The 113334-nt window shown below is 49.9% G+C and carries 118 protein-coding genes and 4 tRNA genes (1 of these 122 cut by a window edge); 87 read left to right on the top strand and 35 right to left on the bottom strand.

Translation table 11 applies throughout. From position 1 onward, the window contains the following. The 7 genes from AOC32_RS09855 to AOC32_RS04150 form a co-directional block, all read left to right on the top strand. The coding region (locus AOC32_RS09855) for a phenylalanine--tRNA ligase subunit beta (RefSeq protein ID WP_234409805.1) at positions 1–1232 on the top strand (1232 nt) is incomplete at its 5' end. 65 nt (positions 1233–1297) lie between these two features. After that, positions 1298–1618, top strand: a complete 321-nt coding sequence (locus AOC32_RS04125) for an integration host factor subunit alpha (RefSeq protein WP_108508274.1) — start codon at positions 1298–1300, stop codon at positions 1616–1618. Next, on the top strand, positions 1593–1943 hold the full coding sequence (locus AOC32_RS04130) for a MerR family transcriptional regulator (RefSeq protein ID WP_108508275.1): 351 nt from the start codon (positions 1593–1595) through the stop codon (positions 1941–1943). Before AOC32_RS04125 ends, AOC32_RS04130 begins: the two co-directional genes overlap by 26 nt. Positions 1944–1962: 19 nt before the next feature. Continuing rightward, positions 1963–2039 (top strand) — tRNA-Pro (locus AOC32_RS04135). A 21-nt stretch (positions 2040–2060) separates the two neighbouring features. Further along, complete coding sequence (locus AOC32_RS04140; protein WP_108508276.1) at positions 2061–2474, top strand: VOC family protein; 414 nt, start codon at positions 2061–2063, stop codon at positions 2472–2474. Then, the gene (locus tag AOC32_RS04145) at positions 2474–2878 is read left to right on the top strand and encodes a PaaI family thioesterase (protein WP_108508277.1); all 405 of its coding nucleotides are present in this window, start codon (positions 2474–2476) and stop codon (positions 2876–2878) included. Before AOC32_RS04140 ends, AOC32_RS04145 begins: the two co-directional genes overlap by 1 nt. A 281-nt stretch (positions 2879–3159) precedes the next feature. After that, positions 3160–3498: an H-NS histone family protein gene (locus AOC32_RS04150; RefSeq protein WP_108508278.1), complete on the top strand. Its 339-nt coding sequence runs from the start codon at positions 3160–3162 to the stop codon at positions 3496–3498. A 49-nt stretch (positions 3499–3547) separates the two neighbouring features. On the opposite strand, the gene AOC32_RS04155 is transcribed toward AOC32_RS04150, so the two are convergent. Further along, positions 3548–4228 (bottom strand): helix-turn-helix domain-containing protein, encoded by a 681-nt coding sequence (locus AOC32_RS04155; RefSeq protein WP_108508279.1) that lies wholly within the window; start codon positions 4226–4228, stop codon positions 3548–3550. A gap of 303 nt (positions 4229–4531) precedes the next feature. Here AOC32_RS04155 and AOC32_RS04160 point away from each other — a divergent pair, with 303 nt between their 5' ends. From AOC32_RS04160 to bamC, 9 genes are read left to right on the top strand one after another with little or no spacing between them, the layout of a single operon-like run. Continuing rightward, positions 4532–7384 (top strand): 2-oxoglutarate dehydrogenase E1 component, encoded by a 2853-nt coding sequence (locus tag AOC32_RS04160; protein ID WP_108508280.1) that lies wholly within the window; start codon positions 4532–4534, stop codon positions 7382–7384. Positions 7385–7434: 50 nt separating this feature from the next. Beyond that, complete coding sequence (gene odhB, locus AOC32_RS04165) at positions 7435–8643, top strand: 2-oxoglutarate dehydrogenase complex dihydrolipoyllysine-residue succinyltransferase (protein WP_108508281.1); 1209 nt, start codon at positions 7435–7437, stop codon at positions 8641–8643. A gap of 10 nt (positions 8644–8653) precedes the next feature. Then, a complete protein-coding gene (gene lpdA / locus AOC32_RS04170; RefSeq protein ID WP_108508282.1) occupies positions 8654–10090 on the top strand; it encodes a dihydrolipoyl dehydrogenase in 1437 nt (478 codons plus the stop codon). A gap of 1 nt (position 10091) precedes the next feature. Further along, positions 10092–11195, top strand: coding sequence for a cell division protein ZapE (zapE, locus tag AOC32_RS04175; RefSeq protein ID WP_108508283.1), 1104 nt, complete (start codon positions 10092–10094; stop codon positions 11193–11195). 9 nt (positions 11196–11204) lie between these two features. Continuing rightward, positions 11205–12053 carry a 3',5'-nucleoside bisphosphate phosphatase gene (locus tag AOC32_RS04180; RefSeq protein WP_108508284.1) on the top strand — a complete coding sequence of 283 codons (849 nt, stop codon included), beginning with the start codon at positions 11205–11207 and terminating at the stop codon, positions 12051–12053. A 19-nt stretch (positions 12054–12072) separates the two neighbouring features. Beyond that, positions 12073–13275: a tryptophan--tRNA ligase gene (locus AOC32_RS04185; protein WP_108508285.1), complete on the top strand. Its 1203-nt coding sequence runs from the start codon at positions 12073–12075 to the stop codon at positions 13273–13275. After that, entirely contained in the window at positions 13262–13858 is a 597-nt protein-coding gene (locus AOC32_RS04190; protein WP_234409806.1) for a class I SAM-dependent methyltransferase, read from the top strand. The genes AOC32_RS04185 and AOC32_RS04190 overlap by 14 nt, the downstream gene beginning before the upstream one ends. A 25-nt stretch (positions 13859–13883) precedes the next feature. After that, a complete protein-coding gene (gene dapA / locus AOC32_RS04195) occupies positions 13884–14771 on the top strand; it encodes a 4-hydroxy-tetrahydrodipicolinate synthase (protein ID WP_108509330.1) in 888 nt (295 codons plus the stop codon). 15 nt (positions 14772–14786) lie between these two features. Further along, positions 14787–15920, top strand: a complete 1134-nt coding sequence (gene bamC / locus AOC32_RS04200; protein ID WP_108508287.1) for an outer membrane protein assembly factor BamC — start codon at positions 14787–14789, stop codon at positions 15918–15920. A gap of 63 nt (positions 15921–15983) precedes the next feature. On the opposite strand, the gene AOC32_RS04205 is transcribed toward bamC, so the two are convergent. Continuing rightward, positions 15984–16217: a hypothetical protein gene (locus AOC32_RS04205; RefSeq protein WP_108508288.1), complete on the bottom strand. Its 234-nt coding sequence runs from the start codon at positions 16215–16217 to the stop codon at positions 15984–15986. A gap of 157 nt (positions 16218–16374) precedes the next feature. Further along, on the bottom strand, positions 16375–17670 hold the full coding sequence (locus AOC32_RS04210; RefSeq protein ID WP_234409807.1) for a cupin domain-containing protein: 1296 nt from the start codon (positions 17668–17670) through the stop codon (positions 16375–16377). Positions 17671–17702: 32 nt separating this feature from the next. On the opposite strand from AOC32_RS04210, the gene AOC32_RS04215 reads away from it, so the two are divergent. Further along, on the top strand, positions 17703–18323 hold the full coding sequence (locus AOC32_RS04215) for an FKBP-type peptidyl-prolyl cis-trans isomerase (protein ID WP_108508290.1): 621 nt from the start codon (positions 17703–17705) through the stop codon (positions 18321–18323). Positions 18324–18347: 24 nt separating this feature from the next. Here the strand turns inward: AOC32_RS04215 and cysE are convergent, their stop codons facing one another. Together cysE and AOC32_RS04225 are read right to left on the bottom strand one after the other, a co-directional pair. Beyond that, positions 18348–19106, bottom strand: coding sequence for a serine O-acetyltransferase (gene cysE / locus AOC32_RS04220; RefSeq protein WP_108508291.1), 759 nt, complete (start codon positions 19104–19106; stop codon positions 18348–18350). Between the two features lie 23 nt (positions 19107–19129). Further along, entirely contained in the window at positions 19130–19885 is a 756-nt protein-coding gene (locus tag AOC32_RS04225) for an RNA methyltransferase (RefSeq protein WP_108508292.1), read from the bottom strand. An 80-nt stretch (positions 19886–19965) separates the two neighbouring features. Between AOC32_RS04225 and AOC32_RS04230 the strand changes: the two genes are divergently transcribed. Then, the gene (locus tag AOC32_RS04230) at positions 19966–20760 is read left to right on the top strand and encodes an inositol monophosphatase family protein (RefSeq protein WP_108508293.1); all 795 of its coding nucleotides are present in this window, start codon (positions 19966–19968) and stop codon (positions 20758–20760) included. Here the strand turns inward: AOC32_RS04230 and AOC32_RS04235 are convergent. From AOC32_RS04235 to AOC32_RS04245, 3 genes are read right to left on the bottom strand one after another with little or no spacing between them, the layout of a single operon-like run. Further along, the gene (locus tag AOC32_RS04235; RefSeq protein WP_108508294.1) at positions 20753–21541 is read right to left on the bottom strand and encodes a UDP-2,3-diacylglucosamine diphosphatase; all 789 of its coding nucleotides are present in this window, start codon (positions 21539–21541) and stop codon (positions 20753–20755) included. The two genes, AOC32_RS04230 and AOC32_RS04235, sit on opposite strands and share 8 nt — an antisense overlap. 15 nt (positions 21542–21556) lie before the next feature. After that, positions 21557–22060 (bottom strand): peptidylprolyl isomerase, encoded by a 504-nt coding sequence (locus AOC32_RS04240; protein ID WP_108508295.1) that lies wholly within the window; start codon positions 22058–22060, stop codon positions 21557–21559. Positions 22061–22071: 11 nt separating this feature from the next. Then, the gene (locus tag AOC32_RS04245) at positions 22072–22860 is read right to left on the bottom strand and encodes a tetratricopeptide repeat protein (RefSeq protein WP_108508296.1); all 789 of its coding nucleotides are present in this window, start codon (positions 22858–22860) and stop codon (positions 22072–22074) included. A gap of 80 nt (positions 22861–22940) precedes the next feature. Between AOC32_RS04245 and cysS the strand changes: the two genes are divergently transcribed. The 8 genes from cysS to AOC32_RS04285 all read left to right on the top strand — a co-directional run bounded on the left by cysS (position 22941) and on the right by AOC32_RS04285 (position 29630). Next, positions 22941–24350: a cysteine--tRNA ligase gene (gene cysS / locus AOC32_RS04250; RefSeq protein WP_108508297.1), complete on the top strand. Its 1410-nt coding sequence runs from the start codon at positions 22941–22943 to the stop codon at positions 24348–24350. Next, positions 24350–24988, top strand: coding sequence for a DNA-3-methyladenine glycosylase family protein (locus tag AOC32_RS04255; RefSeq protein WP_108508298.1), 639 nt, complete (start codon positions 24350–24352; stop codon positions 24986–24988). Before cysS ends, AOC32_RS04255 begins: the two co-directional genes overlap by 1 nt. 37 nt (positions 24989–25025) lie before the next feature. Further along, on the top strand, positions 25026–26003 hold the full coding sequence (locus AOC32_RS04260) for an acetyl-CoA carboxylase carboxyltransferase subunit alpha (protein WP_108508299.1): 978 nt from the start codon (positions 25026–25028) through the stop codon (positions 26001–26003). After that, positions 25963–27243, top strand: a complete 1281-nt coding sequence (tilS, locus tag AOC32_RS04265; protein WP_108508300.1) for a tRNA lysidine(34) synthetase TilS — start codon at positions 25963–25965, stop codon at positions 27241–27243. The genes AOC32_RS04260 and tilS overlap by 41 nt, the downstream gene beginning before the upstream one ends. A 51-nt stretch (positions 27244–27294) precedes the next feature. Further along, complete coding sequence (locus AOC32_RS04270; RefSeq protein WP_108508301.1) at positions 27295–28545, top strand: aspartate kinase; 1251 nt, start codon at positions 27295–27297, stop codon at positions 28543–28545. A gap of 22 nt (positions 28546–28567) precedes the next feature. Next, positions 28568–28662 (top strand) — tRNA-Ser (locus AOC32_RS04275). Between the two features lie 21 nt (positions 28663–28683). Then, positions 28684–29484 (top strand): alpha/beta hydrolase, encoded by an 801-nt coding sequence (locus AOC32_RS04280; protein WP_108508302.1) that lies wholly within the window; start codon positions 28684–28686, stop codon positions 29482–29484. Continuing rightward, positions 29481–29630 (top strand): DUF2256 domain-containing protein, encoded by a 150-nt coding sequence (locus AOC32_RS04285; RefSeq protein WP_108508303.1) that lies wholly within the window; start codon positions 29481–29483, stop codon positions 29628–29630. Before AOC32_RS04280 ends, AOC32_RS04285 begins: the two co-directional genes overlap by 4 nt. On the opposite strand, the gene AOC32_RS04290 is transcribed toward AOC32_RS04285, so the two are convergent. Next, the gene (locus AOC32_RS04290; protein WP_108508304.1) at positions 29631–30659 is read right to left on the bottom strand and encodes an isocitrate/isopropylmalate dehydrogenase family protein; all 1029 of its coding nucleotides are present in this window, start codon (positions 30657–30659) and stop codon (positions 29631–29633) included. It abuts the gene before it with no gap. Positions 30660–30723: 64 nt separating this feature from the next. Here AOC32_RS04290 and AOC32_RS04295 point away from each other — a divergent pair, with 64 nt between their 5' ends. Beyond that, positions 30724–31314 (top strand): malonic semialdehyde reductase, encoded by a 591-nt coding sequence (locus AOC32_RS04295; RefSeq protein WP_108508305.1) that lies wholly within the window; start codon positions 30724–30726, stop codon positions 31312–31314. Between the two features lie 31 nt (positions 31315–31345). Next, a complete protein-coding gene (locus AOC32_RS09740) occupies positions 31346–31522 on the top strand; it encodes a hypothetical protein (protein WP_159074893.1) in 177 nt (58 codons plus the stop codon). A gap of 2 nt (positions 31523–31524) precedes the next feature. Here the strand turns inward: AOC32_RS09740 and AOC32_RS04300 are convergent, their stop codons facing one another. Next, the gene (locus AOC32_RS04300; protein ID WP_108508306.1) at positions 31525–31935 is read right to left on the bottom strand and encodes a PaaI family thioesterase; all 411 of its coding nucleotides are present in this window, start codon (positions 31933–31935) and stop codon (positions 31525–31527) included. Positions 31936–32002: 67 nt separating this feature from the next. Between AOC32_RS04300 and AOC32_RS04305 the strand changes: the two genes are divergently transcribed. Together AOC32_RS04305 and AOC32_RS04310 are read left to right on the top strand one after the other, a co-directional pair. Continuing rightward, positions 32003–32308: a hypothetical protein gene (locus tag AOC32_RS04305; protein WP_159074894.1), complete on the top strand. Its 306-nt coding sequence runs from the start codon at positions 32003–32005 to the stop codon at positions 32306–32308. 12 nt (positions 32309–32320) lie between these two features. Beyond that, the gene (locus tag AOC32_RS04310) at positions 32321–32887 is read left to right on the top strand and encodes an SRPBCC family protein (RefSeq protein ID WP_108508308.1); all 567 of its coding nucleotides are present in this window, start codon (positions 32321–32323) and stop codon (positions 32885–32887) included. Positions 32888–33170: 283 nt separating this feature from the next. Here the strand turns inward: AOC32_RS04310 and AOC32_RS04315 are convergent, their stop codons facing one another. The 3 genes from AOC32_RS04315 to AOC32_RS04325 form a co-directional block, all read right to left on the bottom strand. Then, positions 33171–33836, bottom strand: a complete 666-nt coding sequence (locus AOC32_RS04315) for a hypothetical protein (protein ID WP_108508309.1) — start codon at positions 33834–33836, stop codon at positions 33171–33173. Positions 33837–33941: 105 nt separating this feature from the next. Next, positions 33942–34346: a putative toxin-antitoxin system toxin component, PIN family gene (locus AOC32_RS04320; RefSeq protein ID WP_108508310.1), complete on the bottom strand. Its 405-nt coding sequence runs from the start codon at positions 34344–34346 to the stop codon at positions 33942–33944. Beyond that, the gene (locus tag AOC32_RS04325; RefSeq protein ID WP_108508311.1) at positions 34337–34591 is read right to left on the bottom strand and encodes a TIGR02450 family Trp-rich protein; all 255 of its coding nucleotides are present in this window, start codon (positions 34589–34591) and stop codon (positions 34337–34339) included. Before AOC32_RS04325 ends, AOC32_RS04320 begins: the two co-directional genes overlap by 10 nt. Before the next feature lie 47 nt (positions 34592–34638). On the opposite strand from AOC32_RS04325, the gene AOC32_RS04330 reads away from it, so the two are divergent. From AOC32_RS04330 to AOC32_RS04340, 4 genes are all read left to right on the top strand, one after another. After that, positions 34639–35007 (top strand): phage holin family protein, encoded by a 369-nt coding sequence (locus tag AOC32_RS04330; protein WP_108508312.1) that lies wholly within the window; start codon positions 34639–34641, stop codon positions 35005–35007. Beyond that, the gene (locus tag AOC32_RS04335; protein ID WP_159074895.1) at positions 34991–35770 is read left to right on the top strand and encodes a heme-dependent oxidative N-demethylase subunit alpha family protein; all 780 of its coding nucleotides are present in this window, start codon (positions 34991–34993) and stop codon (positions 35768–35770) included. Before AOC32_RS04330 ends, AOC32_RS04335 begins: the two co-directional genes overlap by 17 nt. 17 nt (positions 35771–35787) lie before the next feature. Beyond that, the gene (locus tag AOC32_RS09745) at positions 35788–35928 is read left to right on the top strand and encodes a hypothetical protein (RefSeq protein ID WP_159074896.1); all 141 of its coding nucleotides are present in this window, start codon (positions 35788–35790) and stop codon (positions 35926–35928) included. A 75-nt stretch (positions 35929–36003) separates the two neighbouring features. After that, positions 36004–36384, top strand: a complete 381-nt coding sequence (locus AOC32_RS04340; protein WP_108508314.1) for a BLUF domain-containing protein — start codon at positions 36004–36006, stop codon at positions 36382–36384. Here the strand turns inward: AOC32_RS04340 and AOC32_RS04345 are convergent, their stop codons facing one another. From AOC32_RS04345 to AOC32_RS04355, 3 genes are read right to left on the bottom strand one after another with little or no spacing between them, the layout of a single operon-like run. Then, complete coding sequence (locus tag AOC32_RS04345; RefSeq protein ID WP_108508315.1) at positions 36385–36774, bottom strand: hypothetical protein; 390 nt, start codon at positions 36772–36774, stop codon at positions 36385–36387. Positions 36775–36789: 15 nt separating this feature from the next. Continuing rightward, positions 36790–37173, bottom strand: coding sequence for a glycine zipper family protein (locus tag AOC32_RS04350; protein ID WP_234409808.1), 384 nt, complete (start codon positions 37171–37173; stop codon positions 36790–36792). Positions 37174–37216: 43 nt separating this feature from the next. Next, a complete protein-coding gene (locus AOC32_RS04355) occupies positions 37217–37645 on the bottom strand; it encodes a gamma-glutamylcyclotransferase family protein (protein WP_108508316.1) in 429 nt (142 codons plus the stop codon). A gap of 83 nt (positions 37646–37728) precedes the next feature. Between AOC32_RS04355 and AOC32_RS04360 the strand changes: the two genes are divergently transcribed. Further along, entirely contained in the window at positions 37729–38157 is a 429-nt protein-coding gene (locus tag AOC32_RS04360) for a CBS domain-containing protein (protein WP_108508317.1), read from the top strand. Here AOC32_RS04360 and AOC32_RS04365 read toward each other — a convergent pair. Then, positions 38154–38531: a carboxymuconolactone decarboxylase family protein gene (locus AOC32_RS04365; RefSeq protein ID WP_108508318.1), complete on the bottom strand. Its 378-nt coding sequence runs from the start codon at positions 38529–38531 to the stop codon at positions 38154–38156. The genes AOC32_RS04360 and AOC32_RS04365 overlap by 4 nt on opposite strands. A 45-nt stretch (positions 38532–38576) precedes the next feature. Between AOC32_RS04365 and AOC32_RS04370 the strand changes: the two genes are divergently transcribed. The 7 genes from AOC32_RS04370 (at position 38577) to AOC32_RS04395 (ending at position 42622) form a co-directional block, all read left to right on the top strand. After that, the gene (locus AOC32_RS04370; RefSeq protein ID WP_108508319.1) at positions 38577–38843 is read left to right on the top strand and encodes a hypothetical protein; all 267 of its coding nucleotides are present in this window, start codon (positions 38577–38579) and stop codon (positions 38841–38843) included. Positions 38844–38865: 22 nt separating this feature from the next. Continuing rightward, positions 38866–39510 (top strand): LON peptidase substrate-binding domain-containing protein, encoded by a 645-nt coding sequence (locus AOC32_RS04375; protein WP_108508320.1) that lies wholly within the window; start codon positions 38866–38868, stop codon positions 39508–39510. A gap of 2 nt (positions 39511–39512) precedes the next feature. Beyond that, positions 39513–39965: a Smr/MutS family protein gene (locus AOC32_RS04380; protein WP_108508321.1), complete on the top strand. Its 453-nt coding sequence runs from the start codon at positions 39513–39515 to the stop codon at positions 39963–39965. 5 nt (positions 39966–39970) lie between these two features. Continuing rightward, entirely contained in the window at positions 39971–40987 is a 1017-nt protein-coding gene (locus AOC32_RS04385; protein ID WP_108508322.1) for a DUF6352 family protein, read from the top strand. A 79-nt stretch (positions 40988–41066) separates the two neighbouring features. Further along, positions 41067–41243, top strand: a complete 177-nt coding sequence (locus AOC32_RS09750; protein WP_159074897.1) for a hypothetical protein — start codon at positions 41067–41069, stop codon at positions 41241–41243. Then, positions 41244–41900 (top strand): DsbA family oxidoreductase, encoded by a 657-nt coding sequence (locus AOC32_RS04390; protein ID WP_108508323.1) that lies wholly within the window; start codon positions 41244–41246, stop codon positions 41898–41900. 53 nt (positions 41901–41953) lie between these two features. Beyond that, positions 41954–42622 carry an RraA family protein gene (locus AOC32_RS04395; protein WP_108508324.1) on the top strand — a complete coding sequence of 223 codons (669 nt, stop codon included), beginning with the start codon at positions 41954–41956 and terminating at the stop codon, positions 42620–42622. Here the strand turns inward: AOC32_RS04395 and AOC32_RS04400 are convergent, their stop codons facing one another. After that, entirely contained in the window at positions 42623–43141 is a 519-nt protein-coding gene (locus AOC32_RS04400) for an adenine phosphoribosyltransferase (RefSeq protein WP_108508325.1), read from the bottom strand. Positions 43142–43158: 17 nt separating this feature from the next. Here AOC32_RS04400 and AOC32_RS04405 point away from each other — a divergent pair, with 17 nt between their 5' ends. Genes AOC32_RS04405 through AOC32_RS04415 form a run of 3 tightly spaced genes read left to right on the top strand, consistent with a single transcriptional unit; the run spans position 43159 to position 44887 of the window. Continuing rightward, on the top strand, positions 43159–43725 hold the full coding sequence (locus AOC32_RS04405) for a 5'-methylthioadenosine/S-adenosylhomocysteine nucleosidase family protein (protein ID WP_108508326.1): 567 nt from the start codon (positions 43159–43161) through the stop codon (positions 43723–43725). Next, entirely contained in the window at positions 43722–44186 is a 465-nt protein-coding gene (locus AOC32_RS04410) for a cupin domain-containing protein (RefSeq protein WP_108508327.1), read from the top strand. Before AOC32_RS04405 ends, AOC32_RS04410 begins: the two co-directional genes overlap by 4 nt. 8 nt (positions 44187–44194) lie before the next feature. After that, positions 44195–44887, top strand: coding sequence for a fumarylacetoacetate hydrolase family protein (locus AOC32_RS04415; protein ID WP_108508328.1), 693 nt, complete (start codon positions 44195–44197; stop codon positions 44885–44887). A gap of 4 nt (positions 44888–44891) precedes the next feature. Here AOC32_RS04415 and AOC32_RS04420 read toward each other — a convergent pair whose 3' ends face one another. Genes AOC32_RS04420 through AOC32_RS04430 form a run of 3 tightly spaced genes read right to left on the bottom strand, consistent with a single transcriptional unit; the run spans position 44892 to position 47293 of the window. Beyond that, complete coding sequence (locus AOC32_RS04420) at positions 44892–45275, bottom strand: DUF2237 family protein (protein WP_108508329.1); 384 nt, start codon at positions 45273–45275, stop codon at positions 44892–44894. A gap of 9 nt (positions 45276–45284) precedes the next feature. Further along, positions 45285–46070 carry an enoyl-CoA hydratase/isomerase family protein gene (locus tag AOC32_RS04425; RefSeq protein WP_108508330.1) on the bottom strand — a complete coding sequence of 262 codons (786 nt, stop codon included), beginning with the start codon at positions 46068–46070 and terminating at the stop codon, positions 45285–45287. Continuing rightward, positions 46067–47293, bottom strand: a complete 1227-nt coding sequence (locus AOC32_RS04430) for a CaiB/BaiF CoA transferase family protein (RefSeq protein WP_108508331.1) — start codon at positions 47291–47293, stop codon at positions 46067–46069. Before AOC32_RS04430 ends, AOC32_RS04425 begins: the two co-directional genes overlap by 4 nt. A gap of 66 nt (positions 47294–47359) precedes the next feature. Between AOC32_RS04430 and AOC32_RS09805 the strand changes: the two genes are divergently transcribed. The 5 genes from AOC32_RS09805 (at position 47360) to AOC32_RS04455 (ending at position 50410) form a co-directional block, all read left to right on the top strand. Continuing rightward, the gene (locus AOC32_RS09805; RefSeq protein WP_199908525.1) at positions 47360–47512 is read left to right on the top strand and encodes a DUF5993 family protein; all 153 of its coding nucleotides are present in this window, start codon (positions 47360–47362) and stop codon (positions 47510–47512) included. Next, positions 47509–48072, top strand: a complete 564-nt coding sequence (locus tag AOC32_RS04435; protein ID WP_108508332.1) for a disulfide bond formation protein B — start codon at positions 47509–47511, stop codon at positions 48070–48072. The genes AOC32_RS09805 and AOC32_RS04435 overlap by 4 nt, the downstream gene beginning before the upstream one ends. Positions 48073–48078: 6 nt before the next feature. Continuing rightward, positions 48079–49044, top strand: coding sequence for a Bug family tripartite tricarboxylate transporter substrate binding protein (locus tag AOC32_RS04440; protein WP_108508333.1), 966 nt, complete (start codon positions 48079–48081; stop codon positions 49042–49044). Continuing rightward, positions 49044–49568 carry a glycine zipper family protein gene (locus AOC32_RS04445; protein ID WP_108508334.1) on the top strand — a complete coding sequence of 175 codons (525 nt, stop codon included), beginning with the start codon at positions 49044–49046 and terminating at the stop codon, positions 49566–49568. The genes AOC32_RS04440 and AOC32_RS04445 overlap by 1 nt, the downstream gene beginning before the upstream one ends. A 512-nt stretch (positions 49569–50080) precedes the next feature. Further along, positions 50081–50410 (top strand): winged helix DNA-binding protein, encoded by a 330-nt coding sequence (locus AOC32_RS04455; protein ID WP_108508336.1) that lies wholly within the window; start codon positions 50081–50083, stop codon positions 50408–50410. Between the two features lie 2 nt (positions 50411–50412). Here the strand turns inward: AOC32_RS04455 and AOC32_RS04460 are convergent, their stop codons facing one another. From AOC32_RS04460 to trxA, 5 genes are all read right to left on the bottom strand, one after another. Continuing rightward, positions 50413–51804 carry an MATE family efflux transporter gene (locus AOC32_RS04460; RefSeq protein WP_108508337.1) on the bottom strand — a complete coding sequence of 464 codons (1392 nt, stop codon included), beginning with the start codon at positions 51802–51804 and terminating at the stop codon, positions 50413–50415. A gap of 8 nt (positions 51805–51812) precedes the next feature. Next, the gene (locus tag AOC32_RS04465; RefSeq protein WP_108508338.1) at positions 51813–53531 is read right to left on the bottom strand and encodes an ArnT family glycosyltransferase; all 1719 of its coding nucleotides are present in this window, start codon (positions 53529–53531) and stop codon (positions 51813–51815) included. Between the two features lie 99 nt (positions 53532–53630). Then, positions 53631–53993 carry a type B 50S ribosomal protein L31 gene (locus tag AOC32_RS04470; protein ID WP_108508339.1) on the bottom strand — a complete coding sequence of 121 codons (363 nt, stop codon included), beginning with the start codon at positions 53991–53993 and terminating at the stop codon, positions 53631–53633. A 120-nt stretch (positions 53994–54113) separates the two neighbouring features. Continuing rightward, the gene (gene rho / locus AOC32_RS04475) at positions 54114–55376 is read right to left on the bottom strand and encodes a transcription termination factor Rho (RefSeq protein ID WP_108508340.1); all 1263 of its coding nucleotides are present in this window, start codon (positions 55374–55376) and stop codon (positions 54114–54116) included. A gap of 274 nt (positions 55377–55650) precedes the next feature. Beyond that, positions 55651–55977, bottom strand: a complete 327-nt coding sequence (trxA, locus tag AOC32_RS04480; RefSeq protein ID WP_108508341.1) for a thioredoxin TrxA — start codon at positions 55975–55977, stop codon at positions 55651–55653. A 122-nt stretch (positions 55978–56099) separates the two neighbouring features. Here trxA and AOC32_RS04485 point away from each other — a divergent pair, with 122 nt between their 5' ends. Further along, positions 56100–58952 carry a PD-(D/E)XK nuclease family protein gene (locus tag AOC32_RS04485; protein ID WP_108508342.1) on the top strand — a complete coding sequence of 951 codons (2853 nt, stop codon included), beginning with the start codon at positions 56100–56102 and terminating at the stop codon, positions 58950–58952. 5 nt (positions 58953–58957) lie between these two features. Then, positions 58958–62461: a UvrD-helicase domain-containing protein gene (locus tag AOC32_RS04490; protein ID WP_108508343.1), complete on the top strand. Its 3504-nt coding sequence runs from the start codon at positions 58958–58960 to the stop codon at positions 62459–62461. Here the strand turns inward: AOC32_RS04490 and AOC32_RS04495 are convergent. After that, positions 62458–62913 carry a RidA family protein gene (locus AOC32_RS04495; RefSeq protein ID WP_108508344.1) on the bottom strand — a complete coding sequence of 152 codons (456 nt, stop codon included), beginning with the start codon at positions 62911–62913 and terminating at the stop codon, positions 62458–62460. The two genes, AOC32_RS04490 and AOC32_RS04495, sit on opposite strands and share 4 nt — an antisense overlap. 145 nt (positions 62914–63058) lie before the next feature. Between AOC32_RS04495 and AOC32_RS04500 the strand changes: the two genes are divergently transcribed. Together AOC32_RS04500 and AOC32_RS04505 are read left to right on the top strand one after the other, a co-directional pair. After that, positions 63059–63421, top strand: a complete 363-nt coding sequence (locus tag AOC32_RS04500) for a c-type cytochrome (protein WP_108508345.1) — start codon at positions 63059–63061, stop codon at positions 63419–63421. A gap of 17 nt (positions 63422–63438) precedes the next feature. Then, a complete protein-coding gene (locus AOC32_RS04505) occupies positions 63439–63780 on the top strand; it encodes a c-type cytochrome (RefSeq protein WP_108509332.1) in 342 nt (113 codons plus the stop codon). Between the two features lie 44 nt (positions 63781–63824). Here AOC32_RS04505 and AOC32_RS04510 read toward each other — a convergent pair whose 3' ends face one another. Then, complete coding sequence (locus tag AOC32_RS04510; RefSeq protein ID WP_108508346.1) at positions 63825–64463, bottom strand: GntR family transcriptional regulator; 639 nt, start codon at positions 64461–64463, stop codon at positions 63825–63827. Positions 64464–64615: 152 nt separating this feature from the next. Between AOC32_RS04510 and scpA the strand changes: the two genes are divergently transcribed. The 9 genes from scpA (at position 64616) to AOC32_RS04555 (ending at position 75267) form a co-directional block, all read left to right on the top strand. Beyond that, positions 64616–66793 carry a methylmalonyl-CoA mutase gene (scpA, locus tag AOC32_RS04515; RefSeq protein ID WP_108509333.1) on the top strand — a complete coding sequence of 726 codons (2178 nt, stop codon included), beginning with the start codon at positions 64616–64618 and terminating at the stop codon, positions 66791–66793. Between the two features lie 9 nt (positions 66794–66802). Continuing rightward, positions 66803–67831 carry a methylmalonyl Co-A mutase-associated GTPase MeaB gene (gene meaB / locus AOC32_RS04520; RefSeq protein WP_108508347.1) on the top strand — a complete coding sequence of 343 codons (1029 nt, stop codon included), beginning with the start codon at positions 66803–66805 and terminating at the stop codon, positions 67829–67831. Between the two features lie 8 nt (positions 67832–67839). After that, on the top strand, positions 67840–69372 hold the full coding sequence (locus AOC32_RS04525) for an acyl-CoA carboxylase subunit beta (RefSeq protein ID WP_108508348.1): 1533 nt from the start codon (positions 67840–67842) through the stop codon (positions 69370–69372). Between the two features lie 22 nt (positions 69373–69394). Further along, entirely contained in the window at positions 69395–71407 is a 2013-nt protein-coding gene (gene accC, locus AOC32_RS04530) for an acetyl-CoA carboxylase biotin carboxylase subunit (RefSeq protein WP_108508349.1), read from the top strand. Positions 71408–71412: 5 nt separating this feature from the next. Beyond that, a complete protein-coding gene (locus AOC32_RS04535) occupies positions 71413–71874 on the top strand; it encodes a VOC family protein (protein WP_108509334.1) in 462 nt (153 codons plus the stop codon). Between the two features lie 84 nt (positions 71875–71958). Continuing rightward, positions 71959–73548 (top strand): malate synthase A, encoded by a 1590-nt coding sequence (aceB, locus tag AOC32_RS04540; protein WP_108508350.1) that lies wholly within the window; start codon positions 71959–71961, stop codon positions 73546–73548. Between the two features lie 16 nt (positions 73549–73564). Beyond that, positions 73565–74290, top strand: a complete 726-nt coding sequence (tsaB, locus tag AOC32_RS04545) for a tRNA (adenosine(37)-N6)-threonylcarbamoyltransferase complex dimerization subunit type 1 TsaB (protein ID WP_108508351.1) — start codon at positions 73565–73567, stop codon at positions 74288–74290. Then, entirely contained in the window at positions 74250–74777 is a 528-nt protein-coding gene (gene rimI / locus AOC32_RS04550) for a ribosomal protein S18-alanine N-acetyltransferase (protein WP_234409809.1), read from the top strand. Before tsaB ends, rimI begins: the two co-directional genes overlap by 41 nt. Next, entirely contained in the window at positions 74767–75267 is a 501-nt protein-coding gene (locus AOC32_RS04555) for a DNA polymerase III subunit psi (protein ID WP_108508352.1), read from the top strand. The genes rimI and AOC32_RS04555 overlap by 11 nt, the downstream gene beginning before the upstream one ends. Here the strand turns inward: AOC32_RS04555 and lplT are convergent, their stop codons facing one another. Further along, positions 75268–76587: a lysophospholipid transporter LplT gene (gene lplT / locus AOC32_RS04560; RefSeq protein ID WP_108508353.1), complete on the bottom strand. Its 1320-nt coding sequence runs from the start codon at positions 76585–76587 to the stop codon at positions 75268–75270. Positions 76588–76635: 48 nt separating this feature from the next. On the opposite strand from lplT, the gene alr reads away from it, so the two are divergent. After that, on the top strand, positions 76636–77721 hold the full coding sequence (alr, locus tag AOC32_RS04565) for an alanine racemase (protein WP_108508354.1): 1086 nt from the start codon (positions 76636–76638) through the stop codon (positions 77719–77721). On the opposite strand, the gene AOC32_RS04570 is transcribed toward alr, so the two are convergent. Further along, positions 77714–78580, bottom strand: a complete 867-nt coding sequence (locus AOC32_RS04570; protein ID WP_108508355.1) for an outer membrane protein assembly factor BamD — start codon at positions 78578–78580, stop codon at positions 77714–77716. The genes alr and AOC32_RS04570 overlap by 8 nt on opposite strands. Here AOC32_RS04570 and AOC32_RS04575 point away from each other — a divergent pair. The 7 genes from AOC32_RS04575 to AOC32_RS04605 all read left to right on the top strand — a co-directional run bounded on the left by AOC32_RS04575 (position 78574) and on the right by AOC32_RS04605 (position 86208). Further along, positions 78574–79608 carry an RluA family pseudouridine synthase gene (locus AOC32_RS04575; RefSeq protein WP_108508356.1) on the top strand — a complete coding sequence of 345 codons (1035 nt, stop codon included), beginning with the start codon at positions 78574–78576 and terminating at the stop codon, positions 79606–79608. The two genes, AOC32_RS04570 and AOC32_RS04575, sit on opposite strands and share 7 nt — an antisense overlap. Continuing rightward, the gene (gene pgeF, locus AOC32_RS04580; RefSeq protein ID WP_108508357.1) at positions 79605–80396 is read left to right on the top strand and encodes a peptidoglycan editing factor PgeF; all 792 of its coding nucleotides are present in this window, start codon (positions 79605–79607) and stop codon (positions 80394–80396) included. Before AOC32_RS04575 ends, pgeF begins: the two co-directional genes overlap by 4 nt. 142 nt (positions 80397–80538) lie before the next feature. Further along, positions 80539–82155 (top strand): class I poly(R)-hydroxyalkanoic acid synthase, encoded by a 1617-nt coding sequence (phaC, locus tag AOC32_RS04585; protein WP_108508358.1) that lies wholly within the window; start codon positions 80539–80541, stop codon positions 82153–82155. Positions 82156–82184: 29 nt separating this feature from the next. Next, positions 82185–82925 carry a 3-ketoacyl-ACP reductase gene (locus tag AOC32_RS04590; protein WP_108508359.1) on the top strand — a complete coding sequence of 247 codons (741 nt, stop codon included), beginning with the start codon at positions 82185–82187 and terminating at the stop codon, positions 82923–82925. 44 nt (positions 82926–82969) lie between these two features. Then, the gene (gene phaR / locus AOC32_RS04595; protein ID WP_108508360.1) at positions 82970–83530 is read left to right on the top strand and encodes a polyhydroxyalkanoate synthesis repressor PhaR; all 561 of its coding nucleotides are present in this window, start codon (positions 82970–82972) and stop codon (positions 83528–83530) included. A 51-nt stretch (positions 83531–83581) separates the two neighbouring features. Then, positions 83582–84940: a 30S ribosomal protein S12 methylthiotransferase RimO gene (gene rimO / locus AOC32_RS04600; RefSeq protein ID WP_108508361.1), complete on the top strand. Its 1359-nt coding sequence runs from the start codon at positions 83582–83584 to the stop codon at positions 84938–84940. 83 nt (positions 84941–85023) lie between these two features. Next, the gene (locus AOC32_RS04605) at positions 85024–86208 is read left to right on the top strand and encodes an acetyl-CoA C-acyltransferase family protein (RefSeq protein WP_108509336.1); all 1185 of its coding nucleotides are present in this window, start codon (positions 85024–85026) and stop codon (positions 86206–86208) included. Between the two features lie 3 nt (positions 86209–86211). Here the strand turns inward: AOC32_RS04605 and serB are convergent, their stop codons facing one another. Together serB and mfd are read right to left on the bottom strand one after the other, a co-directional pair. After that, the gene (gene serB / locus AOC32_RS04610; RefSeq protein WP_234409810.1) at positions 86212–87084 is read right to left on the bottom strand and encodes a phosphoserine phosphatase SerB; all 873 of its coding nucleotides are present in this window, start codon (positions 87082–87084) and stop codon (positions 86212–86214) included. A 13-nt stretch (positions 87085–87097) separates the two neighbouring features. Beyond that, on the bottom strand, positions 87098–90712 hold the full coding sequence (gene mfd, locus AOC32_RS04615) for a transcription-repair coupling factor (protein ID WP_108508362.1): 3615 nt from the start codon (positions 90710–90712) through the stop codon (positions 87098–87100). Positions 90713–90758: 46 nt separating this feature from the next. Between mfd and ispD the strand changes: the two genes are divergently transcribed. The 9 genes from ispD (at position 90759) to AOC32_RS04660 (ending at position 99715) form a co-directional block, all read left to right on the top strand. After that, positions 90759–91514, top strand: a complete 756-nt coding sequence (gene ispD / locus AOC32_RS04620; protein ID WP_108508363.1) for a 2-C-methyl-D-erythritol 4-phosphate cytidylyltransferase — start codon at positions 90759–90761, stop codon at positions 91512–91514. Positions 91515–91523: 9 nt separating this feature from the next. Continuing rightward, on the top strand, positions 91524–92018 hold the full coding sequence (gene ispF / locus AOC32_RS04625) for a 2-C-methyl-D-erythritol 2,4-cyclodiphosphate synthase (protein WP_108508364.1): 495 nt from the start codon (positions 91524–91526) through the stop codon (positions 92016–92018). Positions 92019–92070: 52 nt separating this feature from the next. Then, positions 92071–92157 (top strand) — tRNA-Leu (locus tag AOC32_RS04630). Between the two features lie 51 nt (positions 92158–92208). Next, positions 92209–93540 (top strand): trigger factor, encoded by a 1332-nt coding sequence (tig, locus tag AOC32_RS04635; RefSeq protein WP_199908526.1) that lies wholly within the window; start codon positions 92209–92211, stop codon positions 93538–93540. 37 nt (positions 93541–93577) lie between these two features. Beyond that, on the top strand, positions 93578–94189 hold the full coding sequence (gene clpP, locus AOC32_RS04640) for an ATP-dependent Clp endopeptidase proteolytic subunit ClpP (RefSeq protein ID WP_407675549.1): 612 nt from the start codon (positions 93578–93580) through the stop codon (positions 94187–94189). 15 nt (positions 94190–94204) lie between these two features. Further along, complete coding sequence (gene clpX, locus AOC32_RS04645; protein ID WP_108508367.1) at positions 94205–95569, top strand: ATP-dependent Clp protease ATP-binding subunit ClpX; 1365 nt, start codon at positions 94205–94207, stop codon at positions 95567–95569. Positions 95570–95727: 158 nt separating this feature from the next. Next, a complete protein-coding gene (lon, locus tag AOC32_RS04650; RefSeq protein ID WP_108508368.1) occupies positions 95728–98160 on the top strand; it encodes an endopeptidase La in 2433 nt (810 codons plus the stop codon). Positions 98161–98186: 26 nt separating this feature from the next. Continuing rightward, positions 98187–98262, top strand: a tRNA-Val gene (locus tag AOC32_RS04655). A gap of 13 nt (positions 98263–98275) precedes the next feature. Continuing rightward, positions 98276–99715: a peptidylprolyl isomerase gene (locus AOC32_RS04660; protein WP_108508369.1), complete on the top strand. Its 1440-nt coding sequence runs from the start codon at positions 98276–98278 to the stop codon at positions 99713–99715. Between the two features lie 3 nt (positions 99716–99718). On the opposite strand, the gene AOC32_RS04665 is transcribed toward AOC32_RS04660, so the two are convergent. Beyond that, on the bottom strand, positions 99719–100381 hold the full coding sequence (locus AOC32_RS04665) for an arylesterase (RefSeq protein WP_407675550.1): 663 nt from the start codon (positions 100379–100381) through the stop codon (positions 99719–99721). 1 nt (position 100382) lies between these two features. Here AOC32_RS04665 and AOC32_RS04670 point away from each other — a divergent pair, with 1 nt between their 5' ends. The 3 genes from AOC32_RS04670 to AOC32_RS04680 are packed head-to-tail and all read left to right on the top strand — an operon-like array spanning position 100383 to position 105874. Next, positions 100383–101072 (top strand): ABC transporter ATP-binding protein, encoded by a 690-nt coding sequence (locus tag AOC32_RS04670; RefSeq protein ID WP_234409811.1) that lies wholly within the window; start codon positions 100383–100385, stop codon positions 101070–101072. A 38-nt stretch (positions 101073–101110) separates the two neighbouring features. Next, on the top strand, positions 101111–105097 hold the full coding sequence (purL, locus tag AOC32_RS04675; RefSeq protein WP_108508372.1) for a phosphoribosylformylglycinamidine synthase: 3987 nt from the start codon (positions 101111–101113) through the stop codon (positions 105095–105097). Further along, positions 105098–105874 (top strand): spermine/spermidine synthase domain-containing protein, encoded by a 777-nt coding sequence (locus AOC32_RS04680; protein WP_234409812.1) that lies wholly within the window; start codon positions 105098–105100, stop codon positions 105872–105874. A 402-nt stretch (positions 105875–106276) separates the two neighbouring features. Here the strand turns inward: AOC32_RS04680 and acnB are convergent, their stop codons facing one another. Together acnB and AOC32_RS04690 are read right to left on the bottom strand one after the other, a co-directional pair. Beyond that, positions 106277–108862 (bottom strand): bifunctional aconitate hydratase 2/2-methylisocitrate dehydratase, encoded by a 2586-nt coding sequence (acnB, locus tag AOC32_RS04685; protein ID WP_108508373.1) that lies wholly within the window; start codon positions 108860–108862, stop codon positions 106277–106279. Between the two features lie 96 nt (positions 108863–108958). Then, entirely contained in the window at positions 108959–109147 is a 189-nt protein-coding gene (locus tag AOC32_RS04690; RefSeq protein ID WP_108508374.1) for a superinfection immunity protein, read from the bottom strand. Between the two features lie 92 nt (positions 109148–109239). Between AOC32_RS04690 and AOC32_RS04695 the strand changes: the two genes are divergently transcribed. The 4 genes in view from AOC32_RS04695 to ftsB are tightly spaced (at most 51 nt apart) and all read left to right on the top strand, a layout consistent with a single transcriptional unit that may run on beyond the window. After that, positions 109240–110901, top strand: coding sequence for a CTP synthase (locus AOC32_RS04695; RefSeq protein WP_108508375.1), 1662 nt, complete (start codon positions 109240–109242; stop codon positions 110899–110901). Between the two features lie 10 nt (positions 110902–110911). Then, a complete protein-coding gene (kdsA, locus tag AOC32_RS04700; protein WP_108508376.1) occupies positions 110912–111775 on the top strand; it encodes a 3-deoxy-8-phosphooctulonate synthase in 864 nt (287 codons plus the stop codon). Between the two features lie 51 nt (positions 111776–111826). Then, the gene (gene eno / locus AOC32_RS04705) at positions 111827–113119 is read left to right on the top strand and encodes a phosphopyruvate hydratase (protein ID WP_108508377.1); all 1293 of its coding nucleotides are present in this window, start codon (positions 111827–111829) and stop codon (positions 113117–113119) included. A gap of 13 nt (positions 113120–113132) precedes the next feature. After that, a protein-coding gene (gene ftsB, locus AOC32_RS04710) for a cell division protein FtsB (RefSeq protein WP_108508378.1) crosses the window boundary here: on the top strand, positions 113133–113334 show its 5' portion. It continues 125 nt past the right edge of the window; 202 of the gene's 327 nt are visible here — the first part of the coding sequence; the start codon lies at positions 113133–113135; the stop codon falls past the right edge of the window.

A 113334-nucleotide genomic window follows, 5' to 3' on the forward strand; every position in this document is an offset into this window, starting at 1 on the left:
AAATTACACAATTGCCAGAACGCAAATTAGTAGCGATGCGTCTAGAGCGAGCTCAGCGTGTGATTGGTATTCCATTAAGCATCGAGCAAGTGAGTGATGTATTCAAACGCTTGGGTCTCGAGTTCACCGTTTCAGGGCAGGGCGAGGCTAGTGTATTTACTGTAAAGGCTCCGAGTTATCGCTTTGATCTGGATATTGAAGAAGATCTCATTGAAGAAGTAGCCCGTTTATATGGATTCGAGAACATTCCCGATTCCCCACCAAAAGCCGAGCTGAAGATGAGTGCGCCGCAGGAGCGCCAACGACCTGTGCACGCGTTACGTCACCGCTTAGCACATGAGGGCTATCAAGAGGTCTTGAACTTTGGATTTACTGACCCCCAATCCGAACTGCAGATGGGGCAGAACAGTCCCATTACCGTACTCAATCCGATTGCGAGCCAGTATGGTGTGATGCGCAGCAATTTATGGGGCGGCCTCTTGCAGAACCTGCGCAGTAATCTGAATCGCGGTGCCGGACGGGTTCGTATTTTTGAGATCGGTCGAGTGTTTGCCAGAGACGCGAGTCGGCTCGAGGCCCCTGGCATCGTCGCAGGTTTTATCCAAACCAAACAAGTGGGTGGATTGGCCTACGGTTATGTAAACCCTGAGCAATGGGCATCACCCAATCGCCTGGTGGATTTCTTTGACGTGAAGGGTGATCTACAGCGCTTACTCAGTCCATTGCAGATCGAGACTAAAGCTGCTCTAGAAGCGCATCCTGCTTTGCATCCTGGTCGCAGCGCCCATGTTTACTTAGGCGATCACGTGATTGGTTGGATTGGTGAGTTGCATCCAGCTTTACAGCAAGCCTATGAGCTGAGCTCGGCCCCGGTATTGTTCTCCCTGAATTGGGACGCGATTTGTGATGTGGGCTTACCAGCGCCAAGCGAGATTAGTAAGTTTCCTGCAGTGCAACGTGATCTTGCTGTCGTGGTGGATCAATCGGTGCCGGCGCAGACCTTGCTGGATGTGATGCTGGCACAACGCCAATCATTCGTTCGTAAGATTGAGGTCTTTGATGAGTTTCGTCCTCAAAAAGAGAGCAGCTCGATGGCGCTTCATGAGAAAAGCCTTGCCTTTCGGGTCACCCTAGTGAATGATCAAGATACACTGCAAGACAAAGAAGTGGAAACCTGTATGACCGCCTTATTGGACGCCTTAAAGAATCACTGCAAAGCGCGATTGCGTTAGCCGCAATCCGGATTTGCTATATTAGTTACTAAACCAATTTATTAGAATCAGAAAAGAGTGTCGCTATGACTGCAAATAATCAAACCGTGACCAAAAACGAACTCTCGGAAGCCTTATTTGATCAAGTTGGTCTGAATAAGCGCGAAGCAAAAGACATGATTGACGCCTTTTTTAATCGAATTGGCGAGACTCTGGAATCTGGGGTTGAGGTCAAGATCTCAGGGTTTGGTAATTTTCAGTTGCGCAATAAAACTGCACGCCCAGGACGTAATCCAAAGACGGGTGAGATGATCCCGATTGCAGCGCGACGCGTTGTCACTTTTCATGCTAGTCAGAAGCTAAAGGACGCGGTCGAGTCCCATGCTCAGAACCAAAACAGAGCTTGATTCCAAAGCGAACACGGTTTCGCTGCTTCCCCCAATCCCGAGTAAGCGGTATTTCACGATTGGCGAAGTGGGGGAGTTGTGCGGGGTAAAGCCCCATGTATTGCGCTATTGGGAGCAAGAATTCGTTCAACTGCGACCGCAAAAGCGTCGTGGTAATCGCCGCTACTACCAGCATCATGAGGTGGTCTTAATCCGTCAAATTCGTACATTATTGTACGAAGAGGGATTTACGATCAGTGGCGCAAAAAACCGATTAGACGAGAGTAAATCCACCTTACGTTTGCGCGAGGAGCTCCAAGAGGTCCTTCAGGTCTTAAGCCGCTGAGATACAATATTCGTTTCGTCGGGGCGTAGCGCAGCCTGGTAGCGTACTTGCATGGGGTGCAAGTGGTCGGAGGTTCAAATCCTCTCGCCCCGACCATCTGCATTAGAGGAATAAACCATGCATCCATTTCACTTAGCCTTTCCAGTTGATAACTTACAAGACGCGCGCGCGTTTTATGGAGGTTTGCTCGGCTGTCCTGAAGGCCGTAGCTCGGATGAATGGATTGATTTCAATTTGTTTGGTCATCAAATTGTGGCGCACTTGGCCGATGGTGAGGCAAAAAATGATGCGCACTCTGATGTGGATGGTAAAAAAGTACCTGTTCGCCATTTTGGTATCGTGCTGTCCATGCCCGAATGGGAAGCGATGGCCGATAAATTAAAAAAGGCTGGTATTGAGTTTGTGATCGAGCCCTATATTCGGTTTAAGGGCGAAGTGGGTGAGCAGGCCACCATGTTTTTCTTAGACCCCTCAGGGAATGCGATTGAGTTTAAGGCCATGGCGCATCCTGATCGCTTGTTTGCTAAATAATGAGTCAGGATTACTTTGGTTTAACCATTCCATTCTTGGATGTCTTGGGCGTAGAGCCCGAGTTTGCCAAGGATGGTCACTCTCGAATTCGCTTAAATCTCCGTCCCGAGCTTCTCAATAGTTTTCATGTGGCCCATGGCGGGGTGGTGATGACCATTTTGGATTTTGCGATGGCCGCGGCTGCGCGTAGCTCGCACGAGCATATTCTCGGGGTGATCACGATTGATATGACCACCAGTTTCTTGAGACCCTCCAAAGGCTTGCTGATTGCGGAAGGCAAGGTCCTGAAGGTGGGTAGTACTGTCAATTACTGTGAGGGCAGTATTTTTAATGAGGCAGGGCAATTGACCGCTAAATCTACTGGCAGTTTCATGCTGCGCCGAGCTAAAACTCAAGCTAGTTAAATCAAATTAGTTAAATTAATTATTCAATTCATTATTATATATTTTAGTACTTAATAATCATAAGTAATTGATTTATAAGATAAATAAATCATTTAAACTATGAATTGATTATTCACTCTAGGGTGATTAATCCAACCCATATTAATCATTTATTCAGATATAATTATTCGGTAGTAATAATGAATAATTAAAAAAGATTAATCAATAAACGATTTATTCCTTCTAAATTTTTTATTTATTACCCCTCACCATTATTTTAAAATTCAAGGGAATTATTTAATATGTCATCGTACAAAGAGTTACTTGCGCAACGTGAGAAATTGGACAGTCAGATTCAGAGCCTGATGCAGCGTGAAAAGTCTGAAGGAATTGCAAAGGCCAAAAAGATCATTGATGAATTTGGCTTAACTGCGAGTGACTTATTTGGCCGCAAGGCTGCGGGTGCCGGTAAGCGTGGTCGCCCTGCCAAAAAAGCGGCTGCTAAAAAGCGGGTAGGCAAGAAGCGCGGTAAGGTTGCTCCCAAGTATAAAAATCCTGCAACTGGAGAGACTTGGACCGGACGTGGCAAGGCCCCGAAATGGATTGCAGGCAAGGATCGCAGTAAATTTGCGATTAAGTAAATCAACTCTCCTTTACTAAAAAGCCAGTTCACTGAACTGGCTTTTTTCTTTACTCAAACACGGTATTCACTGCTTCGATAAATAATTTCTCTAATTGCTTGAAGGGCTGCTTATCACCGCTCGCACTATAGGTCATGACATTCGTCTTTTCAGGTAAGGCATTGAGCTCTTGGGTAAGCGCTTCCGTATCGCTCGTTTGCGGTTTTAAATGAACCCCATTCTCTTTGGCCATTTCCAATACACCGGGATGAAGTTGCACAAAGGCTTCGTCCACCAATAGGGGAATGCGACGTGTCTGAATATTCTTACTCAGATAATGAATTAAATGCAATTGTTCGATTGGTGGGATTAATGAATCTAAATAAATCACATCGGGATAATGCGATACGGCTTGCATCAGGCCCTCAAGGCTATCGAGGGAGTGGATTAGTTCAAAGGGAATGACCCATCCTTGAATTGCTTTTTGCATTTCATCAAGGTTCTCTTGGCGTTTAAAGACCCCTAGGGCGATATGTTGATGATGTTTGGCACGTTGCTGCATCCCCACTTTACGGCGTCGCAGCTGCTGATTGAGCGAGCTGGTGAGGATACGGCGGTGCCCACCCCGAGTTTTCCAGGCGGTTAATTCACCGAGCTCCACCATCTTTTGAACGGTTCCTAGAGAGACCTGTAGAACCTTGGCACTCTGTCGAGTGCTCAAGTAGGGCTGATTTAGATTAATGGGTTTCATGCTTTCTCCTTTTGTAAATTGGGATAGAAAGAGCATAAAAATCAATTCGATAGAGATCTGTCAGGCAGGGATGAAATGTAGGTAGGAAATTTCCTATAACTGGGTAGGGATAGGTTAGTTACCGAGTGAGTAATCCCCTAGGACTTTCACTAATTCATTGATCTTGGGGTGTTTTTTTCCCTAACCCATGCTATCCTTATGGCACATAAGGCATTTGCTTTGCGTTCTGCTAATCGGTTAAGCCGTGTCGCGGATGGTTAAAACCACAGTTTTTTTCGGGTTACCCGATGAAAGGTGAGCATCATGATGCAGTCCTATAGAGGTTCCTCATACCTCTTTGGGGGTAATGCCCCCTACGTAGAAGAACTCTACGAGTCGTATTTATTAGATCCCACATCCGTAGCACAGCATTGGCGCGATTATTTTGATAACGTCGTTCAGGTTCCAGCCGTCGATGGCTCAAATGGTCGTGATATTGCACATGCTCCCATCGTGGCATCATTTGCCGAACGCGCCAAGCAGGGTCCTATCAAAACCATTCAGGATTCAGCCGATTCCGAGATGGGCCGTAAACGCGTAGCGGTTCAGCAGCTAATTGCTGCTTATCGTAACGTCGGTAATCGCTGGGCAAATTTAGATCCCCTAAAGCGCACCGAGCGCCCCGATATTCCAGAACTTAATCCATCGTTCTATGGATTTACCGATGGCGATATGGATATCGTCTTCAATACCAGCAATACCTTCTTTGGTAAAAACCAAATGACCTTGCGCGATTTGTTACAAGCCTTGCGCGAGACCTACTGCGGCACCTTAGGCGCTGAGTTTATGTACATTGCCGACCAAAAGATCAAGAAATGGTGGCAAGAGCAATTAGAGTCGATCCGCTCAACGCCAAAGTTCACCAATGAGCAGCGTCGTCAGATCTTGGATCGCTTAACCGCCGCTGAGGGACTGGAGCGCTACCTACAAGCAAAATATGTGGGTCAAAAGCGTTTCTCACTCGAGGGTGGTGACAGCTTTATTCCCTCCATGGATGAGTTGATTCAGGGGGCAGGTAAGCGGGGCGTGCAAGAGATTGTGATTGGTATGGCTCACCGTGGTCGCTTAAATGTGTTGGTCAACGTTTTGGGTAAATCCCCCAAAGATCTCTTCGCTGAATTCGATCACACTGCACCAGAGGATTTGCCGGCCGGTGACGTGAAGTATCACCAGGGATTCTCAAGCGATATCTCAACCCCTGGCGGCCCAGTACATTTATCACTTGCCTTTAATCCATCCCATTTGGAAATTGTGAACCCTGTGGTTGAGGGTTCGGCCCGCGCACGGATGGAGCGCCGCGACGATCTCTCCGGGAGTCAGGTTTTACCGGTCTTGGTGCATGGCGATGCTGCGATTGCAGGTCAGGGCGTGATGCAAGAGACCTTGGCCTTATCAGAAGTGCGTGGCTATTCCACGGGCGGCACGGTCCATATCGTAATTAATAACCAAATTGGTTTTACAACATCCGACCCGCGTGATTTGCGTTCGAGCCTGTATTGCACCGACATCATGAAAACGATTGATGCCCCTGTACTGCATGTCAATGGCGATGACCCTGAGGCCGTAGTCCTAGCGACGCAACTCGCTTTGGAATATAGAACTCAATTTGGTAAAGATGTGGCGGTTGACATCATTTGCTTTCGCAAATTAGGTCACAACGAGCAAGATACCCCGGCGATGACTCAGCCCTATATGTATAGCATTATTGCGAAGCATCCAGGTACTCGAAAGTTATATGCTGATCGTCTCGAGGCACAAGGTGTGTTACCTGTAGGTACTGGCGATGAGATGGTCAAAGCGTTTCGTGCTGCCATGGATGAAGGTAAGCAAACGCTCGATCCGGTATTGAGTAACTTCAAAGGTAAATTTGCAGTTGATTGGTCACCGTTTTTAAACAAGAAGTGGACCGATCAGGCCGATACTGCCATTCCACTCACTGAGTGGAAGCGATTGGCGGAACGACTCACAGCCATTCCTGAAAATTTCAAAATCCACCCATTGGTGCAAAAAGTCTATACCGATCGTGCCGCGATGGGCCGTGGAGAGATCAACGTTGATTGGGGCATGGGAGAGGCGATGGCCTTCGCTTCGTTGCTCGCGAGTGGCTATCCGATTCGTTTATCGGGTGAGGATAGTGGTCGCGGTACCTTTAGCCATCGCCACTCGGTAATTCATGATCAAGAGCGTGGCAATTCCGATTCCAGTTTCATTCCTTTGCAAAATATCAGTAAAGATCAAGCACCCTTTACGGTGATCGACTCGATTCTTTCAGAAGAGGCTGTTCTTGGATTTGAATATGGCTACGCTTCAGCAGAGCCCAATACCCTTACCATTTGGGAAGCCCAGTTTGGTGACTTCGTCAACGGTGCCCAAGTCGTTATCGATCAGTTCATTGCCTCTGGTGAGGTGAAGTGGGGTCGTGTCAATGGCTTGGTAATGATGTTGCCTCATGGTTATGAGGGTCAGGGTCCAGAGCATTCCTCAGCGCGTCTAGAGCGCTTTATGCAGTTATGCGCTGACACCAATATGCAAGTAGTCCAGCCCACGACCGCATCGCAAATCTTCCACCTCTTGCGTCGCCAGATGATTCGGCAATTTAGAAAGCCGCTCATCATCATGACACCTAAATCCTTACTGCGTCACAAAGATGCTGCATCACCGCTCATCGAGTTCACCAAAGGTGAATTTCAGACCGTGATTCCAGAGCAAGATGATTCGCTTGATCCCAAAAAGGTGGAGCGCTTGATTGTGTGTTCGGGCAAGGTTTATTACGACTTAGTTAAGCAGCGTACCGATAAGAAGATTGATACCGCAGCGATCGTCCGTATTGAGCAACTGTATCCATTCCCGCACAAGGCGATCGCAAGCATCATCAAGTCTTACCCCAATCTCACTGAGTTGGTGTGGTGTCAAGATGAGCCACAAAATCAGGGCGCCTGGTTCTTTGTGCAACACAATTTGCTCGAGAACATGGGTGAGGGTATGCGCCTTGGTTATGCCGGTCGACCTGCATCGGCCTCGCCAGCAGTCGGATATGCCCATTTGCATCAGAGTCAGCAAAAGGCATTACTCACCGCGGCGTTTGCCAAACTCAAAGGATTTGTGGCCACCAAATAGGTGGTACGAACAGAACAGCGATTTAATCTAACTTATTCATAGGACACATCATGGCTTTATTTGACGTAAAGGTTCCACAACTCTCCGAATCCGTTGCAGAAGCAACTCTCTTGCAGTGGAAGAAAAAACCGGGCGATGCTGTAGCCCAAGACGAGATCTTGATTGAGATCGAAACCGACAAGGTGGTGCTCGAAGTCCCTGCCCCATCCGCAGGCGTGATGGCTGAGATTTTGGTAGCCGATGGCGGAACGGTCGTGGCCGATCAAGTGATCGCCAAGATTGATAGTGAAGGCAAGGCAACTGCGTCAGCCGCAGCCGCAGCTCCCGCGCCTGCTAAGGCCGCTGCACCAGCCCCAGCCGCTTCTGCAGACAAAGGCTCGATTGCGGCACCCTCTGCAGCCAAACTCATGGCTGAAAATAATCTAACGACCAATCAAGTTAGCGGCACCGGTCGCGATGGTCGTGTAACAAAGGGTGATGTACAAAATGCGATTGCAGGCGGTGCGAAGCCAGCAACAAGCGCTGCACCATTGCCGATGTCGAGCGTCTCACTAGGCGAGCGGACTGAAGAGCGGGTGCCGATGACTCGTCTGCGTGCGCGCATTGCTGAGCGCCTCCTGGAATCCCAAGCCAATAATGCGATCTTGACCACCTTCAATGAGGTCAATATGGCTCCTGTGATTGCCATGCGCTCACGCTACAAAGACGTCTTTGAAAAGACCCACGGTGTGAAGTTAGGATTCATGTCCTTCTTCGTGAAAGCCGCTACCTATGCGTTGAAGAAGTATCCCATTCTGAATGCATCGGTTGATGGCAATGACATTGTCTACCACGGTTACTTTGATATTGGTATTGCGGTAAGCTCGCCACGAGGTCTGGTAGTGCCCATCTTGCGTAATGTCGATCAAATGACCTTAGCTGAGATTGAAAAGCAAATTGCGGAGTACGGCAATAAAGCGCGCGAGGGCAAATTAAGTATTGAAGAGTTAACTGGTGGAACGTTCTCCATCTCGAATGGCGGCGTGTTTGGATCAATGCTCTCAACCCCCATTATTAATCCACCCCAATCAGCCATTCTCGGAATTCATGCCACCAAGGAGCGTGCTGTCGTGGAGGATGGACAAATCGTGATTCGTCCGATTAATTATTTGGCTCTGTCGTATGACCATCGGATTATTGATGGTCGCGAGGCAGTTCTTGGTCTAGTGGCGATGAAGGAGCTATTAGAAGACCCAGCTCGTTTGCTGCTTGATCTGTAAGGAGTAAACCATGAGCCAAGTATTTGATGTGCTTGTGATTGGAGCTGGCCCCGGTGGTTACATCGCGGCAATTCGGGCTGCGCAGTTGGGGTTTAAGGTGGCCTGTGCAGAGTCGAACCCATACGCAGATCCCAAAGGGGAGCCTCGCTTAGGTGGCACCTGTTTGAACGTGGGCTGTATTCCCTCGAAAGCCTTGTTAGCATCCTCTGAAGAGTTTGAGAAGATTGGCCATCATGTAGCCGATCATGGCATCCAAGTAGGTAGTGTGAGCATTGATATTAAAAAAATGCTGGCCCGTAAGGATGAGATCGTCAACAAAATGACCGGTGGCATTAGTTTTCTGTTTCGTAAAAACAAAGTCACCAGTATCAAAGGGCATGCCTCCTTTGTTGGTAATACCGCAGATGGTTATCAAATCCAAATTACTGGTAAAGATGCTGGAACCATCACCGCTAAGAATGTGATTATTGCAACGGGCTCAAAGGCCAGACACCTGCCAAATATCCCTGTAGATAACGTACTGGTTTGCGATAACGAGGGCGCACTCAAATTCGACTCCCTACCCAAGCGTTTGGGCGTGATTGGCGCCGGTGTGATTGGCCTTGAGCTTGGCTCAGTCTGGCGCCGCGTTGGCTCCCAGGTCACGGTACTCGAAGCTTTGCCAAGCTTCTTGGGTGCCTGTGATGAAGGAATTGCCAAGGAAGCTAAAAAGATTTTCACCAAGCAGGGCCTTGATATTCATATGGGGGTCAAGATTGATGGCGTGAAAGCCGACAAGAAGGGCGTTGTGGTTTCCTATCAGGACAGCACAGGTAAACCCCAAAAGCTGGAATGCGATCGCCTTATTGTTTCGGTCGGTCGTGTACCCAATACCGAAGGACTTAATCTGGAGGCGATTTCGGTCAAAACCGATGAGCGCGGATTTATTCCCATCAATGACCATACCTGTGCTACTTCAGCCCCTGGGGTCTATGCAATTGGTGATGTGGTTCGCGGTCCAATGCTGGCGCATAAGGCGGAGGATGAAGGGGTGCTTGTCGCCGAGTTGCTGGCTGGTCAAAAACCCCATATTGATTACAACTGCATTCCATGGGTTATCTATACCGACCCGGAAATTGCATGGGTTGGTAAAACCGAGCAACAACTTAAAGCCGAAGGACGTGCCTATAAGGCAGGCCAATTCCCATTTATGGCCAATGGCCGTGCACTTGGGATGGATCGTGCTGATGGCTTTGTCAAAATTCTGGCGGATGCTAAAACCGATGAGGTTCTTGGGGTGCATATTATTGGCCCCAATGCTTCGGATCTGATTGCGGAAGCTGCACTCGCGATGGAGTTCAAAGCGGCTGCTGAAGATATTGCTCGAGTTTGCCATCCTCATCCCAGCTTATCGGAGGTTATGCGCGAAGCAGCTTTAGCAACGGATCAACGCGCACTCAATATGTAAGTTGAAAGTCGCTGACTTTTACTACCAAGAGTGTAAAGCGCGCGGTTATCAGCCAGATCCTGCGCAGGAGCGAGCCATCGTTCGGTTGCAGCAATGCGAAGATCAGTGGGTCGCTTACAAAGAGATTCGGAGTAACGCGCTCACCAAAAAACTCTTTCACCCCGAGTTACCTCGAGGTGTATACCTATGGGGTGGGGTGGGTCGCGGTAAATCCTTTTTGATGGATTGCTTCTACGAGGCATCTCCTGTTCAAAAGAAAATCCGGATTCATTTTCATGAGTTCATGCGCGAGGTTCACCGTGAGCTTCATGAGCTTTCAGGATTAGCCGATCCTCTGGATGAGTTAGCCAAACGCATCTCTGATCGATATCGCTTAATTTGCTTTGATGAGTTTCATATTAACGATATTGCTGATGCCATGATCATGTATCGCCTCTTAAAGGCTTTATTCATTGATCGAGTGCAGTTCATCATGACCTCCAACTATCGACCGGATCAGCTCTATCCCAATGGCCTTCACCGTGATCGACTATTACCAGCCATTAAGCTCTTAGAGCAAAAACTCGATGTCCTGAATGTCGATGCAGGCAGTGATTACCGACAAATTCAGATGACTCGGATTCAGGCTTACTTAACGCCTTTGAATGAAACAACCCATCGGCAGATGGAAGATTATTTTCATGAGCTCATTGGTAAACAAATCGAGGCGACCAACCGCATCCTCAAAATTGAGTCCCGCGAGATCCGTGCTTTGCATTTAGCTGAAGGCGTCGTTTGGTTTGATTTCCAAACTCTCTGCGTGGGCCCTCGCTCTCAAAATGATTATCTGGAGATTGCCAATACGTTTCACACGGTGATGGTTTCTGAGGTGCCGTATATGCCCCCCCGTTTAACCAATGAGGCCAGACGCTTTATTTGGCTGATTGATGTGCTGTATGACCATCGGGTGAAACTAATCATGTCTGCTGAGGTGCCTCCCGACCAGCTCTATACCGAGGGGCAGGTCGCCAGTGAATTCGCCCGAACCGTCTCGCGTTTAATGGAGATGCAATCGCGGGAGTACATTGAGGCACCGCGTCGCCTGATTAATGCCCAACTGACCTAAAATAGGGTCATGAGTATGCCAAGCCCTATTAATGCCGATTTGCATTGCCATTCGGTGGTCTCCGACGGCACCTTAACGCCTGAGGAGCTGGCTTTGCGTGCCCATCAAAATGGCGTGCACTTGTGGTCGCTTACGGATCATGATGTCCTAGGCGGTCAGGAGCGTGCTCGGCAAGCTGCCCTGAATCTGGGCATGGACTATTTATCGGGAGTCGAGATCTCCATCAGTTGGATGGGGCAAACCGTCCACATCGTTGGCTTAGGATTTGACGCCAGTAATTCAATCTTGCAAGAGGGCTTGCGCGCCACGCGCGATGGCCGCGAAGAGCGAGCCCGCCAAATGGCAGCCCAACTTGCGCAAATTGGGATTGAAAATAGTTATGAGGGCGCCCTTAAGTTTGCTGGTAATCCAGAGCTCATTGCTCGTACGCACTTTGCACGCTTTTTAGTCGAACAAAATGTCTGTCGTGACATGGATGAGGTGTTCAGAAAATACCTAGTCGCCGGTAAACCCGGTTATGTCTCGCATCGTTGGGCAAGTTTGGATCAGGCGGTCGAGTGGATTACAGGTGCCGGTGGCGAGGCAGTAATTGCCCACCCTGGTCGCTATCGTCTAAATAGTATGCAAATGGATGAGCTCTATGCCCGCTTTAAGGATCTTGGGGGTGCCGGTATTGAAGTGGTGACCGGTAGCCATAGCCCCGATCAATACAAAACCTATGCGAAGGTTGCTGAGCGTTATGGCTTTATGGCCTCACGTGGCTCGGATTTTCATGATCCGCAGGAGAGCGATATTGATTTAGGGCATCTTCCTCATCTTCCGGAGCACTTAAAGCCCATTTGGTCAGCCTTTCATTAAATAAGCGACAATCCTCTCTATGTTTGCAGAACGCGTTTTATCTGGCATGCGTCCCACGGGCGCCTTGCATTTAGGTCACTACCATGGCGTCCTAAAAAATTGGGTTCGTCTTCAGGCCGAGTATCCCTGTTTCTTCTTTGTCGCTGATTGGCATGCATTAACCACTCACTACGAGACCCCTGAGGTGATTCAGGAGTCGGTCTGGGAGATGGTGATCGACTGGTTAGCGGCGGGCGTAGATCCCAATCAAGCCACATTATTTATTCAGAGTCGGGTCCCAGAGCATTCGGAGCTATTTCTTCTGCTGGCGATGGGCACCCCTTTAGGTTGGTTGGAACGGGTACCCACCTATAAAGACCAGATCGAGAAACTCAAAGAAAAAGATTTGCAGACCTATGGCTTTCTTGGTTATCCCTTGCTGCAAGCGGCTGATATTTTGATCTATCGAGCGCTCTACGTTCCAGTGGGCGAGGATCAAGTCCCCCATGTGGAAATGACCCGTGAAGTGGCGCGGCGCTTTAACCACTTGTATGGCCGTGAGCCAGGCTTTGAAGAGAAGGCTCTTGAGGCAGTTAAGAAATTAGGTAGTAAGCGCGCTAAGCTCTACTTGGAGCTGCGCAATGCCTATCAGGAACGCGGTGAAGACGAGGCGCTTATGCAAGCACAAGCGCTCTTGCAAGAGGCGCAAAGTTTATCGATGGGCGATCGTGAACGTTTGTTCGGATACCTTGAGGGTGCACGCAAGATTATTTTGGTCGAGCCCCAGGCTTTGTTAACTGAAGCAGCGCGCATGCCAGGTCTCGATGGGCAAAAGATGTCAAAGTCCTATGCCAATACGATTGCGATTCGCGAGGCGCCTGAGGAGGTGATTCGCTTAGTGCGGACCATGCCAACCGATCCTGCTAGGGTACGACGCACCGATCCTGGTAATCCAGCCAATTGCCCCCTGTGGCAGTTTCATCAGGTGTATTCAGATCAAACGACGAAAGATTGGGCTCAAAAGGGCTGTCAATCCGCAAGTATTGGTTGCCTAGACTGTAAACAACCCGTGATTGATGCCATCTTGCGCGAGCAGCAACCCATGTTTGAGCGAGCACAGCAGTATCTCGACGATCCTAGCCTATTGCGCTCCATCATTGCCGATGGTTCAGACAAGGCACGTAAGGTTGCCCAAGAAACCATGCGGGATGTGCGCGAGGCCATGGGTCTTGACGTTGATTAATCACGATCACGTGCACGCCGCTCTAGAAACTGCTTCACCTTGGATTGCCCAATACACTGACCTGATTGTTCCGGGCGGTAAGGTCTTAGATCTTGCCTGTGGTGGTGGACGTCATGCTATCTACCTCGCTAATCGAGGTTTTATGGTGTTCGCAGTTGATCGTGATCAGGACTCTCTGGCGCGCATTCAGCATGATTTTGTAATGACCCAGCCAATGGATCTTGAAGGGGAGTCATGGCCACTCCCTGAATCCGAGTTTGGTAAATGGAATGCCATCGTGGTGAGCAACTATCTTTACCGTCCTTACTTGGATCAATTACCAAATCTCCTGGAAGAGGGCGGTATCTTGCTCTATGAGACCTTTGCCATCGGTAATGAAGAATTTGGTAAACCCTCAAACCCAAACTTTTTACTCCAGCATGGCGAGTTATTGGATCTCGCCAAGCGACATGATCTGCACGTGGTGGCTTATCAGGATGGCTATCGTGAGATCCCTAAGCCAGCCATGGTTCAAAGCCTATGCGCTAGTCGGGGACTGCCCAAAATACGCCATCCGTTACAATTCAATGCGACAGTCGCTTAACCCATAAAGCCCTATGAAATCAGCCATGATGACCGGAAGTATGGTTGCAATTGCAACCCCAATGCATGAAGACGGAAGTCTTGACTACCCCGCATTGCGCTCCTTACTCGATTGGCATGTGAGCGAAGGTACCGATGCGATTGTGATCGTTGGCACGAGCGGTGAGTCACCCACGGTATCGGTTGAAGAACATTGTGAGCTAATTCGTATCACCGTTGAACATATCAAGGGGCGTATCGCAGTCATTGCTGGAACCGGTGGTAACTCAACCCGAGAAGCCATTGAATTAACCGAATACGCTAAGAAGGTGGGCGCAGATGCTAGCCTACAAGTGGTGCCCTATTACAACAAGCCCACGCAAGAGGGAATGTACGCCCACTTTAAAACGATCGCTGAGCGCGTCGATCTGCCGGTCATTTTGTATAACGTCCCTGGGCGCACGGTCGCTGACCTTGCCAATGAAACTACCGTACGTTTGGCACAAGTGCCGGGCGTGATTGGGATTAAAGATGCAACGGGTAATCTAGAGCGCGGCTCACTGCTACTGGCCGAGCTTAAAAGTAAACAACTAGACCATTTTGCGGTCTATTCTGGGGATGACCTAACCGCGATATTCCTGATGCTGATGGGTGGGCATGGCAATATCTCGGTAACCGCCAATGTGGCACCTCGTTTAATGAGCGAACTTTGCAAAGCAGCGATCGCAGGCGATGCGAAGCGCGCAAGAGAGATTCAGTATCAATTATTGGCAGTTCACAAGATGATGTTTATTGAGGCTAATCCCATACCCGTGAAATGGGCCTTGTATCAGATGGGCAAGATTCCTACCGGAATTCGGTTACCATTGACGCCACTTAGCGAGCCATTGCGTGAGCCATTGCGTCAGGCACTGGACCAAGCCGGCTTGCTGTAATTTCTTTAGGATCGAATGCGTTCAGTTCTTCACACCATCTCGTTGACCTGTGCAATTGTTACGCTCACTGCATGTAGTAGCTTCAGCAGTATGACCGCTAGCGATAAGGTGGACTATAAAAAATCTGGCGAAGTGCGCGGTCCAAACCTAGCATTGCCCCCCGATTTAATTACAGCCCAAGCGGATCGCCGCTATGTTGTTCAGGATGGCACGGCGACCATGTCGGAATACAACCAGGCAGTCAAGAAGTCCTCCCAAACACGCTCGAATGTGTTGACCGGTATCCCTGGCATGAAGATTGAGCGTGACGGTGATCGACGTTGGTTAGTAGTCGATAAGTCGGCAACCGAGCTTTACCCTCAAGTAAAAGATTTTTGGCAAGAGAATGGTTTCTTACTGGTAATTGATTCACCATCGACTGGGATTATGGAAACCGACTGGGCTGAGAATCGTGCCAAGATTCCGCAGGACATTATTCGAAGAACCTTGGGACGTGTGTTGGACTCTGCCTATGATTCCGGGGAGCGCGATAAATTCCGGACTCGTCTTGAGGTGCAAAAACCCGATGTCACCGAGATCTACATTACTCACAAAGGGGCAATCGAGACCCCAGTAAAAGATAGCTCTGGCGCAATGATTACCACCCAATGGACTGTGCGGCCAACCGACCCTGAGCTGGAAGCCATTTTCTTGACCCGCTTGATGGAGCGTCTTGGTATGACCCAAGACCAAGCGAGGGCCCAAGTTGCGGCAACCACGACAGCACCCAAAACACCGAGGGCTAAATTGGTGGAAGAGGGTCCCGCTACTCGCATTGAAATGACCTCTAGCTTTGATCGGGCATGGCGCGACGTTGGCCTTGCCTTGGATCGTTCCAACTTTACGGTGGAAGACCGTGATCGCTCACGGGGTATTTACTTTGTGCGCTACGTCAATCCAAAAGATCTGGGTGATGGACGCAGTTGGTTTGGTCGTACCTTTGGTAGAAGTAATGATTCAGATAAGAAAGCAAAACTCTATCGCGTAGTTGTTCAAGCAAGGGGTGAGAATCAAGTCGTGATTTTGGTACAAGACTCTGAAGGCAAGCCCGAGAACACCGCCACTGGCAATCAGTTACTCACCACGCTGGATCGACAGCTCATTAAATAATCACGGCTCTCTACCAAAGAAAAAAGGCGCTCAATGAGCGCCTTTCTTCATACAGCTTCAGAATTACTTCTTGGCTGGAGCAGCAGGTGCAGCTGGAGCAGCAGGAGCAGCAGCAGGAGCGGCTGGAGCAGCGCCGGCAGGTGCAGCAGCTGGAGCAGCGCCGTCAGCTGGTTTTGCATCAGCAGCAGGAGCAGCAGCAGGAGCGGCTGGAGCAGCAGCTGGCTTAGCTTCTTCTTTCTTACCGCAAGCAGACAAAGCAACGGCCAACATTGCGGCCAAGAGGAGTGACTTCTTCATTGATTTATTTCCTTTAAATTTAAGACGATTTACATCAATTACCGGTAATTGTTGTAAGACCTTGAGCGCATATTACGGATGTAATACAACTCAGATCCGCTAATAATTATAGCAATTGCACCATCATTTGTTCAACGCCATTAGGCAAAATTGCTGCCTACTCAAGTAAGAGCCAACCGTCAGAATAGGCTTCGTACAGCGAATTATTTTTGGCTAGAGGCGGGAGATCCAACCCCCGATTAGTCTGCTCTGCATTCGCCCTTGATAAATCCTTATTTTTTCTGGATTTTCGTATTCGCCCTCGGGTGAGGAGGTGCTGCTGCGCTAGTGTTTGCCAGGCTTTGATGGTGGCCGGATCCTGCCCATCAGTCACCGCATCCCCATTGCAAAAAACGGTCTCACCGCGGATTAATAAGCGGGTTTGGGGATGGGGTGCCAAAACCATCTTCTGCAGACTGGCTCGCAGTGCGTGCGGACTCAAGACAGGGTCGGGTGACGTAAAGATCGCATGCGGTTTTGGCTCGCTCAGGTAAGCAGTAATGCCATTGATAAACGCTGGGGACTGATTTAGGGCAAGAGCCTCAATCCGTTGGCGGATTTCATCTTCGAGTTGTGCGGGTAGACGCGCAGGATCAGAGGAAGCTTTCTGCTTCGGATCTGCATAAATCGCCGCAAGGGAAGGATCGGACTCTAGGGATTCAGCAAGACGCCATAAACCTTCACTAATGAGCTCACGGTACGAAGGTGACCGAAAGCCCACCGACCAGGTTTGGCAGCCTGCATCGAGCGCTACTCCCTCGTGGGCAATATTAGGAGGTAGATAGAGTAAATCACCGGGTTCTAAGACCCATTCTTGCTCCGGCTTAAATCGCGCAAGGATCTTGAGTGGTAAATCAGGGCGCAGGCTTAGATCGGCCTGCCCAGAAATCTTCCACCGGCGTCGACCTTCCATCTGGATTAAAAATACATCGTAGGAGTCGACATGCGGACCTACGCCACCCCCAATACCCGCGATGCTGATCATTAGGTCATCGAGGCGCGCATCCGGGATAAACCGAAACCAGGATAAAACATGGGCAGCCGCCGGATGCCGTGCCTCCATCCCTTGGATTAATAGCGTCCAATCTCGAGCACTGCTTGCAGGGATCTCTTTTTTCCGAAAAGGACCGTGTTGCAGTCGCCAAGGTTTGGCTTCAACCAAACGCGCCTCGCTAAGGCCATCGCATGCGTATCCAAACAGGGTTTTATCCGAGATTGGGCTCAACAGAGGCAAGCCAGCATTTTTGCTCAGTGCAAAAGCGGGTATGGCTTGGCGGACCAGGAGTGGGCATTTATGCCAATACCGTTGCATAAATGTTTGGGGGCTCAGATTGCCTAAAAGCGGCCACGGCAGATCAAGCGGTAGTATGGCTGGGGCTTTCGGAGGTTGGTAGCGAGTGCGAGTCTTAGTCAAGTAAAATAGCCTTATTAAGGAAATACATCGCTATGAAGATTGAAAAAAATACCATCGTATCTCTTCGTTACAAACTTAGCGATGCTCAAAACAATATTATCGAAGAACCCGATACCCTGATGGTTTATCTACACGGGGGTTACGCAGGAACCTTCCCAAAGATTGAGAGTGTATTGGATGGCAAGGATATCGGCTTTGAGACCACGGTCCAACTCGAACCTCAAGATGCGTTTGGAGAATATGACCCCAATCTTCTCAAAATAGAACCGCGCGAGCGCTTCCCCGAACCATTGGAGATTGGTATGCAGTTTGAGGGCGTGCCTGAAGAAGAAAGTACTGAAGAGATCGAAGCTGCCGAAGCCGACGAGGTCGATGATGAGGACGATCAAGAATCAGATACCTTAATCTATACCGTGACCGACCTGGCTGATCAACAAGTTGTACTCGATGGCAATCATCCGCTTGCTGGAATGGCTCTGCGGTTCTGGTTGCAGGTTGAAGACGTTCGTCAGGCGACTGACGATGAGATTGCCAATCAACATCCGCAAAATGAAGACGGCTTTGGGATGGACCTAGCCGATGATGATGATCTAGATGATCTCGATTTATCGGGAACAGGGCAACGCGACCAAGGTCCACGAACCCTGCATTAATGGGTGCGCATTCAAAGAAGCGCTTTATTCTTTCAGAAGATTTTTGATGGCATCAAGCTCGCGCTGCGTTTCTTCATGCGCTTGCGTGTCGCTGGCTTTCCCACCCAACTTCGCTAATGCCTCTTCAAGGGCTTTGATCTTGTGTTCTTGTTCAATCGTGGCGTCGATCAAACTCTTCAATGCTAAGGAAACAGGGTCATCTGCATTCGGTGTAATGCCGTAGGCTGAGAAACTCGCTTTGCTGGCATCGCTCGCATGTTTGGGTAGATCGGGATGCAAGATCCGAGCCGGCACACCGACTGCTGTTGCACCCGCAGGTATCTCTTTGAGAACCACTGCGTTGGATCCAATCCGAGCACCATCCCCCACAGTAAATCCACCCAAGACCTTGGCGCCCGCACTCACAACCACGCCTTTGCCAAGTGTGGGATGACGTTTGACCCCTTTGTAGAGCGAGGTACCTCCCAAGGTTACCCCTTGATAGATCGTGGTGTCATCACCAATCTCTGCGGTCTCGCCAATCACAATGCCAAGGCCATGATCCAAAAATACCCGACGCCCGATGTGTGCGCCCGGATGAATCTCAATATTGGTCAGAAAACGGGCCAGCGATGCCAGAAAACGGGCGGGCCATTTAAGACCCATATTCCATAGGGCATGATTGAGACGATGTAACCAAATGGCATGCAAACCGGGATAGCAGGTAATCACCTCTAGCCGGTGCCGTGCGGCAGGATCGCGCGCAATAATAGCGTCTACATCTTCAAATAAAGAACTGAACATAGAGATAGTGTAATCCGTGCGACTTATTTTCTCAGGAGCATCTGTTTGGCAATGCCGCGCAAGAGATCAATTTCCTCCTTGCGTAAGCGAGTTCTAGCAAACAGCGCTTGCAGACGCGGCATCAGCTTCTTGGGATTTTTGGGATCCAAATATCCAATCGCTTCCAAGCCTGCCTGCCAATGGTCGAGCATGGCAGCAACAGCGGCAGGGTCCGCAAGTTCAGAAAGATCCTGATTCGCCAATGACGGGGAAGGATTCTCGAGAAGAGCTTGGCGCAAACCAAACGCGCAGACCATCATGGCTTGAGCAAGGTTTAATGAGGGATACGCGGGATTGGCAGGCAAGAAGACCCGATGGGTGCAATAGGCAAGATCTTCGTTCTCAAGCCCAGTTCGCTCAGGACCAAATACCAATGCAACGGAGCCCTTGGATTGCAATGCATCGGTGAGCAAATGAAGACCATCTGCCCAAGAGAGTGGGGGCGGACCAAACTCCCGATCGCGACTGGTTAGACCCAACACCACAGCGCATCCTTCAATACTGGAGGAGAGCATCTTGTGAGTATTAGACCGAGCCAACACATCACTGGCGCCACTGGCTAATGCGATCGCATCGGGGTGAGTCGGCATGGCGAGTTCACGAGGGCGAACCAGATGCAAGGCGTCAAAGCCCATGGTTTTGAGGGCACGTGCTGCTGAACCGATATTGCCCGCATGGCTGGTTTCGACCATGATCCAGCGGACCTGGTCGCTGTATTGAGTAAAGGGAGTCTGAGCCATGAATGAATTCGTTTAGAATACTGCTATTGCGCTAGAGACCTTGTCGACTAGTTTGTTCTTATTTAATTTGTCCACTCATTATGCACCCCATGTTAAACGTGGCTGTGAAAGCCGCTCGCCGTGCCGCAACGATTATCAATCGTGCATCACTCAATTTAGAGCGCTTGCAAATCGATCGCAAGCAACATAATGACTATGTAACCGAAGTGGACAAAGCTGCCGAAGAGGCGATTATCGAGACCCTCAGCGAAGCCTATCCAAGCCATGGTTTTTTGGCCGAGGAAACGGGCGAAGCCACGAATGGCTCTGATCACATTTGGATCATTGATCCCCTAGATGGCACCACTAACTTTATTCATGGATTTCCGCAATACGCCGTATCGATTGCTCTTTCGGTTAATGGTGTTGTGACCCAAGGCGTGGTCTATGACCCCAATCGGGATGAGTTATTTACCGCCACGAAGGGTAGTGGCGCCTACGTGGATCGCCGTCGCCTGCGGGTGGCCGAGCAAACCAAATTAGAGAACGCATTACTCGGTACAGGGTTTCCGTATCGTCACGATCAAGATGTTGATCTCTACCTCAAGATCTTTGCTGATATGACTCGCCAATGCGCGGGTCTGCGACGTCCTGGCGCAGCCTCCCTAGACCTGGTCTATGTAGCAGCGGGCCGCTACGACGGATTCTTTGAGAGTGAACTCAAGCCCTGGGATATGGCAGCAGGGGCCCTGATTGTCACCGAGGCAGGTGGCCTCGTTGGGAACTACCGAGGCGAAGAGGGCTTTATGGAAAGTGGCGAAATTATGGCTGCTAACCCGAGGATCTTTGCCCAAATGGCAAACATACTTAGCAAGTACTCAAGAACGGCTAAGTAGATTTCACCAAATCAATGTAGCGCACACCATTGAGGTCAATGCGCAAGGCACTTGCTTTTGGTAACACGGTCTCAGGATGATCCAAATCCCAGTCGGAGAGCACATAGCGTTGCCATTCCTTATTACCCATGCTTTCATGGTGCCGTGCCGGTAAATGGGTATGCCCATGAATCAAACGCTCGGAGCCGTAGGCTCCCATCAGGTTGGCACAAGCCACCAAGGTGACATCGCCCTTGTAGCGAGCGACATCCGGGGTATAACGCGCCGCGCGCTCATACTTTGCAGTGCTATTACTTCGTAGAGTACGGGCAATCCCACGTCGCCACTCGAGAGGGAGTCGCAAAAATAATTTTTGGAGCCAGGGCTTGCGTACCCATTTACGAAACACCTGATAGCCCAGATCATTAGTACACAGTGCATCACCATGACTAATAACCCATTCATCTCCAGCGATCATGACCTTGGACGGATCGGGCAGTAACTGCATCCCAGATTTCTTGAGAAAGTCTTGGCCGATCAAAAAGTCACGGTTGCCATGAATGTAATAGGTTTTGGTCTTGCTTGATAGAGCAAAAAGTGCACGCAGGACCTCTTGCTGAAATGGTGAACGCGCGCCAGCATCATCCCCCACCCAGTATTCAAAGAGATCACCAAGAATAAATACTGACTCGACATCATTCGTTTCTTTCTCAACAAAGTCAAAGAAACGCTGCGCCGTCAAGGGCATCGACGGCGTGAGATGAAGATCGGAGATTAGTAGGGCGCTGGCGTGCTCTTGCATGCTTAGATCAAGGGATTAGTCGGCAATGACCGATGCTTTCTCAATCACCACATCCTCAGTGGGAACATCTTGGTGATACCCGGCATTACCTGTCTTAACCTTCTTAATCTTATCAACCACATCCATGCCATTGCTCACTTTCCCAAACACGGCATAGCCCCAACCCTGCGGAGTAGGAGCGGTGTGATTCAGAAAATCATTGTCATTGACGTTAATAAAAAACTGGGCGGTCGCTGAATGGGGATCGCTAGTACGTGCCATCGCAATCGTGCCGCGATCATTCTTTAAGCCATTGTTTGCCTCGTTCTCAATTTGATCGAGGGTTGATTTCTGCTTCATACCCGCGGTCATACCGCCACCCTGAATCATGAAGTTATCAATCACCCGATGAAAAATCGTGCCATCGTAATGGCCACTCTTTACATAGGCCAAAAAGTTAGCAACGGATTTTGGTGCTTTGGCAGCATCGAGCTCGAGGGTGATATCACCGTGATTAGTTTTCAGAAGAACGCTTGGCATAAATAACTCTCTTATGGTTTAGAAATCGGAGGATTGGGTCGGTTACTGGGTTTGGGCGGCGGCGGGTTCAAGATCTCCTTGATGGCCCGGGCCCGCTGCCCATACTCGCGCTGACTGGGTTGCAGTTTACTCGCACTGGAGTAATAGCGATCGGCTAGGCGCAAGTACACCTCTGCCAGATTGCCCTGGGCCAGCACATAGTCAGGTCTTAGTTTGAGGGCGAGCTCTAAATAATCGCGGGCCTCAATCCATTGACCTTGATTGGCTGCTAATGCGGCGAGATTGTTATAGGGTTCTGGTAACTCCGGAAACTGCTGGGTAATCTCGATCCAGGTGGCACGAGCTGCATTGACATCACGTAATTCCACTTGCAGGCGCGCCTTGATAAATCGCAGTTGCACATTACGAGGCGTTTTCACTAAAGCCGCATCAATCGCTTTGATGGCCTCTGGGTATTTGCGTTCCTTGATGAGCTTCTCAATATGCGTGGGAATCGCATTTTTCATGACCGGATCGGGCTCAATAATCAAAAAGGACAAAAACGGCACCGCGATGGATTCCGAAAGTTGGTTATTGCCAGTTTCTGGATTGGGGTTGGTGCTCATGCGCGGTGGATCGGTTGGGCCATACCCACCAAGATAAGGCTGGGGGTTGCTACCTGCGGGGGAGGGTTGCGCAACACTCGCGCCCATCACCGTGAGACCCAATAGCAATAGCCAATACTGTGGGATCTTGCTTAATTTGCTGAAGATTTGGGTATTGGCTGTCATGGCAAGAAGATCACTAAGAAGGCGCGTCATTCGATATACTCATCAGTCTAACAAATTCGTGTGCCGTTCACTCAACACCTTTCAAGCTCCGTCATTCCTAACTACTGATCATGCTGTCGATTTACAACACCCTATCGAGAACCAAAGAGGTCTTTAAACCCATTGAGCCCGGTAAGGTAAAGATGTATGTATGCGGCATGACCGTGTATGACTATTGCCATTTGGGCCACGCACGGGTCATGATTGTGTTTGATATGGTGGTACGTTGGTTGCGAGCCAGTGGCTATGATGTGAACTACGTTCGCAACATCACCGATATTGATGACAAGATCATTACGCGAGCGCTTGAGAACCAAGAGCCTATTGCAGCACTGACCCAGCGTTTCATTGATGCAATGCATGCGGATGCTAAAACCCTCAATCTTCTATCGCCTGATCATGAGCCGCGGGCCACTCACTATATTGCTCAGATGCAAGGATTGATTGGTCGTCTCATCGAGCGTGAGATGGCCTATCAAGGCGATGATGGCGATGTGAACTATGCCGTGCGCCAGTTCCCTAGCTATGGCAAGTTATCTGGTAAATCGATTGATGAGCTTCAAGCCGGTGAGCGGGTTGCCATTAGCGGTGGTAAGCGCGACCCACTGGATTTTGTGCTCTGGAAATCTGCCAAGACCGAAGAACCTGCTGACACCCGTTGGGCTTCCCCATGGGGTGAGGGGCGCCCTGGTTGGCATATTGAGTGCTCGGCGATGTCCTGCGAGTTACTAGGTCAGCATTTTGATATTCATGGCGGTGGGGCAGATTTGCAGTTTCCTCACCATGAGAACGAGATTGCGCAAAGCGAAGGCGCAATGTTTGGATCGGGCAGCGTCGATCAACCCTTTGTGCGTTACTGGATGCATAACGGCCATATTCGTGTGAACCACGAGAAGATGTCAAAATCATTGGGCAATTTTTTCTTGATTAGGGATGTGTTAGCGCAGTTTGATCCTGAGGTGGTGCGCTTCTTTATGCTCAAAGCTCACTATCGCAGCCCGATTAATTACTCCGATCATCAGCTTAAAGATGCGCGCACTGGATTAACTCGTTTGTATACCGCACTGAGTGAACTGCCGACCATTCCAAGCAATAAGGTTGACCCTGCCTGGAAAGACCGCTTTGCGCAAGCCATGAACGATGACTTCAATACTCCTGAGGCCTTGGCGGTGTTATTCGAGTTGGTGACCGAGAGTCATAAGACGCAGGATATTGAGCGCAAGCACGAGCTGCTCAACACGCTTCATCACTTAGGTAGCACGATCGGACTTCTTTATCAGTCACCACAACAGTTCTTGCAAAGCGGTACGCCTAAAGTTGGCTTGAGCCCAGAGCAGATTGAAGAGCGGATTATGGCACGCCAAGCGGCCAAGCAGGTCAAGAACTTTGCCAGCGCAGACGCGATTCGTCAGCAATTACTGGACGAAGGTGTCATTTTGGAAGATAAGCCCGGCGGCCAAACCATCTGGCGACGAGCCTAATGCCAAAACCACGAACCAAAAAGCCAAGCTATTGGCAAGATGCCTGTGCGGAGCTCATGAAGCAAGATCGGATCTTGCGCAAACTGATTCCCAAGTACGGTGATGGAATGTTGGGAAGTCGTGGTGACGCATTCACAACGCTCGCGCGCTCGATCGTTGGACAACAAATTTCAGTGGCTGCTGCGCAATCGGTGTGGAACCGAACCTTGGAGACCCTAAGTCACGAAGTAACTCCTAAACGCGTACTCGATACCAAGCATGACGCCTTACGAGCTTCAGGTCTATCCATGCGCAAGGTGGAGTACATTCGTGATCTCGCCGATCACTTTCATCATGGGCGACTACAAACCGAGCGCTGGCCCAAAATGGATGATGAGGAGCTCATTAAGGAGTTGAGTGCGATTCGGGGGATTGGACGCTGGACCGCTGAGATGTTTCTGATCTTTAATTTGATGCGCCCAAATGTGCTGCCACTAGACGATATTGGGCTAATTCGGGCGATCTCGATCAATTATTTCAGTGGCGAGCCCGTCACCCGCCATGAAGCCCGCGAGGTGGCAGCCAATTGGGCGCCATGGCGGACCGTGGCCACTTGGTATATGTGGCGCAGCATTGACCCCATTCCCGTGGAGTACTAATTTTGGGGTAAACCCAAAAAGCACATAAAATTAGGCCATGAAGACCACCTTCCTAGACTTTGAGCAAGCGGTAGCCGAGCTTGAGACCAAAATCGAAGAGCTCCGCTATGTGCAAGACGAGTCTTCGGTGGATATCTCAAGCGAGATCAAGACACTTTCAGAAAAAAGCCATCAGCTCACCAAAGAGATCTACGAAAAATTAACGCCTTGGCAGGTCTCTCAAGTCGCCCGTCATCCACAGCGTCCTTACACTCTCGATTACATTCAAGCCTTATTCACCGACTTTCATGAGTTGCATGGCGATCGAGTCTTTGCCGATGATCAATCGATTATTGGCGGCCTTGCGCGCTTCAATGGCAAGCCTTGCATGGTGATCGGTCACCAAAAGGGTCGGGACACGAAAGAGCGTGCCATGCGTAATTTTGGAATGAGTCGCCCTGAAGGGTATCGCAAGGCGATGCGTCTAATGCGCTTAGCTGAGAAGTTTGGCTTGCCGGTTTTTACCTTCGTGGATACCCCTGGCGCATTCCCAGGGATTGATGCCGAGGAGCGTAACCAATCCGAAGCAATTGGTCACAATCTGTATACCCAAGCCGAACTCAAAGTGCCCATCATTACTACCATTATTGGTGAGGGTGGTTCGGGCGGCGCGCTCGCCATTGCCATGGGTGATGTGGTGATGATGTTGCAATACTCAACATATTCCGTCATCTCACCGGAAGGCTGTGCTTCGATCTTATGGAAGACCGCCGAGAAGGCTCCGGATGCAGCCGAGCAATTAGCGCTCACTGCACAACGTCTCAAAGATCTTCAATTGATTGATACGATCGTGCCAGAACCTGTGGGTGCTGCTCATCGAGATTACGAAGCCATGATGGCCAATATGAATAAAGCACTTGCCCGCGCTCTTTCTGAGGTCGAAGACCTGTCCGAGAAAGAACTCCTCGAGCGCCGGCATCAACGGTTTATGAGTTATGGCCAGTTCAAAGAAGTCAAAGCCAAAGACCCAAGCTAAACGAATTGGTGTGGCCTTCAGTGGGGGCCTCGATTCAGTAGTATTGCTCGATGCCGTCAGTAAGGCCTATCCCAACGATGTAGTCTACGCGCTTCATGTGCATCATGGACTGCAAGCCCAGGCGGATGAGTGGTTGCTATTTTGTGAGCGCCTAGCCAAACGCTACAAGATTGCCTTTGACTTCCGACTACTGCATTTGCCAATCACTGCGAACATTGAGGCCCATGCGCGTCAAGCACGCTATGAGGAATTGCTTGGTCTTTGTGATCAACATCAACTCGATCATTTATTGTTTGCGCATCATCAGCACGATCAAGCGGAGACCGTACTCTTGCAACTCTTGCGAGGCGCCGGACCCGCAGGCCTCGCTGGAATGCCTGCCCATAAAGAGCTGCAAAGCCCTAATGGCAGAACTGTGCACTTGTGGCGACCATTACTAGAGCAAGACCGCACCCAATTGCAGACCTATGCCAAGCAACATCAATTGTCTTGGGTGGAGGATCCCAGTAATCAAAACACGCGCTATCGCCGCAACGCCATCCGTAAAAAAATTCTGCCAGAGTTAGAGCAGATTCAGGGTGGGGCAATTGCCAACCTAGCGCGCAGTGCGCAATGGCTTGCTCAGTCACAAGTGCTCATGGATCAACTTGCGCAGCACGATGCGCGCACCTGGATCAATCGTAATCAACTTAACATTGTGCCGTTAGTCACACTCCACCGCCAAGACCTTGCGCGCGCCACCAATGTGATGCGCTATTGGCTCAAACGCAATCAGCTCTCGATGCCCTCAACAGAGCGTTTGCAATCCTGGTGGCGTGATCTCCAGTCCTTACGTGCTGGTGCCAAATTAGAGTGGTTGCATGATCGTCATGCCATCCGAGCATGGCGCAATACCTTGCGGATTGAATCTGCACAGAAATCCAAGCGCGGCCAATGGATCTTTGTGCCAATCCCCGAAAGCTCTAATCAAGCAGGTCTTTCATGGGAATACTGTCAACAAGCCAAATTGATTGAGAGTAGACCTCGTGCAGGAGGCGAGCGCTTGAAGATCAAGCTCAATACCCCCAGTAAAAGTTTAAAAAACCTATATCAAGAAGCCGGGGTGCCACCTTGGCAACGCCAAATCCCACTCTTATTTATCGATGGCACCCTCATTGCTGCTGAGGGTCTAGGGGTAAGCATTGCTCACCTAACGACCAAGGGCCCGCGTGTTTGGCCCGAGTGGTCCTATTTGGATTAAGAAAAACAAAACCCTGTAAAATCATAGGTTTTGCAATTCAGTTAAACGGATATGTCTTTAATTGTTCATAAGTACGGCGGCACTTCGATGGGATCCATCGAGCGCATCCAAAATGTGGCCAAACGGGTTGCAAAATGGATGCGAGCTGGTCATCAGGTAGTGGTGGTGCCATCGGCCATGTCGGGCGAGACCAATCGTCTTTTGGGGCTCGCAAAAGAGTTAAGTGCCTCCCCAAACCCCCGAGAGCTCGATCAAATTGCGGCAACCGGTGAGCAGGTCAGCTCCGGCTTGCTCGCCATCGCTCTCCAAGAGCAAGGAATTGATGCCATTAGTTACTCAGGTTGGCAGGTCACGGTGCATACCGATTCGGCCTACACCAAGGCACGCATCATGGGCATTGATGATGCCAAGATCAAAAAAGATTTGGATGCCGGCAGGGCAGTCGTGATCACCGGATTCCAAGGAGTTGATCCACAAGGTAATGTGACCACCCTAGGTCGTGGTGGTTCAGATACCTCAGCAGTTGCTGTTGCTGCGGCTCTAAAAGCCGATGAGTGCTTAATTTATACCGATGTCGATGGCGTTTACACCACCGATCCCCGCGTTTGTGAGGATGCGCGTCGCCTCGATCAAATCACCTTTGAAGAGATGCTGGAAATGGCAAGCCTTGGCTCTAAGGTCTTGCAAATACGCTCAGTGGAGTTTGCTGGCAAGTACAAAGTGAAGACCCGTGTGTTGTCATCGCTTACTGATCTACTGATTCCGCTTGATCAAGAAATGAAGTCGGGTACTTTAATTACCTTTGAAGAGGACACCACCATGGAAGCCGCTGTAATCTCAGGAATCGCATTTGCACGCGATGAGGCCAAGATCACTGTGATTGATGTGCCAGATCGTCCTGGCATCGCCTATCAAATCTTGGGCCCCATTGCTGAAGCCAATATTGATGTGGACATGATTATTCAGAACCAATCGGTTGAGGGTAAGACCGATTTCACATTCACAGTCCCGCGTGCTGATTATCAAAAAGCCCTCGATCTGCTGAAAAAGAGCGTGCAAGCGCATATTGATGCGAAAGATATTATTGGTGACCCCAAGGTATCGAAAGTATCCGTAGTGGGCGTTGGAATGCGCTCCCACGTTGGTGTAGCCAGTAAGATGTTCAGAACTTTATCGGAAGAGGGCATCAATATTTTGATGATCTCCACCAGTGAGATTAAGATCTCAGTCGTGATTGATGAGAAATACATGGAACTCGCAGTCAGGGCCCTCCATAAAGCCTTTGAATTGGATCAGAAGTAAACTAGCGGTATTGAAGTAATACGGAGACGTGGCCGAGCTGGTCGAAGGCACTCCCCTGCTAAGGGAGCATCTGTGCTAAAACACGGATCGGAGGTTCGAATCCTCTCGTCTCCGCCAATTAAAATAAGGAAGAATCTAATGCAACTTCCTTTTGTCTATCGGCTCGCTTTAGCCATAGTCCTTTTCTCTTTTGTACCTTTTTCACTAGCCACAACTAAAGATTGTGTATTTATTTTGATGCATGGTAAGTGGGGTGGACCCCAATCTCCTTATCTGAAGGAATTAGCAAAGCAGGTGAGTACAGTATGCGAGGTCGAGCTTCGCGAAATGCCATGGTCTCGAAACCGTAACTACGATGAGACCTATGAGAGTGCCCTCAATCAATTAGCACGAAGTGTTAAAGGGTATCGAACAAAAGGATATCGGCTAGTTTTTATCGGCGGACAGAGTTTTGGCGCTAATGCTGCTATGGCATATCAAGCTTATATTGGTGATGCCGATGCAATAATTGCTTTGGCCCCAGGACACTCCCCAAGCTTGATGTACGAGCGTGGCATGACCGGATCCGATTTAGAGCGTGCCCAAAAGGCCATTGCCGATGGTAAACCAGATACTCTAATTTCATTTACGGATCTGAACCAAGGTCGTCAGCGTGACTTTAAAATTCGGGCCGATGTATTTTGGAGTTACTTCAATCCCAATGGTCTGGGCAATATGACCTTAACCGCTCAGCAGTTCAAGAAAAGCACGCCCTTTATCTGGGTGATCGGGCGCTTAGATCCTCTGTATGCATCTGGGCCTGCCTATGCATTTGATCGCGTACCACCAAACCCCAATAATGCCTATGTGGTAGTCAGTGCTGATCACGCTACAACCCCAGAGGAGGCAGCTCCGCAAGTGTTGAATTGGATTAAAAAAGTAAGTGCTACGAAGCCGTGAAGCAATCTTTTAAAGGTAATAAAAGCTATTTACCCAGTAAGCCTTGTGCTGCATGCGGTCGTACCATGACGTGGCGGAAGTCTTGGGCCAAAAATTGGGAGAGTGTGTTGTACTGCTCTGAGGCTTGTCGCAAAAAAGGTAAGTAACTAGTTAACGAGACGCTTACAAACTGCGTCGGTAAATTCCTTAGTTGTCGCCTTACCCTTGAGATCCCCAGTACGAATTTGATCAACATTGAGGGTATCGATGATGGCAGTACGCAAACGCGTTGCTAAATCCTGTTTGCCTACATGATCGAGCATCATGGCCGATGCCAACAGAATGGAGATTGGATTAGCAATTCCTTTGCCAGCAATATCGGGAGCAGAGCCGTGCACGGCTTCAAAGATTGCCGTATTGCTTCCAATATTCCCTCCGGGCGCCATTCCCAGACCGCCAACCAAGCCTGCAATCTGATCCGACAAAATGTCGCCAAAGAGATTGGTACATAGCAACATGTCAAAACGCCAGGGATTCATGACCAGCTGCATGGCGCAGGCATCCACAATCATGTCTTCGATCTCAACCCGACCTTCATACTCTTTCGATACATCCCGTGCGGCATCCAAAAAGACGCCAGTGAGAAGCTTCAGAATATTGGCTTTATGCACGACAGTAATCTTCTTGCGACCATTCTTGAGGGCATACTCAAAGGCAAAGCGCGCAATCCGTTTACTACCTTCATAGGTATTCATGCCGGTTGAGACGGCTACCGCTTTGGGATTGTCGCCCACCGGAATTAAATATTCATGGGCTACATAGAAGCCGCCCAAGTTCTCCCGAATCAACACGATATCGATGTCTTCATAGCGACCAGGAATCATTGTCTTAGCAGGGCGTACGTTGGCATACAACTCAAACTCCTCGCGCAAGCGGACATTGGAGGAACGAAAGCCACCACCAACTGGCGTAGTCAAAGGACCCTTTAAGGCCAGATGATTCTTACGAATACTCTCCAGAGTTTGGGCTGGCAGGGGATCGCCCAGCGCCTCCACTCCTGCGACCCCGGCTTGCTGAACATCCCAGGTAAATGGGCTGCCTAAGGTTTCAAAGATCTGGATAGTCGACTCAACAATTTCAGGGCCGATTCCGTCTCCGGGGATGAGTGTGGTGGTCAAGGGTTTGGATGAGCTCATGGTATGTGCTTGGATTATGATCAGAATTCTCTATTTTAGATCCTTTGAGTGACACCAAATCAAAATGACTCAGCCCATACCGACTTCTATCCAAGAGCAGCTCTTTACTGAGGCAAGAACCGTACACGCCTTTGAATCACACCCCATCAGTGATGAACAAATTCGCCAGTTGTATGAGTTGATGAAATGGGGGCCGACTGCGTTTAATGCACAACCCGCACGCTATGTCTTTGTGCGCAGTGAAGCAGCAAAAGAACGCTTAATACCCGCCTTGAGCCCAGGAAACGTTGCGCAAGTGAAAAGCGCATCGGTCACCGTCATTGTTGCTTACGATACGCAATTTTATGAACACTTACCAAGCCTATATCCGGCGATGGACGCCAAACCCTTCTTTGAGGGAAAGCCAGCAGTGACCGAAGTGGCTGCCTTACGTAATAGCTCCTTGCAGGGCGCTTACTTGCTACTAGCTGCCCGCAGCTTGGGCTGGGATTGTGGGCCAATGTCAGGATTTGATCCAGCCAAAGTGAACCAAGCATTCTTTCCGGATGGGCGCTACCACGCTAATTTCTTAATGAACATCGGTATTGCAAATCCGAGTGGAATCTATCCACGTGGCCCACGTTTAGCCTTTGGGGACGTTGCCCAAATCCTCTAAACTGAGAACCCATTTAACAAAAGGAAGAACCATGGGCTATTTCCCAAGCGATACATTGCGCCGCGTGATGATGGCGATCTTTGTGATCCTCGCGATCATTGAGCTAAGCCGTGGATCATGGTTCTTTATTGTGGATGTCCTCTTTGCCTTGTCACTTTCACCAAAGATCTTGGCTACCGTGATCGGTATCTTTAAGCGCAAAGAATAAGTTCAGGATTGCGGGGGTATGGAGTAGGTCGCCGTGGCATGCGCGATTGGATCGGGGTCATCTCCTGAGTAAATGAAGACCTCCCCAACAACCAGGCTCTTGCCCAGTTTTAAGAGTCGAGCCTGAGCGCGGATTTCAGGGCTTGGCTTTGGCCGTCTTAAGAAATTAATATTCAAGCTAGTGGTGACGGTAAGTGGGACGATACCAATCTCACCCAGAATTGCCACATAGAGCGCAACATCCGCGAGAGCCATCATGGTTGGACCTGAAACCGTCCCACCCGGACGTAGCTCATCGTGACCCACCGGATGAGTAACTAGTGCCGCACGATTGCCCACTTCCAGAATCTGGCACTTGGTTTGTGGAAAATCCTTCTTAAAGAAGGCTGCGATTTCATCTCGGGTAGCTGGCATACAAAGACAATCCTAATTGATTGGATCAATCATTTTAGGCGAGCCCAAAGAGTGGTTTAATACAGGGATGCGCATCTCTATTTCTCTCTCCAGTCTTCTGATATCGGCCGCGACTGCTAATCTAGTACTTGCGCAAGTATCACCGCTACAGCCCAATGAGCTGAAGGCCATTAATGAGCAACCCTTAGTCCCCCCACAGGGAGTCATGGGTAAACCTAAGCCATTACCACCGGAAACTGCCCCGCAAGGCATCATTATTGGTCCTAATTATCAAAGCGACACCCGGGGTGAAGCAGAGGCGAAGTCCTTAGAGGACAATTCAGCGCAGCCCATGAACCCCCGCGAGGGATTAATCACGATCCCATTTAATTAATCTGCGTTGCAAATGTTGTTTCGTTCGCTTTGCAGTATTTTGCTTTGGGTATTCTATTCTTTGGCATGGGCCTCATCCAATCCCTATGATCTCAATCTTCAGGTCTACCCCAAGGGGGATCGGTTTCAGATCATTGCCAATTACAAAGTTGCCATAAGCCCATGTCAGGCCTTGCTATACCTCAAGGACTATGAGGGTGCAAAGTCGATACCCGGTATCAAAGAATCTAAGATAGTGAAGCGCAGTGGAAATCAAGTCATCGTGGAGCGAGTGGTGGAGGACCGCATTCTCTTAATCCCGATTGAGTTGCGCTCTACCGTGCAGTACAAGGAGCTTTCAGATCAAATCATCGACTTTGAACAAATTAGTGGCGATGCTAAGTTGTATCAGGGAACGTGGCGCATCGAGCCCGAAGGAAATGCCACCCGTTTTCAGTTTCGAGCGAATGTCGAGCTCGATTCCATCGTACCAAATTTCATCATTGAGTATTTTATTAAGAACCAGATGAGTAAGCGTTTTGAGATGATGGCTGAGAGCGCCAATCAGCGCGCCGCAATACTAAAACTAAGTTGCCCTTAGCAAAAAGCCCGACGGGTATGCCGCCGGGCCGTACCACTCTTCTGAGTGGTTATCGTCGCTACGGGAGTTTGCTGTCCCGTATTGAGAGGGGCACAGGAATGTACCCACTAAGACTGGTATTGCTACCAGGCGGGTCACACAATGACTGCGACACCACAATTTCATCTTAGGATTGATGCGATGTACTGTCAAGCAAAGTAATCATGAAATTTATTTATCAATAATTGATTTAAGCAAATCGATATAAGCCAATGTTTTTGCTCTCTTATTGCAATGAAGCAAATTATGATGAGCGCGGATTTTTCTGATCTAAATAGAATGATTCATCGTAGGTGGGCACCCAGGCGGGCCGATAAATTAAGAAGATCGCAAGTAACATGCCCGACATGGAGCCCTCGCTAAAGGATAAAATAATCAGGGCCATAATCCAGCCCACAGGATCGACGGTGCTAAGCGACTGTAATCCCAAAAATTGTTGAAGAGCGTAGATCAGCATTCCACACACAAAGGTGCCACTAAAGGCAGCCATATACCCATTACCCAAAATCAAGATAAAGAGATGTTTTGGCATAAAGCGGCGAATCATGTCTATCACGAGAGATGCCACAATCGCGGGCAAGATGCCCACGAAGAGGTAGTGCGTGGCTGCCTCGACTGCATTGCCGGTGAGCGCATAAATGCCAGCGAGAGAGACCAGAAACAAAATCACCAGCGCTGGCCACAATCCAAACATGGCAACCAGTAGGGATGAGCCAAAAAAATGAAAGGAGAGATCAATCCAACCCTCCGTAGCAGCACTAGGTAAATGAGCCCGAAGATTCCAGGCGAGGGCAATCAAAAGGACGGCCGGAGCAACGAGATAGCTGAGTGGACTTTGCAAAAAGAGCCGTATCGGACTTTTATAAAGTGCTACCAGTGCGACAGCTACCGCAACGACAATCCACCACATGATTCAATCCCCTATCTTAGGTAATCACCCCAGTGTATCGATTTCAATCAATATCACCGTTAGTGAATCTACTGAGTAAACGAGCTCTGTTTGATGTAGATCAAATTAATCGGGGTAACTTTGAACCCAAACACCATGTTCACCTAAAGCGCGTTGCATCTGCAAAACTTTTCGATCCTTACTGAGTAACTGACTGGGACGGTAGTGGTATGCCAAATCAATAAAGGCTTGGTCATCTGGATCATCGCAACGAAATGAGCAGCGGGGTGGCGTGGGTTTATGAATTGCCATCTGAGTCCAGGAACTCAGTAAAGTCGATTGATCATTTGAGTTTTGTGCAAATTGTGGACGGGCGATGACGTCGGCGAGCTCAAGGAGCATCTCGGAGCTATAAATAAGCTCGAATCTATCTTGAGCAATGCCATCACGAATCCAATCGGCACGAGGATCTTGAAACACCAGCAGATCAAGCACGATATTGGTGTCAAGAACCAGAGTTTTTATTGCCATCCCTGCAGCCAACGGGTTAAATCCTTTAAGTCGGTCCAGCTCAGAAGATAGCGTCGCTTGGTCAAAACTGCCTCGAGCTCGATGTAGTTTTTCGGAATCGTCTGGTCGCTCGGCAACTGCGGATCATGCACCCGGCTCACCAGAAAATGTTTCTCTCGATGTTGGGGCGTCACTGCGGTCCATTTCGTGAGTAATAATTTTTTATTCGAGAGAGGGCGCTTTTGCGACTTGTCGGGTGGGACCATGATTATTCCTTATACTCGATTCTAATCATTCCTAAGAAGAGAAAACCATGACCTTATTCATGCTGACCTGGGCAATTACGTCCTTATCCCTATGGGCGGCGACCTATGTATTTGATGGCTTGCAATTTAATGACTCTGGAGCCTTGATTATTTCTGCTCTGGTCCTGGGTCTTGCCAATGCCATCGTTCGCCCCTTATTGATCCTGTTTACCTTACCGCTTACCATCCTCAGTCTTGGATTCTTCTTGCTGGTGATTAATGCCTTGGTACTGATGCTAGTCGCTCAGGTGGTGAATGGCTTTGTGCTCTCCGGATTTTGGACCGCCTTCTTTGCCAGCATCTTTATTGCCATTCTGAACGCCATCATCGGTTCCTTATTTAGTATCAACCGCATCAAAATTGAGCGCATCCGTTAAGCATCCTGCCTTCGTCGTTGAGGTGCCCTATACCACCTCGCCAAAGATGAGTCGGTACGAGGGTCCTCTGATTGATGCCCATCCGGATCCTCGCTATGTAGAGGCAAAGCGCCATGAGCTCGATCTTCTAGGGGCTGAGTTATATGCCCAGCAGGACTCTAAGCAAACCCAGGAACTCATTTCTAAAGCGGCGTTGGCTCTCAATTTGCCAGAAGCCAGAACTATTCGGAAGATTGAGGACTTGGCCTTGCACCTCAATGAAGACCTTGCGCTTTTGGAGAACGATATCCTCACGGCCATCTGCTTTTGCTTTCCCAGTAGCTGGATACCTGCGAAACGGCTTGGTATGGCCCTCGCACAAATTCATCATCCAGTTGCGGATGGGGAACGACTAGTGCAGGCCAGCCCAAAAATCGCCCACGTCATGAGTGATCCCCAGCAAGGATCCTTTCGTCGCTATGTCTGGACGATTAGCAATAGTCCCGAGTTAAGTCAGCATCCATCACGTAAATCAAATGCGATCCCAACAGGGGTTGAGGATTTGTATTACCGCCTAGAGACCCAAACCACTTTGCCAATCACCACCTCTCAGGGACGAGCCAGTCTATTTCTTGTGAAAGTTGAGGTTTGCCCCTTAATGGTCTTTTGGCAAAACCCGGAGCAACGCGCTCAAATCTGTGCGAGTATTCAATCCATGAGCGAGGCTGTATTGGAGTACAAAAATTTGCACTCGATTAAAGCCTTACTGCTTCAGAATGGGTGATGGAATAGGGGTGTGACATGGATAATTTTGGACCAATTATTCTGATTGAGGTGATCCTCGTATTTGGAGGGGTGCTACTCTTTGCATGGTGGCAATTACGCGATCTTAAGAAAGAGCGTGAGAAGGATCAAAAAAAGCGGGAAGAGGAGAAATCCTAAGCATATTGCACTGCATCGATAGACACCGCCTCAAATACTTGCTAAAAATCAGAATTACACTAAGATGAACTTACTGTGCCAAAACCAGCCACTAAATACTTTCCTGAAGAAAATTACACCGAACTCGATTTGGTCAGTTTGTCCTATGTCAGCGATGCGACCGAAGAGTTTGGCATTCTGGCATTAATGCAGCTGGTTGATAAGGCATCGCGTCGCAATAAGAGCTTAAACATCACTGGCGTTTTATCCTTTGACAATGGTCGCTTTGGTCAAATATTGGAGGGCAAGCCTAAGGATGTGGAATTGCTCTGGGAGGCCATTCAGAAAGATCCTCGTCACTCGAATGTGGTATCGCTTGGCATGAAGCGTATTAATTCTCGGCGTTTTGCGAATTGGTCAATGCGTTTGTGTGGCCGAGAAGAAATTACTTCGGCCAACCCCGACATCAAGCTCTAGTTATTTTTGTAACTCGCACTGCATGATGGGGTAGCCATCTTGCAAGCTTGCCTGCACATACTGATCGGTCTTTGATACGTAAACCTTCACCCCTTTGCCGTCGCCAATATTGTTGACATTGGTAAATAGGGCGGTCTTGTTATCAATCCGCTTTAAGCTTGCAATGGTGGTCGGTTCGCCAATGCTAAATTTAGAGCCCGTCCAACGGTCGGGTCGAATGAAGTCACCCTTGACGAGCTTGCCGCGGTAGGTCTTCATGTAAATGCAATCTTTTTGATTGAGGATTAAGTCGACTGGATCGTCTCTACGGTCAAACCAGCTTGCCTGTAATAAGGAACTTGATAGAAGTAGCATCACGCACAATAAAGGGTTGATGAAGCGCTTCTTCATGATGCAAAAATCAGATCAATTGAGAACCTTGTAGCCGCGACCCGCAAGGCATTTCTTGACGATGGCCTCTTGGGATTCATTTCCCTTATAGGCCCCACCTGCGCCGCCGATCACCGCACCGGCTCCTGCAGCCTGAACAATACCCGTGGTATTGCCACCAGTCACCAGTCCTAACAAACCACCGACAACTGCGCCTGCTCCCGCACCTTTGGCAGCCGTACTACCCATGCTGCTAGCTTCCTTGGCATAGTTTTGACATTCGGCAAGATCTTTTTCATAGCGCGCTTCATTGACACCCTTCATATCCACAATCGGACGCACATCGGCGCCAGCACAGGCAGTTAGCAGCAATGCTGTTAGGGGTATGAAATAGACCTTGATGGATGGATGAAGATTCAAGTAATTGCCTCCAAAATCATTAAATCAAAGGCGATGGGGCTCGTCAAGGCTTATTGTGATCGACCCTAAACTGGCCATCCATAATGTGCTCGAGGTCCTGTGGATCGCGTTGATAAAGATAAACCCAAGCAATTTGCCATTCCAATGTCTTAATTAGCTGGATGGGGCGTAATACGCGTTGATATTCATGGGGGCTTGGATCTTTGGGCGAACATTCTTCGTACTGATCAATTGCTTCCAGTAATTGCATGTCATTAAGGCGCCATAGCTCTCCATGAACCCAACTATCTAAAAATTGGGTTGACTCGCTGGGTCGATCCGTAGCGCCGGGATACCAGGATATTCGATAGAGTAGACCAGGCATCTGCGCTGCACCTAAATACTCAGCCCCCGCATGAAATTGCATGGCATTGGGATGGCTAAAGGAGTTCATTAGGGTTCCATAAACAAAGAGAAGATCGGAGCGCATCATCGTTTTACATGGAAACCCTAATTGGAGGAAGTAGAAAGCCTATTCACAATCAAAATCTTAATCGATGGAGAAGGTGTATCAAGATGAAAACCGTTAGTCAGTTGCTCGCAGAAAAGCATCACCGAATCGAAACTATTGCTCCCAATGTGCATGTGTTTGATGCCTTAAAACTCATGCTCGAGAAAGACATTGGCTCACTTCTAGTCATTGAGTTTGGCAACCTCGTCGGAATTTTTACTGAGCGCGACTACGCCCGTAAATTAGTCCTGCAGGGCAAAAGCTCACAAAATACCTTGGTGCGAGATGTGATGAGCACCAAACTGATTACGGTCAAGCCTGAAGATACCTTGGATTACTGCATGCAGCTCGTGACCGAGAAGCGCATCCGCCATCTTCCGGTTTTAGATGGCGGCCGCTTAATTGGCATGTTATCGATTGGGGATTTGCTCAAAGCTGCGCTCGCAGAGCAGGCCGCTACGATTGCGCAACTTGAGGCGTATATTAATTCTTAAAGACCCATTTCTTTAAAGACGTCCTTGGCGGTACGAAAGCTATCAATGGCTGCGGGAACGCCGCAATAGATTGCTGATTGCAAAAAGATCTCTGCAATCTCATCCTTGGTCAAGCCATTATTGATGGCCCCCTTCACATGCAGTTTGAGTTCATGGGGTCGATTGAGCGCAGTGAGCATCGCTAAATTAACAATACTTCGGGTTTTACGGTCAAGACCAGGCCGATTCCAGATTTCATTCCAGCAGTATTCAGTCACTAACTCTTGGAGCGGTAAGTTGAATGAATCCGCATTGCGAATCGCTTGATCCACATACTCTGCGCCGAGCACCTCACGACGGGTTTTTAATCCCTTTTCAAAAGCATCACGATTCATGGTTGTCTCCTTATTGATTTACTAAACAGCAGTATAGTTATAGGCATGAATACGCGTTTGATTCTCGGAATACTGATCGTGGCAATAGGCCTATCAGCCTGCGGAACCCCAGAGAGTGGTTTTCGTGTGGTTCAACGTTCTGACGGTATGATTGGTGTGCAGGCAGTGAAGGGCGCCAAAGAGATCGAGGCGCAAGAGCTGGCGACTAAAGAGTGTAAAAAGAATGGAAAATCCGTCGCCCGCATTTCAGAGGTCCGCACCACGCACAATGACAAATTTCCAATGATTTATATTTATCAATGTCTGCGCTAGTCATACCTAGCGACCTAATCTAATGTCGATTCACACCCATACCCAAACCATTCCGCTATTCCCACTGGGAACCACCTTATTCCCTGATGGCGTCATGCTGCTCAAAATCTTTGAAGTGCGCTACCTCGATATGGTCAAACAGTGTGTGCGCGAGGGTTCTGGCTTTGGTGTGGTTACTCTAAACAGTGGGGACGAAGTGCGCATGCCAGGTCAAGAGGTTGGCTTCAATGCGGTGGGAACCTTTGCCCGGATTAAAGAATTTGATCCGGTACAACCCAGCCTATTCATGATTCAATGCCAAGGGGAACAACGCTTTCGTGTGAAAACCAGCGAAACCAAACGCAATGGCTTGATTATTGCTGAGGTTGATTTCATTGAAGACGATGCCTTCATGGAAGTTCCGGAGGATCTCAAAATTGCCTCTACCGTATTGGGTAAAGTGATCCAGTCCTTTAAAGAGCAGGGCGCAGCCCTTGGGAAAGAGCTGCCCTTCAGTAAGCCCTATCGCTTTAACGAATGCGGCTGGGTCGCCAATCGCTGGTGCGAGCTCTTGCAATTAAGCCCTGGCCAGAAGCAATTTTTCTTAGAGCAGGAGAGTCCTCGTCTTCGGTTAGATTTGATTCATGAACTGCTAGAAGAGATGGGCGTCTACAAAGCCGTTAAGTAAGCATGAGCTATTCCTACGAATGCTCGGTTTGTGGGAACGCCCGTCCCGTCACTGGCGAATGCCCATTTTGTAATACCGCGATTGCACCGCTTGCACACTCCGACACGGATGTCATTAACCTAGAGCTGGATAGCCCCACGAGCGATGAAGCCCTTGATCAACTAACGCATTACATTCGGGCTGCCAGTGAAGCGCAAATTCGGGCCTTGGTTGTAATTCATGGGTATGGCTCGAGTGGGAAGGGTGGCAATATTCGCAAAAAGGTTCGTGAAGCCTTAGAGCATAATTATTTTGCTGATCGTGTGAGCGAGTATTATCACGGTGAAGATCTTCGGCATCAATCGGACTTGTATCGGGACGTAATTAAACGCCGACCTGGTTTAAAGAAGCACTTCAAATTGTTTAAAGAGGGTAATGCCGGAATGACCTTATTAATGATGCACTCACAGTCCTAAGAGCGATGCCTAACTATTGGTCCACCAGCGGTTTTGATACATTGAAAGTGAATGCGGATCACCATCTGGTGGTGACCGATGACTTTCTTAGAACCTATCTTGCTCGCCCGGAGCTGAGTCTCATTCCACAGTCGTGCGCTCAAGAACGAGCGGTCCATGAGCGTCTATTGAATTCACCACGCGAAGAAATTAGCCAAGCTGAGATTCAGAAAATCGCCGATCACGACGTGCAGGCTAACTATGAAATTTGGTTTCGCTACCGAGCTAAATTATTAGCTGCAAGCTCTCTTGAGCACTTTTACATGAGTCTGTTCCAAGGGAAGGGCGTGGACGTACCGCCTTTATTTGTGAGTCAGCTCACTCAAATTTTCCTTCGGCATATATTGAGTGAGAACCCAGACCCTTACGAACTGAGGATGGCAGAGTTCTTCTTTCGCACCCAAAAGGTCAGCATTCTAGAAGGCGGTGTTTTGATGGCGGCTGATCACGAAACGATCGAGCGAAATGCACAGGCTTCTGACTTTGGAAATATTGTTGATCTTTTGAAGAATCAATCATTGGCTGCTCGCACGATCGACTTGGATGTATTGCACCCCGATAACGCCAAGTCTTATTGGGGTCGTGATGAGTTCTATGATTTTGCAGTCCAGCTCAATTTCGATCAACCAGCATTGCCTGCCTTAGCGCGTCTTCTAGAAAAATGGATCAAGCATTTTTTAGGGATCGATACAGCGATTACCCCGTTGAAGGAGATCGCCGACTCCAAATGGGTTTGGCATGTTGGCTTAGATGCTGCTGCGACCGAGATTCTGAACGGTTTGTACCAAGAGCAGAGTCTTGATGAAAGCGTTCTTAACCGCATAATTTGCCTCTTTAAGCTCGAATTCAAGGACCTGAGCCCAGTGCTTAGCCAGGTTCGAGGCAAGCCCGTGTATTTGGGTCTGGCAATGAACGATCAATCCCAGATCAAGCTCAAGCCCCAGAACCTCTTATTTAACCTTCCCTTAAGCCCTGTTTCTTAAGCACTTTTTTCTATTCCGTCTGTTGCAATGCAATAAGATTTAGGGTATACTATTAGGTATAAACCCTTAGGAGAAGAAAATGACTACAACGACTATCAAACCCACCTTGGCTGGTGGCTCAATTGGAATTACCACCGGATCAAACTCTGGTATCTTGGCAGCAATCCTTAAAACCTTGCGCATGCTTGGCAAGGCTTGGGAAGAGTCCAGAGTGGAATATAAAAAACGTGCCATTTTAGGTGGCGGTTGGGAATAATTGAAACCTGTCCGTATTGACTTTGTATCCGATATCGCCTGTCCCTGGTGTGCTGTAGGCTTGGCATCCCTAGAACAGGCGCTAAAGGAAGTCGGAAGCGAAGTCAGTGCGGAGATTCAGTTTCAACCCTTTGAATTAAACCCTCAAATGCCCCCAGGCGGGCAAGATGTCTTTGAACATCTCACCGAGAAGTACGGCACGACCATTACTCAGGTTAAGGCCAATCAAGAGAAAATCTATCAGCGTGCTGCTGAACTAGGATTTCCATTTCATCCCGAAGGTCGCAAGCGGGTCTACAACACTTTCAATGCCCATCGTCTATTACATTGGGCCATGGTGGAATTCGATCTCGATGCGCAACATCGTCTCAAAAAAGAGCTACTAAAGAGTTACTTCACCTTAGCAGTTGATATGGATCAGCATGATCGGTTACTAGAAGCGGTTGAGCGTGCGCAGTTGCCAATCGAGCGCGCTCGAGAAGTTCTCGTCTCTGAGGAATTCGCCAAGGATGTGAAAGACCAAGAGCAAAAATACCATCAGCTCGGCGTGCACTCGGTACCCTCGATTATTCTTAACAATCAATTCATTATTCAGGGTGCACAATCCCCAGAGCTCTTTGCGGAAGCCCTGCGTGATTGTGCCAATGGCGTGATCTAAATCCCAGCACTTCTAATGAATACAATGACAGTATTCATTTTGGAGGGTATCTCATGATTCACGGAATTCAAATTAACCCACGGCACGAGCCTGCCGAGTTGGGCATTCATGCGCTGCGCGGTATGCCATCCACCGTGATAAGCGATATGTTGGGACGCACCCTGGTTGCCAAGGATATTCTGCCGATTCATCGCGCACCAATGACTGTCTGCGGCAATGCCTTCACTATCAAAGTACACACTGCAGATAACCTCATGGTTCACAAAGCATTGCAAATGGTACGCCCAGGGGATGTGATGGTGATTGACGCTGAGGGTGATACGGGTTGTGCAGTTATTGGTGAGATCCTGATGCGGGTTGCCAAAAGTCGGGGTGTAGTGGGTATCGTGGTTGATGGTGCTGTGCGTGATGTGGATGGCTTTGAAGATCAGGCATTTCCATGCTGGGCACGCGGCATTAGTTTGCGTGGTCCCCTAAAGGATGGACCAGGGGCAATCAATGTGCCGGTCTCTATCGGTGGGATGATTGTGAACCCTGGAGACATTATCTTGGGTGATCGCGATGGCGTGATTGCCGTTCCTCCAGCTCTCGCTGCAGAAGCAGCCCGTCTTGGTCAAGAAAAGATTAAACAAGAACAAGAGATTCTCAAAACGATCGAAGCCGGCACTTATGCAGCCCCATGGGTGGATGAGCTGCTCATCAAAAAAGGGGTCAAGCTCTAATCACAGAGTGATCACGCACCGATTAGCAATCCCTGCTTGGTTTAAAACCTGAGAACCATTTAAACCAGCTATCTCAAGTACGCAAACCGCTGCAGCAACTTGTGCTCCGGTTTTCTGAACAAGTCGCGCAGCTGCAGCGATGGTGCCACCCGTTGCCAAGACGTCATCAACGATTAGCACTGTAGCGCCGGGCTGCAAAATATGTTTACTGATCTCAAGAGTATCTGAACCGTACTCCAGGCCATAAGACTCTTGATGGATATCGGGCGGTAATTTGTTGGGCTTGCGCACCATCACAAATCCCTTATGAAGATGAGTGGCAAGTGCGGAAGCAAAAATAAAGCCGCGGGACTCAATACCCAAAATATAGTCAAAGGAGTACTCGGCACTCAGCCGACCAAGCGATTGAATTGTGTGGGCAAAGGCATCTGCATCGGCTAGTAGGGGTGCAATGTCCCGAAATACGATCCCAGGCTTTGGAAAGTCCAAAATACCGGGCAAGTAATCTTCAAGCTTCATCCGTTTAGAATCCAATCATGACTATTGAACATCCCATCTTACTAGTAGTTGCGCTCAAAAATGAACTCGAGGCCATTACCATACCCAAAAACATTGCAGTGGCATACACCGGAATTGGCAAAATCAATGCGGCTACCATTACTCAAAGTGCGATTATTCATTATCAACCGAGCTTGATCATTAACTTTGGAACTGCTGGGGGGCTTAATCCCAAGCTCAGCGAGTTGGTGACGATCGGACGGGTGATTCAGCGTGATATGAATGCGCAGCCTCTGGCACCCCGTGGTATCACCCCGTTTTGCACTAAACCCGCCGAGTATGTATCTGAGTCGGGCAAGTACACCTGTGGCACCGGAGATAGCTTTGTCACCAGCACGGACCCTTGGTTGAATGAGCAGAAGGTCGATGTGGTGGATATGGAGTTATTTGCTATTGCAGCAATCGCCCATCAGCATCAAATACCCTGGCGCTCGTACAAATTTATTAGTGATGCTGCTGACGATCAGGCGGGTGAGCAGTGGCACGAGAAAATCAATCATGGGGAAGAGCTATTCCTGGAAGAGCTCAAGCAGCTACTTTCATGATGACGCTTATGCTCAATCGACTGACCATCCTACTAACAGCAGGTCTATTTCTTCATGGGAATGGATGGGCAAGCGAAGAAACCGCCAAGAATCCCAAAGCGATTCTCGTCAAGCCAATTCCGATGGAAAGCGCAAAGACCATCATTGGTCAAGACTTTCGTTACCCCAGTGGAACGCCCCAGATTCAGGCCTTTGAGATTGAGATTCCTCCAGGTCAGCGAACCACATTGCATCGCCATGCCATACCACTCTTTGCCTATATTGCTAGTGGTGACCTAGAGCTTGATTACGGTAGCAGGGGCAAAAAGATTGTGCGATCTGGCACCTCGTTTGTGGAAGCCATCAACTGGTGCCACTTCGGTAAGCCCATGGGTAATCAGTCCGTTAGAATCATTGCTGTTTATCTTGGACAAAAAAATCCAGACCTCGCGATTTCAGAAGACTGTACTAAACCCGATTAGGACGATTCATGAGCACATCATTTGTTATTCCAGCCCCAGTTATTCCATCTTTGCCCGTTGTGGGTGATAGCAAGCGCTTCCCCGTCAATCGTATCTACTGCGTTGGCCGTAATTACGCCGATCACGCCCGTGAGATGGGGCATGACCCCGACCGTGAGCCACCATTCTTTTTCATGAAACCCGCGACCGCGATTGTGACCGATGGTCAAGCCATGTCCTATCCTGCATTATCAAAGGACGTGCATCATGAGCTAGAGATGGTGGTTGCATTAGGTAAGGGCGGTGCTAATATTCCTGTGGATCAAGCTTTGGATCATGTGTGGGGTTATGGGTTGGGGCTTGATATGACCCGTCGGGATTTGCAAGGGGAGGCCAAAAAAATGGGACGTCCTTGGGATACCGGCAAAGCCTTTGATCAATCTGCACCATGCTCAGCCTTGGTACCAGTAAGCCAATGCGGCCACTTATCCAAGGGCCGTATTTATCTCACGGTGAACGGACAAGTAAAGCAAGACGGTGATCTTGCCATGATGATCTGGAATGTGCCGGAGACTATCGCTTATCTATCCACACTCTTTACCTTAATGCCGGGCGATTTGATCTTCTCAGGAACGCCTGCAGGAGTCGCCGCGGTCCAACGCGGTGATGTATTGGAAGGCCATGTAGATGGCTTACCGACTCTCCAAACCAAAATTGTGTAAGGCTTTAGAGCTCAGACTGGTTCTCGAGCGCAAATAATTTGAGGGTATCAAAATCTACATGGTCAAGTGCATTGATGTGGGTACTTTCTAATTTAAGGAGTGGTGCACAGCCATTCGCTAGAGCCTCTTGCCAGCGAGTAATGCACAAACACCATTGATCACCCGCTTTGAGCCCCGGAAAGTTCCACTCCGGTCTTGGGGTAATCAGATCATTGCCCCGCTGATGACTAAATTCCAGAAATTCATCGGTCATAATTGCGCATACCAAATGCAAACCAACATCCTCGTCATTGGTCTTGCAGCAACCATCCCGAAAAAAACCTGTAAGCGGATCAAATGAGCAGGGCACAAGCGGCTCACCAAAAACATTACGTACAATCTCAGGCATTTGTTCTCCTTACTTGCCTTGCCAATTTGGAGGACGACCACTTAAAAATGCCGTCACACCCTCTTTGAAGTCTGCACTACCGTACACCTCGGTAATTAAATCATCGCAATTCGGTAATGAATGTCCGATCACGCGCGCCATGATGAGTTTGGATGCCTTTTGAGTAATTGGTGCTAAGGCAGCCAATTGCTTCGCCAAATCCATACTCATCCGATCAAGATCCTCTGATTCACCAGTTTGGTAAAGAAACCCCTGTGCCAGAAGCTCTTGCGCCGAGATTAACTCAGCAAGTAAGAGCATGCGTTTTGTGATTGCGACCCCGAGATGAGCCGTTAACCAGGCGATATTGCTCGGCGAGAGGGTATTGCCAAGTGTGCGTGCAATTGGTACTCCAAATTTTGCAGTTGGAGTTGCTATCCGAAAATCACATAAGGCCGCGATCGCCAAACCACCTCCAACCGCGAGTCCGTCGACCACCGCAATCGTTGGCATTGGTAGTTGTTGGAGGGGCCCTAAGTAGTGATCGATCATGCGCTCGTAGTGAACCCCATCGGCACCGCCTTGAAAGGATTGAAACTGGGTAATATCACTACCCGAGACAAAAGACTTACCCCCAATCCCTCGCAAAATAGCGACTCGCACAGAAGGATTTTGTGCAAGCTCTAAACAAATCGTGCGCAATTGCTCATACATCGCCTGCGTCATCGCATTGCGCGCTTGGGGATGATCAAAAAAGAGATGCGCGATCGAGTCCTTGATCTCGCAATACACCCGAGCATTGATTGCATCACTCATGCAGCAAATGCACCCTGTGCGCGTAGTGATTCAATTTGAGCCGAGGTAAATCCAGCTTGCTCTAAAACCTCTTGGGTATGCTCGCCCAATAGGGGAGGATGACGACGAATTTGCTGCGGGGTGCCTTGCATCTTGACCGCAAAGCCGATGTTCGGAACTTTGCCCTCCAGCGGATGATCAATCTCAATCTTCATTTGGCGATGCTTACCATGCTCGCTCGCAAATGCCTGCGGATAATCTAAGATGGGCCCAGCCGGAATTCCTTCAGTCAACATCAGATCAATCCACTCACTTGCATCTTTATTAGCAAAGGATTTCTCAAGCTCAGTAATTAATGCTTCGCGATGACCGAGTCGACCAGCAATCGTTTGGTAATCAGGGTTCTCTAAAAGATCTGGGCGAGCTAGGATCTCGCAGAGTTTTTGCCAAAGCTTGTTATTGGTGGCGCCCATTACGAAGTAACCATCTTTTGCCTTCACGGCCTGATAAGGCGCGGTCATGCGGTTAGCCGTACCCAATGCGACGGGTGGTTGACCGGTGCCCCAGTATTCTGAGGTATCCCAAATCGAGAACGCCAGTGCTGAATCAAATAAAGATGCGTCAATGTATTGACCCTGACCCGTGTTCTTGGCGCCAATGTATGCTGACAGAGCTGCATAAACCGCAAAGAGGGCGCAGCCAATATCGGCAACCGGAACACCGGCTTTAACGGGTTTGCCATCGCCATGCCCGGTCACACTCATTACCCCTGACATCGCTTGAGCCATTAAATCAAAACCAGGACGCTCTGCCCAGGGACCGCTTTGACCAAAACCCGAGATGCTGACATACACAAGCGCAGGATTAATCTTGCGCATCACCTCGTAACCAACACCCAGTCGTTTCATGACCCCGGGGCGATAGTTCTCCACCAAGATGTCGGCATCTTTGGCCAACTCAAACAAAATTTCTTTCCCAGCATCGGACTTCAGATTAATCGCGATACTACGCTTATTGCGATTCATGTTCAAAAAGCCCATGCTATCTGGGCCTTTCATCTTAAAACCCATGGCGCCACGGGTTTGGTCACCCGAACCTGGTGGTTCGACTTTGATGACATCAGCGCCCATATCGGCGAGCAACATACAGCAGTAGGGGCCTGCCATGACTTGACTCACATCAAGAACCTTAACACCAGCGAGGGGTAAGGGGCGGTTGGTTTGGGATGTAGAAGAATTCATCATGGCATTCTAAACACAAAACCATTTTTTGTTTGTGCACATCACTCTATTAAAATAACTGGCATGTACATGTTTTTACCTTTCGCGATCGCATTACTAGCCGCCATTCTCATTTGGTTTGAAAAGCGCGTGCTTGGATTGCTGTTAGCATTTGCTAGCGCCGTGATCACGGTAGCATGGTTCTTGCATCATGCCTCCGATAAACTAAATATCAGCTTATGAGTAAGTTCACCTTACCATCACTCAGTGGCTTAGGGAACATTGTTCTCCTCATGGTCATCAATTTGGTGCTTACTCTGGCATTCTTGGATCAGTTCATCAATCATGATCTGCCATGCCCACTTTGCATCTTACAGCGCATGGGCTTTACCTTAATTGGACTGATGTTCTTACTCAATATCCGTTCAGGTGCGCAGCCGGCGCATTATGGATTCGCCATTTTGTTTGCGATCTTAGGTTTGTCAGTCTCTTTGCGCCAAGTCTTGTTACATGTTGCTCCAGGTGATCTGGGTTATGGTGATACCTTCTTTCATCTGCATTTTTACACCTGGGCCTTTGTTGGATTTGTCTCCTTGATGATCAGCATCGCAATCCTATTAATTATTCCGGATCGCGGCACCCGCAGCCGGCATTGGTTTGCTCAGTTTGTCTGTTTGTGGTTCATTCTTTTATTGTTAGGTAATGTGATCTCTACCTTATCAATTTGTGGTTTCGGTGCTTGTGCAGATAACCCCTTGCACTATGACGGTATCGAGCAACTGCGTCAGTGGATTGCTAAGTAATCTCCTTTGAAACGACTCATTCTCATTTGTGCACTTGCCTTTGGACTACTTGCGCCAGCGCAAGCCGAACGCGTCTGGCCACGCGAGACCGTCCGTATCGTGGTTAGCTTTCCTCCAGGCGGAGCGCCTGATACCCTTGCGCGAGTCCTTGCGGAGGATTGGCAAAAAGCTCTAAACGTTCCCATCCTCGTCGAGAATCGTCCTGGCCATGGCGGCAATATTGGAGCTGATCTGGTAGCTAAGAGTGTGCCTGATGGCTATACCTTGCTAATTGGTACCGTGGGGATTCATGCGATTAATGGCGCCCTTTATGAAAAACTCTCCTATGACCCTGTGGCTGATTTCACCCCAATTAGTTTCTTGGCCAGCACCCCAAATGTACTAATTGTGAGTAAGCAACTTGGCGTGCAGTCACTCAAGGACCTGATTGCCCTAGCCAAAGCAAAACCGAATGAACTGACTTTTGGATCATCGGGTACAGGAACCTCGATTCATATGTCTGGAGAGCTCTTTAAAGAGATGGCAGGCGTACAGATTCGGCATATTCCGTATAAGGGCAGAGCGCAATCCTTGCCCGATCTGGTAAGCGGCCGCATTTCCATGCTCTTTGATAATTTAGCATCCGCATTACCCTTAATCAAAGCCAATGAAGTGGTTGCGCTAGGAGTCACCACACTCAAGCGTTCTCCGTCCGCCCCGGAGATCCCAACACTCAATGAACAGGGGCTCAAAGGGTTTGAAGCAATATCCTGGTTCTCTCTGATGGGCCCAGCCAAATTATCTCGCGATATTCAGATGCGGCTTAACCAATTGACCCAGCAAACCCTAGCTAAGCCAGAGGTGAGAGCGCGATTGATGAACGGTGGACTCGAGCCAAACCCGGGCAGTCCCGAGGAGCTAGCTCGTTATATCCAACTGGAATCCAATAAATGGCGCAAAATTGTTCAGCAATCGGGAGCAAAGGCAGAATAATGTCTGCCAAACCTACTCCAGAAGCGTTAAATACACAGAAAGATCAACCGGAGCACTCCATGCGACTTCAGGCCTTTAAAACAATTGTTATTAGCAGCATTGGCATCGCTGCACTTACGGCTTGCGTATCCGCACCCACTGGCCCCACGATTACCATCATGCCGCGCGAGGGAAAATCGTTTGAGGAGTTTAAGAAAGATGATGAGGAGTGCCGTGCCTTTGCAGCCCAATCCGTTAAGGAGGGCAATACTGCAGCCTTAAAAGAGGGAGCCATCAGTGCTGCCACGGGCGCAGCCATTGGAGCTGCGGCAGGAGCCCTGTATCAGGGTGGAAGCAGTACCAATGTCGGAACTGGTGCAGCGATTGGCATGGTTGGGGGTGCCGCAGTTGGGGCTATGGGAGCCTCCAGCAAAGAAACGCAGGCCCAAACCCAATACAACACCGCGTATCAACAGTGCATGTACACCAAAGGTAATCAGGTACCTGGATTTAAACCCGTTAATGATTACAAATTGATTAAATAAATAAACAAGTACTTTACGAAGCTATTTTTTTAGATAGAGGAGTATCACTAGATATATCACTAAGCCAGTAATTAAATAACGTTCTATTTTGTTCATCTACCAAGCTAGGACAAGATGGGGATGGTTCGTGAACTACCATCTTCATAGTTAAATTGAATTTCGTATGGACCGACTATTTTTGCTTCCTTCAATTCCTTTTGCCCCCAGAGCAATTTAATCTCTAGCCCTAGCTCTTTATCCTCAACCAATACATATTTATTCGCATGATCGATATGTGTGATCGAAAAATGATTTGACCGAGGAAGTAATTGATCTAGCATATATATTTATAAACTTCATAAGTTTATAGAAAATATATACATAACGGGGAATACGGATTTTCACCTCTTGACAACTAATCTCGGGGGGGGGGGGATTGAAAGCTATCGAGTGATTAGCTCAAAAGCGATTAAACTATTAGAAGGAAATAAAGAAAGTCTTCCATTACAAATACTACTTGTGGGGACAAGAATATGGACGTCTTAGCCAATTACTTTGAGTTCGCAAGTAGTCGGGACAAAATACATGCCAAGTACAAGGTCACTCACCGCGAGTGCATTATCTTGCGCATGATTGCTAGCGCGTTTCATGAGGGACGCACGCTCACTGTGTCGGATGTGATTCAGATGAAGTCGATTGCCTCGCCAGCCACATCGCATGCCGCTCTTAAATCCCTGGTTGCAAAGAAGTTGATTGAGAACGTATCTTGCACCAAGGATGCGCGCGTCAAGAAATTAATTCCAACGGAGAAAGCCATCAAGCTCTACAAAGAGCTAGGCATGCTACTGGTCAAAACAAAATAGGCTTAGACCGTCACCGGTGGGTTGGTCTTTTTGTAGTGTGCTGCAGTCTTTCTAAAAATCCACAGAAGTAGTGCGGCGGCAATGGCCAGGCTCACACTATTAGCAATCCAAAACCCATTAACCCCTTGTAAGATCTGGGGTGTATTGCCCAGCACATTGAAGCCCAATAGGTAGCCGCCTCCAAGGCCCACACACCACAGTGATCCTGCATAGACCAACATGGGCAAAAACGAGATGCGATACGCGCGCAAGATAAATGCCGCAACCACTTGAACCGAGTCAACTAATTGATAGAAGCAAATAAATAAGAAGAGGGGTGCAGCTAATAATTTGACATCCGGTGTTGGGTCGTAGAGATCAAGCAACTGAAACCGAAACACCCACACAAATAGTCCAATCACAATGCATAGGCTACTGGTGAAGATCACTGACGACCAACCAATTTCTTCAGCGCGTTGCTGTCGACCGGCACCAATCGACTGGGAGACCAAGGTCATGGTCGCAATCGAGAGTGCCAGCGGCACCATATAAATCACCGTACCTAGATTAGCAACGATTTGATGGCCTGCAAGCGTAGTTGTGCCAAAGCGCGCAATGAACAAAGACATGAAGGTAAACGAGGTCACCTCGATAAAGTAACTTAGGCCAATCGGCGCACCTAGGCGTAAGAGAGTCCAGATCCGATGCCAGTTGGGCCAACTAAATTGTGCAAAGAGTTGAAACGGCTTATAAAAACGACCTGAGAGCACAATGATGAGGGTTGCAAAAAACCAAAGCCAGTTAATAATTACCGTAGCGACCGCGCAGCCCGGCCCCCCCATTGCGACGATGCCGAAGCCACCATAAATAAATAAAGCATTGAGTGGAAACTTGAGACCCAAGCCCACCAATTGCACAATCGTAATAATGCCCGGCCTCGAAACTGCATTATGAAAGGACATTAAAACCCGCATCCCCATGCTGGCTGGTAAACCCAGGGCCAAGATCTCTAGATAGAGACGTGCCTTGCTCTCGAGATCGTGTTCAACCTGTGAGATTCCGAGTAAGAGATCGGCATTCAAAAGGATTAGCGTGCCGACCACGGTTAAACCTACTGCAAGCCAACCCGCCTGACGAACCTCTTCACCAATCTCGCCATACCGTTTAGCACCAAATAACTGCCCCGCAATTGGGGTGAGCGCAGCAATCACCCCCGTGAGCCCAACATAAATGCTGATGTAGATCGCTGAGGCCATCGCCAGAGCTGCCAGATCCTCAGACGAGTAGCGCGCCGTCATGGCGGTATCCAACACACCAAAGGCAATCACCGCTAACTGGCCTACCAATAGTGGACCGGCTAATTTCAGGAGTTCAGGAACATCGTCTCGTAAGCGCGAGACCCGAAAAAATGTCATGCGTGGTCTTACTCGGGGATTACTTCATATAAGCGCAAACGCTCATCGCGATCGGCAGCGCGTCGATCTTCCCAAAGCAGTTTGAGCTTCTTGTCATGCAGTGCGGAGAATGCCGTTGCCGTGCTGGCATTGTGGGTCAGTACATAAGGACAGGCAGGATTATCGGCCAACGGTAAGCGTGTGAAATAACTAAACGATGCTAATTGCGCTGCCCCTAGATTGCTGGTATCGATACAAGTAGCATTGGCTGGCGCAGCTTGTACAAGTCGCTCAGCAACAAACCGATAGGTCTTGGCGTAGTTGATGGTGGGTAACCACAGGGTCATGAGTAGCACCCACATGAGTGTCGTACCAGATGCCGAGATAATCAAGCAGCGCCAAATGACCTTGGGAGCGCGTGAGGTACGCCACTGCACCACCCAGAGCCAAAGACCGGTAATACCAAGCGCGATGAGGAGGGTGACCCAACTAAACTGAACCTCAAAACCCGGAATGTAGCGCGCAACATTATCAGCAGTGCTGGCAGGAAAGCCTGTGGTCTTGGCAAACCAAATCAGCCAAATGGCAACCGCAATGATCGTAAAACTCAGCATTGCAAACCAGTCAATAAAACTAATGACACTGCGTCGCAAAATGGGAAGGCTAAAGGCAGCTAAGATGGCCATTGGTGGAATGAGGATGATCAAATCATGTTCATTGGCATCCACCCGAAATAACACATAGATAAGCCCAGCTAGCAGTAAGCCCAAGGGTATACATAAATGGGGCGCACGCCACGCACCGGCATCCTCATGACGCACCCAATGAACAAGGGCCACTAGTGCCAAGGGCCAGACTGGCCATGCGTACGCCCAAAAGTTGACTCCCATAAATTGCAAGGAGTTCCAAGCAATATAGCGATGCATGGGTGGTGTTTGTGCCCACGCTTGGAGTGCGGATTCTTGTACTGCTGGAGAAACGGCAAAGACTTGCCATAAGAGTGGCCAAATACCAATCCCCACAATGGCAATGACCAGCGAACTCAGTGTCCACCGAAATCGTAGTTTTACCTGACAGAAGAAAACAGCTAGTGCGGTTGCGATCGCAATCAATGCAGTCAAAGCCCAGTTACTGGAGAGACCCAAAATGACCAATCCGAGGCCAGTCCATGCGCCACCTTGCCAAGGTTTATCAAGGCCACGGATGGTGCCATACATCACAATCGAGAGACCCATGAGTTGTGCCATCATCGGCGTGGTCTCATGGGTACGCTGGGCCAGACCCACGCATGCTAAGAATATTAGTAGCGCTCCATCAGCTAAGGTCATCCCGTAATCACGGGTATTGGGTTGGCCACCGAGTGCAAAACTCATGGGTTGTACTTCTTTGCGACGCCCCAATAAATAACAGGCATACCAAATGGCAATTGCGGTCACGAAGAAGCACAGTGCTGAGTAAAGACGTGCTGCATTACTATCACCAATCCATGAACCAAACAAATCCATGAAGCTCGCACCCAACCAGTAGGGCAATGGCGCCCCCATGGATTGCTCACGTCCAGCGAGAGAGGGGATTAGCCAATCGTGCCAAGAGCTGGTATGCAGATGCCACATCACACCAAACCCAATTGAGTCTTCGTTTTTCCAGGGATCACGACCAAAAAGACCGGCCAAGCCGTAGACGATTGTGAGTGCAAAGATCACAATCCGGGGAATGGATGCTGTGGCAGCGGCAGTCAGTTTGACCATACTAGTTCATCGTATCCCTGAATACTACCTTGATCCACATTCCCAGAAATAACAAAGGCAGCGTTTGCTGCCTTCGGTAATACAAACCACCTGCGGTGATTACTTCGCTTTCTTGCTAGCCACTTTCTTTGCAGCAGGCTCTGCTTTCTTGGCTTCTGCGGCAGCGGCACGCTTCTCAGCAGTCTTGGCAGCACCATCACCAGTTGCCTTGGCAGCGGCTTTGCCACCAAACTTCTGACGGAACTTCTCAACACGACCAGCGGTGTCAATAATTTTCTGGGTACCTGTAAAGAAGGGATGCGACTCCGAGGAGGTCTCGATCTTTGCTAGGGGATACTCTTGACCGTCTTCCCACTTAATCGTCTCTTTGGTGATGATGGTGGAGCGGGTCTTGAAGCTGAAGTTGTTGGAAACGTCTACGAACACAACTTCGCGGTAATCGGGGTGAATGCCTTGTTTCATAATCAATATCCTTGGAACGGGTAGCCGTTGTGCGTCACGCGTGATCCCACAATACTTGCCCAGGGTTTAATCCAGCAAAAGTGAGATTATGCCACAAAATCAATGCTTAAGCTCCAATGGCTAGCCGCCTCGGCGCATCAGCTCAAAGAACTCAGCATTATTCTTGGTGGACTTGAGTTTGTCGACGATGAAGTTCATGGCCTCGATCTCATCCATATCGGCCAGAAGCTTACGTAAGACCCAGATTTTCTGAAGGTTTTCGGGCTTGACGAGGAGTTCCTCGCGACGGGTGCCTGACTTATTGAGGTTAATAGCGGGGTAGACACGGCGCTCGGCTAAGCGACGCTCTAAATGCACTTCCATATTGCCAGTCCCCTTAAACTCTTCATAGATCAAATCGTCCATGCGGCTACCGGTTTCAATCAGTGCGGTTGCCAAAATGGTGAGCGATCCACCTTCTTCGATATTGCGAGCGGCACCAAAGAAACGCTTAGGGCGTTGTAAGGCATTGGCGTCAACACCACCAGAGAGCACTTTGCCTGAGGAGGGTACCACTGTGTTGTACGCACGGGCTAGACGCGTAATCGAGTCCAACAAAATAATCACATCTTTTTTCATTTCCACCAGACGCTTAGCTTTCTCAATCACCATTTCAGCAACCTGAACGTGACGAACGGCTGGCTCATCAAAGGTGGAAGCAACGACCTCGCCACGGACCGAGCGCTGCATCTCAGTGACCTCTTCAGGACGCTCATCGACCAAGAGAACAATCAAGATCGCATCGGGATAATTTTGGGAGATCGCATGAGCCACGTGCTGCATCATCACGGTCTTACCTGACTTGGGGGATGCCACGATCAGGCCGCGCTGACCAAAACCAATCGGCGAGATCATATCGATAATGCGACCAGTAAGATTCTCTTCAGCCTTGATATCGCGCTCGAGGGCGATATTGCGATTGGGGTGAAGCGGTGTGAGGTTCTCAAACATGATGCGATTTTTAAGATCCTCAGGGGCCATGCCATTGATCTTGTCAACCTTCACCAAAGCAAAGTAACGCTCACCTTCCTTGGGGGTGCGCACTTCACCTTCAATGCTGTCACCGGTGTGTAAGTTAAAACGACGGATCTGCGCAGGGGAGATGTAAATATCATCGGGAGACGCCATATAGGATGACTCGGGGGAGCGCAAGAATCCAAAACCATCGGGCAATACCTCTAAGACGCCATCGCCAAAAACTTGCTCGCCGGCCTTGGCGCGCTTTTTCAGAATGGCAAACATCAGTTCTTGTTTACGCATCCGTTGGGTATTTTCAATCTCGAGGCTGGCTGCCATTTCGAGGAGTTGAGAGACGTGGAGTACTTTGAGTTCAGTTAATTGCATGATGTGTGCTTAGGATGAAACAAGAAAAGAAAAAATAAGATGAACGTGGAGGGTGCCGATCAGGCGAGAAAAACGATCAACGGAAAGAAACGTTACGGTGAATTAGTCGTTTGAAATTGGGATTAAATTTGGAAAGGGCCTAAGGAAGACCGTTATTGAGACTAGATACTACACTAAAAAATGGCAAAACACGTAATTTTTGCTACCCATCTTCGTTAGGCTGGGTCTAGCTCGAATTGTGAGCCTGACTCCAGCCATACTAAAACCACTTCAATTACAGATTGCTATCAATGAATGCCGTGAGTTGGGATTTGGCGAGAGCGCCGACTTTTTGAGCTGCGACCGTGCCATTTTTGAACAAAATTAGTGTCGGAATCCCCCGAATATTGAACTGGGCTGGAACGCCTTGGTTCTCGTCCACGTTCATCTTAGCAATTTGGATGCGATCGCCGTATTCGGTCGAGAGCTCTTCCAAAATGGGCCCAATTATCTTGCAAGGACCGCACCACTCGGCCCAAAAGTCGAGGAGAACGGGTTTGTCAGACTTGAGAACATCTTGTTCAAACGATGCATCACTAACTTGTTTAATGCCGGCACTCATGAAAATTCCTTATGGTTTAAATGGATGGAATAACTCATTAAACGGCCATTCCAAACCCTATATTATCAATAAGCCACGATTCATGCCAAAACCTTGCTCCCGCCCTCAGTGAACCCGTTGTTATGCAAACGTATTCGATCACTCCGAACCAAGATGCGTTAACGCAAATCGCTTTGCAAATCTGGGCAATTGCAGCGGCAAGCGATGCGCGCCCCTTGGTGATTTTGCCCACCGCTGGACCCAATCATAGTTTGCGCTTGGCGTTGGAGAGCACCCGTTCCTCAAATACCTTGCTATTACCCGAGGTGCATAGTTTGACCGATTGGCTCGCACTGGCTCCTCATGCATTCCGTCTACCGCAGCCACAGTCAAACACGGAGCGAGTCTTGCAAACCTATGCTTCGATTGAGACCTATCCTAATCTGCGTGCTTGGTTTATTGCCGAAGGGGAAGGGGGCGCCTGGAGTTTGGCCAATGCCATTGTTAGTGCCTGTGATCTACTATCGCAAAGCGTTGTTCCCCAACTAGCCTGGAATATGGATCATTTGGATCTCGCACAAGGGATTGAGCAGGTGCAAATCAAGCTAAGCCAAGCCATTACAGACGCTTATCCACGATTAGCCCAAGAGCTTGTAAGCAAAGAATCTGCAGTTCTCTTGGCATTCTGGCGTTATCTCAGCTCAGAACGCGATCCCGTCATCACGCGGCACCTCGCATTGGCGTCGCATCTACAGCAATGGAAGATCAGCCCAGAGACGCGCCGACCGTTCATCTGGATTGAGACGATTGAAGAGAATGACGCGCAAACACGCGCTCATCAGGCGTTTCTTGATCATTGTGAGGCGTTCATCCCCGTGCACCGATTTGTGATGGATTGGACTGAGGTCGGTCTATGGCCTGAAACCATGGAGGGTGATGCATCACTCGATGAGCAATTGCACATCAATCGGGCTGCGCTGAATAAAAAACAGATCACCTGCCAAAATGCAAAACGGTTTGAAGATCTTGCTTGGGAGGCAACGCATTGCATTGAAGGGCATCTTCATGCAGGGCGTACGCAGATCGCTCTGGTGGCACAAGACCGATTATTGGCCCGCCGCACGCGTGCTTTATTGGCACGCCTTGGTCCTGGTTTATCCATCGAAGACGAAACGGGCTGGAAACTCTCGACCACGCGCGCAGCCGCAGCGCTGCATGCTTGGCTTGAGTTGTTACGTTGTCCACCACAGGGGCCGAGCGCGATCACCTTACTGGAGTTCCTCAAAAACCCATTTCTCGATCTCAGTGGATTACTGAATGTCAGCCCAGACGAGATTGCATTGCTCATCAGTGAACTCGAGAGTATCTTGTTGCTCAAGCAGGCGAGAGCCTCATGGGTCAGTTTCTATTTGGCAATCGAAGCGGGAGCGAGCCCCGAGTTTGATCCACGCTTGCATCGTCTGTTGCAGTCCATTCGAGAGCGAGTGAGGGTTTGGCAGAACCCTGAGATGCAAAATCTGCCGTGTGCGAAAGCCCTTGCACAACTGCACGATGATTTGTCCTATTTTGGAATGCGCCATCAATTTGAGCAAGACGCCGCTGGCTTGCAGTTACTCACCATGCTCGACAAACTCGGTTTAGAGCAAGGTCAGCTTCCAACGCTACGCATGCCCCTAGCCGAATGGATTATCTTTTTAAAGACCCGAATGGAAGAAGAGGTGTACCGCGAGCAGGGAAGTGATGCCTCGGCACGCGTGACCATCTTGCCGCTCAGTGCGACCCGATTGCGCCGCTTTGATGCCGTGGTCATGGTTGGTTGCGATGAGCGTCAACTGCCGAGTTATGGCGAGACCCCATTATTTTTCTCAGAGAGTCTTAGTCAGACCCTGGGTGGCACCGATATTGCGAGGCAATACCGTCAACAGGCGAGGGATCTTTCACAACTCTTTGCTTCCTACACCCACATTGATCTTTTGTGGCAAAGTGAGGGCGCCAGTGGCGAGCCCCTGCGTGCATCGCCTTGGATTGTGCGCTTACAAGAGCATCATCCGCAACTTGCAGGCCGCGAGTCTAGTCGCTTTGCACGATCAGTATTAGGTAGACCGATGACTATGGCGCAAGCAAGCCGACTTGATGGTCTACCCATGCCAACGCGCATGAGCCCGAGTGCGTATCGGGCACTGCGGGCCTGCCCCTATCAGTACTATGTGCGCAGTCTTTTAGGTCTTCGCAAACGCAAGGACCTTGACGACGAGCTCGATGCATCGGTGATTGGTCAAACCCTGCATCAGATACTGCGTAATTTTTTTCAGGAACTTAAAAGCACCGAGGCTCGCGATGCCCAGATCATCGATGATTTGGAGTTTCGTAAAGCGTGGATGATCACGCACCTGATGAGCGCCTCTGAACAAGGCTTTAGTCGATTGCTAGAGGGTGATCAGCGGGTCTTAGGGCATTTGCGAGATTGGCAAAAACAAATCCCCAGTTTTGTGGAATGGCAGCTAGAACGGGAGTCACAGGGTTGGCACTTTCATGATGCCGAACGCAAACTTGGCTTTGAGTTCAATTTCTCAGACGAGCTTGGGCAATTCCATCAGATTCGGATTGAGGGATACGCTGACCGGATTGATACAAAGCCCAATACCTCATCACTGGCGATCCTGGACTATAAGCATCAAAGCCGTGAGAAGGTGTTGGAGCGCGGTACGCAACTCATGGATGACCCCCAGTTACTGCTGTATGCCAAAGCGTTATCCACACAGGGTCCGATTGATCAATTGGATTGGGTTTCTCTGAAGATGAACCTCAAGAAAAAAGGTGCAGACCAGCGCTCCGTTGGGATCACAGAGATCCCGCTCGCGATGGAACAACTTGATGCGCAGTTGCAAAATGATTTGGGGAGCGTTTGGTCTGGAGGCACTATGCAGGCCTTTGCACCCGAGAGCACCTGCCGCTATTGCGATGCCCGCGGTATTTGCCGTAAAGGAATGTGGTGAGCACCATGCAATCTCTCAATATCGCAATCGTCTGTGACCCCCAGCGCTCGGTGGTGGTCTCCGCATGCGCTGGTAGCGGTAAAACCTGGTTACTGGTTGCACGCTTAGTCCGCATTTTGCTTGCCGGTGAGTCGCCCCGATCCATCTTGGCTCTCACCTTTACACGCAAGGCTGCGCAAGAGATGCGTGAACGCCTGTATCAACTCTTGCAGTCCTGGGCCACGATGAGTGATGCTGAGCTTATCCATGCGCTGGTGGAGCGAGGGCTTGATCACGAAGCAGCACAAGCGCATCTTCAGTCCGCACGTACGCTCTATGATCGCCTGTTATTGAATCCCCATACCGTTTCAATTGATACCTTTCATGGATGGTTTGGACGCTTGCTGGCTGGGGCGCCGGTCTCGATGGGGGCTCAGTCTGGATTTACTCTGCGCGAGGATGCCAAACGCTTGCAACAGCAGTGCTTAGAGGATTGGTGGGCGTCGATGCCGGCCGATGTTCTGCCGAACTATGAGTATTTGATTGAGCAACTGGGTTCAGCTCAAGCCCATCAGTTTTTATTGGGAGCCAATGGGCTAGTACAGCAAAAAGGCGCCTGGGTATTTTTCAAGAAAGCCTGCGAGGCTCGCGGTGAACCCATCACCGAGGCCTTACGCAGATGCTGTAACACGCTTTCTCAGCCCAACCCCTTACTCATCAAACTCGAGGAGAGTACAGCGCGGCAAGAGCTCTCCATGTTGTATGAGGTGTTATCTCATGGCGGCGTACGTGATCAGCAGGGTCTTGCAGAGTTGGGCGCAGCACTTGAAGCGTTAAAGGAAAAACAATTCGATACCGCGATTGGTTTGCTGATCCCCGTGTTTATGACGCGTGATGAGCTCCCAAGCTATCGCAAGGACAACGACAGCGCCTCGAAAGCGATTCAATCGTATTTGGAGGCGCAGAACCAGGATCCCAATCGATTCATAGCTACTCGGCAAGCCTGGGCGATGGCCTGTGAGCAATTGATTGAATGGCAAGCCCAGCAACAGGCGCTTGCACTCAATCAAGCCTGGTTTGCCATCGGTGCAGCCATGCTTGAGCATATTGAGCGTAGCAAAGAACGCATGCGAGTGCGCGACTTTGATGATCTAGAGCTTGGCGTGGCGCAACTGATTTCGGATCCACGTGTTGCAGCGTATTGGCAAGCACGCTTGGATGCACGCTATCGCCATATTCTGATTGACGAGTTTCAGGATACCAATCCCTTGCAGTGGCAAATTCTGCGGGCCTGGCTTGCGGCCTACGGTGACGATCAAGATAAGCCCAAGGTATTTATCGTGGGGGATCCTAAGCAATCCATTTATCGGTTTCGTCGTGCCGACCCCCGTTTATTTGGAGCAGCTACCCGCTTCTTGCAAGCCCACGATCAGGCTCATCTTGAACAACAGAACACCACACGGCGCAATGCGCCTGAGATTGTGGAGGTGGTGAACCGTATCTTCACGACCAATCGAGTCCCCAGCAACTATCCATTTCAGGAGCAGGCCACACTTTGGAGTGCTCCCGATATACCAAGCCATTCAAAATTCGCTAAAGGCGAGGCTTATCGTCTGCCATTAATCCCGATCATCGATGAGCCGCAGGTCAGTGCTCGCGAGAATGCTCTGGTGATGCCATTTGCTGATACGCGTGATACTGGCGCGAAACAGCAACGACTGTTGGAAGGGGAGCGCCTAGCGCAATTAATTCATGAGGTGCTACGTACGCGTTTGGTGCTCGATGAGGTAGTCGATCCCAATCGCCAACAACAGCGTCACAAAGTCTGGCGACCAGCTCGTCCAGGCGATTTCTTGGTTCTTGTCAAACGTCGTCAATACCTACCCGAGTATGAAGAGGCATTGCGCCATGCCAATCTACTCTTTGAGAGTCCGCGCTTGGGCGGCTTACTCGAGACCCTTGAGGTCGATGACCTGATCGCCTTACTAACCATTCTTAGTAACCCCAATCATGATCTTGCGTTGGCGCAGGTCTTGCGCAGCCCCTTGTATGGTCTGAGTGAAGGGCAGATGCAAACACTCTCAGAGTTAGTGCAAAGTAATCGTGGCTATCGCAATTGGTGGGAAGCGCTAACGCATGCCGATGATCATCCCTATGCCGAGACCTTTTTGGGGATTGCCAAGCAACTCATGGCGTGGATGGAGTTGGCCAAACACTTGCCGGTACACGACCTTCTCGATCATGTGTATTTCTCGGGCGATATTCGCTGCAAATATGCCAGCGTGTGCCAAGCACGCGATCGGGATCAAGTCTTAGCCAATTTAGATGCCTTTCTGGAGCTTGCCCTCAATCTGGATGGCGGGCGCTATCCCAGCTTAGGACGATTTATCACTCAACTCAAACAAATGCGGCGTGGCGATCAAGATGAGACACCCGATGAAGGTGAGATGCGCGGTGAGGTTCCCTTGGAGGATGAGAGCGATGAGCTGGAAGATGGGGATTTTGATCTAGATACCCACTCAATCACAAATCGTCAACAACGCATCCGCTTAATGACCATTCATGGGGCGAAGGGTTTGGAGGCTCCATTTGTGATCATTCTGGATTGCAACCATACAGCGATCACCAACCCAGGACGCGGTGTATTACTCGATTGGGACCCCGATCAGCAGGCGCCAGATCACTTGTCGATGTTCACGAAGCTTAGCTTATCTAAAGCGCGTGAAGATTTGCTGGCGCAAGAGAAAGGTATCGCCTTGCATGAGAACTGGAACCTCTTCTATGTGGCACTCACCCGTGCCAAGCAGGGACTTTGGTTAAGCGGGGTGGAAAGCACCCGCAATCGCCAGCAGGGCGGTTTGGTACCTGACAGCTGGTATGAGCGCGCTTGTGAAGGTCAGGTCCCAGTCTTCATGGAGCTCGATGAGGCGCAGGTTGACTACCGATATTCAAGCCAGCCCGAATCACCACAAAGTGACGAACCATTTGAGTACCCTGATTTGGTGCTAACCTGGCAGGGTGTGCCAAGCTTGCCTCCCAGATCTACCACACACAGTGTCGATGAGCAGCGGCGCATGCAAGAGGGCGAGTGGTTTCATGCGCTACTTGAACGGGTCACGCCTGCGCAATACCGAGTGGCGCAAGCCATTCCAGATGCTCAATTGCTTGCAAATCGATTCGGTATGGATGAGACCAGTGCCCAGCGAACGATTGAACGTACTCGCTCCGTTTGCAATAGCCCTGAGTTGTTGCGATTCTTTGACCCCGCAATCTATTGCAATGCTTGGAATGAGCTTGATGTTGTATATGAAGAGCGGTGCTTGCGGATTGATCGCTTGGTTGAGTTTGAAAACGAGCTTGTTGTTTTGGATTACAAGCTCAGCATCCCTGAAAAAACCGATCCTCTTTATTCTCAATATCAGCTCCAGCTCGAGCGCTATTGCCAAGCGGTGCAGCGATTATTTCCAGACAAAAGGGTGCGCAGTCTGTTAATTGATGGGCAGGGCTACAGCACCGATTTACTAGCTTAGATCTCGACGATCATTTCAATTTCGACACAAGCCCCCAAGGGGATTTGCGCAACCCCAAAAGCACTACGAGCATGTTTACCAATCTCACCAAATACTTCGACGATGAGTTCGGAACAACCATTCATTACTATATGCTGCTCAGTGAACTCGGGGGTAGAGTTCACGAGACCCATCACCTTCACAACCCGACGAACTCGATCGAGCGAGCCAAGGTGGGCATTTAGAGTTGAGAGTAAATCAATCGCGATACTTCGAGCAGCCAACTGGCCGGTGGCAGTGTCCATGTCGAGCCCCAATTTACCAACCCATGGTTTGCCATCGCGTTTGGCAATATGACCTGATAAAAATACCTGATGACCAGTAGTAACCGCCATTACGTAGCCAGCTGCGGGTGCGCCAGGACTTACTAGGGTAATTCCTAGGTCGTTCAGTTTTTGGGAAATCACGCTCATGAAACTCCTTCAAGGAACGGGGTTAAACACGAAATCATCCAACAAGCCTTTAGTATAGGGAGATGACAAAATTACCTGACAATATTCGCTGTCCGCTATACTTCAGCCTACAAAATATCAACCATTTTGCAACACGATCACGCATATGAATAAAGCCATCGTTACTTCGCTCGGCGCTGCAGTATTCGCCGGTCTATTCTCAATCACCGCTCATGCCCAAGAGGTCAAAGGTTCTGCAAAAGCAGGAGAGGCCAAAGTCTGGCTTTGCGCAGGCTGTCATGCCATTAATGATTACCGGGCTGACTGGCCCCAGGTTTATCGGGTTCCCAAGATCGGTGGCCAGAATGCAGATTACATTGTTGCCTCGCTAAAGGCTTACAAATCGGGTGAGCGCAAGCACCCAACCATGCGAGCAATTGCTGGAAGCTTGAACGATCAAGATATGGCTGACTTGGCTGCCTACTACTCGACTCAAACGCCAACCTCTCCCCGTAACCCCTTAAAGTAATTGGAATCGAGAACATGATGAAATCCGCTCTGATCCTATCCTTGTTAAGTGCCTCGATTGGGTTGGCCCATGCTGGTAATGTTGCCAAGGGTAAAGAATTGGTTGAAAAGAACAATTGCGCCGCCTGCCATGGTGCTGGTCTCAAGGCCCCAGTAGCTCCGGCCTATCCAAAAATTGCGGGTCAATACCAAGACTACCTGTATTACGCATTGAAGTCCTACCAAGTAGACGGTAATTCTTTAGTGGGTCGCAACAATGCCATCATGCAATCGCAAGTGAAGCAATTTAGCGATAAAGATCTAAAGGATATGGCTGCTTATATTGCATCCATTCCTGGTGAGTTGATCGTAAAAAAATAGATCATCCCCAATCTCAAAGGCCTCCAATTCAACCTGGAGGCTTTTTATTTGGCAGCCTCCAAACCATGGGCGAGGTGAGTGCGCATCGCCTGTTCAGCAGCAACCGGATCGCGCTTCAGGAGGGCTTTTAGGATCTCACGGTGTTCACTTAATGACTGTTGCAGACGCCCTGAGCGTGATAACGAGTCTTTGCGTTGCAGTTTTAGAACCTTACGTAGATCGTCAATCACGCTGGTCATCCAGGGATTGGCCGCAATCGCGATGATGCGCTCATGAAAGCGAACATTGATCTCGAAGAATAAATCGAGGTTGCGATCAGCCGCTGCCTTCTCAAGTCGCAAGTGCAGATCATCTAAGGTATTGAGATCACTTTCTTTTGCCTTGGTAGCAGCTTCTTTGGCAGCTTCACCCTCAAGCAAGGAGAGAACCGTAAAGATTTGCTCCAGATCGCCACGATTGACTTCGGTGACATAAGCGCCACGGCGCAGTTTCATGGTGATGAGGCCCTCAGCAGCCAACACCTTAATAGCCTCGCGCATGGGGGTGCGGCTAATTCCAAATTCCTTGGCAAGGCTCTGTTCATCAATCCAAGCACCGGGGGCTAGTTCATGCGCAAAAATACGGCTACGCAGTTGGTCTGCTACCTCTTCATAGAGTGGGCGTGTTGAAAGTAATTTACTCATGATCTCTGTAAGTCATTGTTTATTAATGATTTCACTGAATTGAAATACATTTATGAATTCATAATTATGTATCCAATTCTATGGACAAAACCAAAAAAGTCAAGCAAAATGAAGAAAATATCAATGCACATTCATGCACATATGGGGCGCTTATGACGAAGAACGCATCACAACCCAGCGGGCAGTGGCCAACTGCAGCCGATCAATCGCTTGAGCAATGGCAAAAGGCGGCAAGCAAATCAGCGCCGAATGGCAACCCGGATGCCTTGGGTTGGGATACTCCCGACGGAATCCATCTCAAAGCGCTCTATACCCAAAATGATCTTCAGGGCTTGCCTTATGTGAACTCGCTTCCTGGATTTGAGCCCTATCTGCGTGGACCACAGGCGACGATGTACGCGGTGCGCCCGTGGACCATCCGCCAATACGCCGGATTCTCTACGGCAGAAGAGTCCAACCGCTTCTATCGCAAAGCCCTTGAAGGAGGTGGTCAAGGGGTCTCGGTGGCATTTGATCTGGCTACGCATCGGGGCTACGACTCGGACCATCCTCGGGTGGTGGGTGATGTGGGCAAAGCAGGGGTCGCAATTGATTCAGTGGAGGATATGAAGATCCTCTTTGATGGCATTCCCTTGGACAAAATCTCAGTCTCGATGACCATGAATGGTGCCGTATTACCAGTCTTGGCAGGTTATATCGTGGCCGGTGAAGAGCAGGGAGTGAAGCAAGAGCAACTGAGTGGCACGATTCAGAACGATATTCTGAAAGAGTTCATGGTGCGCAACACCTATATCTACCCACCCGGACCCTCGATGCGCATTGTTGGTGACATCATTGAGTACACCGCAAAGAATATGCCCAAGTTCAACTCGATCTCGATCTCGGGCTATCACATGCAAGAGGCTGGAGCCAATCAAGCCCTGGAGCTCGCATTTACACTGGCCGATGGCAAGGAGTACGTCAAAACTGCCCTAGCCAAGGGTCTCGATGTGGATGAGTTTGCCGGCCGTCTGTCCTTCTTCTTTGCGATCGGTATGAACTTCTATCTTGAGGTTGCCAAACTGCGCGCTGCTCGTATCCTGTGGTGGCGCATCATGAAAGAGTTCAATCCTAAAAATCCAAAGTCATCGATGTTGCGCACCCATTGCCAAACTTCTGGCTGGTCGCTGACCGAGCAAGATCCCTATAACAACGTGGTGCGTACTACGATTGAAGCGATGGCCGCGGTCTTTGGTGGTACGCAATCCCTGCATACCAACTCATTTGATGAAGCGATTGCCTTGCCTTCGGAGATGTCCTCCCGAATTGCTCGCAACACCCAATTAATTTTGCAAGAAGAGACCCATATCACGAGCGTGGTTGACCCTTGGGCGGGATCGTTCATGATGGAGAAACTCACCCAAGAGATGGCGGATGCCGCCTGGGAAATTATTTTGGAAGTCGATCAGATGGGTGGCATGACCAAAGCTGTGGAAAGTGGTTGGGCCAAGTTAAAGATCGAGGCGGCTGCTGCACAAAAGCAAGCCAAGATCGATTCTGGATCGGATGTGATCGTGGGTGTCAACAAATACAAACTGCAAGAAGAGAGTTTGGTGGATGTCTTAGTCATCGATAACGACATGGTTCGCAATAATCAAATTGCTCGCTTAAAGGACATCAAGGCCAAGCGCAATCAATCGCAGGTTGACAAAGCCTTAGCCGATTTAACCGCAGCAGCCGAGAACAACACGGGTAATTTATTGGATTTAGCGGTCAAAGCAATTCGTTTACGCGCAACGGTGGGCGAGGTGTCGGATGCTTTGGAGAAAGTCTACGGGCGCCACCGTGCCGATACACAAAAGGTGACCGGAGTGTACGCAGCCGCATACGATTCAGCCGAAGGATGGGAAAAACTCAAAGTCGAGATTGCTGAGTTTGCCAAAGAACATGGACGCCGTCCGCGGGTCATGATCGCGAAGCTTGGCCAGGATGGGCATGATCGCGGTGCCAAAGTGGTGGCCACTGCCTATGCTGATCTGGGCTTTGATGTTGATATGGGACCTTTATTTCAGACGCCTGAGGAGTGTGCGCGCCAAGCGATTGAAAACGATGTGCATGCTTTGGGGATCTCTACCCTAGCAGCGGGTCATAAGACCTTGGTCCCCGCGATTGTGGCGGAACTCAAAAAGCAAGGTGCCGACGACATCATTGTGTTTGTGGGTGGCGTCATTCCGCGTCAGGATTACGAGTTTTTGTATGAGGCGGGTGTCAAAGGCATCTACGGACCCGGTACGCCGATCCCCGCATCCGCAAAAGACGTACTCGAGCAAATTCGGAATAACCTGCGCTAAGCCCTCGCAATGTCGAATGCCCCAAGCGATGAGCAGTTAGTGGCAGCCTTGCTCGGCAAGCCCTGTGCGGAACAACGTCGGGCATTGGCCAAAGCCATTACCTTGTTGGAGTCAACGCGCCTTGATCATCGCACGCGCGCCGATCAATTGCTTAACACCATCTTGCCACATACTGGGCAATCCTTTCGTCTCGGAATCTCAGGAGTACCGGGGGTTGGTAAATCGACTTTAATTGAGAACTTAGGTCTTTACTTGATTTCCAAAGGTCATCGGGTTGCTGTCCTGGCAATTGATCCATCCTCAAGTTTGTCGGGTGGATCGATCTTGGGCGATAAGACCCGCATGGAACTACTGTCAGTTAATGAGAATGCCTTTATTCGTCCAAGCCCATCCTCTGGAACCTTAGGCGGTGTTGCCGAGCGCACCCGAGAGGTGATGCTCTTAGCGGAAGCTGCTGGGCATGATGTGGTGATTGTGGAGACCGTGGGGGTAGGGCAAAGCGAGATTGCGGTGGCTGGGATGACCGATCTCTTTATGTTGTTGCAACTCCCCAATGCCGGTGATGATCTGCAGGCGATTAAAAAAGGTGTGATGGAGATTGCGGATCTCATCGTGATTAATAAAGCGGATCTGGATCCGGATGCGGCCACCCGTGCCCAAGCATTTATTACGAGCTCCTTGCGCTTAATGGGGTTTCAGGGGAACCCAGATCACGTTGCTCATCATGCGGAGCAATGGCATCCCGTGGTGATGCAAATGAGTGCACTCCTTAATCAAGGCGTGGCGCAGTTATGGGATGAGATCACTCGCTTTCGGTCTCTTGAGACGAAGAATGGTCATCTACAAAAACGTCGTCGTCAGCAAGCCACTGCTTGGATGTGGGAGCGCATCGATAGCGCTCTCAAAAGTAATTTTAAGAACCATCCCGGAGTACAGCAGTTATTACCCGAACTCAGTGCCGCCGTGAATGAGGGCACGATCGCACCTTCTGTGGCAGCGCGTCGCTTACTAGACGCGATGCAAACCGATATTCAATAGGAGTTTTTATGCAAGACATTATTTCTCAATTGGAATCCAAGCGCGAGTTAGCGCGTCTCGGTGGTGGCCAAAAGCGCATTGCCGCTCAGCACGCCAAAGGCAAACTCACCGCACGGGAGCGGATCGAGCTGTTACTCGACGAAGACTCCTTCGAAGAGTGGGATATGTTTGTGGAGCATCGCTGTACGGATTTTGGGATGGCTGATCAAACCGTACCGAGCGATGGTGTCGTTACCGGTTACGGCATGATTAATGGCCGCTTGGTATTTGTGTTCTCGCAAGACTTCACAGTTCTGGGCGGCTCTTTATCCGAAGCCCATGCCGAGAAAATCTGCAAGATCATGGATCAGGCCATGAAAGTGGGTGCACCCGTGATTGGACTGAATGACTCTGGTGGTGCACGCATTCAGGAAGGGGTCGCCTCGCTTGGCGGTTATGCGGAGATCTTCCAACGGAACGTATCCGCCTCAGGTGTGATCCCTCAAATCTCCTTGATTATGGGTCCTTGCGCAGGTGGGGCAGTGTACTCACCCGCATTGACGGATTTCATCTTCATGGTGAAAGACACCTCCTACATGTTTGTGACCGGACCCGAGGTTGTAAAGACCGTGACCCACGAAGATGTCACCGCAGAAGATTTGGGTGGCGCAAACACCCATTCCACCGTATCGGGTGTTTGTGATCTAGCCTTTAATAACGATGTCGAAGCAATCATGATGCTGCGCCGTTTCTATAGTTATCTACCGCTCTCGAACAAAGAAAAGGCCCCTTTTCTGGGCGGTCTTGTCTGGTCGGATGAGCCTGATTACTCGCTCGATACATTGGTGCCGCTCAACCCCAATCAGCCGTATGACATGAAAGAGCTGATTCATAAGATTGTGGATGATGAAGACTTCTTCGAGTTGCAGCCCGACTATGCAAAGAACATCATTATTGGCTTTGCCCGCATTGGCGGCCAGACCGCGGGTATTGTTGCCAATCAACCACTGGTACTCGCAGGGTGTCTGGATATCAAATCATCAATTAAAGCCGCTCGGTTTGTGCGTTTTTGTGATGCTTTCAATATCCCAGTGGTGACCTTGGTCGACGTGCCAGGCTTTATGCCAGGCACCGCCCAAGAGTACGGCGGCATTATTAAGCACGGTGCCAAGTTGCTCTATGCCTATGCCGATTGCACCGTTCCCAAAGTAACCTTAATTACGCGCAAAGCCTACGGTGGGGCCTACGATGTGATGGCATCAAAACATTTGCGTGGCGATGTGAACTTTGCCTGGCCATCGGCAGAGATTGCGGTGATGGGGCCCAAAGGTGCCGTTGAAATCATCTTCCGCGAAGAGAAAAATGATTCGCAAAAGATTGCTGAGCGTGAAGCAGAGTACAAAGCCAAGTTTGCAAACCCCTTTGTCGCCGGACGGCGTGGCTATATTGACGATGTGATCATGCCCCATGAATCACGCAAGCGCATTGCACGATCACTCGCGATGTTGCAAGACAAGGATTTACAAAATCCGCCGCGTAAACACGGCAACATTCCTCTTTAATCTAACCGACTAACGAATCACTATGTTTAAGAAAATCTTAATTGCAAACCGCGGTGAAATTGCTTGCCGAGTGATGCTAACCGCTAAGCGGCTGGGGATACAAACGGTTGCGGTGTACTCCGAGGCAGATGCTGAGGCCCGTCACGTTCGCATTGCCGATGAGGCCGTTTGCATTGGACCGCCACCATCACGCGAGTCCTACCTGCAAATGGATCGCATCATTGCGGCATGTAAAGAAACAGGTGCGCAAGCAGTGCATCCAGGTTACGGGTTCTTATCTGAGAACGAAGAATTTGCCAAACGCGTTGAGGAAGAGGGCATTGTCTTTATTGGCCCCAAATACCAATCGATTGCTGCGATGGGCGACAAGATTGCCTCCAAGAAGCTCGCTTTGGAGGCAAAGGTAAATACCATCCCCGGCCATAATGCCGCTATTGATGACCCACAGGCTGCAGTAAAAATTGCGCAGGGGATTGGTTACCCTGTGATGATCAAGGCCTCCGCCGGTGGTGGCGGCAAGGGATTGCGGGTTGCGTATAACGATCAAGAAACGGCCGAAGGCTTTGTGGCTTGCAAGAATGAAGCACTCAATAGTTTTGGAGATGACCGTGTCTTCATTGAGAAGTTTGTTGAAGAGCCGCGGCATATTGAGATCCAGATATTGGGCGATGCGCACGGCAATGTGGTGTATTTATGGGAGCGTGAGTGCTCGATCCAGCGCCGTCACCAAAAAGTCATCGAAGAGGCGCCATCCCCATTTTTAGATGACGCGACTCGTAAAGCCATGGGCGAACAGGCTGTGGCCTTAGCCAAAGCGGTTAACTACCAATCAGCAGGAACTGTGGAGTTTGTGGTTGGTAAAGACAAGTCCTTCTACTTCTTAGAAATGAACACACGCTTGCAGGTTGAGCATCCGGTCACCGAATCTATCACAGGACTTGATCTTGTGGAGCAAATGATACGAGTGGCTGCTGGTGAGAAGTTGGCATTTACCCAAAACCAAATTCCACGCAATGGCTGGGCGATGGAGTGCCGCATTAATGCGGAAGACCCATTACGTAACTTCCTGCCATCCACCGGACGCTTGGTGAAGTATCAGCCTCCGGCATCCAAAGATGGTGTGCGAGTTGATACGGGTGTATACGAGGGTGGTGAGATCCCGATGTATTACGACTCGATGATTGCAAAACTGATTACGCATGGTGCCAACCGCGAGGAGGCAATGAGCAAAATGCGCGGGGCGCTCAATGAGTTTGTGATTCGGGGGATTCATTCGAACATTCAGTTCCAATCCGCTTTATTACAACACCCACGCTTCCTCTCAGGCCAGTTTAATACTGGATTTATTGCGGAAGAGTTCCCCAAGGGATTTTTAAAAGGGTCGGTTGAGCCTAGTGACCCAAATCGTTTGCCGGCCTTGGCAAGTTTTGTGCACCGTCGGTATTTAGAGCGTGCCAAGTTGCTCGAGGGGCAGCTCTTAGGCCACGAAATGAAGATCACCCAAGAGTTTGTAGTGATGCATGGTGACACCTCTTACAACACCAGGATTGAGCAACGCGATCACGGTTACCAAATATCCGTCAAGGCCAATCAAGGCAAGCACACGATGACGGATTATTTCCTGGAGAGTGATTGGCAACCTGGTTCGATTCGACTGATCTATCGCTTAAACGATGGACCGACGGCATGTGCGCAAGTCGAGCGCCCAGGCTTGGGTTATGTGTTGATGCAAGACGGCGTACATTTTGACTGTGTGGTCTTAAGTCCATTCGGGGCAGAGTTGCAACGCCGCATGCCATACAAGGCACCTCCTGATACATCAAAGTTATTACTATCACCCATGCCCGGACTCTTAAGCAAATTGCATGTGGCTAAAGGGGATAAGGTCAGCGCCGGTCAGAAACTGGTGGTGATCGAGGCCATGAAAATGGAGAACACGCTATTTGCTGCACAAGATGGCATCGTGGCTGATATCTGCGCCAGTGAAGGATCGAGTCTGGCGGTTGATCAAATTATTATTCAGTTTGCGAAGTGATTACCATGAGTCGACCATTCAAAATTCTGGGGGTTCAGCAAATTGCCATTGGCGGCACGGACAAGCAAAAACTAAAAGCCTTGTGGGTTGATCTTCTTGGCCTGCAATACAAAGATACCTTCGTATCCGAGCGCGAGAACGTCGATGAGGATATTTGTGCCATCGGTCGCGGCCCACACGAGGTTGAAATTGATTTGATGCAACCATTTGATATCGAGAAAAAACCAGCTGTGCATCAAACGCCACTCAATCACATTGGTCTGTGGGTCGATGATTTGCCTAAGGCAGTGGAGTGGTTAACACAACGGGGTCTGCGATTTGCGCCCGGTGGGATTCGTAAGGGAGCAGCAGGTCACGACATTATTTTTGTTCACCCTAAAGCGAATGAGGAGTTCATGTTCTCGGGCGAAGGGGTTTTGATCGAACTGGTACAAGCGCCACCCGACGTAATTGCCGCATTGGCATAAACCCCAATTTGTGTGCAGTGCAACAATTCAGGCATAATAGTCATCAATTTGTCATTTAATCCTTAAAACCGATTAGGAGTATTCATGTCTGGCGCCCCAACCATCGAATCCAGTGGCATTGAGCTCAAAGCCAAACTCAATCCAGATTTCGCAACCGTTGTTTCCCCTGAAGCCCTCGAGTTCGTTGCTAAATTGCATCGTGCCTTCGAACCACGCCGTCAGGAACTTCTCAAGAAACGGGTTGAGCTAGCAAAAAAATTAGATGCTGGTCAAAAGCTTGATTTCTTGCCAGAAACAAAATCAATCCGTGAGGGCGATTGGAAAATTGCTCCAGTACCCAAAGCACTGGAAACGCGCCGCGTTGAACTAACCGGTCCCGTCGATGCCAAGATGGTGATTAATGCCCTGAACTCCGGTGCCGACTCCTATATGGCGGACTTTGAGGATTCCAATAGCCCCTATTGGGAAAACATTGTGCAAGGGCATGTCAATTTAAAGAAAGCCGTGCGCCGCGATATCGAGCTTAACCTCTTTGGTAAAGAATACAAGCTTAATGAAAAAACCGCGACCTTAATTGTTCGTCCTCGCGGTTGGCATCTTGATGAGAAACACGTTTTGGTGGATGGTCAGCGCGTCTCAGGCGGTATTTTTGACTTCGCCATCTTCACCTTTAATAGCGGCAAGTACCTTGAATCTAGGGGCTTAGGACCATTTTTCTATTTGCCAAAGATTGAGAGCCATCTCGAAGCGCGTTTGTGGAATGATATTTTCACCATGGCGGAGAAAGAGCTGGGCATGAAGCACGGCAGCATCAAGGCTACGGTATTGGTTGAGACCATTAATGCAACTTTTGAAATGGATGAGATCCTTTATGAGTTGCGTGATCACAGTTCGGGCTTAAACGCTGGTCGTTGGGATTACATCTTCTCTGCGATTAAGAAATTCAAGCTCGATAAAAACTTCTGCTTAGCCGATCGTGTGAAGGTGACCATGACCTCACCCTTCATGCGCTCCTATGCACTCTTTCTATTAAAGACCTGCCATAAGCGTGGCGCCCCAGCAATGGGCGGTATGAGCGCCTTCATTCCCATTAAGAACGATCCTGAGAAGAATGCGATTGCGCTTGCAGCCGTGTCGACCGACAAACGTCGCGAAGCGACCGATGGCTACGATGGTAGCTGGGTTGCCCATCCAGGTTTGGTTGAGCTGTGCATGAATGAGTTCAAAGCCGTATTGGGTGATAAGCCCAATCAATTTGATCGTCAACGCGATGACGTTCAAGTAACCGCTGCGGATTTACTCAACTTTGCTCCTGAAGGACCCATCACCGAAGCAGGGCTGCGTTACAACATTAACGTCGGTATCCATTACATGGGCGCTTGGTTGGCTGGTAACGGTTGCGTGCCGATCCACAATTTGATGGAAGATGCCGCCACCGCTGAGATCAGCCGCTCGCAAGTATGGCAATGGATTCGGTCGCCCAAAGGAGTTCTCGACGACGGTCGTAAAGTCACCCTTGAGCTGGTGCGTCAATTGATTGGTGAAGAGCTCACAAAGGTAAAAGACTCGGGTGCTGTTGGACAATTTGATCGCGCTGCCAAGATCTTTGAAGATTTGGTTGCCAATGATGATTTCGTGGAGTTCTTAACCCTGCCGCTGTACGAAGAGTTTTAAACCCAGGACATCTAGCATGCGCATCTTGGCCATCGACACTTCGACCTCGTGGTGTTCGGTGGCCTTATGTTTTGATGACAAGCCGATTGTGCATCGGCATGAGCTGCTCGGCTCAAAAGCCAGTCAACATCTCTTACCTTGGTGCGGTAATCTTCTGCAGCAGTGTGGTGCACGTTTCTCCGATCTGGATGCGCTCGCGGTGGGCGTGGGTCCAGGAGCGTTTACTGGGGTGCGCCTCTCAGTTGCGGTTGCCCAAGGACTATCTGTAGGCTCGCAATTGCCAGTGATCCCGGTGACCAGTCTCGATGCGATGGCATCGCAATTTGCGCAACACCATCAAATGCCTCAAAACACGACATTCACCATTGCTCTTGATGCCCGTATGGGTGAAGTGTATTGGGCCCGATATCAATACGATAACTATGAGCTTAAGTCGATTAGCCCAATCCAGCTGACCGCTCCAGAGGATATTGAGGATAATCATCAGGATCTGATTGCTGGGAACGCCCTTGCCGAGTATGCCGATGATTTCAAAGACCATTTTGTGGGTCGACGGATGGATTTGCAGCTAGTACCCAACGCGCTCGGCATCTTGGATCTCGCGCAAGAGCGTTATCAAGCGGGCCAAACGATTCCGGTTGAGCAGCTTGAGCCCCTCTATATTCGCAATAAAGTTGCTCTTACTACCCAAGAACGTCACGATGCAGCAAGCCGCACCCCAACCGGTCATTTGCTTGGCTGAGCTGGTTTTGGAGCTGATGACCGAATCCGATCTGGATGCGGTCATGGCAATTGAGGCGTTTTCGCATCAGCACCCATGGTCGCGCAAAAACTTTAACGATTCAATCGAAGCGGGCCATTGGGCATATTGCCTGCGGGAGGTAGACGATCCCGACAAGCGCATTTGGGCCTATTGCATCTTGCTACCCGCGGTCGATGACCTACACCTTCTCAATATTACGGTGGATACGGATCTGCGCAAACAGGGCGTGGGGCTGCGCCTCATGAGGGCTATCCAAGCGATTGCATCTAATTTATCGATCCCGCGAATTCTGCTTGAGGTGCGTCCGAGTAATCGTGCGGCAATCGCACTCTATGAGAAGGCAGGGTATGAGGAGTTGGCGCGGCGCAAAGCCTATTACCCAGTAGAATCTTCCTCTGGCGCGCGAGAAGACGCGATTGTGATGACCAAAACCATCGATTGCCCTGCAAAACCTTATGAACATTGACGATCACTCTCGCTACTTGAAAGAGATGGGTATTACGGAGTGGTCCTTGCGTTCTGCTGCGCAAGACTGTGCGCCCAGCATCACTCCAAGTGTAGAGCCTCATCAAGCCATCTCCAACCAAGAGCCAAAGGTGTATTGGCTGTTTTATGGTCAGGCACCCGGTGGTGATCAAGAGCGCTTATTCCAGAACATCATTTTGGCCCTCGGGCTTTTACCCAATGAATGGGAGTGGCGCTCACTAAGCGATACGCAAGCACCGAATACGCAGTTGCCATGCGTGGCCTTTGCCTTTGGTGAGCCAGCAGCGCAGGCCTTAAGTGGTGAGCAGGAGCCACTGACGCAGTTGCGCGATGTGGTGCTTGAGATTGCCGGTCAAGATATCCCCTTGATTGCAAGCTTTGATCTGGCGCACTGCCTTAATCGACCAAAAGATAAAGCATTGCTGTGGCAAGACCTATTGCTGGCTCGCTCCGTATTGCAATCGCTTTAATTAGTGTTTGGCTTCACCAATCAGATGCAGCGAGTCATACTCGGCCTGGTTGGCTTGATGCTTCTTAATCACTAGCCACATGGTGAGGGCAACACCTAAACCAAAACCAGTAATGACGATGGGAACTGGAACATCTAACCAAATCAGCAACGCATAGAGCATGAGCATCATCAGAACCGAGAGGTTCTCATTGAAGTTCTGAACAGCAATGGAGTGGCCTGCAGAGAGTAAAACATGGCCACGGTGTTGTAAGAGGGCATTCATTGGAACAACAAAGTAACCCGCTAACCAGCCTACGGTGATCAGTAGGATATAGGCAGGCAGGAGATTAAAGTTAACCTCTAAAACACCAATCTTAAAGAGCACGATCGATGGAATGTATTCAATATGGTAGATGGCCATGATGCAGACCAGTAAGCCCATCACGACGCCATATGGCAGAACATTTAAAGCAGACTTTAATGGAATACGTGAGGCTGCCCAAACCGCACCCCCGGCGACACCAATGGCAGAAACTGCTTGCAAAATAGCCCCCTGCGAGAGGTTCATATTAAGAGCGGTCTCAGCCCACTTCAGCACAATGAACTGCAAGGTTGCGCCTGCGCCCCAAAATAAGGTGGTGACTGCCAAGGAGATTTGGCCCAAGCGATCGCGCCACAGAATATGAAAACCCACAAAGAAATCCTTGGTCAACTGAATGGGGTCTAGGCGCTGCTCAGGGTAGCGGGCTCCCGTATCCGGAATCTTTAAATTAAAGAGGGCAGCGATCAGGTAAATAAACATAATGATCGAGATCGCGGATTCAGCGGGGCTATCAACGCCGGTATTAATCAGTGGTAAATCAAAACCCATGAGATAGGCCGAGACCTTGCTGCTAATCAGAACACCACCCAACACGGTGCCTGCAATGATGGAACCCACGGTTAAGCCTTCGATCCAGCCATTGGCGGCAACCAGTTTTTCAGGGGGGAGTAGTTCGGTCAAAATGCCATACTTCGCCGGTGAGTAAGCAGCAGCACCAAGACCCACAATGGCGTAAGAGGCTAACGGATGAGCTCCCAAGAGCATGGCGGCACATCCAACAATTTTGATGGTGTTGGTGATGAACATCACCTGACCTTTGGGCCTGGAATCAGCAAAGGCCGCAACAAAGGCCGCCAACAATACATAGGAGAGTACAAAGAAAAGTTTGAGAAGCGGGGTCATCCACGCCGGGGCAGCGAGCTGGGCTAAGAGGGCAATGGCCGCAATTAGCAGGGCGTTATCGGCGAGCGACGAAAAAAATTGCGCCGCCATAATGGTGTAAAAACCTGGTTTCATTCGTACAATTGCTTCATTTACTAGATTAGAGCATGAAAGGGGAGATTTCTGGAGCGCCCGATTCTGGCTACGATTAACACTGCTGCATTAGGCCACAATTTACGACGGGTCAGAGAACTCGCCGGTAATTCTCGCATATGGTCTGTGGTTAAAGCCCGTGCCTATGGCCATAGCCTAAGGGCGGCGTTGGCAGGACTCTCGCAGACCGATGGCTTTGCCGTCTTGGATCTCGATGATGCACGCTGGTTGCGGGCTCAAGGTTGGACTAAGCGCATCTTGCTGCTTGAAGGCCTTTTCCAAGAAAGTGATATTCCGTCAGTGATTGAGTTGGACTGCGATGTGGTGGTCCATAGCGCTAATCAAGTGACTTGGCTTGAGAGGCAGGTCCATCCCATCACCATCTTCCTCAAACTCAACTCTGGGATGAATCGCCTTGGATTTCGTCCAGAGGCGTATCGATTGGCCTACCATCGGCTTCATGCCGCAGGGCACCGCATGAACCACATGACGCACTTTGCAAATGCCGACTACATCGATCGCGAGCCGTCAGTCGGCGCTCAAATGGAGTGCTTTACTAAGACGATTGATGGATTGGTGGGTGAGACCTCGCTGGCTAATTCGGCAGCGGTCTTATGGCATCGCAATGCCTTAGGTGATTGGGTTCGCCCCGGAATTATGTTGCATGGTATTTCTCCATCGGGTCAGTTTGCGGATATTGCCCATGCTAATTTGCAAGCGGTGATGACCCTGTCAAGCTCCATCATTGCGATTCAAGATCTAGAGCCAGGCGACGCCGTGGGTTATGGATCCCGATATCGGGCGACTGGACGGATGCGAATTGGTGTGATTGCTTGTGGCTATGCGGATGGCTATCCCCGTCATGCAAAAGACGGCACCCCGGTCTGGGTTTATGGGGATGATCCCAGCCAATCCCGAATTTGCCCGATTGCAGGACAGGTCTCCATGGATATGTTGACGATTGATCTCACGCATGCGCCGTGGGCAACCGTCGGTAGCAAAGTAGAGCTGTGGGGTAAAAACTTACCCGTTGACGATGTGGCAGTACATGCCCAAACAATTGGCTACGAACTGGTGTGCGCGATTGCACCCCGAGTACCACTCGAAGTTATTTAGTGACCCAGAACTGCCACCACCTGCGCTCTTTCTGAACGCGCTTGCCGGTCTTAAAGATTTGGCTATCTGGAAAGTTGAGCTTAAAGACCCGCATCGTATCGGAACTCAGGTCAAACATGCCTAAGGCCTGATAAGACTGAGCCAAAATGTAGAGCGCCTCCTCAACCGCCGGTGCACGATCGTAATCCCGAATTACGAGCTGCGCACGGTTGGCAGCGGCTAAGTATGCGCCGCGCTCGTAGTAATAGCGCGCCACAATCACGTCAGCCTCTGCTAAAGAGTTGACGATGTAACGCATGCGATCGAGTGAGTCCGGGGCATATTTACTGTTAGGGAAACGCTCAACCACCACCTTGAAGGATTCAAAGGCCTCTTTGGCCGCCTTGGGATCGCGTTCACTCAGGTCTTGCCCCGTGAACTTTCCCATAAACCCTAAATCGTCATTAAAGGTGATGAGGCCTTTGAGGTAATACGCGTAATCTAAATTGGGACTACCTTGGTGCAACTTAATGAAGCGATCGATTTGCACCATTGCTTGCGCAGGCTCCTGGGCTTTCCAAAAGCAATACGCGGAATTAATCTGAGCTTGTTGGGAGTAAGGGCCAAATGGAAAGCGCGCCTCGAGTTTCTCAAAGTACTGACCGCACTTATCAAAATCATTCTCATTCATCTTGTCGCGCGCCTCGGTATATAGCCTAGCCTCGGACCAGCCCAAGGTTTCATCGGTACTGGTATTGGCGCATGAGGTGAGAAGCAGTGCAGAAGAAACTAGCGAAGCAAGAAGAACAAGCCTTAAACTAGCACGATGGTGCCCCAAAGGGGGAATTGATAACACAATAAGGTCCTTCCAGCGTGGCATTGCCGCAAACTCCTGATCCGAATCCCTCTGATTATATCGATGATGAGGATTTCATTGCGCTTGAGATCCCAGATGCATGGGCGGGAGAGCGTTTAGATAAAGTCTTAGCCCATTTTTTAACCGACTACTCGCGTAATCGGATACAGGCATGGGCCAATCAAGGGGCGGTTCTGGTCGATGGCAAGGTTGTCAAATCACGCCAGATTCTGCGAGGCGGTGAGGCGATTCGGGTCTTTCCACAAGAGATGTCGGAGCAACATGCATTTGAGCCAGAAGATATTCCCCTCAATTGCATCTATGAAGATGATCATCTCTTGGTCTTTAATAAAGCGGCTGGGATGGTGATGCATCCGGCGGCTGGCAATTGGACTGGAACGGTACTCAATGGTCTTCTGTTTCATTACCCCGAGCTCGCCCAGTTGCCTCGTGCTGGGATTGTGCATCGACTCGATAAGGACACCTCAGGACTCTTTGTCGTGGCTCGTACGGCATTGGCCCAAACCGCCTTAGTGCGACTTTTACAAGATCATTTAGTTGAGCGGCGCTATCTGGCTTGGGTGTGGGGCGATACTCCATTGCACGGAACGATCAATGCCGCCTTGGCACGCGACCCACGTGATCGATTGAAAATCGCGGTAGTTCCACCAGATTCCAGAGTGGCAAACGCCAAAGCCGCACGCACCCATTACAAACGCTTAGCGCTGGGCGCCTACCAACAAAGTAAGGTCTCATTATTGGAGTGTCGCTTGGAGACCGGTCGAACCCATCAAATTCGCGTTCATCTTGAGTCCTTGTCGTATCCATTATTAGGTGACCCGGTGTATCGCAAACGAATCCCAGCGGCTGCGAGCCAGTTGTTCTTAAAGCGCCAAGCCCTCCATGCGTTTGCGTTGGAGTTTGTGCATCCAAGCACACACGAACCGATGCGATGGTTTGCTCCCATTCCAAATGATCTCTTAGAACTGCATGCGCAAGTGCACATGGATGCCGCAGATCTTCCCAAACCATTTGATGATTCTTCCTCATGAGCCCGCTTCGTATTCTGAGACCCGATTGGCCGGCACCTACTAATGTGCATGCCTTTACAACCACCCGGCAAGGTGGCTTTAGTCAAGCACCATATGATCAATTCAATCTAGGCGCATTTGCTGGTGAGGATCTGCAAACCGTGCAACAAAATCGGGCCTTGCTCAACGCCTTATTACCGCAAGCACCGTTTTGGATTAAGCAAGTACACGGCACCGATGTAGTTCAAGTAAAAGGTGTTCACGAGGGGATGGGTGACTCCATCATTGAGGCGGACGCGAGTATGACGACCGATCCGCAAACTGTGTTGAGCATCTTGGCAGCCGATTGCATGCCAGTGCTCTTCACGAATCGAGCAGGAACAGCAGTCGCTGCCGCGCATGCCGGTTGGCGCGGACTGTGTGCCGGTGTTCTGGAAAATACCGTAGCCAAACTTCTTCAGGAGTCCTCAAGCACCGCATCTGATGTACTTGCATGGATTGGTCCAAGCATCTCGGTCGCACATTACGAAGTGGGCGCCGAAGTGCGTACTGCTTTTATGGAGTCAGCAGCGCAATTTAATTATTCACTCGATGATGCGTGTTTTATTCCCAATCGTGCATCCAGTTCAGAGAAGTACTGGGCCGATCTGCCACGAATTGCCAAATCCCGACTACAGGCCTTGGGTATTGGCGCGGTTTATGGCGGTGATTTATGTACCTTCAGTGACCCTGAGCGTTTTTACTCCTACCGCCGCGAAACCCCCACAGGACGCTTTGCCAGCTTGATTTGGTTCAATCCCAAGCCCTAGTAATCAGGGCCATTGCCGCATCCTTGCCCAGCAATCCTGATAAATGCTAGGGTTAGTGCTTATAACCCTAGCGTCATAATCACCTGAGAATAGAGTCGTACTGTTTAGTTTGATTGACACTTTTAAGAAGATCACCATCATTATGAATTTGGGTAATTCACCAAGCTTGGCCCCGCAATACATGGCCATGATTCCCCCGGATAAGCTCTCTGAAATTCAAACGAAGTATCTCGAAGACCTCGGTAAATTAGGTAAAGATCCCAACGCATTGGAATTCAAAGACCGACGCTTTATGGGCGAGGCTTGGCAAAACCCTTGGAGCAAAGCACTAGTCTCCACCTACCTATTGAATGCACGTTATCTCAATGAGCTCGTGCAAGCTGTGCAGACCGATACCAAAACCCGACAGCGCATTGAGTTTGCGACCAATCAAATGATTGATGCTTTATCGCCCTCAAACTTCTTGGCCACCAACCCAGAGGCATTGGAGACCATCCTCAAGACCCAAGGTCAATCGATTCAAAAAGGCATCCTCAATTTATTGGGCGATCTTGGTAAAGGAAAAGTGAGCCAAACCGATGAGAGTGGCTTTGAGGTCGGTAAAAATTTGGCACAGACCGAAGGCGCGGTGGTATTTCGGAACGCACTATTTGAATTGATTCAGTACAAGCCACTGACCGACCAGGTTTATGAACGACCATTCTTAATGGTTCCCCCATGTATTAATAAATACTACATTCTGGATTTGCAACCCGATAACTCCGTGGTGCGTTATATGGTGAGCCAAGGGCATACGGTGTTTTTGGTCTCCTGGAAAAATCCCGATGCCAGCATGAATCGCATCACCTGGGAAGACTATGTGGGCACTGGAGTGCTCGAAGCGATTCGGGTTACACAGGAAATCAGTCAACAAGACAAGATCAATATCTTGGGTTTCTGTGTGGGCGGCACCTTAGTGAGCACCGCACTCGCAGTGCTCGCAGCACGCAAACAGGATCCCATCGAAAGCCTGACACTGCTCACCACCTTATTGGATTTCACGGACACGGGCATCCTCGATGTCTTTATTGATGAGTCCTTAGTGAACCTGCGTGAGAAATCCATCGGCGGTGCTGAAGGGCGCTATGGCCTCTTATCTGGTTTGGAGTTAGCGAATACCTTCTCCTTCTTGCGGCCCAATGAATTGGTGTGGAACTATGTGGTGGATAACTACCTCAAAGGTAACTCGCCACCGCCATTTGATTTGCTCTACTGGAACGGCGATTCCACCAATTTGCCTGGCCCCATGTATTGCTGGTATCTACGTCATACCTACTTGCAAAATGATTTAGCAAAACCGGGCAAGTTGAAGGTCTGTGGTGAGAAGATTGATCTAAGCAAGATCAAGGTTCCTGCTTACATCTACGCATCACGCGACGATCATATTGTGCCGTGGCACTCCGGTTATCAGAGCACCCAAATCCTGAAGGGCCCGATTCGGTTTGTGATGGGGGCCTCTGGACACATTGCGGGTGTAATCAACCCACCGCATAAGAAAAAACGCAATTACTGGACCAATCCTGATTTACCAAAAACTGCGGATGCTTGGCTCAAAGGTGCCAAAGAAGAGCCGGGTAGTTGGTGGCCCGACTTTACCAAGTGGCTCGCTCAATACGGCGGTAAGCAAATTCCGTCACCGAAAAATTATGGGCATGGGAAGTACAAAAAATTAGTTGCAGCACCTGGCACCTACGTCAAAGAAAAGGCGCAAAAGGTTTAATCGATTGATCTGAATACAAGGAGAAGATGATGGCACAACGGATTGCATATGTAACAGGCGGTATGGGCGGAATCGGTACGGCGATCTGTCAACGTTTATCTAAAGGTGGTTTTAAGGTGATCGCTGGCTGCGGCCCAAACTCGCCTCGTAAGGATCGCTGGATTGGTGAGCAAAAAGCCTTGGGCTATGAGTTCATTGCCTCTGAGGGCAATGTATCCGATTGGGAAAGCACAAAAGCAGCCTTTGAAAAGGTGAGAGCTGAGGTAGGTCGCGTTGATGTCTTAGTAAACAACGCCGGTATTACCCGGGATAGCGTGTTTCGGAAGATGACCCCTGAGGATTGGAAGGCTGTGATCGATACCAACCTCAACTCACTTTTTAATGTCACCAAGCAAGTGATTGATGGCATGATCGATAACGGCTGGGGCCGGATCATTAATATCTCCTCGGTCAACGGTCAGAAGGGCCAGTTTGGTCAAACCAACTATTCCACTGCCAAGGCAGGCTTGCATGGCTTTACCATGGCGCTTGCCCAAGAGGTGGCCAGCAAAGGGGTGACCGTGAACACCGTCTCCCCAGGCTATATCGCTACCGATATGGTCAAAGCAATCCGTGAAGATGTGCTTGAGAAGATCATCGGCACCATTCCGGTTAAGCGTCTTGGAACCCCTGATGAGATTGCCTCGATTTGTGCATGGATTGCCTCCGACGATGGTGCTTTCTCGACCGGCGCCGACTTCTCGCTCAATGGAGGTATTCATACAGGCTAAACTAGGGTAAATTCTGCATTGCAACAGCGAGCAAGGGAATAAGCATGGCTACACGAACTAGACGGGCTGGCGATGAGCGCCTAATCAAAAAGTACCCCAATCGGCGTCTCTACGATACCCAGACCAGTACCTATGTGACCCTTGCTGATATTAAGCAATTGGTGATGGCTTCCGAGAGCTTTAAAGTTCTCGATGCCAAAACCGACGAAGATCTGACCCGCAGTATTCTCTTGCAGATCATCCTTGAAGAAGAGGCCTGCGGGGTGCCTATTTTCACAACCCAGATGCTCCAGCAAATGATTCGTTTTTATGGTCACTCGATGCAAGGCTTGATGGGTAGTCACCTGGAACGCACCATGCAATCCTTCATGGACATGCAGCAAAAGTTATCGGAGCAATCCAAGTCAATGACGGGCGGTGGCACAGAAGCCTGGACCCAAATGATGAACCTGCAAAATCCCTTTATGCAAAATCTGATGACCAACTACATGGATCAGAGCAAGGACTTATTCTTAAAAATGCAGGAGCAAATGCAAGGTTCAAACCAACTCTTCACTGGCTTTCCATTCAAAGGCAAATCCGACGCATCGGATTCCAACTCTTAAGCATAGGGCTTAGAGACTCTCATTTCATCATTTCAGGATCGGGCATTATTCGTGGTTGCAAAAGTAGGATTTGTTTCATTGGGGTGCCCAAAAGCATTGGTGGATTCTGAGCTGATCTTGACGCAGTTAAGTGCCGAAGGCTACGAGACCGCAAAAGACTATGCGGGAGCCGATCTGGTGATCGTCAACACCTGCGGCTTTATTGACTCTGCAGTGGAGGAGAGCCTCTCTGCAATTGGTGAAGCCCTCACCGAAAACGGCAAGGTCATTGTGACCGGTTGCCTAGGTGCCAAGAAAAATGCCGATGGTAGCGATCTCATTACCAGCATTCATCCCAAAGTATTAGCGGTAACCGGACCACACGCAACCGCGGAAGTTTTGCAAGCAGTGCACACCCATTTGCCCAAACCGCATGACCCGTTTTTAGATCTCGTGCCACCAGCAGGTATCAAACTAACACCGAAACATTACGCCTATCTCAAAATCTCGGAGGGTTGTAATCATCGTTGTAGCTTTTGCATCATCCCCAGCATGCGAGGTGATCTGGTCTCACGCCCGATTGGCGATGTATTGCAAGAGGCCCAAAAACTCTTTGAGTCAGGAGTGAAAGAGATCTTGGTGGTTTCGCAAGACACGAGTGCCTACGGTGTGGATATTCAATATCGCACGGGGTTTTGGGAAGGTAAACCGATTAAGACTCGTCTATACGACCTAGCACTTGCCCTTCATGAGCTCGCCATATCGCATCAAGCCTGGGTAAGGATGCATTACGTATACCCATATCCGCACGTCGATCAGATCCTGCCAATCATGGCGCAATTTAAGGATACGGGATTTGGACTCTTACCGTATCTTGATATTCCATTTCAGCATGCACACCCAGATGTGCTCAAGCGCATGAAGCGACCGGCGAGCGGAGAGAAAAATCTGGATCGAATCCAGTCATGGCGGGCAATATGTCCTGATTTAGTAATCCGCAGCACCTTTATTGCCGGATTTCCAGGGGAAACTGAAGAAGAGTTTTCAGCCCTATTGCAATTTATGGAAGAGGCGCAAATTGATCGAGCCGGCTGTTTTGCCTATTCACCGGTGGAGGGCGCCACCGCCAATCAACTCGATAACCCCGTTCCAGAACCCATTCGCGAAGAGCGGCGCTCCCGCTTCATGGCGCTGGCTGAGGAGCAATCGAGCCGGCGCTTACGGCGATTAGTCGACCAACGCATTCGGGTATTAGTTGATCATGTGACTCCTGAGGGCGGGATCGGTCGGAGTGCCGCCGACGCCCCAGAAATTGACGGGATTGTCAAAATTTTGCCACCCAGTAAGCCTTCCAAGCGCTATCGGGTTGGAGAGTTTGTAAAGGCAACCGTCCTTGATACGCAAGGGCATGATCTGATTGTGCAAGTCTAGATAATTCGTAATGAATGAGTAATACTAGGGGAGATAATTAAAGTTATCCGTTGAATGGCTAATTTGCAAAGAGGGGAATAATGATGAGTCGTGAAGTCGTAGTTTTAAGTGCAGCACGTTCTGCAATTGGTAGTTATGGCGGCAGTCTCAGTGGCATGGAGCCATCGGAACTGGCTGGCGTAGTGATGAAAGAAGCAGTTGCCCGTTCTGGCGCAGATCCTGCCAAGATCAATTATGTGACGGTCGGCAACACCATGCCAACCGACTCACGCTACGCCTATGTATCACGCGTGGCTGCAATTCAAGCGGGACTCCCGATGGATTCCGTAGCTATGGCAGTTAATCGTTTGTGCAGTTCAGGATTGCAAGCGATTGTGACCACTGCACAGGGCATCATGCTTAACGACTATGACTATGGTGTGGGCGGTGGTGTTGAAGTAATGTCACGCGCGATGTACGGCGCGACAGCTATGCGCAATGGTGCGCGCATGGGCGATACCAAGATGATTGACCTGATGGTTGCTGTGCTCACGGATCCCTTTGGTGTCGGTCATATGGGCATCACCGCTGAGAACTTGGCTGAAAAATGGAAGATCACACGCGAAGATCAGGATGCGTTTGCCGTTGAATCCCATCGCCGTGCTGCAGTAGCAATTAAAGAAGGGCGCTTTAAATCCCAAATCGTATCGATTACATTAAAAACCCGAAAGGGTGACGTGGTGTTTGATACCGATGAGCATTGCAAACCGGATACCACCATGGAGACCTTAGGAAAAATGAAGCCCGCCTTCAAAAAAGAGGGTGGCACAGTCACCGCAGGAAATGCATCGGGTGTGAACGACGGTGCTGCCTTCATGGTCCTGGCAGCGGCTGATGTGGCTGCCAAAGCTGGACAAAAGCCGATTGCGCGTTTGGTCTCTTATGCAGTCGCTGGTGTGCCCAATCACATCATGGGCGAAGGTCCCATTCCTGCAACCAAGATTGCTTTGCAACGCGCAGGACTGACCCTAGACCAAATGGATGTCATTGAGTCCAATGAAGCCTTTGCTGCTCAGGCGATTGCTGTGACCAAGGGATTAGGTTTGGACCCAGCAAAGACCAATGTCAACGGTGGCGCGGTAGCACTCGGTCACCCAGTAGGTTGCACTGGCGCTGCGATTGCTACTAAAGCGATTTATGAACTGCATCGTACCAATGGTAAATACTGCTTAGTGACCATGTGTATTGGTGGCGGTCAAGGAATTGCCGCGGTATTTGAGCGACTCTAAGCCTTACAGCAGTTCGAGGACTGCATCTAAGCCGACGTTGTCTAAAGCGACGTCGGCTTTTTCTTTAACAACCGCCTTGGCGCGATAGGCGACGCTCAAACCGCAGTCGGCCATCATGAGTAGATCATTCGCACCATCACCAATCACAATCGCTGCGTACTTATCAAGATCAAAGCGTGCGCATGCGGCTTCCACAAACCGATTCTTGGCCGCCCCATCCACAATCTCACCTAAGACCTTACCAGTGAGTTGATCACCTCTGATCTCCAATTGATTGGAGTGGGTCTCGCACAAAGCAAGACGTTCTTGCATGCGATCCGTAAAGAATGTGAAGCCACCCGAAACCAGCAGGGTGTGCATATCACGTTCATGTGCACCACTGATTAAGAGCTCTGCCCCGGGATTGAGTTGCAAGCGTTCCTGATAGACCGAATGCAATGCGGTAATGGGCGCACCCTCTAACAGGGCAACACGGCGACGTAAGCTCTCTGCAAAGTTTGGGATCTCTCCACGCATCGTGGCGGAGGTAATTTCTGCGACCGCTGCTTTCTTACCAGTAAAGTCAGCGATTTCATCAATGCACTCAATATTGATTAAGGTCGAGTCCATGTCCATGGCCAAGACCTTCAATGCCTTGGAATCAAAACCCGCTGGCAGAATAGCGAGGTCGCAAGCACGCTCTGCGCAATACTGACGTAGACCATTGCGTTCGAATGCCTCAATCTCGCGCATTAATAAGAATCGCCCAGCAGTATGCTGAAAACCGATCCCCAGGGTTTGCATGGCACGCTCTAAGCCCAAGATCAATTGGGGATCGGCCGCTTTTGATCCTAAGATCTGCAAACTAGGGAAGGGGTTAGACGATGAAGACGCCATAAATCAATTATGCCTAAGCGATCGGTGAGAGCGCAGGGCTTGGTAGTGGATGTGCCGAGGCCACCAGAGCGGTACTTAAGAGTTTCATGAGCTGGCGAATCGCTTCGATGCGCTGCTCAAGCTGATCAAACGAGGATCCTTTGGCAGGCAAGTATTTAATTCGGTCTTGACCATTGAGTTGTACTTGATGATTGGATTGGACCAAACGAATCAATTTCACGGGATCCAATGGGGGGTGTGCAATAAAACTTACCTGTATGCCATTTGGACTCGCATCCATTTTCTGAATGCCGTAGAGAACCATTTCAAGGCGTAGGCGATGGGTCTCGTAAAAGGCTTTGGCGGGATCAGGTAAGTTGCCAAAGCGATCGACGAGTTCTTCACGCAACTGGCTCAACTCATCAAATGCTTCACAGCTGGCAAAGCGTTTGTAGAGCGATAGGCGTTCATGCACATCGGGACAATAATCCGCAGGCAGGAGAGCGGGTGCCCCTAAATTAACATCGGTCACCGCTTGCATGGGTGAGAGTAGGTCGGGCTCCTTACCACTGCGTAAGGACTTGACTGCGCGATTGAGCATCTCGGTATATAGCTGAAAGCCAATTTCATGGATCTCGCCTGATTGCTTATCGCCCAATACCTCACCAGCCCCGCGGATCTCTAAATCGTGCATAGCAAGATAAAAACCAGAACCGAGCTCCTCCATCGCCACGATCGCATCTAGGCGTAAACGCGCTTGCTTCGTTAGGGCATCTGGGTCAGGCACTAAAAGATAGGCATAGGCTTGGTGATGCGAGCGACCTACGCGACCGCGCAATTGGTGGAGTTGCGCCAAGCCAAACTTATCAGCGCGATGCATGATAATGGTATTAGCGGTTGGTACGTCGATGCCAGTCTCAATAATGGTGGTGCACAGTAAGACATTGCTGCGCTGGGTCACAAAATCCCGCATTACAGCCTCGAGTTCGCGTTCGTGCATTTGACCATGTGCCACGGTAATTCGGGCTTCGGGTAAGAGCATTTGCAAGGCTTGCTTGCGATTTTGGATGGTCTCCACCTCGTTGTGTAAGAAGTACACCTGACCACCACGCTTGATCTCGCGCAAGACCGCTTCCCGAATCACGCCATCGCTCTCACGTCGCACAAAGGTCTTAATGGCCAAACGTTTCTGCGGAGCAGTGGCAATCACCGAGAACTCACGTAAGCCCTCGAGCGCCATACCCAAAGTGCGCGGTATTGGAGTGGCAGTGAGTGTGAGGATATCCACCTCTGCACGCAGTGCCTTCAAGGCATCTTTCTGACGCACACCAAAGCGATGTTCTTCATCAACAATTACCAAACCAAGGCGAGCAAATTGCGTCTCTTTGGATAGCAGCTTATGGGTACCAATCACAATGTCAGCCTCACCAGCAGCAATCGCAGCCAATGCCCCACTAATCTCTTTAGCAGTCTTAAAACGTGAGAGCTCCACAATCCGAACTGGCCAGGCGGCAAAACGATCTTTCCAGGTGGCAGCGTGTTGCTCAGCCAGTAGGGTGGTAGGCGCCAGAATCGCCACTTGTTTACCACCCATCACTGCTACAAAGCTAGCACGGAGTGCCACCTCGGTTTTACCAAAACCCACATCGCCGCAAACCAAGCGGTCCATCGGCTTGCCGCTGGTCATATCGCCAATCACTGCAGCAATCGCATTGGCCTGATCTGGCGTTTCTTCAAAACCAAAGCTCTCTGCAAACGCGGCATAGTCATGCGCCGAGAACTCAAAGGCGTGTCCTTTGCGGATTGCACGTGCGGCATAGAGATTGAGAAGCTCTGCTGCTGTATCCCGGATTTGCTGAGCAGCCTTGCGTTTGGCTTTATCCCACTGACCAGAGCCCAATTGATGCAAGGGCGCTGAATCCGGATCGGCTCCGGCATAGCGCGTGACCTGATGCAGTTGCTGGACTGGCACATACAAGGTTGCATCGTGTGCGTAGATGAGATGCAAAAATTCCTCGAAGGCGGGCGCTTCTTTGGGACTGGCCATATTCAGTAATACCAAGCCTTGGTAACGACCAATGCCATGCTCGACATGAACTACGGGGTCGCCGACCTTGAGCTCGGATAAATCCTTAAAAAGGGTATCGGGATCGGTATTGCTGGTTTCTTTACCACGCCGCTGACGCGCCGTTTGCGTGAAGAGCTCGGCCTCGGTAATAATGAGTAATTGCTGGGGTTGCCATACAAAGCCATTAAAGAGTGGTGATACGCAACACCCAAAGCGCTCATGGCCTTTCACAAAATCAGCAATGGTGTTCACGCTTTGTGGATGCAAAGCAAACGCTGCATCTTCAGAAGACCCTAAATTACTCTCCTCAATCAGTTGCCGAATGGATTCGAGTCGTCCCGCACTCTCTGCACAAATTAAGATACGCCACTCATTTTGAGAAACTAACTGCCGTAAGCGTTTTAAAGGATCAGCATCGCGTCGATGCACAGCCACATCTGGTAATGGAGTAAAAACTGGTTCTGTGGATTGCGCCAGAGCAACTTGTGCTTGCAGCATGAAACGCGGATAGGACTTCGCGATGGTATAAAACTGCTCTAAGCTCAAGAACAAATCTTGAGGCTTTAGAACAGGACGCTCGAGATCGTGCTTCAGAAAAGCATAGCGTTGCTCGGTATCTTTCCAGAACTGCGTGATACTGGTTTCAATATCACCCACATAGCCAAGACAAATGTCGCTGCGACTATCCTCTTGGTCGCTGCGCACAAAGTGATCAAAGATGGTGGCGGTCTCATCAAAAAACAGCGGCAGGTAAGACTCAATCCCCGCCGTCGGAATCCCGGTGCTCACATCCTTGTAGATCGAACAGCGCGTTGGGTCTCCCTCGAAGTATTCCCGCCAGCGTCCTCGAAAAGCTGTACGTGATGCCTCATCAAAGGGAAACTCATGACCGGGCAATAAACGGATTTCTTTAACGGGATACAAACTACGTTGGGTGTCTGGATCAAAAGCACGGATATGCTCAATCTCATCGCCAAAAAGATCGAGGCGATAGGGCAGGGATGACCCCATCGGGAACAAATCAATTAAGCCACCGCGAATGCTGTACTCGCCAGGGCGCATCACTGCACTGACCGGATCGTAACCCGCCTGTTGCAATTGCAAACGCAGCGCCTCTTCATTTAAGCGCTCGCCTTGGCGAAAGAAAAAAGTATGTGCGGATAAAAATGCGGGTGGGGCAAGCCGCTGCAATGCGGTGGTCACCGGCATGAGGATCAGATCGCAGGTACCGTTTTGCATTTCATGGAGGGTCGCCAAGCGCTCGGAGATTAAATCTTGATGTGGCGAGAAATGATCGTAGGGCAGGATCTCCCAATCTGGCAGTAAGCGAATGCGCAATTGCGGCGCAAAGCTCGGAATCTCCTCCAATAAGCGCTGGGCATCGGTCGCATTGGCGCAAAGCACCACAAATTGGCTGTAATGGGCGCGATAGGCGCTCGCCATTTGTGCCAGAAGCGCTGCATCAGCAGAGCCAACAATGGAATCGAAGGTAAAGCGCTGCCCCGCCCGTAGCACGGGAATAGGGGGTGTAAGTAAAGCAGCAGGCCTTGGCGCTGCCGCTGGATTGACAGCATCCGACATCTGGAAGCATTATAGAATCAGGTATGTATTCCACTCTGACCCTGAGATGGCAAACGTAAATAAGCGTTGCCATGCCGTATTACCCTCCGCGGGCATGGGCGTGCGCTTGGGTGGCGATCAACCTAAGCAATTTCGGCATTTGGCTGGTAAGCCCATGTTGCTCTATGCCTTAGATGCCTTCTTTGCTTGCCCTGAGGTGAACTCCGTCTGGATCGGCATGAGTCCTGGCTCTAATCCTTTGATCCATGACCTCAAGTCACGCTACCCCAATCCAGTCAAACGCTTTGAATTCCTGGAAACAGGCGGCCCCACTCGTCAGCAAACCGTCTTAAATACGCTTGCAGCGATGCTTGATCTTGGAGTGGATCCCCTCGATTGGGTTTTGGTGCACGATGCAGCTCGTCCAGGAATCACCCCCGAATTGATTGCTCGACTCATCACTTTAGTCAAAGCTCAAGAGCAAACTGAGAGCCACCATCAGGCATTGCAATCCGGCGGTCTCTTAGCGATGCCGGTTGCCGATACGATGAAAGAGACCACGCACGATGCGATGCGCGCCAAAACCACGATTGATCGCTCGCGTCTGTGGCAAGCACAAACTCCACAGATGTTTCCTCTCAAAGTGCTCCATGATGCATTAAGTCAAGCCATTGAAGCTGGGGCTAATATTACCGATGAAGCGAGCGCGATTGAACGCTTAGGTGGGCAGCCACTCTTGGTCGAGGGCGCCACCCGGAACTTTAAGGTGACCCATCCTGCGGATTGGGAGTTGATGGAGCTAGTATTAGGTGAGCGTCGGTAGAATATTGTCATGACAGCCAGCATTCCATTTCGGATCGGACAGGGGTATGACATTCATGCTCTCGTGCCCGATCGCAAATTGATTCTTGGGGGGGTAACCATTCCCTATGAAAAGGGTCTACTTGGCCATTCGGATGCTGACGCACTCCTGCATGCCATTACCGATGCGCTCTTAGGTGCCGCTGGTTTACATGACATTGGGCAAATGTTCCCTGATGACGATGCGCGCTTCAAAGACATGGATAGCCGAGTGCTACTGCGAGCAGCCTTGCAAAAAGTCCAAGCAGTGGGGTATCAGGTTGGCAATGTCGATGCCACTGTCATTTGTCAAAAACCAAAATTAGCCCCGTATATTCCGGAGATGGTGCGCCACATTGCGAGCGATCTGAAGGTAACCGATAGCCACATTAATTTGAAAGCCAAGACCAATGAATCCTTAGGCCATTTGGGTCGAGGTGAGGGAATCGCAGTCCACGCCGTGGCTCTCCTCTATAAGGCATTGTAGAATCTACCTTTTACGTGAATTCTGAGCCGGTTCGTGTCTGCATCGCTGAAATGCGAGGATGGCGAAATTGGTAGACGCACCAGGTTTAGGTCCTGACGCCAGAAATGGTGTGGGGGTTCGAGTCCCCCTCCTCGCACCACACGGCTGCTTGGCTTAGTCTTCACATCTAACCTTCATTAAAGAGGCTGCAGTGCAAATCGAAAACTTAGGTAGCTTAGACCGCAAAATTACTCTCCAATTTAATCGTGCTGATGTGAACCAAGCACGCGAAGCACGTTTAAACAAGATTGGTAAATCCATGAAGATGCCTGGCTTTCGTCCAGGTAAGGTGCCCAAGAAAATGGTGGAGCAGCAGTATGGCCTACAAGTGGATTTCGAGGTTCAGTATGACAAAGCCTCGCAACTCTTTTATGAGGTCAGCAAAAAAGAAGGAATCAAATTAGCTAGCCAGCCCCGCTTAGAACCCAAAAGTGATATTGGCGCTGACGAAGTGGTCTTTGATGCCTTTTTTGAAGTCTTGCCCGAAGTGAAGATTGGTGACTTCAGTGGCTCCGAGTTAACCCGCTACACCACCGATGTCAATGATCCAGAAATCGATCGCGCATTGGATGTGTTGCGCAAACAACGCGTGCATTACCACTCCCGTGGTGAGGCAGGCGAGCATGGTGATGGTGGTGCTGACACGAGCGCCCAAAAAGATGATCAAGTCACCCTTGATTTTGTGGGCACGATTGATGGTGTCGAGTTTGCAGGCGGTAAAGCCGACGACTTCAAATTCGTAATCGGTGCCGGTCAGATGTTGCCCGAGTTTGAGGCCGCAGCCTTAGGTCTTAAAAAGGGCGAGAGCAAAACCTTCCCCTTAAGCTTCCCAGCGGAATACCACGGTAAAGAAGTGGCAGGTAAAACCGCTCAGTTCACGATCACCATGAAAGATGTCGCCTGGCCTCATTTACCTCCTGTTGACGATGAGTTCGCCAAATCCCTTGGGATTACCGAAGGTGGCGTCGAGAAGATGCGCAGTGAGATTAAGGCCAATATGGAGCGTGAGGTGAAGCGGCGCAGCGAGGCTCTTCTTAAGAATCAGGTCATGGAAGAGTTAATTAAGCAATGCCTACTCGATGTGCCCAAATCACTAATTACCAGCGAGCAAGAGCGCTTAGTAGAGGGCGCGCGTCAGGACCTGATGCAACGCGGCATCCCCAATGCAAAGGATGCGCCGATTCCTGCCGAAATGTTTGCTGAGCAGGCTGATAAGCGCGTGCGTCTTGGATTGATTCTGTCGGATCTGGTCAAGCTACATAACTTAAGCGCGACCCCGGATCAAATTAAAGCCTCGATCGAAGAGACCGCGGCTACCTATGAGGATCCCAAAGAGGTGGTGCGCTGGTATTACAGCGATCCAAGCCGCCTCAAGGAGGTCGAAGCAGTGGTGCTCGAGGAGAACGTGGTGAAGCACATTTGCGGTCTCGCGAAGGTAGCTGATAAATCGGTTAGTTTCGAAGAGCTCAGCAAAATGAGTTAATCTAGTAGCCAATGATTAATCTGGAAAGTTAATGAGCATGAGCGCACTTGAAACCCAAGCCCTTGGTTTAGTCCCGATGGTAGTAGAAACCTCTGGACGAGGAGAGCGTGCCTACGATATCTACTCACGTCTATTAAAAGAGCGGGTGGTGTTTCTAGTGGGTGAGGTCAATGATCAAACCGCCAACCTGGTGATTGCGCAATTACTATTTCTGGAGAGTGAGAACCCCGATAAGGAGATCTCGCTCTATATCAATTCTCCTGGTGGATCGGTCTCTGCTGGTTTGGCGATCTACGACACCATGCAATTCATTAAGCCGCATGTAAGTACCTTGTGCATGGGAATGGCTGCCAGCATGGGCGCCTTCTTGCTGGCCGCTGGTGAGAAAGGCAAGCGCTACGCCTTGCCCAATGCGCGCGTGATGATTCATCAGCCATTAGGTGGTGCACGAGGTCAGGCCTCCGATATTGAGATCCAAGCCCGCGAGATCTTGTACTTGCGCGAACGCTTGAACACGATCTTGTCGCAACGCACAGGCCAAACGATCGAGACCATCGCTAAAGATACCGATCGCGATAATTTCATGTCAGCCGAGCAAGCACGTGATTATGGCTTAGTTGATAAAGTGATTGATCAACGCGGTAGCTAATACGTAGAAGAAGCGATGAGCGAAACCACCACCACGGATAAAACGCTGTACTGTTCCTTCTGTGGCAAAAGCCAGCATGAAGTAAAAAAACTCATTGCCGGGCCATCGGTGTTTATTTGTGACGAGTGCATCGATCTATGCACCGATATTATTCAAGAAGAAATTGCGAAAGAGCCGCTCGCTAACAAAGGTGATGCACTACCATCACCCCAAGAGATTCGCTTAAACCTTGATCAATATGTAATCGGTCAAGATCTCGCCAAGAAAACACTAGCGGTCGCTGTTTACAACCATTACAAACGCTTATTGCATCTGCCTGCACCGAAAGTGAAAAAAGCAGAGGGCGATAAAGCTGAGGCTCCCAAAGATACGAAGAAAACGGCGGCGCAAGCTGGCAATAACAAGCCACTGGTCGATGGTGTAGAGTTGGCCAAGAGCAATATTCTGTTAATTGGCCCTACTGGCTCCGGTAAAACCTTGTTGGCACAGACCTTGGCCCGCATGCTAGATGTGCCGTTTGTGATGGCCGACGCCACTACATTGACCGAAGCCGGATACGTAGGCGAGGATGTTGAGAACATCATTCAGAAGCTCTTACAAAACTGCGACTACAACATAGAGAAGGCCGAGCGCGGTATTGTGTATATCGATGAGATCGATAAGATCTCACGTAAGTCAGATAATCCATCGATTACCCGCGATGTCTCGGGTGAGGGTGTGCAACAGGCTCTGCTCAAGTTGATTGAAGGCACGATGGCCTCAGTGCCACCCCAAGGCGGACGCAAGCACCCTAATCAAGATTTCTTACAGGTAGATACCACCAACATCCTCTTTATTTGTGGCGGCGCCTTTGATGGCTTAGAGAAAGTGATTCAGCAGCGGACCCAAAAGACCGGGATTGGTTTTGGGGCAGAAGTTGCTGCTAAAGATAGCCGGGGTATTGGACAACTCTTAGCAGAAGTCGAACCCGAGGATCTCATCAAGTTTGGCTTGATTCCCGAATTGATTGGACGCTTACCCGTACTCGCAACCTTAGCCGAGCTTGATGAAACCGCTTTAGTAGCGATCTTGACCGAACCCAAAAATGCACTAGTGAAGCAATACCAAGCCTTGCTTGGAATGGAGGGCGTAGAGTTGGAGGTTCGTCCCGAGGCCTTAAGTGCGATCGCAAAGAAGGCGATTGCCCGCAAAACCGGTGCTCGAGGCTTGCGATCCCTCCTCGAAGGCGTGCTGATGGATGTCATGTACGAACTTCCATCGATGAAGAATGTCCAAAAAGTCGTGATTGACGATAGCACCGTGCAATCTGGCGCTAAGCCTTTGATTGTGTACAAGCAGGGTGGCGATGATGCAGAGTCATCCCTGAGCAAAAAGGCTTAGGCCTTTGTCACAAAACCCCCTGAAATCAAGCCATTTTTGCAAAATTAACCCTAATTTAGGGTATTTTTGATCTTTTTTGTATGATTGGTATTGAGTTTCTCGAGGAACTCCCCACATAGGTAGTATGCTAGTCGTAGATCTAACTGGAGAACAACGCAATGCCAGGACAATTATTACTTCCTTCTGAACCCATCCAGTTACCTTTGTTGCCCTTAAGGGACGTGGTGGTCTTTCCCCATATGGTGATCCCATTGTTTGTGGGTCGCCCTAAATCCATTAAAGCCCTCGAGGCCGCGATGGAAACCGGCAAGAGCGTCTTGCTCGTGGCACAAAAAGCCGCTGCCAAAGATGAGCCCTCAGTTGAGGACCTCTATGAAGTGGGTTGTATTGCCAGTATCTTGCAAATGCTCAAACTGCCTGACGGTACCGTGAAGGTTCTGGTCGAAGGCTCGCAACGGGCTGAAGTGAGCCAGATTGAAGATAGCCTAGGCTACTTTAGTTGCGAAGCCACTCCCAAAGAGATTGAGGTGGTTGATGCGCACGAGACCGAAGCACTGCGCCGTGCGATCATGGCTCAGTTTGATCAGTACGTCAAACTCAATAAAAAAATCCCCCAAGAGATCTTGGCATCGCTTGCAGGAATTGATGATCCCAGCCGTTTAGCAGATACCATTTGCGCACACCTGCCAGTGAAGCTTGAGCAAAAGCAGCGCTTACTGGAAATGAACGGAGTGATGCAGCGCTTAGAAAGTCTCTTAACGGATCTTGAGAGCGAAATTGATATCTTGCAAGTCGAGAAGCGGATCCGTGGTCGCGTGAAGCGCCAGATGGAAAAGAGTCAGCGTGAGTATTACCTCAATGAGCAGGTGAAAGCCATTCAGAAAGAATTGGGTGAGGGCGAAGAGGGCGCTGACCTTGAGGAGCTGGAGAAGCGCATTAAAGCGGCACGCATGCCCAAGGAAGCCTTGAAAAAAGCCGAGTCTGAGCTCAAGAAATTAAAACTCATGTCACCAATGTCGGCTGAGGCGACGGTGATCCGGAACTTCATCGATACCTTGGTGAACTTGCCATGGCGCAAGAAGAGCAAGATCAATAATGACCTCAGCAATGCCGAGAAAGTATTGAACGAAGACCACTATGGTCTGGATAAAGTGAAAGAACGTATTTTGGAGTACCTCGCGGTTCAGCAACGGGTGGATCGTGTCAAAGCACCCATTTTGTGTTTGGTCGGTCCGCCCGGAGTGGGTAAGACCTCGCTTGGGCAATCGGTTGCACGCGCAACCAACCGTAAGTTCGTACGTATGGCCTTGGGTGGTGTGCGCGATGAGTCGGAGATTCGGGGGCATCGCCGGACCTATATTGGTTCAATGCCAGGCAAGATTCTGAGTAGCCTCACCAAGGTGGGTGTCCGTAATCCATTATTCCTGCTTGATGAAGTCGATAAGATGGGTATGGACTTCCGAGGTGATCCTGCCAGTGCCTTGCTTGAGGTCTTGGATCCAGAGCAAAACCATACCTTCCAAGATCACTATGTCGAAGTCGACTTTGATCTCTCCGATGTGATGTTTGTGGCAACTGCGAACTCGCTCAACATCCCCGGTCCCTTGTTGGATCGAATGGAAGTGATCCGCTTAGCCGGTTACACCGAGGATGAGAAACTTAGCATTGCGAAGAACTACCTCATCCCAAAACAAAACAAGAACAATGGCTTAAAGGATGGTGAACTCACCATTGATGAGAGCGCGATTCGGAACATCATTCGGTATTACACGCGTGAGGCAGGGGTTCGTGCACTCGAGCGCGAAATTAGCAAAATCTGCCGCAAGACCGTGAAGATGTTGCTCCTCAAAAAAGAGAGTGCACCGATCAAAGTCGACGCTGACAATCTTGAGAAGTTCCTATCGGTGCGCATGTTTGACTTTGGCTCGGCTGCGAAGGAGAACCAAGTTGGGCAGGTTACTGGTTTGGCATGGACCGAGGTCGGCGGTGATTTGCTCACCATTGAAGCAGCGCTGATGCCGGGCAAGGGAACAATCACTCGCACTGGCTCGATTGGCGATGTCATGAAAGAGTCCGTCGAGGCCGCTAGAACAGTGGTGCGCTCGCGCGCCAAGGGACTCGGTATTGTGGATGAGGCTTTCGAGAAGAAAGACATTCATATCCACTTCCCAGAGGGAGCCACTCCCAAAGATGGTCCATCGGCAGGTATCGCAATCACAACCGCACTGGTCTCGGTATTTACCGGAATCCCCGTGCGTTCTGATATTGCCATGACCGGTGAGATCACCTTGCGTGGTGAGGTACTGCCAATCGGTGGCCTGAAAGAGAAACTCCTTGCCGCACACCGCGGTGGGATTAAGCTGGTCCTGATTCCGGAAGAGAACGTCAAGGATTTGATTGATATTCCCGATAATGTGAAGAATGCAATCGAGATCGTCCCAGTGCGTTGGATTGATAAGGTCTTGGAACTTGCCCTTGAGCGCAAGGCTGAGCCCTTACCCGATCCCAGCCCTGAGGAGTTGGCCAAAAAGGCTGCGGAGGCTGCTAAGCAAACCAGTAGCCCTGCAAGTGGAGACGTCATCAAACATTAAGTTACAATCTCGGTTGTCAGTTTTAAGGGTGCTTAGCTCAGCTGGTAGAGCGTCTGCCTTACACGCAGAATGTCAGCGGTTCGATCCCGTTAGCACCCACCATTCTTTCTAATCCATGCTCGACTCCGTACGTAAACACCAAAAACTAGCGCAGATCATTCTGTTGATCTTTATCGTTCCATCGTTTGCGCTCTTTGGCATCTCGAGCTATACGGATTTCTTTGACAAAGATACGGATCTGGTCAAGATTGATGGCAAACCAATTACCACCCAAGAGGTGGATAACAATGCCAAGCGTCAAGCCGAGCGTTTTGGTGGGACCACTCAGATTGCTCAGAGTTTGCCCTTCCGACAAGCCATATTGGATGAGTTGATCCAGCAGCGCCTCTTGGCATTTGCCGTACGCGACCTCAAACTCAGTATTAGCAATGCCTACCTCAGTCAAAGCTTAGCGCAGATCCCAGAGATCAAGGCGATGTATAAGCCCGATGGCAGCTTCGACTCGGCACGCTACCGTCAACTGTTAGCGAATGTCGGGATGACCGTTGATCAATTTGAGAACGCCCAACGCTTTGATCTCATGATTCAGCAACTGGTTACCGCAGTGGCGCGTACCGAGTTACCCAATCCAAAATTAGCAAGCATGATCTCAACGATGTATGAGACCGAACGCCAGGTTCAATCCTTACGCTTTACTGCGAATGAGTTTGTAAACAAGGTGACCCCGACCGATGCCCAGTTACAAGAGTACTACGAGGCTAATACCAAACTCTTTGAGTCTCCTGAGACTATCGATGTGGAGTTCCTAGTACTCAAAGCCGATCCTAAAGAAGACGCCAAAGTATTTAATGACAAGGCTGATCAGTTCGCAAACATTACCTATGATCAAGCGGACAGTCTTAAACCAGCAGCGGATAAATTAAAGCTCTCCATTCAGTCGGCCAAAGGGGTGGGGCGGAATGGTCAAGCAAGCCTCTCCAAAGATCACCCCATGAATGACCGACGCGTGGTACAAGCCCTATTTAATGATGAAGCGCTCAAGAACAAACGCAACATTGAAGCGGTACAAATTGCTCCTGGCACCTTTGTATCGGCACGCGTGGTGACCTTCTATCCAGCAAAAGTTCTGCCTTATAAAGAGGTGAGTGCTGAAGTACGTCGCCAGTACAGTCTGAAGGCTGCTCAAAAACTAGCCGCCGAAGCAGCAGGGACTCGCTTTGAAGCCCTGCAAAAGAATCCCAATGACACCAATGGTTTTGGTAAACCAGTATGGGTCTCACGTAATAAGCCAACCGATCTAGTTGGCCCACAGTTGGATGCAGTGATGGCGGTTGATCCAGCCAAGCTACCTGTGGTGGTATCCGCTCAGGGCTCTGATGGCGGAATTACTCTGTATCGCATTGATCAAGTGCGTCAACCACCAGCCGCAGATCCCAAAATGCGTGCCGCACAAGCACAACAAATGGAAGCGCTAGCAGCCCAAGCCGAGTTTGCAGCCTTCCTCAATCACATGCGCATCTTGGCGGATGTGAAGATTATTAATCCACTGAAGTAATAATCAATTGGTTTTAAGAAGCTCTCGATACGGTTCGAGAGCCTTCCATACGTTGTTGAACATAATTGGTTGAGCCTGTTCATTTGGATGAATCCGATCCGCCTGAAATAACTCAGGTCGTTTAGCAACACCTTCCAGGAAAAAAGGCAGCAGGGGTATTTGCTCCGACTGCGCTAGGGTCACAAACAATCGCGCAAACTGTTTGGTGTACTCCTGACCATAGTTGGGAGGGATTTGCATCCCCAGGAGTAAAACCTCGGCACCACTTTTCTTACTCATCACAATCATCTCTTTGAGGTTTTTCTGGGTAGCCGCGAGAGAGAGTCCTCGCAAGGCATCATTGGCACCCAGCTCAATAATCACTAAACGAGGCTTGATGCGTTTTAAGAGATCTGGCAGACGACTTAAGCCGCCTGCGGTGGTCTCACCGCTGATACTGGCATTGGCAACTTGCCAAACACTGCCATCCTTGCGTAATTGATTCTGGAGCAATCCCACCCAACCAGTACCGCGTGGCAGTCCATATTCTGCGGAGAGGCTATCGCCTAGAACCAGGAGTTGTGGAGTTGCGCTTGGGGTCTTAGCAGTTTGTGCCTGCACGGGTGCAGCACTGACGAGTAAGATGGAGGCCAATCCAACAACAAATTGTTTAAACAAGGGATTCACATTGACTATTGTGCATGAATCTGCCCCAGTCTTGCAGGCCAAGGGTGTGGGTAAAACGGTTCAGACCAGTGACGGACCACTTGCCATTTTGCAAGACATCAATTTCACGATTCGATCAGGAGAGTCGGTTGCTATTGTGGGCGCATCGGGATCTGGTAAGAGCACACTATTGGGTCTGATGGCCGGTTTAGATCTACCCACGAGTGGCTCGATCGAACTCATGGCGCAGGATCTGGGTCGATTGGATGAAGACGGTCGGGCAAAACTAAGAGGTCAGTTTGTGGGCTTTGTGTTTCAGTCCTTTCAACTAGTACCTCATCTCAATGCCCTTGAGAACGTCATGCTGCCTTTGGAGATTCGTGGAACACCGCTGACGGAGGCGCGCGAGCTCGCAGCCGATTGCCTCGCACGCGTCGGCTTATCGCAACGTTTAATGCATTACCCCAAAACCTTATCGGGCGGTGAACAGCAACGCGTGGCCTTAGCCCGTGCATTTGTGAGTGAGCCATCCATTCTGTTTGCTGATGAGCCCACTGGTAGTTTGGATGAGGCCAGCGGTTCCAAAGTCATTGAACTCCTTTTTGAGCTCAACCGTGAGAACGGCTCCACCTTAATCTTAGTAACCCATGATCCCCAACTCGCAAAGCGCTGTAGCCGTCAGTTAACGCTGCAAGGCGGTCGTTTGGTCTAAAACCAGAACCGGGATTGCAGGGCTCTTATAATTGCGGAATGTCCTTTTTCCGTTGTCTGCCCGGGGCTGATGCCCTCTCTGTCTTCCGTCAACAACGGCTTCTGAGTCACCTCCAACGCGAGGGGATTGAGATTCAGTCGATTCAGGCTCAGTATCTGCACTTTGTCTGGTTCCCCAATCAACTGACTAGCGATGAGCTGGCAACCCTCGATGCATTGCTGCAGTATGGCGAACCATTTGAAGTAAAAGCAGCGCTAAATCGTGCAATTGTCATTCCGCGCTTTGGCACGGTTTCTCCATGGGCAAGTAAGGCGACGGATATCGCCCATCAGTGCGGATTAAAAGTCCTCCGAATCGAGCGCGGCATTGCTTATCAATGGAGTGCAAAACGTGCACTAAGCCCAGAACAAGAACGCACTCTCCAAGCCAGCCTATTTGATCGCATGACCGAGGTGATCATTGCTTCGCCAGAGGAGGCGAATGCCCTCTATCAAACCTTACCCGATCGCCCATTCACCCGTATTGATGTCATTGGTTTGGGTCAAAAAGCGCTCGATGATGCAAATCAATCGCTCGGCTTAGCACTTTCGGCCGATGAGATCGCGTATCTCGAAGAGAACTTCAAGCGCTTAGGTCGTAACCCCAGTGATGTTGAGTTGATCATGTTTGCGCAAGCGAACAGCGAACACTGCCGCCACAAAATCTTTAATGCGAGCTGGACAATCGATGGCAAAGAGCAAGAACACTCGCTCTTTGCCATGATTCGGAACACGCACCGTTTGCAGCCTAAGGGAACGGTTGTGGCTTACTCGGATAACTCGGCCATTATGGAAGGGTGCGAAGCGGATATATGGAGCTCCTCGGGGCCCGCAGGGCAATACCACACCAAGCGTGCTTTGGTACACACTCTAATGAAGGTTGAGACCCACAACCATCCCACAGCGATTGCTCCGTTTCAGGGGGCGGCGACGGGATCGGGTGGAGAGATCCGTGATGAGGGTGCAACCGGGATTGGTGGCAAACCCAAAGCAGGGCTTACCGGGTTTTCAGTATCGAACTTGCATATCCCTGGCACGAACTTGCCATGGGAGCAAAAGCCCTATGGCAAACCAGAGCGGATTGCGACCCCCTTACAAATCATGATCGATGGTCCATTGGGTGGCGCTGCCTTCAATAACGAGTTTGGTCGCCCTAATCTGGGTGGGTATTTCAGGGTCTTTGAGCAAACCATCGCAGGCAAGCGCCGCGGTTACCACAAGCCCATCATGATCGCAGGTGGGATTGGTGCAATTGAAGACATCCACACCCATAAGAAAACCATTTTAGATGGCGATCTACTGATTCAGTTGGGTGGTCCTGGCATGCGCATTGGTATGGGTGGTGGCACAGCTAGCTCTATGGCAACGGGTGCTAATACCGCCGATCTTGACTTTGACTCGGTGCAGCGTGGCAACCCCGAGATTGAGCGTCGCGCGCAAGAGGTGATTAATCAATGCTGCTCGCTAGGAGAGAACAACCCCATCGTGTCAATCCATGATGTGGGGGCAGGTGGCTTATCGAATGCATTCCCCGAACTCGCCGATAGCGCCAAGCTCGGTGCGCAATTTGAACTGCGGAAGATTCCGCTGGAAGAGAGCGGTATGAGTCCCGCAGAGATCTGGTGCAATGAGTCACAAGAGCGGTATGTGATTGCGATCCACGCCAAGGATCTCGAGCGCTTCGCCGCCATTTGTGAGCGTGAGCGTTGCCCCTATGCGGTTGTGGGCCACACCACGCAAGAGCGTCAACTGCAGCTGCACGATCAGCAACAAAGCGCTAATCCAGATCAAGAGTATCCAATTAATATGCCCATGGAGGTGCTCTTAGGTAAACCTCCCAAAATGCACCGCGATGTACAAAGCACGCATGAGCAATTTGCTCCCATCAATTGCAATGAGATTGATCTCAAAGCAGCAATTGAGGCGGTATTGCAACAACCAACGGTGGCGAGTAAATCCTTCTTAATTACGATTGGTGATCGCACCGTGGGCGGCTTGAACTCGCGCGACCCATTTGTGGGCCCATGGCAAGTACCGGTGGCTGATTGCGCAGTGACCACCATGGATTATCAGGGCTATCGTGGAGAAGCCATGAGTATGGGTGAGCGCACCCCCGTAGCTCTCTTTAATGCGCCAGCAGCAGCCAAAATGGCAGTGGGTGAAGCCATCACGAATATTCTGGCAGCGGATGTCCAGCGCATTGATGAGATTAAGCTCTCAGCGAACTGGATGGCCGCCTGTGGTCAAGCGGGAGAGGATGCCAAACTCTTTGCCTCAGTAGAGGCAGTCGGTATGGAGCTCTGTCCAGCACTGGGGATCTCGATCCCGGTAGGGAAAGATTCGCTATCGATGGCCACGACCTGGCAGGACCAGAATCAAACCAAACAAGTGATTGCACCGGTCTCACTCATCATCTCAGCGTTTGCCCCAGTGCATGATGTTCGTAAAACACTGACACCGCAGCTCAACACCGAGATCGCAGATACCGAGCTGATTCTGATTGATCTGGGCTGCAATCAAAATCGCATGGCAGGTAGCATCGTCACCCAAGTATTTGATCAAACCGATACCGAAGCACCATCCGTTGACAGACCTGAGGTCCTAAAGGGATTCGCCAACGCGATTACACAACTGCGTACCAAACAAATGGTCTTGGCCTATCACGATCGTTCGGACGGAGGTCTCCTTGCTTGCGTTGCCGAGATGGCCTTTGCCAGTCACTGCGGAATTTCAATCAATGTTGATCTGCTTTGCATTGATGCACGCACCGAACAGGATTATGGCGATGCGAAGAACTGGGCTAGCCAAGTGAGTGGTCGTCGCCATGAGCAAACCATACGGGCCTTGTTTAATGAAGAGCTTGGTGTAGTCATTCAGACTGAACGATCCCAGCGCGATCAGGTCTTTGCTATTTTGCGAGAGCAGGGCATCAGCGCCTATAGCCATGTGATTGGTAAACCCAATCAGAACGACACCCTAGAGATCTGGCGTGATGCCAAATGCATCTATACAGAGGGCCGCATTGCCTTGCAAAAACTATGGCAAAACACCAGCTATCAAATTGCACGCCTGCGCGACAACCCTGAATGCGTTGATAGTGAGTTCAATGCCTTGGATGACGCCAAGGACCCGGGTATGAGCCCCAAACTCACCTTTGATCCCAGTGAGAACATCAGTGCGCCATACCTTCAACATGCCACTCGTCCAAAGATCGCCATCTTGCGCGAGCAGGGCGTGAACTCACATCTAGAGATGGCGTATGCAATGGATCGTGCTGGCTTTGCCACGCATGATGTGCATATGAGCGATTTACTATCGGGTAGAGCGTATCTAAAAGACTTTCAAGGCTTAGTAGCCTGCGGTGGATTTAGCTACGGCGATGTATTGGGAGCGGGTGAGGGTTGGGCCAAGACCATTCTCTTTAACCCAATGCTTAGTGATCAGTTCAGAGCATTTTTCAATCGCAGCGATAGCTTTGCATTAGGTGTTTGCAATGGCTGTCAGATGATGAGTAATTTATCGAAACTCATTCCCGGAGCGGATGCGTGGCCGAAGTTCACGCGTAATCAATCGGAGCAATACGAAGCGCGTTTGGTGATGGTGGAAGTATTGGACTCACCATCCTTATTCTTTAAAGGAATGGCGGGAAGTCATCTACCCATTGCAGTAGCGCATGGCGAAGGGTATGCCAACTTTAAACACCAGGGCAATATCAAACTGATTGAATCCAATCACTTGGCAGCCATACGCTTTATTGATCACTACGGTCATCCAAGCGAACGTTACCCCTTTAATCCCAATGGCTCACCCCAAGGACTCACCAGCGTAACAACTTCTGACGGCCGCTTTACTGTGATGATGCCGCACCCCGAGCGCGTCTTCAGAAATGTGCAAATGAGCTGGCATCCCAAAGAATGGCATCAGCACGCCGATGGTGCAAGCCCCTGGTTACGCATGTTCCGCAACGCCCGTGTTTGGGTGAACTAGGTGGCCAGCAACAAAACGACGTTTCCTCCAGTGACATTTTCGGAGTCGGGCGGTATTCGTTATCTTCACCTCGGTACCCCATGGATTCAGGGGGCCATGCGCATTCGCGATCCGAACGAGATTTATCTTGAGTACTCGCAACAAATGATGGCCTGGCTACTCTTTTTGCAGAGTAAGCCCAAGATGCAGATTGCGCAATTAGGCTTGGGTACCGGCTCACTTGCTAAGTTCACCCTAGAGCATTGTCCTGATGTGGTGAATACGGTTGTGGAGCTTAACCCTGCAGTCATCCTGGCAGCAAGAACCATGTTTGAGTTGCCCAATGATCATGTCAAGCTACGGGTTCTGCAAGAAGATGCACTAGCCTTTGTGAATAACAAACGGCATCAGCAGCAGTTTGACGTCTTGCAAGTGGATTTGTATGATGCCGATGCCAAAGGTCCCGTCTTAAGTTCGCTCGAGTTTTATCAAGCCTGTTACCGAACCCTGAAAGCAGTGGGTGTGATGACCGTGAATCTGTTCTCACAACACAAAAGCTTTGATATTAATCTCAACAACATATGTAAAGCCTTTCACGGTAGGGTGCTGATCTTCCCAGAGTCCCATGATTGCAATGCCGTCGCGATTGCTTTTAAAGGACCGATGATCACCACCGATTGGGAGCGTATTGTGCAGCGCGCCAAAATGATTGAGAAAACGACGGGATTGCCAACTAAGTCTTGGGCACATGGCTTGCGAGCTTTTAATGCCCACCAAGAAGAGCGACTGGTTATTTAAATAACCCTTTTCTTTTACATCTTTATGTGTAATATTCGCTTTACACATCCTTTGCGGGGTATTAGCGATGACCGACACAACCTTTATTAGCCTTTTCATCCTCCTTGGGGCATGTTTTGGGTTTATAACCTATGCACAACGTCACTTGTTTAGCGAGGGCCCTCACAAGGCAAAGGGCTCGGATGACAGCCCATTTGAGACCCGCACGTTTTGGGTACTGCTTTGCGCATTACTTTGGCCAATCATGGTTGTTACCAGAATCCACAGCGCTTGGATCATGCACAAGCGCAGAAAGCAAGCGAAGCCGGTTGTCTTGCATTGATATTTGAATCACCGAAGAGCAAGAGCTGAAATAAAAAAGCCCAAGGCTAAAACCTTGGGCTTAATCGTTTAAGGACAGGCTTAAACGTTTACGGTATCCGCAACTTCACTGAAGTCTTTGATCTTGTCAAAGTTCATGTAGCGATACACATCATTGGCTTTGGCATTGACCGCTTGGAACTGTTCTAAGTACTCCGCCATAGTCGGTATGCGACCTAGTAGGGCGGCAACTGCAGCAAGCTCAGCCGAAGCTAAATAGACGCGCGTATCAATTCCTAAGCGATTAGGGAAGTTACGTGTCGACGTGGATACCGCTGAAGCACCCTTGCGCATCTGTGCTTGATTGCCCATGCACAGCGAGCAACCGGGGGACTCCATCCGCGCACCGGTGCGACCCAAAATGCCGTAATAGCCTTCCTCGGTAAGGATCATGGCATCCATCTTGGTGGGTGGCGCAATCCATAAGCGTGTTGGGATATCGGTTTTACCTTCAAGGATCTTGCCGGCGGCACGGAAGTGACCGATGTTGGTCATGCATGAACCAATAAATACCTCATCGATCTTGTCACCTTGAACCTCGGAGAGATATTTGACATCGTCGGGATCGTTGGGGCAAGCCAAGATTGGTTCCTTGATCTCGTTCATATCGATCTCAATGATTTCGGCGTAATCCGCATTCTCATCGGCCTTCAGCAATTGTGGATTTGCAATCCAGTTCTCCATCGCCTTAATGCGACGAGCGAGCGTACGCTTGTCTTCATAGCCATTGGCGATCATCCACTTCATGAGCGTAATGTTGGAGCGCATGTATTCGATGATGGGCTCTTTGTTCAGGTGCACGGTGCAACCACCGGCAGAGCGCTCGGCTGATGCATCGGATAGCTCAAAGGCTTGCTCAACCTTGAGATCAGGTAGACCCTCAATCTCTAGGATGCGACCTGAGAACACATTCTTCTTGCCTTTTTTCTCAACCGTGAGGAGACCGCGCTTAATGGCAAAGAGGGGAATAGCATTGACCAGGTCACGCAAGGTAATACCAGGTTGCATTTGACCTTTAAAGCGAACCAATACGGACTCAGGCATATCCAGTGGCATGACACCGGTGGCAGCCGCGAATGCGACCAGACCCGAGCCAGCAGGGAAGGAGATGCCAATCGGGAAACGGGTATGGCTATCACCGCCCGTGCCACAGGTATCAGGTAACAGGAGGCGATTTAACCAACTGTGGATCACACCATCACCTGGACGAAGTGAAACTCCACCGCGATTGGTCATAAACGATGGCAGTTCATGATGGGTACGAATGTCCACTGGCTTAGGATAGGCCGAGGTATGACAGAACGATTGCATTACTAAGTCTGCCGAGAACCCAAGGCAGGCGAGATCTTTGAGTTCATCGCGGGTCATTGGTCCCGTGGTGTCTTGCGAACCCACGGTGGTCATATGGGGCTCGCAATAGGTACCCGGGCGCACGCCTTGGCCTTCGGGTAGGCCGCATGCACGACCCACCATCTTTTGGGCCAAGCTAAAGCCCTTCTTGTTATCAGGTGGGCTAATCGGTACTCGGAACTCGGTCGATGCGGGTAAGCCGAGTGAGGCACGCGCCTTGGCGGTTAAGCCACGACCAATGATGAGTGGAATACGGCCGCCAGCACGAACCTCATCAAGAATCACAGGGGACTTGAGTGTGAACTCCGCAATCACTTTGCCATCTTTGAGTACTTTGCCTTCATAGGGGCGAAGCTCAATCACATCACCCATATTCATTTGATTGACGTCAAGCTCAATCGGCAGGGCGCCAGCATCTTCCATGGTATTGAAGAAGATCGGTGCAATCTTGCCACCTAAGCAAACGCCGCCATAGCGCTTATTAGGAACGAAGGGAATGTCTTGGCCAGTCCACCAAAGCACGGAGTTGGTAGCTGATTTACGAGACGATCCGGTGCCAACCACATCACCCACATAGGCAATTTGATGACCCTTTTGTTTGAGTGCCTCAATTTGTTTCATAGGGCCGCGCACGCCAGCCTCATCGGGCTCAATACCTGAACGGGGGTTCTTGAGCATCACCGTCGCATGCAAGGGGATATCAGGACGGCTCCACGCATCGGGAGCTGGGGAGAGGTCATCGGTATTGGTCTCACCAGTTACCTTGAAAACCGTCAGGGTCATGGACTCAGGGACTGCGGGGCGGCTGGTAAACCACTCGGCATTAGCCCAACTCTGGATCACAGCCTTAGCATTTGCATTACCTTTCTCAGCTAAGTCATTGACATCATTAAAGTAATCAAACATGAGTAAGGTTTTCTTGAGGGCTTCGGTTGCAGCAGCTCCGCATTCGGCATCCTCAAGTAACTCGACAAGCGGCTTGATGTTGTAGCCCCCAAGCATGGTACCCAAGAGCTCGGTCGCCTTAATGCGAGAGATCACGGGCGATTGCAGCTTACCTTTAGCAAGCGCATCTAAAAACTCAGCCTTCACCTTGGCGGCTTCATCCACGCCAGCAGGTACACGATAGGTAATTAAATCAAGGAGTTGTGCCTCTAAACCTTTAGGGGGGTTCTGAAGCATTTTGACCAATTCAGCGGTTTGATCCTTGGTTAATGGGAGGGCGGGGATGCCTTGCGCGGCACGTTCGGCTACATGGGATTGGTATGCGTCTAACATAAGATTCCTGATCAGAAGTGGGCCAAAAGAACAGGCTATATTGTAAAACTTTACTGACAGCGGATCTAGAGAAAATACCCCTAATCCGCCTGATATTTACAGGATCTCTTCGTCCTTCAGGGCCCAAACCAGAGCAATTACCCAGCCAATTAAGGACCACCCTAAAAAGAGGTTCAGGGCAAATATAGCCCCGGTATTGGCGCGTTTACGGTAAAGCGCAATCGCCACCGGCAGGAAATAAAACAGGGATAGAAGGGTGATGAGGATGGCGAATAATAAACGCATCCCTAATTTTACTTAGGGCAAGTCCGAAGTCTCTTTTTTTCAATCCGCTCCAGCTATCGTTATAATTGCGTATTACCAATAGACGTTAAGCGATGACCAAATACGTTTTTGTCACTGGTGGTGTAGTTTCTTCTCTCGGAAAAGGAATTGCAGCCGCCTCGCTTGCCGCGATTCTTGAATCACGCGGCCTGAAAGTCACCCTCCTAAAATTAGACCCCTACATTAACGTTGATCCTGGAACGATGAGTCCGTTTCAGCACGGAGAAGTATTCGTAACTGAAGACGGGGCTGAGACCGATCTCGATTTGGGTCATTACGAACGCTTTGTGAGCGCCAAGATGCGCAAGAGCAATAACTTCACCACCGGCCAAATTTATGAGTCGGTGATTCGCAAAGAGCGCCGTGGTGAGTATCTGGGTAAGACCGTTCAAGTGATTCCCCACATTACCAATGAGATACAGGCCTTTGTGGAGAAGGGTGCTAAAGCCAGTCATGATGGCCATGCCGATATTGCCATTTGCGAGATTGGCGGCACCGTCGGTGATATTGAATCACTCCCGTTCCTAGAAGCTGCGCGGCAAATGAGCTTGCGACTTCCCAAAGGTGATTGTGCATTTGTCCATCTCACCCTAGTGCCCTGGATTCAGAGTGCGGGTGAGTTAAAAACTAAACCCACGCAGCACTCGGTACAAAAGCTCCGCGAGATCGGAATATTGCCTACCGTCTTATTGTGCCGCGCCGATCGTGAGATCCCCGATGACGAGCGCGCCAAGATCTCCTTGTTCTCGAATGTGCGCGAAGAAGCAGTGATCTCGGTTTGGGATGTCGATACGATTTATAAGATTCCGAAGATGCTGCATGAGCAGGGGATGGATGAGCTCTTATGCAAGGAGCTCAATATTCAAGCCAAACCTGCCGATCTCTCGATGTGGGATTCCTTGGTCTACGAGCTTGAACATCCTCAGTATGAGGTCACGATTGGCATGGTGGGTAAATATGTGGACCTCACCGAATCGTACAAATCATTGATTGAAGCCCTGCGCCATGCTGGCATTCACAATCACACCAAAATTAATATTCGCTACATTGACTCCGAGCGCTTAGAGCAGGGCAATCTCGAGTGTCTCTATGATCTCGATGCCATTTTGGTACCCGGTGGATTTGGTAAGCGTGGCACCGAAGGAAAAATCAAAGCCATTCAGTATGCGCGCGAGAACGACGTGCCGTATTTGGGCATCTGTCTAGGAATGCAACTTGCTGTGATCGAGTTTGCCAGGCACGTCGCCAAGATCGAAGCAGCCAACAGCACCGAGTTTGACCCGGAGACCCCCAATCCAGTTGTGGCGCTCATTACTGAGTGGCTCGACCGTGAAGGCAAGATTGAAAAACGTGCAGCCGACTCTGATATGGGCGGAACAATGCGCCTGGGTTCACAAAAATGCCCAGTGAAGCCCAATACACTTGCTCATAGCATTTATGGTGCTGAAGTAAATGAGCGTCACCGCCATCGCTATGAGGTGAATAATATCTACGCTCCAAAGCTTGAGAAGGCCGGCATGATTATTTCTGCGCGTACCCCCAATGAAGATCTGCCGGAGATGATGGAGTTGCCTAAATCGATGCATCCATGGTTCTTCGGTGTGCAGTTCCATCCCGAGTTCACCTCAACCCCAAGAGCCGGGCACCCCTTGTTCTTGGCCTACATCCGCGCAGCGCTCGCGCGTCAAACTGCTAAAACAGCAGTCGCTGCGTAATTGGAACATTATGTTTAATCATTTGTGTGGCTTTGAGATTGGTTTAAACAAACCTTTCTTCTTGATTGCGGGCCCGTGCGTGATTGAGTCGGAACAGTTTTCCATTGACACGGCTGGTCAGATCAAAGCAATTTGTGCCGATCTCAACATCCCCTTCATTTACAAGTCCTCCTTTGATAAAGCCAATCGTTCCTCAGGATCCTCATTTCGGGGCCTGGGAATGGAAAAGGGCTTGGCGATCTTAGAAAAGGTCAAGAAACAAATTGGCGTACCAGTCCTCACCGACGTACATGAAATCAGCGATGTGGCAGCGGTAGCTTCCGTAGTTGATATCTTGCAAACCCCAGCGTTTCTTTGTCGGCAGACAGACTTTATTGCTGCTGTTGCTCAAAGTGGCAAACCAGTGAATATTAAGAAGGGGCAATTCTTATCCCCCCATGAGATGGGTAATGTGGTCGATAAAGCGAGGGCTGCTGCGCGTGAAAAAAATCTACCCGATCAATTTATGGTGTGCGAACGTGGTGCCAGCTTTGGCTATAACAACTTAGTCTCGGATATGCGTAGCCTCGCCATCATGCGCGCGACGCAAGCCCCCGTTGTCTTTGATGCAACTCATTCGGTGCAATTACCAGGCGGCCAAGGCAGTAGTAGTGGTGGGCAGCGTGAGTTTGTGCCGGTGTTGGCGCGCGCAGCGGTAGCCGTTGGTATCAGCGGTCTATTTATGGAGACCCATCCGGATCCAGCCAAGGCATTATCGGATGGTCCCAATGCAGTGCCACTAAAACACTTAAAAGAGCTATTGGCAACACTGCAACAGTTGGATCGCGTTGTGAAACAAGCCAATATGTATTTAGAAGACCGATTTGTGGGTTGACCCTTAGCCAATCATCGACCTTCAACCCCAAACAGATATTTAGGAGAGAGCATGAGCGCAATTGTTGACATTATTGGTCGTGAGATCTTGGACTCGCGTGGCAATCCCACCGTCGAGTGCGACGTTCTGTTGGAATCGGGTGTCATGGCACGCGCTGCGGTTCCATCTGGAGCATCGACTGGCTCGCGCGAGGCGATTGAGTTACGTGATGGTGATGCTAATCGCTATCTCGGCAAAGGCGTACTAAAAGCCGTTGAAAACATCAATACCAAAATTGCTGAAACGGTATTGGGACTGGACGCGAGTGAGCAAGCGTTTCTGGATCGCACCCTGAATGATCTTGACGGCACCCACAATAAAGCAGGTCTTGGCGCAAACGCTACCTTAGCCGTATCGATGGCCGTAGCACGCGCGGCTGCAGAAGAGGCCGGCTTGCCACTCTATCGCTATTTTGGTGGCTCAGGCGCCATGCAATTGCCGGTCCCCATGATGAACATCGTCAATGGCGGTGCCCACGCTAACAATAGCTTGGATATTCAAGAGTTCATGATCATGCCAGTGGGTGTCGACAGCTTTCGGGAAGCGCTGCGCTGTGGTGCCGAGGTCTTTCATGCCCTCAAGAAAATATTGCATGATAAAAATATGCCAACCTCGGTGGGTGATGAAGGTGGTTTTGCACCCAACTTCAAGAGCAATCAAGAGTGCCTAGAAACCATTCTGAGTGCGATTGAGAAAGCGGGCTATCACGCCGGTGATGATGTGTTGCTGGCCTTAGATTGTGCGGCGAGCGAGTTCTATAAAGATGGCAAGTACCATTTATCAGGCGAGGGCTTGCAACTGAGTTCCACCGAGTTTGCGGATTACCTCGGCAATTTAGCCAATCAGTTCCCGATCGTATCAATTGAAGACGGGATGCATGAGAGTGATTGGGATGGCTGGGCGACCTTAACTCAAAAGCTTGGTCAAACCATCCAGTTGGTTGGGGACGATCTATTTGTCACCAACACTCGCATTCTCAAAGAGGGGATCGATAAAGGCATTGCGAACTCGATTCTGATCAAGATCAACCAAATTGGCACACTTACTGAGACCTTTGCGGCCATCGAGATGGCTAAACGCGCCAATTACACCGCAGTGATCTCTCATCGCTCTGGTGAGACCGAAGACAGCACCATTGCCGATATTGCAGTGGGTACGAATGCTGGTCAAATTAAAACCGGTTCCTTGTCTCGCTCCGATCGGATCGCGAAGTACAACCAGCTCCTGCGCATTGAAGAGGATCTGGGTGATGTGGCGAGCTATCCTGGTAAGGCTGCGTTCTACAACCTGCACAACCTAAAGTAAGCCTGCTTGCGTAATGCGCCTGATTATCTACTCGATGCTGGGATTGCTGATCGTGATCCAGTATCCGCTCTGGTTTGGTCAGGGCGGATGGCTCAAGGCCTATGAGCTAGAACGACAGCTCGATGCGCAGATCCAGAAAAATAAAGCCTTAGAAATTCGGAACAATAAACTGGCTGGCGATGTGAAGGATTTAAAAGAGGGCACACGTGCAATTG

Source organism: Polynucleobacter acidiphobus, from assembly GCF_003065385.1.
GTDB lineage: Bacteria > Pseudomonadota > Gammaproteobacteria > Burkholderiales > Burkholderiaceae > Polynucleobacter > Polynucleobacter acidiphobus.

Excerpts from the sequence above, each read along its gene's own strand:
- AOC32_RS04455 (WP_108508336.1), top strand. The coding sequence starts at position 50,081 with ATGGACGTCTTAGCCAATTACTTTGAGTTCGCAAGTAGTCGGGACAAA.
- AOC32_RS04140 (WP_108508276.1), top strand. The coding sequence starts at position 2,061 with ATGCATCCATTTCACTTAGCCTTTCCAGTTGATAACTTACAAGACGCG.
- AOC32_RS04300 (WP_108508306.1), bottom strand. The coding sequence starts at position 31,935 with ATGCCAGCTACCCGAGATGAAATCGCAGCCTTCTTTAAGAAGGATTTT.
- cysS (WP_108508297.1), top strand. The coding sequence starts at position 22,941 with ATGCTGTCGATTTACAACACCCTATCGAGAACCAAAGAGGTCTTTAAA.
- trxA (WP_108508341.1), bottom strand. The coding sequence starts at position 55,977 with ATGAGTGCCGGCATTAAACAAGTTAGTGATGCATCGTTTGAACAAGAT.
- AOC32_RS04155 (WP_108508279.1), bottom strand. The coding sequence starts at position 4,228 with ATGAAACCCATTAATCTAAATCAGCCCTACTTGAGCACTCGACAGAGT.
- AOC32_RS04260 (WP_108508299.1), top strand. The coding sequence starts at position 25,026 with ATGAAGACCACCTTCCTAGACTTTGAGCAAGCGGTAGCCGAGCTTGAG.
- tsaB (WP_108508351.1), top strand. The coding sequence starts at position 73,565 with ATGCGCATCTTGGCCATCGACACTTCGACCTCGTGGTGTTCGGTGGCC.
- phaR (WP_108508360.1), top strand. The coding sequence starts at position 82,970 with ATGGCTACACGAACTAGACGGGCTGGCGATGAGCGCCTAATCAAAAAG.
- dapA (WP_108509330.1), top strand. The coding sequence starts at position 13,884 with ATGATGACCGGAAGTATGGTTGCAATTGCAACCCCAATGCATGAAGAC.
- eno (WP_108508377.1), top strand. The coding sequence starts at position 111,827 with ATGAGCGCAATTGTTGACATTATTGGTCGTGAGATCTTGGACTCGCGT.
- AOC32_RS04470 (WP_108508339.1), bottom strand. The coding sequence starts at position 53,993 with ATGAAACAAGGCATTCACCCCGATTACCGCGAAGTTGTGTTCGTAGAC.
- bamC (WP_108508287.1), top strand. The coding sequence starts at position 14,787 with ATGCGTTCAGTTCTTCACACCATCTCGTTGACCTGTGCAATTGTTACG.
- ispF (WP_108508364.1), top strand. The coding sequence starts at position 91,524 with ATGACAGCCAGCATTCCATTTCGGATCGGACAGGGGTATGACATTCAT.
- AOC32_RS04555 (WP_108508352.1), top strand. The coding sequence starts at position 74,767 with ATGAACATTGACGATCACTCTCGCTACTTGAAAGAGATGGGTATTACG.
- AOC32_RS04430 (WP_108508331.1), bottom strand. The coding sequence starts at position 47,293 with ATGATGAATTCTTCTACATCCCAAACCAACCGCCCCTTACCCCTCGCT.
- AOC32_RS04345 (WP_108508315.1), bottom strand. The coding sequence starts at position 36,774 with ATGAAGAAGCGCTTCATCAACCCTTTATTGTGCGTGATGCTACTTCTA.
- AOC32_RS09750 (WP_159074897.1), top strand. The coding sequence starts at position 41,067 with ATGACTACAACGACTATCAAACCCACCTTGGCTGGTGGCTCAATTGGA.
- rimI (WP_234409809.1), top strand. The coding sequence starts at position 74,250 with ATGCAGCAAGCCGCACCCCAACCGGTCATTTGCTTGGCTGAGCTGGTT.
- AOC32_RS04330 (WP_108508312.1), top strand. The coding sequence starts at position 34,639 with ATGACCTTATTCATGCTGACCTGGGCAATTACGTCCTTATCCCTATGG.
- AOC32_RS04320 (WP_108508310.1), bottom strand. The coding sequence starts at position 34,346 with ATGGCAATAAAAACTCTGGTTCTTGACACCAATATCGTGCTTGATCTG.
- aceB (WP_108508350.1), top strand. The coding sequence starts at position 71,959 with ATGTCTGGCGCCCCAACCATCGAATCCAGTGGCATTGAGCTCAAAGCC.
- AOC32_RS04660 (WP_108508369.1), top strand. The coding sequence starts at position 98,276 with ATGCTCGACTCCGTACGTAAACACCAAAAACTAGCGCAGATCATTCTG.
- AOC32_RS04150 (WP_108508278.1), top strand. The coding sequence starts at position 3,160 with ATGTCATCGTACAAAGAGTTACTTGCGCAACGTGAGAAATTGGACAGT.
- AOC32_RS04325 (WP_108508311.1), bottom strand. The coding sequence starts at position 34,591 with ATGGTCCCACCCGACAAGTCGCAAAAGCGCCCTCTCTCGAATAAAAAA.
- clpP (WP_407675549.1), top strand. The coding sequence starts at position 93,578 with ATGAGCGCACTTGAAACCCAAGCCCTTGGTTTAGTCCCGATGGTAGTA.
- AOC32_RS04125 (WP_108508274.1), top strand. The coding sequence starts at position 1,298 with ATGACTGCAAATAATCAAACCGTGACCAAAAACGAACTCTCGGAAGCC.
- AOC32_RS04385 (WP_108508322.1), top strand. The coding sequence starts at position 39,971 with ATGCCTAACTATTGGTCCACCAGCGGTTTTGATACATTGAAAGTGAAT.
- accC (WP_108508349.1), top strand. The coding sequence starts at position 69,395 with ATGTTTAAGAAAATCTTAATTGCAAACCGCGGTGAAATTGCTTGCCGA.
- AOC32_RS04410 (WP_108508327.1), top strand. The coding sequence starts at position 43,722 with ATGATGACGCTTATGCTCAATCGACTGACCATCCTACTAACAGCAGGT.
- AOC32_RS04205 (WP_108508288.1), bottom strand. The coding sequence starts at position 16,217 with ATGAAGAAGTCACTCCTCTTGGCCGCAATGTTGGCCGTTGCTTTGTCT.
- AOC32_RS04415 (WP_108508328.1), top strand. The coding sequence starts at position 44,195 with ATGAGCACATCATTTGTTATTCCAGCCCCAGTTATTCCATCTTTGCCC.
- AOC32_RS04160 (WP_108508280.1), top strand. The coding sequence starts at position 4,532 with ATGATGCAGTCCTATAGAGGTTCCTCATACCTCTTTGGGGGTAATGCC.
- AOC32_RS04505 (WP_108509332.1), top strand. The coding sequence starts at position 63,439 with ATGAAATCCGCTCTGATCCTATCCTTGTTAAGTGCCTCGATTGGGTTG.
- AOC32_RS04570 (WP_108508355.1), bottom strand. The coding sequence starts at position 78,580 with ATGCCACGCTGGAAGGACCTTATTGTGTTATCAATTCCCCCTTTGGGG.
- lplT (WP_108508353.1), bottom strand. The coding sequence starts at position 76,587 with ATGAAACCAGGTTTTTACACCATTATGGCGGCGCAATTTTTTTCGTCG.
- AOC32_RS04255 (WP_108508298.1), top strand. The coding sequence starts at position 24,350 with ATGCCAAAACCACGAACCAAAAAGCCAAGCTATTGGCAAGATGCCTGT.
- AOC32_RS04355 (WP_108508316.1), bottom strand. The coding sequence starts at position 37,645 with ATGATGCGCTCCGATCTTCTCTTTGTTTATGGAACCCTAATGAACTCC.
- AOC32_RS04405 (WP_108508326.1), top strand. The coding sequence starts at position 43,159 with ATGACTATTGAACATCCCATCTTACTAGTAGTTGCGCTCAAAAATGAA.
- AOC32_RS04365 (WP_108508318.1), bottom strand. The coding sequence starts at position 38,531 with ATGAATCGTGATGCTTTTGAAAAGGGATTAAAAACCCGTCGTGAGGTG.
- AOC32_RS04130 (WP_108508275.1), top strand. The coding sequence starts at position 1,593 with ATGCTCAGAACCAAAACAGAGCTTGATTCCAAAGCGAACACGGTTTCG.
- AOC32_RS04240 (WP_108508295.1), bottom strand. The coding sequence starts at position 22,060 with ATGCCAAGCGTTCTTCTGAAAACTAATCACGGTGATATCACCCTCGAG.
- AOC32_RS04690 (WP_108508374.1), bottom strand. The coding sequence starts at position 109,147 with ATGCGTTTATTATTCGCCATCCTCATCACCCTTCTATCCCTGTTTTAT.
- AOC32_RS04185 (WP_108508285.1), top strand. The coding sequence starts at position 12,073 with ATGTTTGCAGAACGCGTTTTATCTGGCATGCGTCCCACGGGCGCCTTG.
- AOC32_RS04380 (WP_108508321.1), top strand. The coding sequence starts at position 39,513 with ATGAGCTATTCCTACGAATGCTCGGTTTGTGGGAACGCCCGTCCCGTC.
- AOC32_RS04395 (WP_108508324.1), top strand. The coding sequence starts at position 41,954 with ATGATTCACGGAATTCAAATTAACCCACGGCACGAGCCTGCCGAGTTG.
- odhB (WP_108508281.1), top strand. The coding sequence starts at position 7,435 with ATGGCTTTATTTGACGTAAAGGTTCCACAACTCTCCGAATCCGTTGCA.
- lpdA (WP_108508282.1), top strand. The coding sequence starts at position 8,654 with ATGAGCCAAGTATTTGATGTGCTTGTGATTGGAGCTGGCCCCGGTGGT.
- AOC32_RS04215 (WP_108508290.1), top strand. The coding sequence starts at position 17,703 with ATGAAGATTGAAAAAAATACCATCGTATCTCTTCGTTACAAACTTAGC.
- AOC32_RS04230 (WP_108508293.1), top strand. The coding sequence starts at position 19,966 with ATGCACCCCATGTTAAACGTGGCTGTGAAAGCCGCTCGCCGTGCCGCA.
- AOC32_RS04485 (WP_108508342.1), top strand. The coding sequence starts at position 56,100 with ATGCAAACGTATTCGATCACTCCGAACCAAGATGCGTTAACGCAAATC.
- AOC32_RS04305 (WP_159074894.1), top strand. The coding sequence starts at position 32,003 with ATGCGCATCTCTATTTCTCTCTCCAGTCTTCTGATATCGGCCGCGACT.
- AOC32_RS04235 (WP_108508294.1), bottom strand. The coding sequence starts at position 21,541 with ATGCAAGAGCACGCCAGCGCCCTACTAATCTCCGATCTTCATCTCACG.
- meaB (WP_108508347.1), top strand. The coding sequence starts at position 66,803 with ATGTCGAATGCCCCAAGCGATGAGCAGTTAGTGGCAGCCTTGCTCGGC.
- kdsA (WP_108508376.1), top strand. The coding sequence starts at position 110,912 with ATGTTTAATCATTTGTGTGGCTTTGAGATTGGTTTAAACAAACCTTTC.
- AOC32_RS04180 (WP_108508284.1), top strand. The coding sequence starts at position 11,205 with ATGAGTATGCCAAGCCCTATTAATGCCGATTTGCATTGCCATTCGGTG.
- AOC32_RS04270 (WP_108508301.1), top strand. The coding sequence starts at position 27,295 with ATGTCTTTAATTGTTCATAAGTACGGCGGCACTTCGATGGGATCCATC.
- AOC32_RS04425 (WP_108508330.1), bottom strand. The coding sequence starts at position 46,070 with ATGAGTGATGCAATCAATGCTCGGGTGTATTGCGAGATCAAGGACTCG.
- AOC32_RS04310 (WP_108508308.1), top strand. The coding sequence starts at position 32,321 with ATGTTGTTTCGTTCGCTTTGCAGTATTTTGCTTTGGGTATTCTATTCT.
- AOC32_RS04495 (WP_108508344.1), bottom strand. The coding sequence starts at position 62,913 with ATGAGCGTGATTTCCCAAAAACTGAACGACCTAGGAATTACCCTAGTA.
- AOC32_RS04490 (WP_108508343.1), top strand. The coding sequence starts at position 58,958 with ATGCAATCTCTCAATATCGCAATCGTCTGTGACCCCCAGCGCTCGGTG.
- AOC32_RS04375 (WP_108508320.1), top strand. The coding sequence starts at position 38,866 with ATGTCGATTCACACCCATACCCAAACCATTCCGCTATTCCCACTGGGA.
- AOC32_RS04445 (WP_108508334.1), top strand. The coding sequence starts at position 49,044 with ATGTCTGCCAAACCTACTCCAGAAGCGTTAAATACACAGAAAGATCAA.
- AOC32_RS04535 (WP_108509334.1), top strand. The coding sequence starts at position 71,413 with ATGAGTCGACCATTCAAAATTCTGGGGGTTCAGCAAATTGCCATTGGC.
- purL (WP_108508372.1), top strand. The coding sequence starts at position 101,111 with ATGTCCTTTTTCCGTTGTCTGCCCGGGGCTGATGCCCTCTCTGTCTTC.
- tilS (WP_108508300.1), top strand. The coding sequence starts at position 25,963 with ATGGCCAGTTCAAAGAAGTCAAAGCCAAAGACCCAAGCTAAACGAATT.
- serB (WP_234409810.1), bottom strand. The coding sequence starts at position 87,084 with ATGGCGTCTTCATCGTCTAACCCCTTCCCTAGTTTGCAGATCTTAGGA.
- AOC32_RS04295 (WP_108508305.1), top strand. The coding sequence starts at position 30,724 with ATGACTCAGCCCATACCGACTTCTATCCAAGAGCAGCTCTTTACTGAG.
- AOC32_RS04590 (WP_108508359.1), top strand. The coding sequence starts at position 82,185 with ATGGCACAACGGATTGCATATGTAACAGGCGGTATGGGCGGAATCGGT.
- mfd (WP_108508362.1), bottom strand. The coding sequence starts at position 90,712 with ATGTCGGATGCTGTCAATCCAGCGGCAGCGCCAAGGCCTGCTGCTTTA.
- AOC32_RS09805 (WP_199908525.1), top strand. The coding sequence starts at position 47,360 with ATGTTTTTACCTTTCGCGATCGCATTACTAGCCGCCATTCTCATTTGG.
- AOC32_RS04420 (WP_108508329.1), bottom strand. The coding sequence starts at position 45,275 with ATGCCTGAGATTGTACGTAATGTTTTTGGTGAGCCGCTTGTGCCCTGC.
- pgeF (WP_108508357.1), top strand. The coding sequence starts at position 79,605 with ATGAGCCCGCTTCGTATTCTGAGACCCGATTGGCCGGCACCTACTAAT.
- AOC32_RS04225 (WP_108508292.1), bottom strand. The coding sequence starts at position 19,885 with ATGGCTCAGACTCCCTTTACTCAATACAGCGACCAGGTCCGCTGGATC.
- AOC32_RS04245 (WP_108508296.1), bottom strand. The coding sequence starts at position 22,860 with ATGACGCGCCTTCTTAGTGATCTTCTTGCCATGACAGCCAATACCCAA.
- AOC32_RS04510 (WP_108508346.1), bottom strand. The coding sequence starts at position 64,463 with ATGAGTAAATTACTTTCAACACGCCCACTCTATGAAGAGGTAGCAGAC.
- AOC32_RS04525 (WP_108508348.1), top strand. The coding sequence starts at position 67,840 with ATGCAAGACATTATTTCTCAATTGGAATCCAAGCGCGAGTTAGCGCGT.
- AOC32_RS04290 (WP_108508304.1), bottom strand. The coding sequence starts at position 30,659 with ATGAGCTCATCCAAACCCTTGACCACCACACTCATCCCCGGAGACGGA.
- AOC32_RS04435 (WP_108508332.1), top strand. The coding sequence starts at position 47,509 with ATGAGTAAGTTCACCTTACCATCACTCAGTGGCTTAGGGAACATTGTT.
- AOC32_RS09740 (WP_159074893.1), top strand. The coding sequence starts at position 31,346 with ATGGGCTATTTCCCAAGCGATACATTGCGCCGCGTGATGATGGCGATC.
- AOC32_RS04500 (WP_108508345.1), top strand. The coding sequence starts at position 63,059 with ATGAATAAAGCCATCGTTACTTCGCTCGGCGCTGCAGTATTCGCCGGT.
- clpX (WP_108508367.1), top strand. The coding sequence starts at position 94,205 with ATGAGCGAAACCACCACCACGGATAAAACGCTGTACTGTTCCTTCTGT.
- AOC32_RS04370 (WP_108508319.1), top strand. The coding sequence starts at position 38,577 with ATGAATACGCGTTTGATTCTCGGAATACTGATCGTGGCAATAGGCCTA.
- AOC32_RS04280 (WP_108508302.1), top strand. The coding sequence starts at position 28,684 with ATGCAACTTCCTTTTGTCTATCGGCTCGCTTTAGCCATAGTCCTTTTC.
- acnB (WP_108508373.1), bottom strand. The coding sequence starts at position 108,862 with ATGTTAGACGCATACCAATCCCATGTAGCCGAACGTGCCGCGCAAGGC.
- AOC32_RS04460 (WP_108508337.1), bottom strand. The coding sequence starts at position 51,804 with ATGACATTTTTTCGGGTCTCGCGCTTACGAGACGATGTTCCTGAACTC.
- lon (WP_108508368.1), top strand. The coding sequence starts at position 95,728 with ATGCCAGGACAATTATTACTTCCTTCTGAACCCATCCAGTTACCTTTG.
- AOC32_RS04695 (WP_108508375.1), top strand. The coding sequence starts at position 109,240 with ATGACCAAATACGTTTTTGTCACTGGTGGTGTAGTTTCTTCTCTCGGA.
- phaC (WP_108508358.1), top strand. The coding sequence starts at position 80,539 with ATGAATTTGGGTAATTCACCAAGCTTGGCCCCGCAATACATGGCCATG.
- AOC32_RS04360 (WP_108508317.1), top strand. The coding sequence starts at position 37,729 with ATGAAAACCGTTAGTCAGTTGCTCGCAGAAAAGCATCACCGAATCGAA.
- AOC32_RS04465 (WP_108508338.1), bottom strand. The coding sequence starts at position 53,531 with ATGGTCAAACTGACTGCCGCTGCCACAGCATCCATTCCCCGGATTGTG.
- AOC32_RS04605 (WP_108509336.1), top strand. The coding sequence starts at position 85,024 with ATGAGTCGTGAAGTCGTAGTTTTAAGTGCAGCACGTTCTGCAATTGGT.
- cysE (WP_108508291.1), bottom strand. The coding sequence starts at position 19,106 with ATGTTCAGTTCTTTATTTGAAGATGTAGACGCTATTATTGCGCGCGAT.
- ispD (WP_108508363.1), top strand. The coding sequence starts at position 90,759 with ATGGCAAACGTAAATAAGCGTTGCCATGCCGTATTACCCTCCGCGGGC.
- AOC32_RS09745 (WP_159074896.1), top strand. The coding sequence starts at position 35,788 with ATGGATAATTTTGGACCAATTATTCTGATTGAGGTGATCCTCGTATTT.
- AOC32_RS04145 (WP_108508277.1), top strand. The coding sequence starts at position 2,474 with ATGAGTCAGGATTACTTTGGTTTAACCATTCCATTCTTGGATGTCTTG.
- AOC32_RS04400 (WP_108508325.1), bottom strand. The coding sequence starts at position 43,141 with ATGAAGCTTGAAGATTACTTGCCCGGTATTTTGGACTTTCCAAAGCCT.
- AOC32_RS04315 (WP_108508309.1), bottom strand. The coding sequence starts at position 33,836 with ATGTGGTGGATTGTCGTTGCGGTAGCTGTCGCACTGGTAGCACTTTAT.
- scpA (WP_108509333.1), top strand. The coding sequence starts at position 64,616 with ATGACGAAGAACGCATCACAACCCAGCGGGCAGTGGCCAACTGCAGCC.
- rho (WP_108508340.1), bottom strand. The coding sequence starts at position 55,376 with ATGCAATTAACTGAACTCAAAGTACTCCACGTCTCTCAACTCCTCGAA.